The sequence below is a fragment of the Persicobacter psychrovividus genome (assembly GCF_036492425.1).
Lineage (GTDB): Bacteria > Bacteroidota > Bacteroidia > Cytophagales > Cyclobacteriaceae > Persicobacter > Persicobacter psychrovividus.
The window spans coordinates 115,343-230,685 of the sequence record NZ_AP025295.1 but is presented as its reverse complement, the minus strand read 5'-3'; the positions used below and the strand labels follow the sequence as shown (position 1 = coordinate 230,685).

At 41.2% G+C, this 115,343-nt stretch carries 101 protein-coding genes and 1 riboswitch (1 of these 102 cut by a window edge); of the genes, 63 read left to right on the top strand and 38 right to left on the bottom strand.

Annotation, left to right across the window (positions count from 1 at the left end):
- Positions 1–279: 279 nt before the first annotated feature.
- Positions 280–1,731: a replication initiation protein gene (locus AABK40_RS19840; RefSeq protein ID WP_338398880.1), complete on the top strand. Its 1,452-nt coding sequence runs from the start codon at positions 280–282 to the stop codon at positions 1,729–1,731.
- Between the two features lie 419 nt (positions 1,732–2,150).
- Here AABK40_RS19840 and nagB read toward each other — a convergent pair whose 3' ends face one another.
- Entirely contained in the window at positions 2,151–4,067 is a 1,917-nt protein-coding gene (gene nagB, locus AABK40_RS19835) for a glucosamine-6-phosphate deaminase (protein WP_338398879.1), read from the bottom strand.
- A gap of 389 nt (positions 4,068–4,456) precedes the next feature.
- Between nagB and AABK40_RS19830 the strand changes: the two genes are divergently transcribed.
- Positions 4,457–5,599, top strand: coding sequence for an ROK family transcriptional regulator (locus AABK40_RS19830; protein ID WP_332921800.1), 1,143 nt, complete (start codon positions 4,457–4,459; stop codon positions 5,597–5,599).
- 53 nt (positions 5,600–5,652) lie between these two features.
- Here AABK40_RS19830 and AABK40_RS19825 read toward each other — a convergent pair whose 3' ends face one another.
- Positions 5,653–6,513, bottom strand: a complete 861-nt coding sequence (locus AABK40_RS19825; protein WP_338398878.1) for a ParB N-terminal domain-containing protein — start codon at positions 6,511–6,513, stop codon at positions 5,653–5,655.
- A gap of 28 nt (positions 6,514–6,541) precedes the next feature.
- On the bottom strand, positions 6,542–7,318 hold the full coding sequence (locus AABK40_RS19820) for a ParA family protein (RefSeq protein ID WP_338398877.1): 777 nt from the start codon (positions 7,316–7,318) through the stop codon (positions 6,542–6,544).
- Between the two features lie 1,446 nt (positions 7,319–8,764).
- On the opposite strand from AABK40_RS19820, the gene AABK40_RS19815 reads away from it, so the two are divergent.
- Positions 8,765–9,679 (top strand): bifunctional enoyl-CoA hydratase/phosphate acetyltransferase, encoded by a 915-nt coding sequence (locus AABK40_RS19815; RefSeq protein ID WP_338398876.1) that lies wholly within the window; start codon positions 8,765–8,767, stop codon positions 9,677–9,679.
- Positions 9,680–9,689: 10 nt separating this feature from the next.
- Positions 9,690–10,796, top strand: coding sequence for a butyrate kinase (gene buk / locus AABK40_RS19810; protein WP_338398875.1), 1,107 nt, complete (start codon positions 9,690–9,692; stop codon positions 10,794–10,796).
- 141 nt (positions 10,797–10,937) lie between these two features.
- Here buk and AABK40_RS19805 read toward each other — a convergent pair whose 3' ends face one another.
- The 4 genes from AABK40_RS19805 to AABK40_RS19790 form a co-directional block, all read right to left on the bottom strand.
- Positions 10,938–11,417: a hypothetical protein gene (locus AABK40_RS19805; protein WP_332921805.1), complete on the bottom strand. Its 480-nt coding sequence runs from the start codon at positions 11,415–11,417 to the stop codon at positions 10,938–10,940.
- Between the two features lie 53 nt (positions 11,418–11,470).
- A complete protein-coding gene (locus AABK40_RS19800) occupies positions 11,471–12,826 on the bottom strand; it encodes a pyridoxal-phosphate dependent enzyme (RefSeq protein WP_338399077.1) in 1,356 nt (451 codons plus the stop codon).
- 111 nt (positions 12,827–12,937) lie between these two features.
- Positions 12,938–13,444: an HNH endonuclease gene (locus AABK40_RS19795; protein ID WP_332921807.1), complete on the bottom strand. Its 507-nt coding sequence runs from the start codon at positions 13,442–13,444 to the stop codon at positions 12,938–12,940.
- A 274-nt stretch (positions 13,445–13,718) separates the two neighbouring features.
- Positions 13,719–14,624: an aldo/keto reductase gene (locus tag AABK40_RS19790; protein WP_338398874.1), complete on the bottom strand. Its 906-nt coding sequence runs from the start codon at positions 14,622–14,624 to the stop codon at positions 13,719–13,721.
- Positions 14,625–14,777: 153 nt separating this feature from the next.
- Between AABK40_RS19790 and AABK40_RS19785 the strand changes: the two genes are divergently transcribed.
- Positions 14,778–18,122, top strand: coding sequence for a methylmalonyl-CoA mutase family protein (locus AABK40_RS19785; RefSeq protein WP_338398873.1), 3,345 nt, complete (start codon positions 14,778–14,780; stop codon positions 18,120–18,122).
- A 274-nt stretch (positions 18,123–18,396) separates the two neighbouring features.
- Positions 18,397–19,362, top strand: a complete 966-nt coding sequence (locus tag AABK40_RS19780; RefSeq protein WP_338398872.1) for an ROK family protein — start codon at positions 18,397–18,399, stop codon at positions 19,360–19,362.
- A 118-nt stretch (positions 19,363–19,480) separates the two neighbouring features.
- Here the strand turns inward: AABK40_RS19780 and AABK40_RS19775 are convergent, their stop codons facing one another.
- Complete coding sequence (locus AABK40_RS19775) at positions 19,481–21,025, bottom strand: hypothetical protein (RefSeq protein WP_338398871.1); 1,545 nt, start codon at positions 21,023–21,025, stop codon at positions 19,481–19,483.
- A gap of 184 nt (positions 21,026–21,209) precedes the next feature.
- On the opposite strand from AABK40_RS19775, the gene AABK40_RS19770 reads away from it, so the two are divergent.
- On the top strand, positions 21,210–22,535 hold the full coding sequence (locus AABK40_RS19770; protein WP_338398870.1) for a DUF2254 domain-containing protein: 1,326 nt from the start codon (positions 21,210–21,212) through the stop codon (positions 22,533–22,535).
- 38 nt (positions 22,536–22,573) lie between these two features.
- On the opposite strand, the gene AABK40_RS19765 is transcribed toward AABK40_RS19770, so the two are convergent.
- Complete coding sequence (locus AABK40_RS19765) at positions 22,574–23,302, bottom strand: CatA-like O-acetyltransferase (RefSeq protein ID WP_332921813.1); 729 nt, start codon at positions 23,300–23,302, stop codon at positions 22,574–22,576.
- A 128-nt stretch (positions 23,303–23,430) separates the two neighbouring features.
- On the bottom strand, positions 23,431–23,613 hold the full coding sequence (locus AABK40_RS19760) for a hypothetical protein (protein ID WP_332921814.1): 183 nt from the start codon (positions 23,611–23,613) through the stop codon (positions 23,431–23,433).
- Between the two features lie 130 nt (positions 23,614–23,743).
- On the opposite strand from AABK40_RS19760, the gene AABK40_RS19755 reads away from it, so the two are divergent.
- Together AABK40_RS19755 and AABK40_RS19750 are read left to right on the top strand one after the other, a co-directional pair.
- Positions 23,744–24,643, top strand: a complete 900-nt coding sequence (locus AABK40_RS19755) for an alpha/beta hydrolase (RefSeq protein WP_338398869.1) — start codon at positions 23,744–23,746, stop codon at positions 24,641–24,643.
- 28 nt (positions 24,644–24,671) lie between these two features.
- Entirely contained in the window at positions 24,672–25,145 is a 474-nt protein-coding gene (locus tag AABK40_RS19750; protein ID WP_332921816.1) for a TspO/MBR family protein, read from the top strand.
- A 55-nt stretch (positions 25,146–25,200) separates the two neighbouring features.
- On the opposite strand, the gene AABK40_RS19745 is transcribed toward AABK40_RS19750, so the two are convergent.
- Together AABK40_RS19745 and AABK40_RS19740 are read right to left on the bottom strand one after the other, a co-directional pair.
- Entirely contained in the window at positions 25,201–25,947 is a 747-nt protein-coding gene (locus AABK40_RS19745; protein ID WP_332921817.1) for a hypothetical protein, read from the bottom strand.
- A gap of 181 nt (positions 25,948–26,128) precedes the next feature.
- Complete coding sequence (locus tag AABK40_RS19740; protein WP_338398868.1) at positions 26,129–27,430, bottom strand: L-cysteine desulfidase family protein; 1,302 nt, start codon at positions 27,428–27,430, stop codon at positions 26,129–26,131.
- A 130-nt stretch (positions 27,431–27,560) separates the two neighbouring features.
- Here AABK40_RS19740 and AABK40_RS19735 point away from each other — a divergent pair, with 130 nt between their 5' ends.
- Positions 27,561–28,151: a hypothetical protein gene (locus AABK40_RS19735; protein ID WP_332921819.1), complete on the top strand. Its 591-nt coding sequence runs from the start codon at positions 27,561–27,563 to the stop codon at positions 28,149–28,151.
- Positions 28,152–28,283: 132 nt separating this feature from the next.
- On the opposite strand, the gene AABK40_RS19730 is transcribed toward AABK40_RS19735, so the two are convergent.
- Positions 28,284–29,426, bottom strand: a complete 1,143-nt coding sequence (locus AABK40_RS19730) for an META domain-containing protein (RefSeq protein ID WP_338398867.1) — start codon at positions 29,424–29,426, stop codon at positions 28,284–28,286.
- 368 nt (positions 29,427–29,794) lie between these two features.
- Here AABK40_RS19730 and AABK40_RS19725 point away from each other — a divergent pair, with 368 nt between their 5' ends.
- The 11 genes from AABK40_RS19725 (at position 29,795) to AABK40_RS19675 (ending at position 42,091) form a co-directional block, all read left to right on the top strand.
- Positions 29,795–30,580, top strand: coding sequence for a hypothetical protein (locus AABK40_RS19725; protein WP_338398866.1), 786 nt, complete (start codon positions 29,795–29,797; stop codon positions 30,578–30,580).
- Positions 30,581–31,130: 550 nt separating this feature from the next.
- Positions 31,131–32,651, top strand: coding sequence for a hypothetical protein (locus tag AABK40_RS19720; protein WP_338398865.1), 1,521 nt, complete (start codon positions 31,131–31,133; stop codon positions 32,649–32,651).
- 169 nt (positions 32,652–32,820) lie between these two features.
- On the top strand, positions 32,821–34,209 hold the full coding sequence (locus tag AABK40_RS19715) for an exopolysaccharide biosynthesis polyprenyl glycosylphosphotransferase (RefSeq protein ID WP_338398864.1): 1,389 nt from the start codon (positions 32,821–32,823) through the stop codon (positions 34,207–34,209).
- 103 nt (positions 34,210–34,312) lie between these two features.
- Positions 34,313–35,443 carry a CDP-glucose 4,6-dehydratase gene (gene rfbG / locus AABK40_RS19710; RefSeq protein ID WP_338398863.1) on the top strand — a complete coding sequence of 377 codons (1,131 nt, stop codon included), beginning with the start codon at positions 34,313–34,315 and terminating at the stop codon, positions 35,441–35,443.
- On the top strand, positions 35,415–35,975 hold the full coding sequence (locus AABK40_RS19705; protein ID WP_332921825.1) for a dTDP-4-dehydrorhamnose 3,5-epimerase family protein: 561 nt from the start codon (positions 35,415–35,417) through the stop codon (positions 35,973–35,975). The genes rfbG and AABK40_RS19705 overlap by 29 nt, the downstream gene beginning before the upstream one ends.
- Entirely contained in the window at positions 35,962–36,489 is a 528-nt protein-coding gene (locus AABK40_RS19700; RefSeq protein ID WP_338398862.1) for a dTDP-4-dehydrorhamnose 3,5-epimerase family protein, read from the top strand. The genes AABK40_RS19705 and AABK40_RS19700 overlap by 14 nt, the downstream gene beginning before the upstream one ends.
- An 11-nt stretch (positions 36,490–36,500) precedes the next feature.
- Positions 36,501–37,763: an NAD(P)H-dependent oxidoreductase gene (locus AABK40_RS19695; protein ID WP_338398861.1), complete on the top strand. Its 1,263-nt coding sequence runs from the start codon at positions 36,501–36,503 to the stop codon at positions 37,761–37,763.
- Between the two features lie 2 nt (positions 37,764–37,765).
- Positions 37,766–38,755: a beta-1,6-N-acetylglucosaminyltransferase gene (locus tag AABK40_RS19690; protein WP_338398860.1), complete on the top strand. Its 990-nt coding sequence runs from the start codon at positions 37,766–37,768 to the stop codon at positions 38,753–38,755.
- Positions 38,755–39,729, top strand: a complete 975-nt coding sequence (locus AABK40_RS19685; protein ID WP_338398859.1) for a beta-1,6-N-acetylglucosaminyltransferase — start codon at positions 38,755–38,757, stop codon at positions 39,727–39,729. The genes AABK40_RS19690 and AABK40_RS19685 overlap by 1 nt, the downstream gene beginning before the upstream one ends.
- 2 nt (positions 39,730–39,731) lie before the next feature.
- The gene (locus tag AABK40_RS19680) at positions 39,732–40,964 is read left to right on the top strand and encodes a glycosyltransferase family 61 protein (RefSeq protein WP_338399076.1); all 1,233 of its coding nucleotides are present in this window, start codon (positions 39,732–39,734) and stop codon (positions 40,962–40,964) included.
- Entirely contained in the window at positions 40,943–42,091 is a 1,149-nt protein-coding gene (locus tag AABK40_RS19675; protein WP_338399075.1) for a glycosyltransferase family 4 protein, read from the top strand. Before AABK40_RS19680 ends, AABK40_RS19675 begins: the two co-directional genes overlap by 22 nt.
- Here AABK40_RS19675 and AABK40_RS19670 read toward each other — a convergent pair.
- The gene (locus AABK40_RS19670; protein WP_338399074.1) at positions 42,084–43,238 is read right to left on the bottom strand and encodes a glycosyltransferase family 4 protein; all 1,155 of its coding nucleotides are present in this window, start codon (positions 43,236–43,238) and stop codon (positions 42,084–42,086) included. The two genes, AABK40_RS19675 and AABK40_RS19670, sit on opposite strands and share 8 nt — an antisense overlap.
- Positions 43,239–43,319: 81 nt before the next feature.
- Here AABK40_RS19670 and AABK40_RS19665 point away from each other — a divergent pair, with 81 nt between their 5' ends.
- Positions 43,320–44,159, top strand: coding sequence for a glycosyltransferase family 2 protein (locus AABK40_RS19665; protein WP_338399073.1), 840 nt, complete (start codon positions 43,320–43,322; stop codon positions 44,157–44,159).
- Between the two features lie 143 nt (positions 44,160–44,302).
- Here the strand turns inward: AABK40_RS19665 and AABK40_RS19660 are convergent, their stop codons facing one another.
- Positions 44,303–45,460: a porin gene (locus AABK40_RS19660; RefSeq protein ID WP_338399072.1), complete on the bottom strand. Its 1,158-nt coding sequence runs from the start codon at positions 45,458–45,460 to the stop codon at positions 44,303–44,305.
- Positions 45,461–45,612: 152 nt separating this feature from the next.
- Positions 45,613–46,971, bottom strand: a complete 1,359-nt coding sequence (locus AABK40_RS19655) for an ammonium transporter (protein ID WP_332921835.1) — start codon at positions 46,969–46,971, stop codon at positions 45,613–45,615.
- 562 nt (positions 46,972–47,533) lie between these two features.
- On the opposite strand from AABK40_RS19655, the gene AABK40_RS19650 reads away from it, so the two are divergent.
- From AABK40_RS19650 to AABK40_RS19605, 10 genes are all read left to right on the top strand, one after another.
- Positions 47,534–48,850, top strand: coding sequence for an MATE family efflux transporter (locus tag AABK40_RS19650; protein ID WP_338399071.1), 1,317 nt, complete (start codon positions 47,534–47,536; stop codon positions 48,848–48,850).
- A gap of 167 nt (positions 48,851–49,017) precedes the next feature.
- Positions 49,018–50,592 carry a GAF domain-containing protein gene (locus AABK40_RS19645; RefSeq protein WP_338399070.1) on the top strand — a complete coding sequence of 525 codons (1,575 nt, stop codon included), beginning with the start codon at positions 49,018–49,020 and terminating at the stop codon, positions 50,590–50,592.
- Between the two features lie 92 nt (positions 50,593–50,684).
- On the top strand, positions 50,685–51,392 hold the full coding sequence (locus tag AABK40_RS19640; protein ID WP_338399069.1) for a DUF4197 domain-containing protein: 708 nt from the start codon (positions 50,685–50,687) through the stop codon (positions 51,390–51,392).
- 217 nt (positions 51,393–51,609) lie between these two features.
- Positions 51,610–52,767, top strand: a complete 1,158-nt coding sequence (egtB, locus tag AABK40_RS19635) for an ergothioneine biosynthesis protein EgtB (protein WP_332921839.1) — start codon at positions 51,610–51,612, stop codon at positions 52,765–52,767.
- A gap of 20 nt (positions 52,768–52,787) precedes the next feature.
- Complete coding sequence (egtD, locus tag AABK40_RS19630; RefSeq protein WP_338399068.1) at positions 52,788–53,729, top strand: L-histidine N(alpha)-methyltransferase; 942 nt, start codon at positions 52,788–52,790, stop codon at positions 53,727–53,729.
- 331 nt (positions 53,730–54,060) lie between these two features.
- On the top strand, positions 54,061–54,339 hold the full coding sequence (locus AABK40_RS19625; RefSeq protein ID WP_338399067.1) for a hypothetical protein: 279 nt from the start codon (positions 54,061–54,063) through the stop codon (positions 54,337–54,339).
- A 326-nt stretch (positions 54,340–54,665) separates the two neighbouring features.
- On the top strand, positions 54,666–54,944 hold the full coding sequence (locus tag AABK40_RS19620) for a hypothetical protein (protein WP_332921843.1): 279 nt from the start codon (positions 54,666–54,668) through the stop codon (positions 54,942–54,944).
- A 327-nt stretch (positions 54,945–55,271) separates the two neighbouring features.
- Positions 55,272–55,550, top strand: coding sequence for a hypothetical protein (locus AABK40_RS19615; RefSeq protein ID WP_338399066.1), 279 nt, complete (start codon positions 55,272–55,274; stop codon positions 55,548–55,550).
- A 325-nt stretch (positions 55,551–55,875) separates the two neighbouring features.
- Positions 55,876–56,154, top strand: a complete 279-nt coding sequence (locus AABK40_RS19610; RefSeq protein WP_338399065.1) for a hypothetical protein — start codon at positions 55,876–55,878, stop codon at positions 56,152–56,154.
- Positions 56,155–56,480: 326 nt separating this feature from the next.
- Complete coding sequence (locus tag AABK40_RS19605) at positions 56,481–56,759, top strand: hypothetical protein (RefSeq protein ID WP_338399064.1); 279 nt, start codon at positions 56,481–56,483, stop codon at positions 56,757–56,759.
- A 184-nt stretch (positions 56,760–56,943) separates the two neighbouring features.
- Here the strand turns inward: AABK40_RS19605 and AABK40_RS19600 are convergent, their stop codons facing one another.
- Positions 56,944–57,165 (bottom strand): hypothetical protein, encoded by a 222-nt coding sequence (locus tag AABK40_RS19600; RefSeq protein WP_332920345.1) that lies wholly within the window; start codon positions 57,163–57,165, stop codon positions 56,944–56,946.
- A 209-nt stretch (positions 57,166–57,374) separates the two neighbouring features.
- Here AABK40_RS19600 and AABK40_RS19595 point away from each other — a divergent pair, with 209 nt between their 5' ends.
- The 4 genes from AABK40_RS19595 (at position 57,375) to AABK40_RS19580 (ending at position 61,258) form a co-directional block, all read left to right on the top strand.
- Complete coding sequence (locus AABK40_RS19595; protein ID WP_338399063.1) at positions 57,375–57,941, top strand: YeeE/YedE family protein; 567 nt, start codon at positions 57,375–57,377, stop codon at positions 57,939–57,941.
- A gap of 1 nt (position 57,942) precedes the next feature.
- Complete coding sequence (locus AABK40_RS19590) at positions 57,943–58,362, top strand: DUF6691 family protein (protein ID WP_338399062.1); 420 nt, start codon at positions 57,943–57,945, stop codon at positions 58,360–58,362.
- Positions 58,363–58,416: 54 nt separating this feature from the next.
- A complete protein-coding gene (locus tag AABK40_RS19585) occupies positions 58,417–59,496 on the top strand; it encodes an alkane 1-monooxygenase (protein ID WP_338399061.1) in 1,080 nt (359 codons plus the stop codon).
- A gap of 160 nt (positions 59,497–59,656) precedes the next feature.
- The gene (locus AABK40_RS19580; RefSeq protein ID WP_332920341.1) at positions 59,657–61,258 is read left to right on the top strand and encodes a helix-turn-helix transcriptional regulator; all 1,602 of its coding nucleotides are present in this window, start codon (positions 59,657–59,659) and stop codon (positions 61,256–61,258) included.
- A gap of 83 nt (positions 61,259–61,341) precedes the next feature.
- Here the strand turns inward: AABK40_RS19580 and AABK40_RS19575 are convergent, their stop codons facing one another.
- From AABK40_RS19575 to AABK40_RS19565, 3 genes are read right to left on the bottom strand one after another with little or no spacing between them, the layout of a single operon-like run.
- On the bottom strand, positions 61,342–62,445 hold the full coding sequence (locus tag AABK40_RS19575) for a YncE family protein (RefSeq protein ID WP_338399060.1): 1,104 nt from the start codon (positions 62,443–62,445) through the stop codon (positions 61,342–61,344).
- Entirely contained in the window at positions 62,446–64,377 is a 1,932-nt protein-coding gene (locus AABK40_RS19570) for a TonB-dependent receptor (protein ID WP_338399059.1), read from the bottom strand.
- 12 nt (positions 64,378–64,389) lie between these two features.
- On the bottom strand, positions 64,390–65,211 hold the full coding sequence (locus AABK40_RS19565) for a hypothetical protein (protein WP_338399058.1): 822 nt from the start codon (positions 65,209–65,211) through the stop codon (positions 64,390–64,392).
- Positions 65,212–65,368: 157 nt separating this feature from the next.
- Positions 65,369–65,553, bottom strand: a riboswitch (cobalamin riboswitch).
- A 272-nt stretch (positions 65,554–65,825) separates the two neighbouring features.
- On the opposite strand from AABK40_RS19565, the gene AABK40_RS19560 reads away from it, so the two are divergent.
- Positions 65,826–66,992 carry a sensor histidine kinase gene (locus AABK40_RS19560; RefSeq protein WP_338399057.1) on the top strand — a complete coding sequence of 389 codons (1,167 nt, stop codon included), beginning with the start codon at positions 65,826–65,828 and terminating at the stop codon, positions 66,990–66,992.
- Positions 66,993–67,113: 121 nt separating this feature from the next.
- On the top strand, positions 67,114–68,121 hold the full coding sequence (locus AABK40_RS19555) for a LacI family DNA-binding transcriptional regulator (RefSeq protein ID WP_338399056.1): 1,008 nt from the start codon (positions 67,114–67,116) through the stop codon (positions 68,119–68,121).
- Positions 68,122–68,158: 37 nt separating this feature from the next.
- On the opposite strand, the gene AABK40_RS19550 is transcribed toward AABK40_RS19555, so the two are convergent.
- Positions 68,159–69,370: an NAD(P)-dependent oxidoreductase gene (locus AABK40_RS19550; RefSeq protein WP_338399055.1), complete on the bottom strand. Its 1,212-nt coding sequence runs from the start codon at positions 69,368–69,370 to the stop codon at positions 68,159–68,161.
- A gap of 96 nt (positions 69,371–69,466) precedes the next feature.
- Here AABK40_RS19550 and AABK40_RS19545 point away from each other — a divergent pair, with 96 nt between their 5' ends.
- On the top strand, positions 69,467–70,144 hold the full coding sequence (locus tag AABK40_RS19545) for a hypothetical protein (protein ID WP_332920334.1): 678 nt from the start codon (positions 69,467–69,469) through the stop codon (positions 70,142–70,144).
- A gap of 166 nt (positions 70,145–70,310) precedes the next feature.
- Positions 70,311–70,619: a hypothetical protein gene (locus AABK40_RS19540; protein WP_338399054.1), complete on the top strand. Its 309-nt coding sequence runs from the start codon at positions 70,311–70,313 to the stop codon at positions 70,617–70,619.
- Here the strand turns inward: AABK40_RS19540 and AABK40_RS19535 are convergent.
- Positions 70,609–71,235, bottom strand: coding sequence for a hypothetical protein (locus AABK40_RS19535; RefSeq protein WP_338399053.1), 627 nt, complete (start codon positions 71,233–71,235; stop codon positions 70,609–70,611). The genes AABK40_RS19540 and AABK40_RS19535 overlap by 11 nt on opposite strands.
- Before the next feature lie 33 nt (positions 71,236–71,268).
- Here AABK40_RS19535 and AABK40_RS19530 point away from each other — a divergent pair, with 33 nt between their 5' ends.
- Positions 71,269–72,063 (top strand): helix-turn-helix domain-containing protein, encoded by a 795-nt coding sequence (locus AABK40_RS19530; protein WP_338399052.1) that lies wholly within the window; start codon positions 71,269–71,271, stop codon positions 72,061–72,063.
- A 70-nt stretch (positions 72,064–72,133) separates the two neighbouring features.
- Positions 72,134–73,297 (top strand): iron-containing alcohol dehydrogenase, encoded by a 1,164-nt coding sequence (locus AABK40_RS19525; protein ID WP_338399051.1) that lies wholly within the window; start codon positions 72,134–72,136, stop codon positions 73,295–73,297.
- 63 nt (positions 73,298–73,360) lie between these two features.
- Here AABK40_RS19525 and AABK40_RS19520 read toward each other — a convergent pair whose 3' ends face one another.
- Both AABK40_RS19520 and AABK40_RS19515 read right to left on the bottom strand, forming a co-directional pair.
- On the bottom strand, positions 73,361–74,128 hold the full coding sequence (locus AABK40_RS19520; RefSeq protein ID WP_338399050.1) for an enhanced serine sensitivity protein SseB C-terminal domain-containing protein: 768 nt from the start codon (positions 74,126–74,128) through the stop codon (positions 73,361–73,363).
- 244 nt (positions 74,129–74,372) lie between these two features.
- The gene (locus AABK40_RS19515) at positions 74,373–75,902 is read right to left on the bottom strand and encodes a C1 family peptidase (protein ID WP_338399049.1); all 1,530 of its coding nucleotides are present in this window, start codon (positions 75,900–75,902) and stop codon (positions 74,373–74,375) included.
- Between the two features lie 395 nt (positions 75,903–76,297).
- Between AABK40_RS19515 and AABK40_RS19510 the strand changes: the two genes are divergently transcribed.
- The 4 genes from AABK40_RS19510 to AABK40_RS19495 all read left to right on the top strand — a co-directional run bounded on the left by AABK40_RS19510 (position 76,298) and on the right by AABK40_RS19495 (position 80,168).
- Entirely contained in the window at positions 76,298–76,696 is a 399-nt protein-coding gene (locus tag AABK40_RS19510; protein WP_332920327.1) for a hypothetical protein, read from the top strand.
- 62 nt (positions 76,697–76,758) lie between these two features.
- Positions 76,759–78,057 carry a hypothetical protein gene (locus AABK40_RS19505; RefSeq protein WP_338399048.1) on the top strand — a complete coding sequence of 433 codons (1,299 nt, stop codon included), beginning with the start codon at positions 76,759–76,761 and terminating at the stop codon, positions 78,055–78,057.
- The gene (locus AABK40_RS19500) at positions 78,050–79,831 is read left to right on the top strand and encodes a DEAD/DEAH box helicase (RefSeq protein ID WP_338399047.1); all 1,782 of its coding nucleotides are present in this window, start codon (positions 78,050–78,052) and stop codon (positions 79,829–79,831) included. Before AABK40_RS19505 ends, AABK40_RS19500 begins: the two co-directional genes overlap by 8 nt.
- A 22-nt stretch (positions 79,832–79,853) precedes the next feature.
- On the top strand, positions 79,854–80,168 hold the full coding sequence (locus AABK40_RS19495; RefSeq protein ID WP_332920324.1) for a thiamine-binding protein: 315 nt from the start codon (positions 79,854–79,856) through the stop codon (positions 80,166–80,168).
- Between the two features lie 54 nt (positions 80,169–80,222).
- Here AABK40_RS19495 and AABK40_RS19490 read toward each other — a convergent pair whose 3' ends face one another.
- From AABK40_RS19490 to meaB, 3 genes are all read right to left on the bottom strand, one after another.
- Positions 80,223–80,636, bottom strand: coding sequence for a VOC family protein (locus tag AABK40_RS19490; RefSeq protein ID WP_338399046.1), 414 nt, complete (start codon positions 80,634–80,636; stop codon positions 80,223–80,225).
- Between the two features lie 2 nt (positions 80,637–80,638).
- Positions 80,639–81,097, bottom strand: coding sequence for a DinB family protein (locus tag AABK40_RS19485; protein ID WP_338399045.1), 459 nt, complete (start codon positions 81,095–81,097; stop codon positions 80,639–80,641).
- 355 nt (positions 81,098–81,452) lie between these two features.
- The gene (gene meaB, locus AABK40_RS19480; RefSeq protein WP_338399044.1) at positions 81,453–82,475 is read right to left on the bottom strand and encodes a methylmalonyl Co-A mutase-associated GTPase MeaB; all 1,023 of its coding nucleotides are present in this window, start codon (positions 82,473–82,475) and stop codon (positions 81,453–81,455) included.
- Positions 82,476–82,659: 184 nt separating this feature from the next.
- Here meaB and mce point away from each other — a divergent pair, with 184 nt between their 5' ends.
- The 8 genes from mce (at position 82,660) to scpA (ending at position 92,781) form a co-directional block, all read left to right on the top strand.
- A complete protein-coding gene (gene mce, locus AABK40_RS19475) occupies positions 82,660–83,073 on the top strand; it encodes a methylmalonyl-CoA epimerase (RefSeq protein WP_332920320.1) in 414 nt (137 codons plus the stop codon).
- 90 nt (positions 83,074–83,163) lie between these two features.
- Positions 83,164–84,726, top strand: coding sequence for an acyl-CoA carboxylase subunit beta (locus tag AABK40_RS19470; protein ID WP_338399043.1), 1,563 nt, complete (start codon positions 83,164–83,166; stop codon positions 84,724–84,726).
- 9 nt (positions 84,727–84,735) lie between these two features.
- Complete coding sequence (locus AABK40_RS19465) at positions 84,736–85,131, top strand: OadG family transporter subunit (RefSeq protein WP_332920318.1); 396 nt, start codon at positions 84,736–84,738, stop codon at positions 85,129–85,131.
- Positions 85,132–85,155: 24 nt separating this feature from the next.
- Positions 85,156–85,584, top strand: coding sequence for a biotin/lipoyl-containing protein (locus AABK40_RS19460; RefSeq protein WP_332920317.1), 429 nt, complete (start codon positions 85,156–85,158; stop codon positions 85,582–85,584).
- A gap of 163 nt (positions 85,585–85,747) precedes the next feature.
- Positions 85,748–86,857 (top strand): sodium ion-translocating decarboxylase subunit beta, encoded by a 1,110-nt coding sequence (locus tag AABK40_RS19455; protein ID WP_421953324.1) that lies wholly within the window; start codon positions 85,748–85,750, stop codon positions 86,855–86,857.
- A 200-nt stretch (positions 86,858–87,057) separates the two neighbouring features.
- Complete coding sequence (locus tag AABK40_RS19450; protein ID WP_338399042.1) at positions 87,058–88,383, top strand: acetyl-CoA hydrolase/transferase family protein; 1,326 nt, start codon at positions 87,058–87,060, stop codon at positions 88,381–88,383.
- Positions 88,384–88,779: 396 nt separating this feature from the next.
- Positions 88,780–90,627: a methylmalonyl-CoA mutase family protein gene (locus tag AABK40_RS19445; RefSeq protein ID WP_338399041.1), complete on the top strand. Its 1,848-nt coding sequence runs from the start codon at positions 88,780–88,782 to the stop codon at positions 90,625–90,627.
- A gap of 6 nt (positions 90,628–90,633) precedes the next feature.
- Complete coding sequence (scpA, locus tag AABK40_RS19440; protein ID WP_338399040.1) at positions 90,634–92,781, top strand: methylmalonyl-CoA mutase; 2,148 nt, start codon at positions 90,634–90,636, stop codon at positions 92,779–92,781.
- Positions 92,782–93,295: 514 nt separating this feature from the next.
- Here scpA and AABK40_RS19435 read toward each other — a convergent pair.
- A complete protein-coding gene (locus tag AABK40_RS19435; RefSeq protein WP_338399039.1) occupies positions 93,296–95,260 on the bottom strand; it encodes a hypothetical protein in 1,965 nt (654 codons plus the stop codon).
- Positions 95,261–95,845: 585 nt separating this feature from the next.
- On the bottom strand, positions 95,846–96,478 hold the full coding sequence (locus AABK40_RS19430) for a hypothetical protein (RefSeq protein ID WP_338399038.1): 633 nt from the start codon (positions 96,476–96,478) through the stop codon (positions 95,846–95,848).
- A 448-nt stretch (positions 96,479–96,926) separates the two neighbouring features.
- On the opposite strand from AABK40_RS19430, the gene AABK40_RS19425 reads away from it, so the two are divergent.
- The gene (locus AABK40_RS19425) at positions 96,927–97,802 is read left to right on the top strand and encodes an NmrA family NAD(P)-binding protein (RefSeq protein ID WP_338399037.1); all 876 of its coding nucleotides are present in this window, start codon (positions 96,927–96,929) and stop codon (positions 97,800–97,802) included.
- Positions 97,803–97,840: 38 nt separating this feature from the next.
- Here the strand turns inward: AABK40_RS19425 and AABK40_RS19420 are convergent, their stop codons facing one another.
- The gene (locus AABK40_RS19420; RefSeq protein WP_332920310.1) at positions 97,841–98,185 is read right to left on the bottom strand and encodes a DUF3024 domain-containing protein; all 345 of its coding nucleotides are present in this window, start codon (positions 98,183–98,185) and stop codon (positions 97,841–97,843) included.
- A gap of 553 nt (positions 98,186–98,738) precedes the next feature.
- Between AABK40_RS19420 and AABK40_RS19415 the strand changes: the two genes are divergently transcribed.
- Complete coding sequence (locus tag AABK40_RS19415; RefSeq protein ID WP_338399036.1) at positions 98,739–99,062, top strand: hypothetical protein; 324 nt, start codon at positions 98,739–98,741, stop codon at positions 99,060–99,062.
- A 159-nt stretch (positions 99,063–99,221) separates the two neighbouring features.
- Here AABK40_RS19415 and AABK40_RS19410 read toward each other — a convergent pair whose 3' ends face one another.
- Positions 99,222–99,800, bottom strand: coding sequence for a PhnA domain-containing protein (locus AABK40_RS19410; protein WP_338399035.1), 579 nt, complete (start codon positions 99,798–99,800; stop codon positions 99,222–99,224).
- 270 nt (positions 99,801–100,070) lie between these two features.
- On the opposite strand from AABK40_RS19410, the gene AABK40_RS19405 reads away from it, so the two are divergent.
- Complete coding sequence (locus tag AABK40_RS19405; RefSeq protein ID WP_338399034.1) at positions 100,071–100,796, top strand: hypothetical protein; 726 nt, start codon at positions 100,071–100,073, stop codon at positions 100,794–100,796.
- A gap of 53 nt (positions 100,797–100,849) precedes the next feature.
- Here the strand turns inward: AABK40_RS19405 and AABK40_RS19400 are convergent, their stop codons facing one another.
- Positions 100,850–101,281: a hypothetical protein gene (locus tag AABK40_RS19400; RefSeq protein WP_338399033.1), complete on the bottom strand. Its 432-nt coding sequence runs from the start codon at positions 101,279–101,281 to the stop codon at positions 100,850–100,852.
- A complete protein-coding gene (locus AABK40_RS19395) occupies positions 101,281–101,766 on the bottom strand; it encodes a DUF4920 domain-containing protein (protein WP_338399032.1) in 486 nt (161 codons plus the stop codon). The genes AABK40_RS19400 and AABK40_RS19395 overlap by 1 nt, the downstream gene beginning before the upstream one ends.
- Before the next feature lie 1,043 nt (positions 101,767–102,809).
- Here AABK40_RS19395 and AABK40_RS19390 point away from each other — a divergent pair.
- From AABK40_RS19390 to AABK40_RS19380, 3 genes are all read left to right on the top strand, one after another.
- Positions 102,810–103,283 carry a MarR family winged helix-turn-helix transcriptional regulator gene (locus AABK40_RS19390; RefSeq protein ID WP_332920304.1) on the top strand — a complete coding sequence of 158 codons (474 nt, stop codon included), beginning with the start codon at positions 102,810–102,812 and terminating at the stop codon, positions 103,281–103,283.
- Positions 103,284–103,370: 87 nt separating this feature from the next.
- The gene (locus AABK40_RS19385) at positions 103,371–105,005 is read left to right on the top strand and encodes a mechanosensitive ion channel family protein (RefSeq protein ID WP_338399031.1); all 1,635 of its coding nucleotides are present in this window, start codon (positions 103,371–103,373) and stop codon (positions 105,003–105,005) included.
- Positions 105,006–105,094: 89 nt separating this feature from the next.
- The gene (locus AABK40_RS19380) at positions 105,095–105,475 is read left to right on the top strand and encodes an arsenate reductase family protein (RefSeq protein WP_338399030.1); all 381 of its coding nucleotides are present in this window, start codon (positions 105,095–105,097) and stop codon (positions 105,473–105,475) included.
- Positions 105,476–105,591: 116 nt separating this feature from the next.
- Here AABK40_RS19380 and AABK40_RS19375 read toward each other — a convergent pair whose 3' ends face one another.
- Complete coding sequence (locus tag AABK40_RS19375) at positions 105,592–107,001, bottom strand: M16 family metallopeptidase (protein WP_332920301.1); 1,410 nt, start codon at positions 106,999–107,001, stop codon at positions 105,592–105,594.
- Positions 107,002–107,034: 33 nt separating this feature from the next.
- Positions 107,035–108,351, bottom strand: coding sequence for a M16 family metallopeptidase (locus tag AABK40_RS19370; protein ID WP_332920300.1), 1,317 nt, complete (start codon positions 108,349–108,351; stop codon positions 107,035–107,037).
- Between the two features lie 449 nt (positions 108,352–108,800).
- On the opposite strand from AABK40_RS19370, the gene AABK40_RS19365 reads away from it, so the two are divergent.
- Complete coding sequence (locus tag AABK40_RS19365; RefSeq protein ID WP_338399029.1) at positions 108,801–109,427, top strand: hypothetical protein; 627 nt, start codon at positions 108,801–108,803, stop codon at positions 109,425–109,427.
- Positions 109,428–110,024: 597 nt separating this feature from the next.
- On the opposite strand, the gene AABK40_RS19360 is transcribed toward AABK40_RS19365, so the two are convergent.
- A complete protein-coding gene (locus tag AABK40_RS19360; RefSeq protein ID WP_338399028.1) occupies positions 110,025–110,525 on the bottom strand; it encodes an effector binding domain-containing protein in 501 nt (166 codons plus the stop codon).
- A 217-nt stretch (positions 110,526–110,742) separates the two neighbouring features.
- Between AABK40_RS19360 and AABK40_RS19355 the strand changes: the two genes are divergently transcribed.
- Positions 110,743–111,369, top strand: coding sequence for a carbonic anhydrase (locus AABK40_RS19355; protein ID WP_332920297.1), 627 nt, complete (start codon positions 110,743–110,745; stop codon positions 111,367–111,369).
- Between the two features lie 103 nt (positions 111,370–111,472).
- Complete coding sequence (locus AABK40_RS19350; RefSeq protein WP_338399027.1) at positions 111,473–111,853, top strand: hypothetical protein; 381 nt, start codon at positions 111,473–111,475, stop codon at positions 111,851–111,853.
- A 35-nt stretch (positions 111,854–111,888) separates the two neighbouring features.
- Here the strand turns inward: AABK40_RS19350 and AABK40_RS19345 are convergent, their stop codons facing one another.
- Both AABK40_RS19345 and AABK40_RS19340 read right to left on the bottom strand, forming a co-directional pair.
- Positions 111,889–113,154, bottom strand: a complete 1,266-nt coding sequence (locus AABK40_RS19345; protein WP_338399026.1) for a PepSY-associated TM helix domain-containing protein — start codon at positions 113,152–113,154, stop codon at positions 111,889–111,891.
- 8 nt (positions 113,155–113,162) lie between these two features.
- Positions 113,163–115,343: the 3' portion of a TonB-dependent siderophore receptor gene (locus tag AABK40_RS19340; protein ID WP_338399025.1), read on the bottom strand. It continues 135 nt past the right edge of the window; 2,181 of the gene's 2,316 nt are visible here — the last part of the coding sequence; its start codon lies off the right edge, out of view — the gene reads right to left on this strand; it ends in the stop codon at positions 113,163–113,165.

Genomic DNA, 115,343 nt, shown 5'->3' with positions numbered 1-115,343 from the left:
TAGGTATTTAGATAGACATGATAGGGATTGTTGTGAATTTTATGTGTAGATAAGTTTTGACAAATTGTGTTTTATTGATACTGTATATAAAATTATTTAATTGTTTGTTCCTTTTCTGTCGTAATAACTTTCCAACCTACCTTTTCTGTCGCATAATATTGATTTGAGTTTTACAGCAATTTGTGTTGATAGACACTTCTGTGTTCATGTTCTGTCGGATTTATTTTGGAATATCCCTACAATGTCGTAGTTTCGATTTTGAAACGAATGCGACAGATTATGAATATCACTGATCGTTCCGTAGCAGGAATAAAAAACTACAAAATTGTTAAGTCGAATAAGCTTATCAATTCAAAACATACATTGAGTCCTTTGCAGTGGCGTTTGATATTATTAACTGCTGCTCAGATTCGCAAAGATGACACCGAATTTAATGAGTGTTGCATTGGTTTACGTGAACTTTTTGATCTTAAAAAGGGAGATAAAATATCGGATAAGTACAATCAGGCTCGTGAGGCAGCTGTAGGGCTGACCAACTCTTCTGTATATATTCAGAAAGGCAAGCACTGGGTGGCTTTTCCGTTTGTAACTAAGGCGGAGGGGAATGAAGGAGAAGACTTTATCAAGATCCGATTTGCGCAGGAAATGAAGCCATTTTTCCTGCAGTTGAATGCCGGAGAATACACCGCATATAAGCCAATAAATTGTTGGGGATTCGTTAGTGGTCACAGTTTCAGGCTTTACGAGTTACTGATTCAGTATTTTCCAAATATTAATAAAAGGAATTTCACCCTTGACAGCTTCAAAAATTTATTAAATGTTGAGGATAAGTATAAGCGATTTTCTGACCTTAAACGGCGGGTGATTGAGCCTGCTGTTCATGATATCAATTCTTACGAACCCTCTGGGATGTTTGTGGAATATGAGATCAAAAGACGTGGACGATCAGTAACGGACATTATCTTCTATATGTCCAAAAAAGGGAATGCTTTAGTTTCTGATGCTGCTGCCGCTGAAATGGGCAAGGTGAATATTGAAGAGCCTGCTGCTAATCAGGCTGCGTTGAATTTTGATAAGGTGTCCGCCGAAGAGGTTGTGCCAATCCCTAATCTGTCGGAGGATGAGGAAATTCTTGCTGCCATAGGGTTTAAGGCCAAAAATAAGGCTGAACAACAAAAGGCGCTTGAGGCTATTTCTCATCTAATTCGCCAGTATGGCCTCATTCAGGTACATAAAAAGGTCTTTGTGGTGCAGCAAGCCGCTAATGTCAGTAGCCCTATTGGGTATTTAACGATGGCCTTAAAGGATGATTACCAATTGAAAGAGCCCGCAAAAGCGACTGCGAAAGCTTCGGATGCCCAGTCTGCTTATGTGCAAAATAAGCAGAAAGAACAACAGGCGCGGACCGCAAAAGTGCTGCATAAGAAAAAACAAGATGCGATTTCGAAAGAATTTGATAAATTTTGGAAGGATCTCTGTTTTCAATATTTGAATGAAAATATTTTCGGGCAGTACCCCAATTATGTGGCTTATCTAAATTCAGATGCCTCTGCTTATGAGCGTAAATTTTTGGAGGAATGGAACAAAAATAAGCCCTCAGCAGAAGCGAAGAAGTATTTTGGCAGATGGATTATCGGGCAAATTGGAACCAAGGAGCATCAGGCATATTTGAAAGAAGGTGTTAAATATTATGCGCAGAAGCATCATGATTTTGACTGGGATGCCTTATAGTGTATTATAAAATAATGGTTAGAAATCTTGAAAGTTGAGCGGAGTCAGTATGATGACCGTATCCCAAGATGGATATAAGAAATTGCGGCTTTGTCGGCCTCAGTAATTAAGGAGCATTTTCATGCTCCTTTTTTTGTCGCTCGAATTTTTCAAATCAGCACTTTTATAAAGTGCTTTAGATCAGGCTATTGTGATTTTATTTTACCAAATTATATTTGGTGTAAAAATTAAACAGCTGTAAATGAGCGCTTTGCATTAAGGTGTACGGATTAGGGATATGCGTAAAAATTAGTCCCTTAATTGGCGCAGCGAGTAAGGGATTATCAGTATCTAAAATTGTTAGCAAAAAAAAGCCACTCATTTGTGCGATGAGTGGCTCGAGAAAATGTGTGTTCTTTCGAACAATTGTGCAATGTGAATTAATCTATAAAATGGTAACGAACAAACGCTTCCATTGCTTCATATTCCGCTAACCCTAACTGATTGTACAGGTGAGCAGTTTCTTTATTTCGCTCTTCGGCACGTTGCCAAAATTCTCTTGAGTCAGAACCTTGAAAAACAACGCCGTCTTTTTGAGATTCATGGTAGAAAATTGATTTACGCTTACGCAAAACTTGATAAGGGCTCATTGGGACTGCCATTTCAATTTCGTTGATTGGCCATTCGTGCCATGCACCACGGTACAACCAAACCCAACAATTTTGCATAGACTCCTCATTTTTCAGCCCGTTTAATGCTGCAAAAATACCATCAAGGCATACACGGTGTGTGCCATGTGGATCGGCCAAATCACCTGCTGCATAAATTTGATGCGGTTGAATCTCCTGAATGATATCTGTGATGATCTGAATATCATTGTCGCCAAGAGGCAATTTTTTCACCCGACCAGTTTCATAAAATGGAAGGTTGAGAAAATGAACACGTGATTCTTCAATTCCTATATAACGACAGGCTGCGATAGATTCTTCCTGACGGATAGAGGTTTTGATCGATCGAACACTTGGCGTATCAATATCACCCGTTTCTTTCATGTCAAGGAAACCGATAATTTCTTTATGCAAAGAGCAGGATTCCTGTGTTGAAATTTTGAAGCGATCATTGAAAGCTTTGGTGAATTTTGCAAAACGGCGGGCATCATCATCCATCACGGCAATATTACCCGATGTTTGGTAGGCGATATGTACTTCATGGCCCTGATCTACCAATCGCTGAATGGTACCTCCCATTGAAATCACATCATCGTCGGGATGTGGCGAAAATACCAAAACCCTTTTTGATTCTGGCTGAGCTCTTTCGGGACGTTGTGAGTCATCAGCATTCGGTTTTCCTCCAGGCCAACCTGTGATGGTATGCTGAAGCATGTTGAAAACCTTGATATTTATATCGTGCACTGGGCCGTAAATGGTTACGAGCTGATCCAAGCCATGCTCGTTATAATCTTCAGTTGTAAGTTTTAAAACTGGTTTTCCCAAAGAAATGGATAAATGGCAAACCGCTTTCTTAATCATGGCATCAGTCCAGACAATATCACGAACAAGCCAAGGGAAATCAATTCGGGTCAATTTCTCCGCCGCCGCTTCGTCCAGAATAACATCTACATTAGGGTGTTCCTGAAGAAAAGTTGTCGGAACACTTTCTGTAATCGGACCTTCAACTGCCTCACGGATAATTGGTGCTTTTCCGTTACCCCAGGCCATTAGTAAAATTTTTCGGGCTTCCATAATCGAGCCCACACCCATCGTAATTGCGCGGCGGGGTACATTATTTATCCCACCAAAACTTGGCGCGGCATCTCTTCTGGTTAACTGATCGAGTGTAACCATTCTTGTTCTTGAACGAATACCAGAACCTGGTTCATTGAAACCAATGTGTCCTGTTCGACCAATACCCAAAAGTTGGATGTCTATTCCTCCCGCCTGGCGAATTTGTAATTCATAATTTCGGCAGAATTCAGGCACCTCTTCCATACTTAATGTTCCATCAGGAAGGTGTGTATTTTCTTCCTTGATGTCGATATGATCGAAAAGGTTTTCTTTCATGAATCGAACATATGAATGTACCGATTCAGGTAACATCGGATAATATTCATCAAGGTTGAATGTGATGACATTTTCAAAGCTTAACCCATCCTCTTTATGTGCGCGGATTAATTCTTCATAAACTTTCAATGGAGACGAACCCGTGGCTAAACCCAAGACAACCGTTTTGTTTTCCTGCTGGCGTTTTTTGATCAAAGAAATAATTTCCTGAGCAATCCATTTAGAACCTGTTTTGGCATCTTCATAAATGGTAGTGTTTAAATGTTCAAATTCCCGATCTGTTAGGAAGTTTTCCATGTTTAAACCCAACTCGTTTTCATTTAAAGTATTGAATTGCGTCTCCATTATGTTATATGATTATATTAAATAAGCTTCTTTATTAATTAAAGGGTTAATATTCCCCCTTCATTACGAAGGTATCTAAAAAAATAGGCAAAACCAACAGTTTTAAATTAAAAATGGATAGAATTAGGCCGTATTAAATAAAAAAAGCAATTTTATTCATTGGATTTGGGAATATTTAAGGCTATTTTGAGAATTATTAATTTATTTTGATTGAAATGATCGCTAATTACAGGGATCATCGACTATATAACATCTAAATGGACCCATCTGTTAGTAAAATATCTATAAAAAAGCAGATACGGAAAAACCAGATTTTAAGGTTTTTTCGCGCTCATCCCCTATTGTCTCCATCTGACATTGCCAATGAGACGCAGTTGACGCTTCCGATGGCCTCTTCGCTGACCAAAGAGTTGGCTGATGAAGGCTATATTGTGGTTGCTGAAGTGCAGAACTCCAAGGTTGGCCGTCCGGCGACCCTCTATCAGTTGAATCCTACGGGAGGATATACTTTGGGTATTACTCTTGGTGCGCGTAAATCGCGTATGATTCTGCTGAACCTTAAAGAAGAGGAGCTGGATTTTATTGAGTATGCGAGTGTTGATTTGAATGATGAGGAAAATACGATCAATACGCTTTCAAACCGGATTGATGAATTGATTTCCAAAAATGAGATCCCAAGGGATAAAATTCTCGGGGTTGGTTTTGCAATCTCGGGCTTGGTCAATGCGAAAAGTGGTAAGTCACTGACTTATTTTAAAGATTCCACCTCTTCGCTTCAGGAGTTGTTACAGGAAAAACTTGGTTTCGAGGTGGCACTGGAAAACAATGTGAACGCGGTTACCCTGGGCGAGAAGTACTTTGGAAAAGCCAAGGAAACGGAAGATGCTGGCTGTATTCACCTTGACTGGGGAATAGGTATGGGGCTGATTCTCGGAGGTGAACTCTATGGTGGGCACTCTGGTCTTGCAGGGGAAATTGGTCATATTCGCGTTGTTGAAGGTGGCGATATTTGTTCTTGTGGAAAGATTGGTTGCCTGGAAACCGTGGCTTCAGGGCGAGGGCTGATCAATAAAGCTGTCCGGTTACTGAAAGAAGGTCGGCCAAGTATCATTGCCAAAAAGTATCATGGAGATTTTGACCAGATCGTACTGGAAGATTTATTGGATGCAGTTCAGCGCGGAGATCAGTTTAGTCTGGAGCTTGTAGAAGAAGCGGGTAAATATATTGGAAAGAGCATTGGTACTTTGATTAACCTTTTGAATCTTGAAAAGGTCATTTTAAGTGGTAAACTTTCTCAAATGGGAGACGCCCTACTCTACCCTATTCGGTCGGCAATTATGCACAGTTCACTTACGGAGATGAAGGATGATGTGGACATCGTAATTTCTGATATTGATGTTAGGGCGGGCTGTCTTGGAGCGACAACCTTGATTACCAAGAAAATTTTTGAGAGTGTAAATATCGACGCCGATCTTTATGTTTAAGATCAGCTGATAAAATAAAAAGGGATTTCAATACTAAATTGAAATCCCTTTTTTTATGTTGGTGAGTTTGTAATTTCTTGTAATTGATCAATTAAGTTACGAAGCTGGTGAAAGTCTTCTGGCGTTGAGTTTGAATCAATGCGGCGTAATACTTTGTTGATTTCTTTTTTCTTAATATCAGTAGGCGTAAGTGTCTTTTTAACCGATGGTTTTTTCAGAGGTTTATGCTTGCTGATCAGTTGTTGAATAGTTTCAGCCTGCTCTTTAACTTCAGTTTCGGTAAGTTTTGCAAGGCCTTGAACATCTGATTTTCGAATTTTCGTATCCCCCGAAAGGATAGACTCCTTCAGGGCTGGGTCGGTCTTTCCAATCAGATCAACGCCTGTGGCATAGTCTGCATTATTCCTGACAGATTTCGGTGAAGTCTTGTATTCCTCGGCAAGACGCACCTCCGTTTTTACTGAAGTAGCAACCTGGTGTTGGTCCCCCGTTCTCTTTTGTCCACCTTGTGTCCCCTTTTCTCGCTGATAGCGCAAGCCTATAAAATAGGCACGTTGCTCGTCAGTGAGGTTTCTTCGGCCAAGCTGATTATTGATCATCCAGTCTTTAGCCGCCTCCATATTTTTAAACTCAAGAAGCTTGAAGTCAAAATGAAGTTGGTGTTTTTGGGTGATGCTGTAACGGTTATGACCATCCACGAGCACATATTGGCCGTCTGTTTTCCAAATTAATATCGGTTCCCTAAGTCCTTCCTCAAGGATATTCGCCTCCAACTGCTCATACTCTTCTTTTTGTAGCGCAGGAATCATTTGCTTGAGCTCGTCATTGATGATGATATTACTCTTTATCACCTCCTTCGAGTCTCCCAAGAAATTAGAAGTTGCTTTTTTTGCAACATTCTTTTCTTTAGCCATTTGGAATTTTTTTGCCATAAAATCAGAATCAATTAAAAGTTTCGACCAATTCTTTTGTTAAGTTGAGGTAATCTTTTGCCCCGTTGGAAGTCGGTGCATAATCAAGAATATGTTGCCCTATTTCTACAGATTCAGCCAGGGAGATATTCTGACGGATATTGGTTTTCATCAATATATCATCTCCAATCAGTTCGCTTACCTGATTCACGGCTTCCTGTGAAAGGACTGCACGGCTATTATACTGAGTGAAAAAAGCACCCGCCAAAGCCAATTCATTATTCGCACCAGCATCTTTTATTTCCTCAATAATGGAAATGACTTTACGTAATCCATCGAGGCTGTATTTTTGTGCATGCAAAGGCACAATCACGCGGCTTGCTGCGACCAATGCGTTAACGGTTATGATTCCAAGCGATGGAGGGCAATCCAATAAAATGAAATCATATTTGTCATGAATTTCGGCAATGGTTTTTTTGAGCTTAAATTCTCGGCCCAGGCTTGCGTTCAACTCTGTTTCATAATCAGCAAGAGAATCGTTACTACAAGTCATGTGCAGGTTTTCCTCCAATGAAATAATGATGTCTTCGAGCTTGTAATTTTTTCGGAATACTGACGTGATGTTTCGGTCATCAGACATTTCAAAGCCCAAACCATTGGAAAGGTTGCCCTGCGAGTCCAAGTCCATGATCAAGGTACGGTATCCTAATTTGGCTAAGCATGCGCCCATACTGGCGACACTTGTTGTTTTTGCCACTCCCCCTTTGCGGTTGGCAAATGCTAAAATAATGGGTTGTTTCTTTGTCATTATAATTAAAATGAATCGGCTTACTCATCGACTTGCCTTGATCGCTACTGCTGCAATTGCTTCCTCAAAAGATGATTTATAAAAATCGCTGAAAAATGCTTTTGGGATGAAGTGGTAAAATTTACCACTTTACGATGCGAATTGTAGTTCTATTTTTGTTCTGAGAACTTTTTTGGCTGTCCTGCTTTGGAGATTATAAAGGTATAAATTTTGTTTTTATTCTCACTCCTTGTCAAGAAAAGTTTTCTTTTGATTCGTAAAAATTCATCGTTTTTCCATTAAATCGCATACGATTTCCAAATAATTATTGAAGTGGTAAATTTTACCACTTCAATAATGGGTGTTTGATTTGGTCGTGAAGGCACTTGATAACGATTAAATTATTGGAGTGGTATCGTTCTGTTGTTCTGAATCGACACTTGTTTTTTATCGAGGTGCCGAGGCGTTCTTTGGTGAAGTGGTAAAATTTACCACTTGAAATTCGATCTACCATATTACAATTTACACGTTTTTGGGGGTGATAAATGAATTAGACTTCTGTAGAAAGGCAAGTGCTTTGCCACTGTTGCGATGTTCTCAGATGGTAGGCTACAACTACATTTTCTCTCCCGCGATAGATTATCCTCGCCTCGTTAAGCACTCTAATTTTTTTGACTTTCTATGTAGAAATGAATGTAATGCTCCTACGCTATCTTGACTTTGGCACCTTATGGCTAAAGAACCGATAGTGCTATCGTTTCAAACAACCACTTCTAATTATGAAGTGGTAAATTTTACCACTTTGACTTCTGCTAAATAATGCTGTGTCTATTCCGAGATACTGCGGTTTTGTATATAGGTCTTTTGCGTGGGAATAGCGATCTTTGAAGAAGAATAGTGGTTTGATCCCTAAATTATTCATGATTTTCCATTGTCCGTAAATGTCGCAGAATCATATAGATTTTTCATTCGCTACAGAATACTCCTTTTCAAACTGCGTACTGCAAGACTTCCTAAATCTGCCATCGTATTTAAATTTCCTCTGGGAATGAATTGCTGATCAATATTTGTGAGGCTTTGCTTTTACCCTTGTCTAATTATTCTAAATTGACAGGGCTTAAAGAGAAAAGGGGGCTGTTCATGAAGTGGTAAAATTTACCACTTTAATTGTTGCAGGCTTTAACTATTGGCTTGATTTGATTGCTTGGCGATAAATTCTGAAGTTATCAAGTGTCGCGTTCTGAAGAAAAAGACAGAATTTTTTGATATATCAATTGAGCGAAATAAAATTTGGCAAAAAGTAATGATCAGTATTTTGTTGATGGAAAGGTGTCCGTTTGCTACGCTTTAAGCATATGGAATTAGGCGTCTTAGCGAAATATTAGTTGGTTTTGCGGCCCAATTTATATGCACTTTATTTTGTATTTTAAAGTTTTTAATTACGATTCAAACTAAAACCTAACGATAATGAGTTTAACGAAATTATCAGATTTGAGCCAACTGTTAATCGATGCATCCATTAAACCTCGTTTAGTGGTCGCAGTAGCTGCAGATGATTATGTTTTGGCGGCGGTGAGTGAGGCGGCGAGTGCTGGCTATGTTTTTCCTATCCTTGTTGGTGATGCGGATAAGATTAAGATGGTTATTGAGCAAAATAATTTCGTTTTCAATCAGGTTGAAATTGTTGATGAGTCCGATGATGATAAAGCCGTTTATCAGGCCGTTGCATATATAGCAGAAGGTAAGGCTGACATTCTAATGAAGGGCCTTATATCAACGGGTACATTGTTAAAGCGTGTTCTTGATAAGACGTTTAATCTGAAAGCTTCTAAAGTGATGTCTCATTTGGCATTTTTTGAGATGCCGAGTCAAAATAGGGTAGTGGCAGTTACAGATGCTGCAATGAATATCGATCCTGATCTCAACCAAAAGGTAGCGATTGTAGAAAACTCAGTGAGCTTCATGCGAAAAATAGGCTATGAATTGCCTAAAGTAGCAGCCATAGCTGCTGTTGAAGTTGTTAATCCTGCAATGCAAGCCACCTTGGATGCCTCGGCACTGACGGTAATGAATCTTCGTGGTCAGATTAAAAATTGTGTGATAGATGGTCCTTTGGCTTTGGACAATGCCGTGAGTATGGAAAGTGCTCAGCATAAAAAAATCACTTCTGATGTGGCGGGACAGGCAGACCTGCTTTTGGCACCAAATTTGGATTCAGGTAATATACTATATAAAGCCTTTGCGTTTATTGGGCATAGCCCCAGTGCGGCGGTAATTTTAGGCGCCAAATGCCCTATAGTATTGACCTCGCGTGCGGACAGCCCACAATCGAAACTGAACTCTATTATGTTGGCTGCTGCAGCACTTGTTTTAAAAGATTAAACATTGACCCATGAAAAGTTTAAAAATATTAACCCTAAACCCAGGATCTACCTCAACCAAAATTGCTGTTTATAGTGGAGAGTTGGTTTTGATCTCTGAAACGATAAAACACCAAAGCGAGGAGCTGGATCAGTTCGACACCATTTTTGATCAAATGGAACTGCGCAAGCATACCATTTTGGAGTGTCTTTCTGCGGCAAACATTGAGATTGATTCTTTAGATATGGTCATTGGTCGTGGTGGACTGTTGAAACCAATTTCGTCGGGGATTTATGAGGTCAATGAGGATATGCTTTATGATTTGGTTCATGGTGATTTGCAGCATGCCTCCAATCTTGGCGCTTCAATTGCTCATGAAATTGCCAAAACCAGCACTAAAGGAATCAAGGCTTATATTGCAGACCCCGTGGTGGTCGATGAAATGTCTGAAATTGCCAAGCTGACAGGGCATCCAAATTTTAAGCGTCGTTCTATCTTTCATGCGCTCAATCATAAAGCCGTGGCGCGTCATTATGCAGGCATAACTAAAAAGCCTTATGACCAAATGAACTTGATCATCGCTCATATGGGCGGAGGCGTTTCAGTTGGCGCACACCAAAATGGAAAGGTCGTGGATGTTAATCAGGCACTCGATGGGGAAGGGCCAGTTTCACCTGAGCGTTCGGGGAGCTTACCCGCAGGCGATTTGATTCGTGCCGCCTTCAGTGGAAAATATTCAGAGGCTGAAATGCTGAAGATGGTTGTTGGACACGGTGGGATGGTCGCTTATTTGGGGACTAATGATGCCTATAAAATTGAACAACTTGCAGAAAAAGGAGATGAATCAGCTATTCAGTTTTATGAATTGATGGCCTATCAGGTGAGTAAAGAGATCGGCTCCCTTGCCACTATTTTTGCGGGTAGTGTGGATGCGATAATACTAACTGGTGGATTAGCAAAAAGTGATTACCTTGTTGATAAAATTAAAGCCCGCGTTTCTTTCTTATCCAAAGTAGAAGTATTTCCTGGGGAAGATGAAATGTATGCTTTGGCCATGAATGGCATTTGGTTGAATCAGGGAATCCTGCAATTACAGACTTATAAAGGACGCGGAGAAAAAGAAAGTGTAAACGGCTGATTAGTAGGTCGTTGATTAGTTGCTTAGTATCAAGACTACATGCGATAAGTTTAATTACAGCAGTTGTTTATTTTACATAATATTTACGAAACTGAAAAAAATAAAGGCTACCGAAAGGGTAGCCTTTATTTTTTAGGACTCTTATTCTTTTACCAAAGGAGTATTTACGCCTTGAGCAATGCGTAGTTGTGTATCTACAACATTTTCAATTTGGAAGAATCTGACAGCGACATAAACATTGATTTCTTTTTGAATGCGCTTGAAATAACGTTCTTGAATTTTCAGAATATTTTTTTCTTTTTTGAAGTAGTTTTTAGCAACTTCATCAAGTTGGTCTGCTGAGAGTTTTGCTTTTTCCAACTCAGCAAAGGCGATTAAGTTTTTGATAACATCTAAAGAATAATTGGACATTTCTTTTTCGTAATCAGCATAAATAGCCCAAAAAGCCTCGCTGTGCTCAGGCTTCAATTGCATATTTTCGACAAAAACAGCCTTTTTTTCCAACTGAATTTCTGAGTGAATCATTTGGATTTCTTCATTAGAAATATTGGTCTTTTGTGCATTAACATTGGCGAAAGTAAGACAAATAAACGCAGGAATGAGAATGAATAATTTTTTCATGGTTGATCGTATTAGGTTATTGATTGATGTTCAAATTTTGTAAGCAATATAGGTTATTTTAATGTTTTTCTCATGTAATTTAGCAAATCAATCGGGGTAATTAATCCAAGAAATTTACCCTGATCGATCAGTATTGCCGTTAATCCCTGTTTTAGCAATGATTGTAACTCACTTAGGCTTGCTTCTTTGTTAATGAGTTTCAGATCGGAAGTCATACAGTTACTCACAGGATGATTAAAGTTCAGTTGTTGATCGTTTAATGCCACCAAAAGATCGGACTCATCCACTATACCGATAATCTTATCCTGATCCATGATTGGAAGTTGAGATATTTCATACAGCTTCATGTTATTCAAGGCCATATCCACGGTATCTTCCTTTTTTAAGGTAACCACTTCCCCCAGGTCATACCTTCGAGAAAGGAGGTCTCTTAAATCGCCGAATTGTTCCTGTCGGATAAAACCACGGTCTTTCATCCAAAAATCATTGTACATCTTAGACAGATATTTGTTGCCTGTGTCGCAGACAAACGTAACGACATTTTTGGGTGAAGTTTGCGCTTTACAGTAAGCGATGGCAGCTGCAAGGAGTGTTCCTGATGAAGAACCACCCAATAAACCTTCCTTGCGAAGAAGTTCCCGTGCAGTGTTCAGGCTTGTTTCATCATCGACAGTAATCGCTTCACTTACGGCCGAAAAATCACCGATGTCAGGAACAAAATCCTCCCCGATTCCTTCGACCACCCAAGAGCCTGCCTGATCAAACTTTCCTTTATTGATAAAGTCCGCCATGATGCTGCCTTTTGGGTCTGCAAGGATAATTTCAGTCGCTGGATAGTGTGCTTTAAAATATTTGCTCAAGCCCGTAACCGTTCCCGAAGAGCCTACACCTACGACAATCGCATCTACCTTGCCTTGCAGTTGCTCGGCAATTTCAGGACCTGTAGTGGTGTAGTGTGCTTTAGGGTTGGCGCTATTTTCAAACTGATTGATATAATAGGCGTTGGGGGTTTCTTGGGCAATTTTTTTAGCTAAATCTTGGTAATATGCTGGATGACCTTTGTTTACATCAGATCTTGTGATAATAATTTTAGTGCCCATTGCACGCAGGTGCTGCACTTTCTCCTGACTCATTTTATCAGGAATCACCAAAATTAATTCGTATCCTTTTACAGCGGCGACCAATGCCAAGCCAATGCCCGTATTTCCAGCAGTGGCTTCTACAATGGTTCCTCCAGGTTTTAAATAGCCCTTTTCTTCGGCATCAATGATCATCGACAAACCAATTCGATCTTTTATAGACCCACCGGGGTTGAGCGATTCCATTTTCAGGTATAAATCACAAACGCCTGTGTCTATACGATTTACCTTCACCATTGGCGTTTTACCAATCAGGTCAAGGCTATCCATTAGAAGTTTAGGGCAATCATTTACCATGCTGTTGGGCTTTATTTTTTTGGGTTTGATCATTTAATTGAACGATAAAACCATAAAAATAGCCGAAAACCTTACAGATTTATTTTAGGAGGACTGAAGATACTGGCGCCAGCTTTTATTGGTCTTGATGGTATTTTTAAGCATCAATAGAAAAGAGGGCCTAAAGGGTTGATGGCGCAAAGTCATATTGGCTTGTTCAATGCTCCTATCTCCTTTTTTTGCATTGCATCTTTTACAGGCTGTTACGAGGTTTTTCCAGGTGGAAGGTCCGCCTTTCGAACGAGGAATGAGGTGGTCAAGGGTGAGGTCCTTGGTTTCGTCACAGTAAACACACTGATGATTGTCCCTTTTGAATATATTGGGCTTAGAAAGAATCACTTTCTGAAATGGGACATTAACATAATTTTTCAGCTTGATGATGGACGGCAGCGGATAGCGATGGTTAATGGTGCGCAGATATTCTCCTTCAGCCTGATTGACTAATTCAGCTTTATTCAAATATACCAATAAAAAGGCCTTGTAACTGTCACATACTGCTAAAGCACTGTAATCAGCATTGAGTAGAAGGGCGTGTTTTTGTAAATTCTTCATAAATCAAAATGGCTCCGTTTGATAAGTATATATAAAATTTAGCCATTTTGTTTTAATTTTTGGTACTTATGTAACTTTTAATGATTTGAGCACCAGTATTTTATAATTCGGTATGCATTGAGGATGCCCGAAATGGTTTATATCCTCCAGCCACTGGGGTGGGTTCATAATGTAAAAATGCAGTAATCAGTAAAGGTAAGCCATTAAAATTAGTTTATCCGCAAATGGAATATTCACTGATCATGGCCTACCTTTTATGATGTCCCTAATGCGATCAAGGAATTTCTTCGCCAAGATATGCCTCATACAATACGAACCATTCCTGGGTCGTCAATTGATGTTGCAATCCTTCAAGGGCGTCTTTCAATCGCTGTATTTTTGTTGTTCCAAGCACGGGTACAGGTAGTGCAGGATGCTGACATAACCAAATCAACAGTAGCTGATCGAGTTGCACACCATATTTTTCCATGATGGGCTGAGCAGCGTCAATGATCCTGTTTTCTCGTTCGCCTTTTTCCGCTTTGAATAATTTCCCTCCGCCTAAAGGAGACCAGATGGTTGGCTGGTAGCCTTTTTGTCGGGCTTGATCAAAGGTCCCGTCTGTAAATGCATCAGGCTTTAGTAAATTGCACTCTACCTGGTTGGTGGACAGCGGTGTAAGACTATTAAGATGCTCAAATTGGCTGGGTGTAAAATTGGAAACTCCAAAGTGGAGCACTTTACCTTCTTGCTTGAGTTCGTCAAAAACTTCTGCAACAACCGAGGTGTCCACTAAGGGGCTTGGTCGGTGAAGAAGTAAAAAATCAAGGTAATCCGTATTAAAATTCGTCAGCGATTGTTCAACGGAGGAACGAATATGTTTTGCGCTGTAATCATAATGTTTTGTAGTAAAAGCTGGACGAGCGTCGCAAGGCATGCAAATACCACATTTTGTAATAATCTTCATGGAAGATCTCAGGCTGCTGTGATCCGCCAAGGCCTTCCCAAATTCCTGTTCAGTGGAGTAATTTCCATAAATATCAGCATGGTCAAAAGTATCAATGCCATTTTCTAAACAGGCCTCTATAAGGGCAAGATATTCCTTGGTATTAAATTGTGCACCCCACTTTCCCCATGTCATGGTTCCTGCAATTACAGGGGAGAAAAGAGCGGGTAGCTTATTGTTACGATCAGTATTCATATTGTAAAGATAGTTGTACTCCCTAATTTGTCGCGCAAGATAACAGAATCAAATCATTTTTGAATTTAATGGGCAGATTAATTATTCTAACGTTTGCGACTTGATCAGAAAATGATCAATTTATATTAGAAGTGAACCCAAAATAGCCCTTATATGAAAGCCGAGAAGCCTTATCAGCCTAAAAATTTTGTACGTATTGTTACTGCTGCCTCCTTGTTTGATGGGCACGATGCTGCGATTAATATTATGCGTCGGCTGATGCAACATGCAGGGGTAGAAGTGATCCATCTTGGTCATAATCGTTCTGTAAATGAGATTGTTGACTGTGCCATTCAGGAGGATGCACAGGCCATTGCCATTACTTCCTATCAGGGGGGGCATTTGGAATTTTTTAAGTATATGTATGACCTGCTTTCGGAAAAGGGAGCGGCGGATATTCTGATTTTTGGTGGTGGCGGAGGGACTATTCTGCCCGATGAAATTACTGAGCTACACCAATACGGCATCAAGAAAATTTATTCTCCAGATGATGGCAGAAAAATGGGCTTGCAGGGCATGATCAATGATCTGGTGCGTAAGGCGGATTTTCCGCGTGGTGAAAATGAAATTTCCGTCCATGATCTGTCGGCAAAGAATCCCTATTTAGTCGCAAAAGCAATTTCTGCCGTGGAAAATGAAATTTCTGTCCATGATTTGTCGCTTAAAGAGCTATATAAACAAGCGGAATCAACGAATATTCCTGTACTTGGGATAACCGGAACAGGTGGGGCGGGAAAATCTACCGTTACAGATGAACTTATACGACGACTGATTAGGGATTATCCTGACAAAATGATTGGGATTATTTCTGTTGATCCCAGTAGAAGGCGAACAGGAGGGGCGCTGCTTGGCGATCGAATAAGAATGAATTGTATTCATAATGAGCAGGTTTACCTTCGATCCATGGCTACTCGCGCTGAAAATGTTGCGTTAAGTGGACATATTAGGGACGCGGTGAACATTCTAAAAGTGGCGGCTTATGATTTCATCATTTTGGAAAGCTCGGGTATTGGTCAATCAAGCTCGGAAATGGTGGATATTGCTGATCATACGGTCTATGTCATGACGCCAGAATATGGAGCAGCGAGTCAGTTAGAGAAAATAGATATGCTTGATTTTGCGGACTTTATCGTACTGAATAAGGCCGACAAAAGAGGTGCTGAAGATGCGCTTCGAGATTTGCGCAAACAATACCGAAGAAACCATCAGGATTGGGAGACGCCCGACGAGCAACTACCCGTTTTTATGACCGTCGCTTCTCATTTCAATGGGCAGGGCGTCGAGCATACTTATCAGCAGATTGTCCATAAATTGTCGCAAAACTATCATCGTACCTATTCTGTCTCGGAAGAGGGGTCCATAAAACGTCGCAATGAAATTATTCCTCCTGCACGCGTCCGTTACTTGTCTGAGATAGCAGAAGTTATCAGAAACTATAATACCAAAGTGGCACGCGACAGTGAAACAGCACAGCAGGTTCAGGCACTGGAAATGACGAAAGAAATGCTCCCTGATTTGTCAACGATTGAAACAAAAATAGCCGAGTTGCGACAAAAAATGGACCATGAGAACTGGGCTGAATTGTCTACCTGGGAGGCGTTAGCAGAGGAGTATAGTCGGGAAGAGGTTGAATATCAGGTTAGAAACAAAAAGATTAAAGTCAGTAATTATACCCTATCATTGTCGGGCACGAAGTTGCCCAAAGTACTGATGCCGACATATCAGGGATTTGGTGATCGATTACGGTGGTTGCGTCAGGAGAATTTGCCTGGTCGATTTCCTTATACAGCGGGGGTGTTTCCTTTTAAGCGAGAAGGGGAGGATCCCACGAGGATGTTTGCTGGTGAGGGGGGACCTGAGCGTACCAATCGGCGTTTTCATTATGTTAGTGCAGGTTTACCCGCCAAACGCTTGTCAACCGCTTTTGACTCCGTTACACTATATGGCTCAGACCCAGCAGAAAGACCTGATATATATGGAAAAGTGGGGAATTCTGGGGTTTCTGTTTGTTGTCTTGACGATGCCAAAAAACTGTATGCTGGTTTTGATTTATCAGACCCTAAGACGTCGGTGTCGATGACTATTAATGGCCCTGCCGCAGTGATAACAGCCTTTTTTATGAATGCTGCAATTGATCAGAATTGTGAGAAATACATTCATCAGCATGGATTGGAGCTTGAAGTGCGACAAAAAATGGACGATATTTTTAAGCGCAGAGGACAGAAAAAGCCGACGTATCAGGGACCGCTTCCGAGTGGAAACGACGGATTGGGGACGTTTTTGTTAGGGGTATCTGGTTCCGATGTTTTACCCGAGGAGATATACCGACAAATCAGGGACGAAACGTTGTCTCAGGTGAGGGGGACAGTTCAGGCGGATATTTTGAAGGAAGATCAGGCGCAAAATACCTGTATATTTTCGACAGATTTCTCATTGCGACTGATGGGGGATATGCAGTTATATTTTACAGCGCACCAAATTAATAATTTCTATTCCGTTTCAATATCTGGTTACCATATTGCCGAAGCAGGGGCCAACCCAATTACGCAGTTGGCCTTTACGCTTGCTAACGGTTTTACCTATGTCGAATATTATTTGGCACGGGGGCTGAAGGTGGATGATTTCGTCCCTAATCTGTCGTTCTTTTTCAGCAATGGTATTGATCCCGAATATGCAGTGATCGGACGTGTGGCGCGTAGAATTTGGGCCAAGGCGATGAAATATAAATACCATGCAAACAGCCGAGCGCAGAAACTGAAATATCATATTCAGACCTCGGGTCGGTCGCTTCATGCGCAGGATATTGCTTTCAATGATATCCGCACAACCTTGCAGGCACTATATGCGATTTATGATAATTGTAATAGCCTACACACCAATGCGTACGATGAGGCGATTACAACTCCAACGGAGGAATCGGTGCGTCGGGCAATGGCGATTCAGCTGGTGATTAATAAAGAGCTTGGCTTAGCAAAAAATGAAAATCCGCTGCAGGGCGCGTTTATCATTGAGGCGCTCACAGATTTGGTCGAAGAGGCCGTTTTAGCTGAATTTGACCGTCTGACAGATCGTGGCGGTGTGCTGGGCGCGATGGAAACCATGTACCAACGTTCTAAGATTCAGGAGGAAAGTATGCATTATGAGCAAAAGAAAGCCGATGGGTCTCTACCGTTAATTGGAGTCAATACTTTTCTTTCTTCAACAGGTTCGCCAATTGAAACTCCTGGAGAAGTCATTCGAGCGACAGCAGATGAAAAACGCTATCAGATAAATATGCTGAATGATTTTCAAAAAGCCATGTCTGGGGAAAGTGAGCAACAGCTCGAGCGTTTAAAAGCGGCTGCCATTGCTGGTGAAAATATGTTCAATCAATTGATGGAAACCGTTAAATTCTGTAGCTTAGGACAAATAACAGCAGCACTTTATGAGGTCGGGGGGCAGTACCGCAGAAATATGTAAATTTCAAAATTTAGCCAAAAAGGCCTTTTTAAATTAATTTTTATCAAAAAATGCTGTTTTTTTCTGCGAATATCACTTACTTGCATGTGGAAGTTTTGGCGTGATTTTTGATGATTTAAATCATCAAAATATTTGACGTACTTGTTGAGTAAATGGGCTGGAAAATGACCAATTTTCACACCTTATTATATTCAGGTAAATTGCCAAAGCTTCATTTGGTTTCGGCCTTATATTTGATCTATTACACATAAAATAAACGATTTTTTATACAAGTATGAAAAAGGTAGCAATCGGTATTGACATTGGGGGAACGAACTCCGCTATTGGAATTGTTGATGAGGTAGGAACTGTGCTAACACGCGGGAATATTCCTACTGATAGACATAGTGATATCAACTTGTACATTGATGATTTGGCCGCTGAAATTGAGCGAATTATCGCTTCTACAGATGTTGAATTGGATATTCAGGGGATTGGTCTCGGAGCGCCTAATGGTAATTACTACAATGGAACAATTGAGTTTGCTCCTAATTTGAGATGGAAAGGTGTTGTTGAATTGACGAAGTTGCTTTCTGAGCGATTCAATTATCCTGTAATTAAATTGACAAACGATGCGAATGCTGCAGCGCTTGGAGAATCGATTTATGGATGTGCCAAAGGATTGAAAAACTATATCATGATTACCTTGGGAACGGGTCTGGGTTCAGGCGTTGTGATCAACGGTGATTTAGTTTACGGACATGATGGTTTTGCTGGAGAGCTTGGACACGTTTGTGTAGAGAACGGTGGCCGTGAGTGTGGTTGTGGTCGTTTGGGCTGTTTGGAAACTTATTGTTCGGCTACTGGTTTGGTGCGTACTGCCTATGAACTTTTAGGGAAGTCGAATAAGCCATCAGTTTTGCGCGAGGTGGTAAACACTGAAAAATTGACTTCAAAGTTGATCTATAAGTATGCCATTGAAGGTGATGCATTAGCAAATGAGTGTTTCCGTTTTACTGCGGAAAAATTAGGCAAGGCATTGGCTGATTTCACGACTTTCTCAAGCCCTGAGGCGTTTATCCTTTTTGGCGGTTTGGCCAATGCAGGAGACTTGTTGATCAAGCCAACGAAAGAATACATGGAGGCAAATATGCTGGAGATCTTTAAAAACAAAGTAGCGATTAAGCCATCAGAACTTCCTGGTGCTGATGCTGCGGTTTTGGGAGCGTCTTCATTGGTATGGAAAGAGCTTTCTAAATAATATTCAAATCCTTGATTTGATGAAAGTGCGCTTCTTGGAGGCGCACTTTTTTTATGTTCTTTTTTCAGCCCACATCAAGGCACTATTCCGCTCAGGTGATGAATCAATCGGCTGGCAGTTATTGTTTACAGTCCATGTTGATGTTCTTTACATCGAGCTCAATATCATTTTCTGTGTTCACCAATTGAATATCTTTTCCCGCCCCGCAAATGGTTACATTTTCAAAAGTTAACTGAACAACATCATCTCCGTCTCCCGGATAAATATTGAATAAAGTACGCATCCTATTGGCGTGAAATGTGACGTTTTTGATTAGAAAATCGTGGCAAATGTTCCCCTCAGTGGTGAGAATCGATACCGGTGATCCTTTAAACTCTCCTCCCTCGAGGTGAAAATGCCTGATAGGGTCTCTGAAAGTAAAATAGGGAGTCGGACTATTGTTACAATTGACCTGCGCATTTTTTATTTGGAGATTGTTACCACCAATGCCGTCGAATTTATCCCAAACGCCTCCTTGTTGTGTATATTCACCAAAGAAAAAGGCAGCATTGAAAGCATCTGGACGTAGATCGATGACGGGATTGATAATTTGATTATGGTCGCTCCGAAGTAAAAAACCGCCGTTACCGTTTTTTACGGTACAGTTCAGCCACTGAATACCAGAGGCAGCACCGTGGGTACTAAATCCCGCTTTCCAGTCATTGGTCGAGCTACAATTTTTAACAATAATATTGCGCGTAACGGGACTGGCGCCATAGCCTGAAATTTCAAAAGAATGTTTGTTGTTTTTTCCGTGGCAGTTGCTAATCTCCCCATTTTCAGCGCCAGAGATGTAAAAACCATAGCCATGTGGGAGTTTCTTTTCATGTCCCTGTAAAATGCCTTCTGCCTCTAAATTCTCATACGTAAAGCCATATACATGAGAGATGCGAAATCCTTGTTTTGCTTTTTCTGTAACATCCTTTAATGCGACATTTTTGTAAAAAGCATTGGTTGCATTTTTTATATATAGACAGACCGATCCATTTTTCATTTCTACGGAAAGGTTTTGGATGCCCACATGATCAGCCAGTTCATAATAAGTTAAAGAGACTTTCTTATTATAGTCATCTTTTAGACCTCCTTTAATTGTACAGCTGTTTCCACTGACAGATGAAATGATAACACTCTCTCCTTTTTTATAATAGCTGCGAAGGCCATTGTAATCATCACTTGAGGTAATTAATACACGATCTCCCGGGTTGATCCATTGGGCTAAATTTTTTGAAGAATTGATCGTTTTTCCTCCTTTGGATAATTTGATTTTTCCAAGGCTCATCAAGCTTCGTTTGCCACCCAATACAACCCCTTGCTCTACATTGGTAAAATGAATTTTTGTCTTCTGCTTGCCTTTTCCTTGCAGGATATTATTCTGGCCAATAATCGTTTCGAGGCAGTAAAAATCCCCCGAAGAAAGTTCCACGACCTTCCCAGATTTCATGGCTTGCATAATTTCCTCCTGGTCATTATTGCCATCGCAAATAAATTGCGCACTCTTCTTTTCCTGCGGGGAAGCATTTTGTGCGGCAACCACTACTTTACCTTGCGAAAATGCCTGAGGTGAATAAGCGATATAAAAAAAGCTAAGCAAAAAAATGCATAGTCCAGAATAGCGTTGCTTCATGTCGTTCGGAATGATTGATTCAGTGATAGAACCAAAGAAGGGGCATTTAGTTTGCGGTTCATTTTAATGGGCCTTAAAGACTGATTTTCGGTTAATTTTTTTGAGCAACTGAACCATCGGTAGCGGGTTTGGTTATTGAATTCAACCAATAGGAGATGCGGGAGAGATGTTTTTAAAAGCAAAGTTGAAATATATTTGGGGCCTGATGCAGGGAAGTTTTTGGCTTGTTCCTATCATCATTATTATTATAGGAATCGGTTTTGCCTGTCTGTTGCTTTTGATCGACTATGCTGTGGAAATTCAGCCAACAGGCCCTTTCGAGTATTTTTTCAGTGGTAATGCAGATGCCTCCAGAACGGTCCTGAGCATTGTTTCCAGCGCCATGATTGGGCTTGCAGGAACTGTTTTCTCGATTACGCTGGTGGCCCTTACTTTGGCATCGAGTCAGTTTGGTTCGCGATTATTGCGGAATTTTATGCACGATCGGCTCAATCAGGTGGTTTTGGGAACTTACATTTCCACTTATTTATATTGCCTGATTATTCTTCGGACTGTTCGGGCTAAAGATCCTTTTACGTTCGTTCCAAATTTCTCTGTTCTGTTCGCTGTTTTTCTGGCCTTCGGAAATATTATTCTATTGGTGATCTTCATTCATCATATCGCTGAGAGCATTCGCGCAGATCGTGTGGTGGCAGATATTTACCTGAATTTGAGTAGAAATATTCAGCTGATGTTTCCTAAAGATGGGAATTCCTTATGGCGAAAGGATGAGCATGCGAAATTTCAAAAAGCCTGTGCGCAAAAATATCATACTTCAATTCATATTACTGCACGGCAGAGTGGTTATTTGCAGGCAGTAGATTATGACCACCTTTGCAATTCGGTGCAACAACTCGATGGCATGATCAGGCTGCATTATAAGGGTGGCGATTTTATTATTGAGGGTACGACAATAGCGGAACTGCAACTTATTGCGCCTGTCGATACGGGCAAATTGGCCGTTTTTGATAAGGCGATGGTATATGGCGAGGAGCGAACCAACACCCAGGATCCTGAATATGCCATTCATCAGCTGGTAGAAATTGCCGCCAGGGCTTTGTCCCCGGGGATTAATGACCCGTTCACTGCCATTTCCTGTATTGATTACCTGACGGCTCATCTGAGAAATTTAGCACAGTTGCCTTTTGATGCCCCCTATATGCTTGACTGTAATCAGGAGCCGAGAGTCTTGGCCAAGGCGCATCGTTTCGACGCTATTTTGCATGCAGCTTTTGATATTATTCGTGAATGTGCGGAGGGCAATCCAGCGATTCTGATCAGAATGGCGGAGCGCCTGACAGGTTTGCGGGAAATGGTCATTGAAAAAGAACAGGCACAGGCCGTGGATGAATACCTCGGGGTGATTCAAAGTGCTGGGGAGCGTTCTCTTGTAGAGCAGAAAGATTTGGAGGATTTCAGGAAAAGAATAGCCCATTATCAACAGGTGAAAGGTCATCATCATTTTTCCTGACTGGGCTATTTTGTGGCTTAGTACCGTCTATGGATCGATTATAAATATTGATCACTCGCTATACGCGCCTCGAATTCGGCTATAAATGGAGAAATCACGAAAGGGTCGAGATTGGAATGATCGAAGGTAAGGAGCATTGGTATCCATTTTTTTCCTTCTGATTCATATCTCTTACCAAAATAAAAATAGGGGCGACCAGATTTTTTGGTTGGGGTGTGCAAGGTAAAACCAGTAAATTGAAGGTTGGGTAAGTTGCCGATAAACAGTGCAACAGACCAAACCAATGGCGCTATGGGGATAAACTGTTTACGGTCAGCGACAGCCTGCAAGGATTGTTTATAATGGACAAAAAATGCCGCCAACGATTGCTCCTGACTGTTTTCCAATAATATTTCTGTAAAACGAGCATTTCCTCCTACGGCAATGGGGCAAAAAATGGGTAGCTTCTTAAATTGGTACCAATCATTACCTATTTTTCGGTATAAAAACGCTGGGTGATTATTGCAGGTCTGACTTAAATTCCACATCAGATAAGCCGTAAAGGTGGCATCAGGAAGCTGTTTGTATAATCTTTGGTAAACATCATATGCCGCAGAAATATCGAGTTGCAGCGTCATTTGAAGATATGGCTCTCGAACGTTTTCCTCTTTATGGAAAAAATCCATCGCCCAATTTTCGTAGGAACTCAGTTCGTCAGGATTAATTTTTTTGCCATCGAATAACTCAATGACCTCCGATAGGGAAATTTCTTGTAAAGTTTGCGACATGAGAGAAGATCGTGTTAAATACTAAGCGCAAAGTTGTCGAAAATTGAAGGCATTTGCCACTTCTGAACAATAATTAAATTGATAGAAAGTGGCGATAAGAGTTGAGTGTAGGTTAAGTTGTTTCTGGGTTATTTCAGCAGGTCAATCAAAGATTTGAAAGGACTAAAGACGGCCATTATTAAAATGGTGAGTCCAATAAAAATCATGACTTGCGAGATTGGTGATTTGTGGGCGTAAGAGAGGTAAGTCCACATGAACGCCAAGGGGCTGCTGATCACAAGTAAAACTATGATTTCACGATAGCTTTTCATCTGGAATTAAATTTTAGTTGTAAATGTTGAATTTTGGACAAATATAGAACAGATCTTGATTAAAATACGGTATTTAAGGAAATAAAATATGCCATGTAAGCACACCGACTTTTCCTTTTTTTATCTAAAGATGTCTTTAAAACCTGTTATTCGTCACTTTTTCACTCCTGCTGATCGATTTTTTTTGCTCATCTTCAGTGTCTCGATGACTTTTTCTGCTTGTAGCGGGCCAACGGTAATCGCAGAAAATGCGGAGGGTTATGAAACTGTATTCGACTGGCGTGAAAGGTTCCTCAAGCCAAATGTATTGAAGGTCAACCCTAAACTAAAACTGCTGATCTATGGCGCCCCAAGTCGGGATTCTGAACGGCTGAAACCTGCGGTTATTATCTTCCCTGGAGGCGGATACAAGCATCTTGCCGTAGAAAAGGAAGGGCGGCAGGCGGCCTTATGGTTTCAACAGCGTGGGTTTATTGCAGTTGTTTGCCTTTATCCTCTGCCTGATGGTGATTATGGACGATCAACAATAGCGGCCTGTAAACGTGCCGTAACCTATCTTTACAAGCATGCGGAGCAATACCATATCAATCGACAGCAGATCGGCACTTGTGGCTTCTCCGCAGGCGGGCATCTTTGCAGCGTTTTGAATAGTCAGTGGTCAGAAACAATACCGATTCAGTTCAACATTTTATTTTATCCTGTGCTTAGTTTTGAGGAAGGGCTTGCACATCAGGGCAGTAAACAAAGCTGGCAGGGGGAATCCGAGGATACTGCCTTTTCTGCGGAAAAATGTATTCATGCAGATTACCCACCGACTTTTTTAGTGCATGCGGCGGCTGATCCTGTGGTTGTGGCAGAGAACAGTAGGAGGTATGCGCAGGGACTATCAGATTACAATGTTTCCAATCAATTGTGTATATTATATGGTATTGATAAAACTATTGCACACGGCTTCGGGTTAGGGCATCGTAATATTAATCTCCAATGGGAAAATCAGTTGACAAACTGGTTGAATACTACCCTGAATTAAGCGTTAAAATCTCAATAATAAAATCCTTATGTGGGTTCGAATAATATTTTTTCTGATCATTAATTTTATGGCCTTGGGCATTGGTGGTCAGTTTACTGCGGCAGGTGTGGCCTCTGATTGGTACGCACGGCTTCCAAAGGCTCCCTGGACTCCTCCTTCCTGGATGTTTGGTGTCGCTTGGTCAACAATTATGGTCCTTTTAGCGATATTCATGAGTCGGGCAATGGCTCATCCAACAATGCGAACGGCCTTTATCATCCTTTTTACGGTTCAATGGATATTGAATGTGGCATGGAACCCACTGTTCTTCGAGTTTCACTGGCTTGGATTTGCTCTACTCGACATTGTACTGCTCTCCGTAACCGTTGGGGTGATGTTATGGCTGGCTGCCAATACCATGGGGGCGGTCGCTTTGCTTATCCTTCCCTACTTTATTTGGTTGCTAATTGCCTGCTCGCTAAACGCCTATTCTTTAATGCAGGTGATGGAAAAGCAGACTTAAAAGGTTATTGGGCAAAAAAAAGCAACCCATAAAAATAGGTTGCTTTCATTACTTGTTACTTTACAAGTTGTTGTTTTTTATATTTTGCTGAAATGCGTTTCCATTTTTCCCATTTTTTTCCTGGAATCAGATCTACATCATTAATTTTATAGAAATAACGGAACAGGAAGAAGCAGGCAAAAGCCCCGAAGGTGTGCCATAAGAAGTGTAAGCCTACAGGCTCAAAATAACGCTCTGGATTGGGGTCCAAAAAGCGCATTCCAATTGCACAACAAAACGATGCCAAGCCGAACAAGACCATTTTCACCTGATAAAAATGCGTTCTTCGTAAAAAAGCGAATAACGGCAGGATCACAAAAATAGCCATTGTTAAATAGGATAAGTTTGTCGATAACGGATCGGCGATATGGTTATTGACAAAGTACTCAATAACAGATACCCCAACACCAATAAGTAAAGGGATTTTCCAGCTGTGGAATAGCTTGTACATGAGGTACATCGCGCCAAAAAATCCGATGATCAAAATTGGCAGGTAATCCATCATCATGTAATACCAAGATGATCTGAAGGCATGGTATAGCGTGCCGCCAACCCCACCAATTAACAGCAATACCGTGATGACCATCATGAAGGCATATCGCTTAAAATTACCACCCACTTTGGTGAGCCAATAGATCGCAATTCCAATAAAAATGATGGCCGTAATCGTGTTTAGCGGCTCTACAATAAAATGGCTTAAATTGGTTTCTGTGTATACAGGGCCTTGGTCTGCAACTACAATTTCTTGATAGGGTGCTATCAAGGCAAATAATAATTTAAAAAGAATCATTTCTTATGAATTATATTCAAAATTTCACAATAAAATAAACTAAAAAGCCAAATTGTGTAAGTTAAATTTTAATCAGGTTTCAAAATTAATCATTTTATAGTGAGGCTCAAATTCTATACCGAATTAAAAGCCCTACACCGTAAAATTCTTTATCTTAATCACATTTATCATTCAATACTTCAAGCATCATAGGATCCACTTTTTCAAGCCCTTTGACACCAAGCTGTGCAAGATTTTTGATCGTGATTTCAACGTCTTCATGTACAATGCCGTCCGCAAAAGGCTGGATAGGATCGTCTACTGAAAAATTGACCGCTTGCATTGCCGCCTGAATACTGGAGCCTATTTTTAATGCGCATGATGGTTTCGCACCATCGCAAATCATGCCCGACAAGTTGGCCACCATGTATTTCACCACATTTTCGATCGCCTCCAATCCACCATTTTTCAGGAAAGCAACGCCTGCTCCTGCGCCAATTGATGCGGGTAAAATACCACATAGGGCTGATAATGGGCCGATGCGTTTTTTAATATGAATAGGAATAGCATGTGCCACAATTAATGCCCGTGCCAGCTGCTCCTCTGTTGCATTTATCGTTTCCGCCATTTCAAGAACGGGGAGTGTTACAGTGATGCCCTGATTTCCTGACCCTGAATTGGTCATGACCGGTAGACCACAACCCGCCATGCGCGCATCGGAACCTGCTGCAGCACGTGCGGCGGCTCTGGTTGCTAAATCGGCGGTGAGTCCTTCCTTGTCAAAAGTGGACAGCAATCTTTTGCCTACCTGAAGGCCATAATTATTTTTCAGTCCTTCTTCAGATACCCGTTTGTTGTACTTGACGGTATCAAGGATAAATTTAATTTCTTCAAACTTGGCCGTTTGTCCTAATTCGTAAATCCTGGCGATTGAAAGCCCTTCAACGCTGCCATCCGATAAAATGTGCGCATGTTTAGCTTCAGGCCTTTCAAACATGATGTCACCATTTTTTGAATAGGCACTGAACTCTGTGTGGCGCGTTTCAATGACTGCGTTTGCGGTTTCTCCCTCTGCAAAAACAACGGCTTCAACGTAAAGCTTGTCTACATTCTCAATCACTTTTACCTCGACCTTGCCCTGCTCCACGTAAGTTTGTGCCTCCTCGATAATTTCGTGATTCACGTCTTTCAGCACCTCTAAAAGATAGCTACTTTTACCTGAAAAAACGCCCAAGGCAGCCGCAATAAGCATTCCCTTGTGTTTCGTATTGGGAATCCCTACACTCATGGCATTTTTGTACATGTTCCCACTCACTTTCAGTTGCACACTTTCAGGAGTTAGCCCCAAGATTTCTTTGGCTTTTACCACTGCCAAAGCCACCGCAATGGGTTCAGTACAGCCAAGGGCCAGTTCAACATCGTGTTGAATAAGGTCAATGATTTGCCCGTTATCTATTTTATGTTCTGTTGTTGTCATTTAGTTGAATGGGGGTTTTGATGTAAGAACATCATCATTTGGTCAAAAAAAAATTACGTTGCCATGTTTAAAAAAACACTGTACTCAAATTTACATTTAATAAGTAGGTAAAAAAACAATGTAATAAAATATGATAATTCAGAATCGAAAATTGTTGCTATTAGGCTTTATTGTGACACTCTTTTGTATAGTGTCCTGCCAGAAAGATGATGATGAAGCAACGGCAATGCCTTCAGATTTTGAATTTTCAGCAGGCTACTACCAATTTTCTTCAGGGGTTTTTAATGAAGATTTTAAAATTGAGGTAGATGGGAATTCTAAACAGTTAACCAAGGGTGAAGATGCTTCCGATTATTTGGAAAATAGCCTCCTGATGTTGTTTTCGCCGTGTAATTCTTCGGAGACCTATCTTCATTTTGATGAAAATAATGAGGTCTACTTGGTTTGTCAAGATGGGGCACGTCAGTTTCTTGGGGTATATTCTCAGGAAGTTGAGGATCGTTTAGTTCGACTTGATTTACAAAGCCCTGTGGAGTATCGAATGATAATGGAGGATATTGTCGATGGGGAAGGTGAGGTAACCACTCGAATTCGTGCTTTTCCTATGCCTTCAAGGGTAGACCGGTCTTGGAATTTAAAAGAAACGATTGAAGCGAATAAGGATCTGATTCAATTTGTGGATATTACTGTAAAAGCTACTTATTCCAACACGTTAAATTAATTGCAGATATATTCGAGAGGTCTGCTTTTTCGCTCTGCGGAAGTATCAAAGAGTAATTTACAAATGATTCATGCTAATATTTGAAAAATAGCAAAACTAAAGGCGATCGGGCTGAGATTGTCTTTTTCTCTATCAATAGAGGTACAAAGCAGACAGTTTCATGAGTTGAGTATGGGCATCGAAAAGGGTGAGTTCATCTCCATCAATTTGGAAATTAGTGGTTTTAAGCAGCGATTGCTCAAATTGTGTATCGAGGTCTGTTTTTACTCCAGCAGAAAAATCCATTTCAGTGATCGAGAATTGGATGTTATGTTTTGTTCTCTGAAATTTACCCATAAACGTGCCATTTGAAAAATCCCCAAAAAAGGTTTTTTGAGCATGGTTAAGGGTAATTTGTAAGTCTTTATGGTTGGAATGATCCTTGGCGCGGATGTCCCAATTTTGCATTTCACTCAGTACCCACCGTGTGTTGGTAAGTCTTGCGTTGGGTTTTTCTGTGAGCTCCAAATCTTTAAAGATCATCACGGGCAGGTTGTTTACCATCGTTTTTTCAAAACGAACAATAACATCCTTTCCCTGCAACTCCGTTTCCATTGGTGCCCATTTTTTAAAATCTTCATCTGATAAGACAAAAGTCGCTAAAAAATTATTGGAAAGGTCAAGTACTAAGCTTGCCGTACTGTCTTCGTTATTGGTGATGCTGAGTAGCTTGCCCTGAAAGGGTTTTCTAAGTTCAGAAGCCAAGATATAGTTTTTCACTTTCAGGCTGTCGGCCATAAAGTAGGCATTTTCTATTTCCTGAGGCTGAAATTCTTTTTGATTTAATTCATACAGGGTTGCAGCCTGCTTAGTGAGGTAAGCAATATTATTTTTGTTTCTGTAATATCGTCGGTTCCGATTCAGCATCAGTTCGTCCGTTTCATCAACTTCTTGCTGATCAACCTTAATCAACATATTATCCTTATAAAAATAGTCTTCTCTAAGGTTGAAATTTGGGCCATAATTATTGACAACCACATGAAATGGCTGATAGCTATTGTTAAAATAGGTAATGGGCTCGATAATCCAGCCTTTATACTCCATTAAATAGCCTCGACGCGTTATCGCACCTTTATTCACCCCTTCTAAGCCGCGTATTGAATCGCAATACTGATCAATTTCCGAAATGGTCGTTTGTTGTTCCTGATTTTCGGACTGATCCCTTTGGGCAGTATGGCAACCAATTAGCTGGATGCTGAAAATCATCAGGAATATATAGTTTATTATTAGACGCATGTATCTTAATTTTATAATGCTGTCAAAACTATGAAAAAATAGTTAAACAACGCTAATATGATATGCCTAAAATTAATGAAAAGGCAATGTGAGGAGGTTTTTTGATGTCAAATAAGTAAAAATCCCAACGGTGATTTTTATCTGACTTTTGATTGCGGTTTTTATGCCGTAAAAGCACTGTTACAATTGAAAGGTTAAATTCATACGAATCTCTTTTCATCATTTCTTGGAGGTTTTCTCCAGAATAAGACCCCAATTTGTTTTCCAAATAGATCGTGAAGGAGCTGCTTTTAAGTGGCTCTTTCCATTTTTGGCGGGCAGGTATTTAATTGTATCTTTGCAGATTAAATTATTGAGCCGATACAGATATGGATATTAAAGTAGAAAAGAAATATTTACTGGAAGCACTTCAGGAGCACTTCAATCTGGAGGGATTCGAAAATGCAGATGAACTTCAGAAGGCGCTGGAGCAGGTACCGAAAGTTTATGACCTTTTCCCTGAGTTGGTAGGGTTTATTGATTTTTGGCGTCAGCAGGAAGACAAGCTAAATTTGATCTATGTCGATTATGCACTGAAAACGGGTAAAAATGCATTGGACCACGAAGGTTTCTATGAGTTTTTACTTTATATGTATGAAAGTGCCCGCATGAAAGTGGAAGGCTTAAGCTTGAAAGAGGCGGCCAGCACACCTCAACTGGATTACTTGATGGGGCAATCGGAAGCCGAAGCCGACGGTTTGGAGTATAACTTTACGCCAAGCCAACTGACTTTGGTGTTCAGCAATCTATTGGAATTGATTTTGACCAAGGAGGAGGATTTGAAAACGGCGTTTAACGATTTCAAAACTCAGCAACAAGTAGATTATAACTTCAATACTTACATGGGTGTGATTTTCACCAAAGGAATTTTGGAGAAAAACTGGCAAACTATGCGTCAGTATAGCGCACCTAATGAAGAGGTGTTCTTAACTCTGGAAAGTTTTGAGGTAAGTAACCATCTTTCTACATTCCTGGATTACTTCAGTAAAATGGAAGATAAAATGCGAAAAGACTTTGCACGTTTGCATGCTAATGATCAAAAACGCTTTGAAGATTTTGCGGCACAAATTTATGTATCCTTCAAGTATCAGGGGGCAGGGCAGAGTGAATCCTAATTCCCAAAGATAGAAATTAACTCCCAATGTGGGGGGCTGTTGAAATATTTAATAGCCCTGTAACTCGCTGAGGTGTATTTAATTACATTGGCATGTTTATTGGTTATACTTTAGCATAGGTTGATGTTGGGTTGAAAGGCGAATGTATGCATAGCATATATATCGCCTTTTTTTTATGTGATTTTTTTCCAGATTACGCCACCTATCTCCTCGCATAGTGGAATGGTTATTACCACTGATGCTGAAAGTTTTAATGATCGTTTTTCTTCGGTCTGAGTTTAAAGGTTTGGTGAACAGTTCCTTAAATGCAATTCAGCATACATAATTACAGTTTCTCAAGAATTTGAGACTGATGTAATATTTTCTGAAAAATTCCGCTTCTTAAATGCTGTCATACCTGTTCAATATAAAAGCCTGACATTTAAAATTTTACTTGTCCTTTATTGCGAATGTGTATAGTGATTTGTTGAATGTGATAGGCAGGCTTTAATAAGGCACTTATTTTGTGCCTTTAATGACTTAACTATTTAGAATTCAATCATTAAAACCTATGAAATTATTATTTTTGAACTTATTGATGATCCTCTCCCTGGTTTCTTATCAGGCAAGTGGTCAGGTGATTAAAGTCGCCGCAAAGGATGCTACTGCTGCGGAAAAGGCGGCAGCGAAGTATCAGTGTAACGGACAGAAGGATCAGGTGGAAATCAATAATGCTTTAAAGGAAGGAAAAACGGTGGAACTTTCTTCTGGCAATTTTTCTTGCGATGGAACCATCAACGGAGGCGCTAACATTTTACAGGGAAAAGGAAAGGGCACCACCAAGATTGTAACCACCGCTGGCACTGGTTTAAAGTTCCAGGGGAGTCGATCTGAGCGAAATAAATTTTCTGCAACGATTCAAAAGGGGGCAAAAAAAATAGATATAAAAAAAGACTTGAGTCCATGGGTAAATCCTGGAGATCGTGTTTTAATTACTTCTGATGATATGTATTGTGGCCTTCGTCAGTATTACCGGAAGGGTGAAAGTGTGATTGTTGAGCGCGTGGAAGGAAGTAGCCTAGTATTGCAGTCTGGGCTGAAAGATACTTATACCACTAACATTAGGGTCTATACTTATAATATGATTAATAATGTTGGGGTGGAAAATCTGACTTTTGAGGTAAGAAATAGCTCCATCAGTCTATTTATTGAAAATGCCACTAATGTTTTTTATAAAAATATTGACTTGAAGGATCCGACGGAAAAGTGCTGGCAAGGATTTAGAATTTCTCACGTTTACGGTTTCGTATATCAGAACCTTCGGGCAGAAGGAATTTTGCACGATCATTCTTCGAATAACCCACACGGTTATGGTTTCTATCTCTCAGGGGCTGAGGATGGAGAATTGCTCAATTGTTATGGCTACAATAACAAGCACTCCTTTGAGGTTTCTGGTTATGGTTATGTGCCCGTTACCCGCAATATTGTGATTAAGGATTGTGTTGCTGATAATGACTGGAAGGCGGGATTTAGTACCCACGGGGCGGCTTCAGGTATTGACTGGATCAATTGTACAGTGAAAGAAGGTAATGGGGGTTTTCTGATTAGAAGTGACAATAACCGAATCATTAATCCGAAGGTGAGCTTTAGAAGCGGTGCCTATAATGCACCATTTTTTATTGGGGAGTACACTCAGCAGGGTGGTACTTGGGATAAGTATGATGGTATTGGAGGTGATCAGCTGGTGATCGAGAATGCGGAGGTAAACTGTAATAATAATTCGGTACCTTATTTTCAGTTTCGCGATCCGATCAGAACGGTTCATATTTCTGGCGGAACATTTCAGGGAGCACGAAATGGAATTCTCTTTGGGGAAGGAAAGGTGTGTGATGATTTCGACCTGAAGGATGTTACTTTCAAGGCTGGAGGTATGAAAACGCTTTTTGATATTCACCCTAAATCTGGGGCCCCTACTTTGCATATTTCTTTTGAGAATGTAAATATTTGTGGTGCAACAGATGGAATTGACCTACTGAAAACAGATCAGGAGGTTAATCTAACCATGAAGGGGGTAGATATGGGCTGTAATTGATCTTTAACAATGATGAAACAGGAGGCTTCGGTCTCCTTTTTTTATGCCCAAAATTTTGGGTTCTTCATAAAATGAGGGTGTTGATATGATATTGATCGGTAGGGAGTAACCCGTCTTTATAAAGTAAGTTATCAAAATATATAACATCACTTAACTCAACAGAGCCTCGATGAAAGTAAGATTTAATAAATTTTGGTTGGTTTTTTTAACGGCCATTGATCTGGTTTTTGTATTTAGCTCGCTGCAAATAGCTTATTTGCTGACTTTTAAAACCAATGAGATTGAAGACTACTATTTGTCTTTTTTTTTATTCTACAGTATTGGATGGGTTGTTTCTTCTTTCTTTTCGCATATAGCACGACTGCAATGGGACACCGACCTCAAGGAAATTCTTTTGATGAATCTGTACGGCTTTATCATGCATATCATAGCCGTAATTGGTATTGTATCGCTTTACGATAACCTGGCCTTTTCTTATAGTTTCATTTTTTTCGCTGCTGTTTTGACCCTCTTGTTCACTTCAAGTGTTCGCATTGTCTTTTTCTTTGTTTTGGAGAATTTCAGTCATAAGGCACAAGAGCATTTCAATGTGGTGGTTTATGGCGTGAATGAGGATATGCGTAACCTTCGACAGTATTTTATTAAAAATCAGGACCTCGGGTATAAATTTTCAGGTATTTACGGACAAGCGGATCGGGCTCCTGATTCCATGGAATTTTTAGGGAATTTTGAAGCTTTGAAGAGCAAGCTGGACTCTGGGGCTATCGATATGATTTATATTACAGCACCGATTGAGACCCACTCGATGAAGGAATGGCATGAATTTTCGGAAAATTGTGATCGTAATTGTATTCATTTGGGGATGTCCACTAAAATGTCTGTGCTCTTGGACCGAAAAGTGAAGGAGGTTGTTAATTTTGGAGGGGTAGATATTGTACTGAAAAGGCCTTTGCCCCTGTCAAATTATTCAAATGTATTGGCAAAACGAATATTTGACATTGTGTTTTCCTCTTTTGTCATATTCTTTATCTTTCCTTTTATTCTGCCCATCATTGCTTTGATTATCAAGCTGGAGTCACCTGGTCCTATTTTCTTTAAGCAGTTGCGACCGGGTAAGAAAAATAAGCTGTTCAAATGTTATAAATTTCGAACCATGCGGGTAAATAATGTAGGGGCGTTGCAAGCCTCCAAAAATGACCCACGGATTACCCGTTTTGGTGCCATTATGCGAAAAACGAGTATTGATGAACTGCCACAATTTTTTAATGTACTTTTCGGTGATATGTCGGTGGTTGGTCCTCGGCCAAATATGGTTATTCAACTTGAAGAGTTTGGGAAGACGATCAGGTCCTATTCCGAACGTCATATGGTAACCCCAGGCATTACAGGTTATGCACAAATTAATGGTTTTAGAGGGGAAACACGAGCTGATGGCGCCATGGAGAAACGTGTTCAGTACGATGTTGAATATATGGAGAATTGGACCTTAGGCCTTGATGTGAAGATCATTTTTCTGACGGTGTACAATATGATACGTGGGGAAAAGAATGCTTATTAAACATGAAAATTTTGAACTTTTACCATATTCAGTACAACCTTTGACCTAATGCAAGGTTATTTCATTAAGTAGTCATCTGTTTGTCAACCTAAAAAATGAAGCGGTGAGTAATATTTTAGAAAAATTTAAGGGACGTCGTGTGTTAGTCACAGGGCATACAGGTTTCAAAGGAAGCTGGTTGAGTATTTGGCTTAAGCACCTTGGTGCTGAGGTATTCGGCTATGCTTTAGCTGCTGAGGAACAGTCGCTGTTCAATGTTACCGACTTATCGACTCAAATTCATCACTTTGAAGGAGATGTGCGCAATTTTGAGCAACTCAATAATTACATTCGATCCGTTGAGCCTGAAATTATTTTTCATCTTGCAGCTCAACCTTTAGTGCGTTACAGTTATGATCAGCCCAAGGAAACCTATGAAGTCAATGTCATGGGGACCCTGAATGTTTTGGAATGTGTCAGGCACCTTGATCGCGAATTGACGGTGATTTGTGTAACAACAGACAAAAGTTATGACAATAAAGAATGGATCTGGGGTTACCGTGAGAACGATGCCATGGGAGGGCATGACCCTTATTCTTCCTCCAAAGGTTGCTGCGAATTGCTGATTGATTCTTATAATAAATCATATTTTTCGGGCGACAATGGTGCGCGGGTCAAGTTAGCCTCTGTGCGTGCAGGGAATGTGATCGGCGGCGGAGATTGGGCCAAAGATCGAATTGTACCCGACTGCATAGCGGCATTGGCTGGTGATCAGGAAATTTTAGTCAGAAACCCTTATGCCACCCGACCCTGGCAACACGTTTTAGAGCCGCTCGGTGGTTACCTTTTATTGGGAATCAAATTACTGACCCAAGAGACGAATGTTGATCGACTAACTGGGGCGTTTAATTTTGGCCCTTCGATAGCCTCCAACAGATCAGTAGGAGAGCTTGTCGATAATATTGTAAGCCAATGGGGAACTGGCGTGTGGATCAATGGTTTTGAAGGAGATGCGCCACATGAAGCAAATTTACTTAATCTAACCATTGATAAAGCGTTTCATTTACTGAATTGGCTCCCGGTCTGGGACTTTGATGAAACGGTCAAACGGACCGTGTCATGGTATAAAAATTATCAGAAATCTGATACACTTATCTTGTGTAAAGAGCAGATTCTTGATTATCAATATTCTTTTTATCAGAACTACAAAAAACAAATAAACCAATATGGAACGCCTGCCCACCCCGCTGAATGATTGTTTTGAAATTAAAATACCTGCTTTTGCGGATGAGCGAGGTAAATTGGTGAAGCTTTTTCATCGCCCAAATTTCGATGCCATTGGTATTAATGCTCACTTTAATGAAATCTATGTTTCAGAATCTCACAAAGGGGTTTTGAGAGGGCTTCATTTTCAGTCCCCCCCCTTTCAGCACAGTAAAATTGTGGGCTGTATTCAAGGGTCATTGTTTGATGTTGTGGTTGATATCCGTGTGGGAAGTGATACTTATGGACACAGTTACAGTACCATTTTAGATGCTCAAGCACCCAAGCTTTTGTATGTCCCTGAAGGCTTTGCACATGGTTTTGTGGCCTTGGAAGACAATACCTTATTCACTTGCATGTCGAGCCACGAATACAGTGCCGAAGGCGACGCTGGATTGCTATGGAGTTCGATTGATGTGGAGTGGCCCAAGCTGGCGCTGTCGGTTTCCGAGAAAGATCAAAATCAGCCTGCGCTTCAAAATTTTGAATCACCTTTTCAATACATATTAAATGATCCTTCCTGAGACTGAAACTTACCGTTTAATTTCTCCACGCGTAAATCAGGGGGATCATCGTGGGCGCTTTGTAAAGTATTTTTCTGCCGACTCAGCTGAGGAGGTGATTCCTATGGTAGAGTCCTTTTATTCGACAAGTGCAAAAGGCGTTATTCGTGGAATGCACTTTCAGTCTGGGGAATATGCCCAAGCTAAATTGGTTACCTGCGTTTATGGGGAAATTCTTGATGTGATTGTTGATTTACGGAAGGATCAACCCACCTATGGGGAGGTATTTTCTACGGTTTTATCCTCGGAAAATGCCAATTGTTTGTATATTCCAGTAGGGTTTGCTCACGGATTCAAGACCTTATCTGAGCATGCGACAGTGCTGTATCACTGTACGGCTGCCTATTCAGCACAGCATGAAGGCGGCGTACATCTGGACTCGTTGGGTTTTGACTGGGGAGGAATTGATGCCGACTTACTTTCCGTACGCGACAAATCCTTTTTACCCCTTGAAACTTTTAAGAGCCCATTTTAACCTGTACCGATATGCTCATTATTGATTCTAAATTAAGACAACGCGAAAAAGATAAAAGCCCAATCAAAGTGGGCTTAGTTGGCTTCGGGGCAATGGGTAAGGGGATATACAATCAGATTTTTCTGCATACACCAGGCATGACGGTAACTGCAATCCTGAATCGGTCGGTAGATCATATTTTTCAATTTCTGCAACCATATAGTAATCGTGAACTGATCGGTGAACATGATTTCTTCAATTTAACACCTGCAGTACATTCTGAACTGGAGATATTCTTAAAAGAGGATTTTGATATTATCGTTGAGGCAACGGGATCAGTTGATTTTGCTTTAAATGTGGGTAAAAAAGTCATTGCTGCGGGTAAACACCTTCTATCATTTAATGCCGAACTTGATGCTACTTTTGGTCCTTTATTGAAGAATTTAGCAGAGCAAGCAGGGGTTATTTATTCGGGCTCCGATGGTGACCAGCCGGGAGTTATTATGAATCTATATCGCTATGTGAAGCAAATGGGGCTTAAGCCTTTGGTGTGTGGCAATATTAAAGGTTTGCAGGACCGATACCGTACGCCAGCAACCCAAAAGAATTATGCAAAGACTTACGGACTCAGCCCACAAATGGCGACCAGTTTTGCTGACGGCACCAAAATTTCTTTTGAACAGTCTGCAGTGGCCAATGCAACGGGCTTTGGGGTGAATCAGCGAGGGATGAATGGCTTTGAATTCAAAGGTCATATTGACGAGGCCAAGAAATTCTATGACTTCGAATCGCTGAAGGCCAACGGTGGGATCGTTGATTATTTGGTAGGAACCTTGCCTGCTCCCGGTGTTTTTGTTTATGCTTATTCCGAAGACCCTATCGCACACCATCATCTTAATTATTATAAGCTCGGGAAGGGACCACTATATTCTTTTTATAACCCCTATCACTTATGCATTTTTGATGTGCCCACTTCCATTTCGAGGGTAGTGGATTTTGCAGATCAAATTATTGTTCCAAAGAACGGAATATATGTTGAAGTGGTGGCGATGAGCAAAACAGACTTGAAAGCGGGTGATCGGATTGATGGAATTGGAGGTTTTAAGACTTATGGCGTTTGTGAGAACACTGCTATTGCCAGACGTGAAAATCTTTTGCCCATGGGTTTAGCTGAAGGAGCGATACTCAAGCGGGCTATTCCCAAAGATCAACCTATCACGGTTGCGGATGTGGAATTGAAGTCAGAAGATTTATGGTGCGATTATGAGTTGCAGTTTTCTTTAAACTTTGTTTAAGCATGAAATTACTTTACGTCATATTGTTTCATAAAGAACCGAAGCAATTGTTTCGGTTGGTGGACAGGCTGTCGGCGGAAGGCAATCATATTGTTTTACACATTTGTAAAAATGTGACCGATCAGATGCATCAAAAAGTTAAAGCATTTTTCTCAACCTATCATCAAGTTCACTTTTGTGAACGAGTAAGGGGAACATGGTGCACTCACAAAACTGTGGAAGCCATGTGTAATGGGATGAAATACGCCATAGATCATCAATTGGAATTTGATTATTGTTCCGTGATTTCTGCGCAAGATTACCCCATTAAAAATAATGCATTTATTCAGGAATTCTTTACTAAAAACAAGGGGAAACAATTCATCAATTATTGGGATATGCAACCGATTATTAATGCTAATGAGCCCTATTATAATACCATTTTGCAACGTGAACGCGTAGATCGGGAAACAAGTAAGTTTGAAAATTATACTTTCTTTTACCGTGATAAAATTAGGATTGAGATTCCTGGTAATCATAACGCTCAGGCAAAACGATTTTTGGAAAAAGCATCTAATTGCGTGAAAAAGCTTGTTGGCTTGATAATTCACAAGCGGAAATTCCTGAAGGGGATGCACCCTTATGGCGGCTCAGACTGGTACAGTTTGAGTTACGATGCTATAAAATTTATTGTGCAGGTTTATGAACAAAAGCATCATCCCATCAATAAATTCATGAGGACAGTGGCCTGTAGTTCTGAGATTTACTTTCAGACCTTATTGTTAAATTCCGACTTTCGGGATCAGGTGGTAAATGATAACCTGAGGCTCATTATCTGGCCAAAAAAAAATTGGCATCCTGATATTATTCAGTCCAAAGATATACAGACTGTCCTGGAATCAAATGCGCTGTATGCCCGAAAATTTGATCAGCAGGTGGATCAAGAAATTTTTGATCTTATTGATCAGCAATTACTCTTTACAAATGTTAAAACTTTGAATTCATCTACTTAATGAAATTGACTTTTGTGATCTTATATCATAAAAATCCAATCCAACTATTTCGATTGGTGAATCACTTAACCGGCCCATCCTGTTCAGTGGTAATTCATGTATGTAAGAATGAATCCGAGGAAAATTTCAATAAAATCAAAACCTATTTCTCAAACTATGACAATGTCAGGTTTTCAAAAAGGAGCCGAGGGAGGTGGGGTGGTTTTTCTCTGGTGAAGGCCAGTTTGGATGCCATGCAGTTGGCTGTTGATGAATTTCAGTTTGACTATTTATACCTCATCAGTGGGCAAGATTATCCTGTGATCAGTTCCTCAGAAATGATGTCGTTTCTGAAAGATCACCGAGGAAAAGAGTTTATTAATTATTGGCCCATGAATCCGGCCTATCTTTCGGAGGATTACTTTAATGTTGTTAAACAGCGCCATATTAAAGACCACAGTAGGCAGCAGGACCGATACAATCTTTATTATTTCTGGTGGAAAGGTCAAAAAAAGGCGTTCCCTGGGCATTTTAATCAGCATATATCATCAAAAAAAGAATGGTTGATTGAGTTTGTAAAACGTGGGGTACATGCTGTTGTTCCTCAGAGATCATTTATGTCAGGCCTTGCGCCATATGCAGGTTCCCAATGGTTTACCCTTAGTTTTGATTGTGTGAATTATTGCCTTCAGGTGGCGAACCGTCGTTTGGACTATGTGAAGTACATGCAAAAGGTGAGTGTGCCTGATGAGATGTTTTTTCAGTCCATTATTCTAAATGGCGATTTTCAATCCAAAGTGATTAATCATAATTTAAGAGCTATTTTTTTTAGTGATCAGGAGGGACCGCAGCCACATCCGGAGATATTGGATGAAAGTTACCTGCCAAAAATATTGAACTCAAAGGCGCATTTTTCCCGTAAATTTGATATGGATTTTGATGAGAAGATATTGAATTTACTGGATGAGCATAATTCGAAAACCCAACAGCTATAACTATGTCGATATTGAATAAATTGAAAAGAAAATTGGGCGAAATGGCATTGAATAATTTGCCAAGAAATACCTCGCTTAAGCCGACGGGCTATTTTGATGCCTTTTCCGGATATTTCGCTAAATTCCCTGAAAGCAAAGTGAAGGTTTTTGCGATTTACCCTTCTCTCACCACTAAATTAGTCGTCGACAAGGCATTCTACGATGCTTTTTCTTCCTTTACTAAATATGACCCTGCAGTTGAAAGTGGCGATAATGTAACGTTGTCTTGTACAACGGATTATAAATTGGCTGTTATTCCTTATGGTCGCATTATTGCCAATAATGTGTCAATGGTCGCCGTAATTACGGAGGAGAATCAGTTGCTCTCGGAAGTTTCTCTTCAGTATGATGTAGACAGAGAAGCTAAAGGCAAAGACAGCCTGGTGTTTCGCAGAAAATATTTCTCTACACCATTATTTATTAATGGTACTGTTTTTAACATGCTCGGTGGCGGTGGAACGATTAATAATATTGGGCATTGGATGTTGGATGCGTTGGCGAGGTTGAACTTTCTGAAAGAGGCAGGTTTGTTTGATGAGGTAGATTATTTTCTCGTACCGAACTTTGCTCATGAATTTCAAAAGGAAAGTTTGCAGCTATTTGGAATCGCACCAGAGCGAATTGTGGTTGCCGATGGCGAAACGCACTTTCAGGCAGAACGTTTGATTTCCACAAGCCACCCACGCGGTGCACGTAGCTATTTGGTTCCGCATTGGTTGATCTCATTTTATCAAAATACGATTGGCGAAAAAGCGAAGGCACTCAACACAAATTATCCCTCGAAAATTTATGTAAGTAGAAGAGACTCCAAATTGAGAGGAATAGAAAATGAAGACCAACTAATTTCCTTTCTCGAAAGTGAAGGTTATACCACTTTAGAAATGAGTAAATATTCTTTACTGGAAAAAGTGGCGATTTTCCAACAGGCTGAAAGTATTATCGGCATGTCGGGGGCTGGTCTGATCGGACTACTGTTTGCAAATCGGGGGATGCAATTTCTTGAGCTGTTTCCTCGGGGATTTGTCCACTCTCTTTATTATAATATTGCAAATTTCCTGGATATGGATTATCAATATTTGATATGTGATTCAGCCTCAAAATCCGAAGATATTAAAAAGGCCCAACTTGAGGATATTCGGGTTGATATTTCAGACATAAAAAAAATTACTGACGGATGGAAGGTGCCAAAGTACTGATAATTCAAAAATCCCTGCCACATTATCGTCTTACTTTTTTTGAGGGCTTACGGCGATTTTTATTGACCAAAGGCGTTGAGCTTTCCTTGGCTTATGGAAATGGAAACAAGGAGGATCAAAAAAAACAGGATTTAGTAAAGCTGGATTGGGCCATTCCATATGAGAATGAGGTGTTTTCTGTGGCGGGTAAAGAACTTTATTGGCAACCACTGCTGCATCTTGTGGCAGATTTCGATTTGGTAGTGGTTGAGCAGGCGAATAAACTTTTGCTCAATTATATGCTGATGGTCAGGAAAAAAAAGAATGGCTTTAAGCTGGCTTTCTGGGGGCATGGCATTGCGGAGAATATAGGGGTTTCCAAAACTTCAAAGTTATGGAAGCAGCGTCTATTTCATCAGGCAGATTGGTGGTTTGCTTATACCCGAGGTGTGGCAGATTTGCTTAGCCGTTTCGGCATTGATTCTTCCATAATTACGGTGGTGCAGAATGCCATTGATACCAAAAAATTGCAGGCGGATTTTGAGGCGGGTTCTCAGGAAGAGCTTGATTTAATAAAAGAGACTTATAATATCAAGGGCAACTGTTTGGGGATTTATTGTGGGGGGATCTACGAGGAAAAGCGTAGTGCTTTTCTACTGGATGCCGTTATTGCTGTCAGGGAACAAATTGCTGATTTTGAATTTATTGTGGTTGGGGCAGGCTGTGAAGATTTTTATTGGAAAAATGCTGCCTTAGCCTATCCTTTTATTCATTATTTGGGTCCTCAATTTGGTGCCCAAAAGGCGGCTTTGTTAAAACTGTCTGATGTGTTTTTGTGTCCCGGGCTCGTTGGGCTTGCAGTGCTCGATGCATTTGTTACGCAGTGTCCATTAATCACGACGGATTATCGTTATCACAGCCCAGAGGTGGATTATTTGGAGCATGGGTATAATGGTTTAATCACCGATAATACACTTGATGATTATGTGCAGGAGGTCGTGGCCTTGCTTGAGGATGAACAGCGATTGAATGAGATGAAAACCGCTTGTGCTATTTCTGCCGCAAAATACAGCATTGAACATATGGTTGATAATTTTGGAAAAGGGATATTGTCGGCCTTGCAGCCAACACTAAATACAGTTAGTTAACAGGTGTTTTGATTAAGGAGTCATATATCGAGGACAGTAATTTTAAATTTTGTTCAGGAGTATAATTTTCCTGGTAAGTTTTTCGAGCTTGCTGAATTAACTGTTCAGTAATGGTATATTCTTTAATTATTTTTGCCAGATCTTTGGGGTTTCCCCATTGGAAGTGAAAACCATTATGGCCATGTTGAACCAAATCTCGAACATTTTCAATGTTGGAACAAATGATCGGTGTACCAGTACTGAAAGCCTCAATGATGGTCATAGGTAAGCCTTCATACCATTCGGAGAGAAACAATAAGGCACTGCAACTTTTTAGTTTCGCAGCAATAAAATCCTTGTCTTGAAAACCGTGATATTTGAGCATGGGGTATTTTAAGCTCGCAGCTATTACCTCCTCACGTAAAGGGCCATCACCGATGATTTCCACTGGCTGATGAATATTTGGCATGGCTTTCAGTAAAGTCGGAATACCTTTCTCTTCCGATAAACGCCCAATAAACAGTAATGCATTATTTCTTTTATTAAGCTCACTCAGGCCAAAATCAGGAATGAAATTGGGCTTGACCACCGCTTGACTTTCTGAAATATCCATATGACTATTCAGAAATGTTGCTTTGGCAAATGGGGTTAAAAAGATGAATTTGCTCACGCCTTTAGTGAAGGTGGAATTTTCGTGATGATATGCCAGCATACTGGCGAGGTGAGCACTTTTCAAAGCGGAGTTTTTAAAGCATTTATGCCGGATGGCGGGGCTGCTAAACGTTTTATTGACACACAAAGTACAAGGCTGCTGATTGCGGGTTAATAAGCCTGATGGACATAGCAACCGATAATTGTGGATGGTCATGACCAGTGGAATGCACAGTTTTGTACATACTTGAAAAATGGCGGGCGAAAGCTTATAGAAAAAGTTGTGTAAGTGGATGACATCAGGCTGGAATTGGTCAATTTTTTCCATCAGCCTTTTTTCACTTTCTCTATTATTGAATACTTCCCACAGGAATGCGGGAAATTGAAGTTCTTTATTTGAAAAGACCAAGGTATCTACTTCAAATTTCTTTTGTAAAAGCGTGGTTTCGTGTTCAAAAACAGTATCCTCACCACCATGTTGGAGATAACGAGTATGAACAATCAGTATTTTATGCATATTGGATTTATAAAAGGCTAACGTAGGAACCAAGTGCAACATATTTGGGTTTATATATTTGATTAATACAAATGTCAGCCCATGTTATATATTGTTATCCCTGTATTTAATAGAAAGGAATTCACTAAAGAATGTTTACTTTCTTTGCAACAACAGTCAAGAAAAGATTTTAAGACCATCATAGTCGATGACGGTTCTACGGATGGAACGGCGGAAATGCTCGCCGATGAATTTCCTGAGGTATTGGTGATGAAAGGCCATGGAGATTTATGGTGGACGGCCTCGATTAATATGGGGATCCGTGAAGCACTGCGTTTGGGTGCTGATCGTGTAATGACCCTAAATAATGATACCCTTGCACCAACCCAATGGATCGAAAAGATGATGAAAGCTTCTGAGGAGCTGCCTTCTGCGCTTATTGGAGCACTTAATGTTGAAAATGGCAGTGGGAAAATTCACTACGGAGGAGAAAAAATCAATTGGAATGTATATACAAACACCAAGTTGATTGATGAATTGCCTACGGATCAATTGCAAGGATTGCACCTGGTGACCCACTTTCCTGGACGAGGCCTTATTATTCCCAAAGAAGTGTTTGATAAAGTTGGCTTGTTTGATCAGGAGGGTTTGCCCCATTATTATGCCGATTATGAATTTACCTATCGGGCAAATGCGGCAGGATTTAAGATCTATTGTAATTACGATGCACCTTTACTCACTTATCCTGAGGCTTCTGGAGACCAGGCGCTCCGTAAAAGAAAAACGTTTTCAGCCTATTGGGATCACCTTTTCGGCATAAGGGGAGGAGGGAATCTGCGGAATTTTACCCGTTTTACCTTGAGGCATTGTCCTAAAAAATATTTGCCCAGATATATTGTTGAGGGGTATTCAAGGCGATTATTAGGCTATTGGATCAGTTGATCAATCAGGTTTTTTTTAATTGAAATTCCCTTTTTCTGCTTCCCAGTATTGGGAGGCGAACGGTTTGACCCCATGATTTTAACACAAAAAAACACCCTCTCGGAGAGAGGGTGCCACAACCCTGAAATGAATCAGAGTCTTATTTAGAAACTAAATACAGCCGCTAGCATCGCTTGGAAACCGCTATTCTGCATAGTTCCATCCAAGTTTGTAAATTGTACGTCCATGTCATCTATGTTATCAGACAATACATCGTATCTGATTTCTGGAATCAAACGAAGTGGTCCGATATTATAATTTCCTGAAAGGGTCAATGCTGTGGCATTGATTTTAGTGCTACCGTCAAAATTTTCTTGTTTTACGGAAGTTGCGAAGTATTCTCCTCTGAAGCCTAAACCAAATTTCTCAGAAAGGCTATAGTTTAAATACATGGCTGCACCACTGAACTGGTCAGTAATATCTCCGGCTTCGTCCTTAATAGTTGTAGGGGCAATCGCACCGTTAAAACCAATTAGGAAATCATCATTTACTGTATATGTAGTTGTGATATCAAATTCCTGAGTGAATACTAAATCACCATCTGCTGATCCACCGATATAGTTCAAATATACATCCCACCCTTCAACAGGAGCGAAGAAGATCTGACCACCAAAATATTTTGGATTGATAGAAGCAAATTTGGTGTCAGTTTCATTGAAGATTCCTGCCATTACCGCAAATTTGTCAGAGAATGCATAATCCGCTTTCACACCTGTATGGTAAAATGGACCATTAGAGAAAAGGTATGAAGTAGAGTAGTTGTAGTTACCATTAGCATCGATAAGCTCATAACCCACATGCGTAGAAAAATTACCCATTGTGAAGGTCAGTTTTTCAGTAGCAGCCCAAGTAACATATAATTGTTTGATGATAGAAAGGTTATTATCGACAATAGTACCGTCATCTGTCTCAATCGCCTGGCCGTTGGCTTGAATCGCACGAGGTCCTACGGCTAAATCGGCTACGAAACCTACATTCCCTACTTGCTTAGAGAATACGATGTTAGCCATTCCCAAAGAGAAGGAGTTGTTACCATCTGCAAATGAAGTCAGGGATTCCTTAACATTTGAGTAGCGGTAATAAGTATCTATAAAACCAGAAATTTCTAATGGACTTTTTTCTTCTGGCACTGCTGATTCCTCTTTTGCTTCTTCATTTTCAGCTGTTGGCTCATCATTATTTTCTGCTCCAAAGCTTAATGTTGTCCCAAATAGACATAGTGATAGGACAAAAAGGGATATTTTTGTAAATTGAAGTTTCATACTTCTATTGGTTTAGAATTTTCGATTGTGAAAGGTTGGAAATACTCGTTTGGCGATGAGATTCCATAGGAAGTTTATCATTCATTGTGAAGATTGAATGATGTTATTTTAAGCAGGGAGTATTGGCGTACTCCCTGCCTTTTTTTTAGTTTTTATTCATCGTAAACGATAGTATATCCTCTGATACCATGCTCGTGGCTATCCATACCTGCTTTTTCGTGTTCCGCAGATACTCTAATTCCCCAAATAAGATCCAATACCTTGAAAATGGTGAATGATGAACCGAAGGCTACGGCACCTGCCACAGCTACACCTACTAATTGGTGCTGGAACTGCTCTAAACCTGCTTTTGCTCCAAACATTCCTACAGCTAACGTGCCGAATATACCACAAGCCAAGTGAACAGCTACTGCTCCCACACAGTCATCTAATTTTAGTCTGTCTAAGGCTACAGCGGCCATTACTACCAATGCTCCTGAAATCAATCCAATGATAATAGCTTCTAATGGGCTCATTAAATCCGCGCCAGCTGTAATTCCTACCAAACCTGCAAGAATACCGTTCAATCCCATTCCAAGGTCAAGGCGTTTGAATACAAAGTTGGCAGTCAAAATTCCAGATACCGCACCTGCACAAGCTGCAAGAGAAGTGGTTACCAATACAAGGGAAGTCGTTGCTGGGTCTGCTGAAAGTACAGAACCACCGTTAAAGCCGAACCATCCCAACCATAATAAGAATACACCAATTACAGCTAATGGCACTGAAGAACCTGGGAAATCGTTGATCTCACCATTTTTACCATATTTTCCGATACGTGGTCCTAAAATGATGATTCCTGCCAATGCAGCCCATCCACCAACAGAGTGTACCAATGTAGATCCAGCGAAATCATAGAATCCTAATTCAGCCAAGAATCCACCACCCCAATGCCATGATCCGATCAATGGATAGATGAAAGAAACGTAAATGGCAGTGAAAATCAGGTAACTCGAAATCTTAATTCTTTCAGCTACTGCACCTGAAACGATGGTCGCTGTTGTAGCGGCAAACATGCCCTGGAATAAAAAGTCTGTCCAGTAAGTATAACCTGTGTTGTAACCAAGGTTAAGCGCGCCTTCTGCATCTACTGGAGGTGTAAGCCCAAAGCCGATACCGAAAATACCATCAAAAATCCACTCCGATGGATACATGATCATAAAACCGACAATGGCATAACTAAGCAAACCAATTGCTGGGGTAAGGGTATTCTTGAAAAGAATGTTTACCGTGTTTTTCGCTTGGGTGAAACCTGCCTCAACACCTGCAAAACCCAGGTGCATAATAAATACAAGGGCGGTTGCCAGCATCATCCATACATTATTTGCGGTTAGCGCGTTGGAATCAACTTGTGTTTTTAAAGCGGTTAGTGCTTCTGCTGCAGAGGCACTCTCTGCTACTGTGCTCGGGGCCAATGTCTCAATGGCTGATGGAGCTAATGCCAACAGGCTGTCAGCTGCTGTAATAGTAATCATAAATAGATTGGTTAAAGAGTATAAGTTTCTAAATGTTTGGTTAAACAAAGAATAATCATCGGTTGCGCTGTAAATTGACGATATATTCTTTTGACTATCACAATGTAGTAGAAATTATAGTTTTTAAAAAATTGCACTTCATTTATGTAATTATTGTGAAAGTGATCAGGGATACTCTGTTCTGATTAATAATATGGCAATATTTGCGTTGGTTTTTTTTCAATTAGTCATTTTTCGATGCCTCATATTGATATTATTGCAAATTTTAGACATAATAAAAACAATAATTAGTATAATAATTTTTATTTAAGTTGATGTTGTGATGAAATAAATGATAAAATATCATGTACTTTTTCATTGTAAGGGTAAAATTTTAACCTGAATTCGTAAAAATTCATAAAAAAATTAAAAATGAGGGTCAAAAATTACCCTTGGGTGAGGCGGTGCTATTGTGGCGGTTTAGGCGACTGATAAGAGAGCGGTATTATTCTGTATTTTTTTAAGATCATCTGAAGGGTACGCTCTTCTTCAGGAGTAATTGCTAACTTGCAGGATGGTTAATGTGAATAACAAAATTTTAAGGTTGGCCGTGCCCAATATCATCAGTAATATTAGTGTTCCAATTCTTGGGATGGTAGACATGGCACTATTGGGACATTTAAAAAGTCCATTATTTCTGGGTGCGATGGCACTGGCAAGTGTGATATTTAATTTTTTGTACTGGTCTTTTGGCTTCCTGCGTATGGGTACCACAGGCATGGTGGCTCAGGCTTTTGGTGAGCAAGATGAAAACCTGCTGACGAATCTCTTTTTTCGAGCGACAATTATCGGATTGTCCATAGGCCTGGTCTGTATTGTATTTCAATCGGGAATTAGTCATCTGGGCTTTTGGCTTGTAGAAGGGTCAGAAAGTTTGAAAGCAGAGGCGGTCCGATATTTTTCGGTCAGGATTTGGGCTGCCCCTGCAACGATAGGGCTGTATGCATTAATGGGTTGGTCCATCGGGATTCAGAATGCGCGCCTGCCAATGTTTATCACTCTGTTAATCAATTGCTTGAATGTTGCGCTGTCCTATTTGTTGATCTACAAATATCAGCTGAATGTAGTTGGTGCCGCAGCGGGCACCCTCGTAGCGCAATATGTAGGTTTTCTTTCCATGCTCTTCTATATATTATATAAATATAAATGGCTTAGGATTCACTTCAATTTGCGGGCGATTTTCAATAGCGCTGATTTGCTGCGCTTCTTTACGGTGAACCGTGACATCTTTATCCGCACCATATGCCTATTGCTGGTTTTTAACTATTTCACATCTGCATCTGCTGGTCTTGGTGCCGATATTTTGGCAATGAATACCCTGTTAATGCAGTTTCTGATGTTCTTTTCTTACCTGATAGACGGATTTGCCTATGCCGCAGAAGCCTTGGTCGGGGAATTGATAGGAGCGAAAGCCTATACGGAACTTCGACGATTGATTCAACGGCTGTTCCTCTGGGGAGGCAGTATCTCTATTGCCTTTTGTGTTGTTTATGGCTTTTTCGGCCAGAATATTTTACACTTATTAACTGATCAGCAAACAATTCTTGACGAGGCAAGTGCATTTTTACCCTGGCTTGCCATTTTGCCCGTGGTGGCCTTTGCCTCTTATTTATGGGACGGCATATATATCGGTGCCACCGCTTCAAAATGGATGCGAAACACGAGCTTTCTTGCGGCATTCGTGGTCTTCTTTCCTATTTATTTCTCTGTCCGACCTTGGTTTCCTGTTCATGGCTTATGGTTTGCAATGATATTTTATATGGGAGCACGTGGGTTATTGCAATGGCTGTTGTTGGGGAGAGCAATTCCGATCTTGAAAAGGAATATTGAAGATATTTGAGGCGGATTGAATTAAAATAGTTCCATTACGCTTCATTAATTATCAATATTTTTTTAGTTTAAATAACATGAATATTGATAAGATGATTGAAGATTGTAATCACTCTTATTAAATTGCGATGAATTATCAGGTCTTAATTTTTTTAACTTGATCTTATTTTACCCAACATGAAAAAATTTTTCTCTCATCCCTTGGCAGTTTCTGTCATTTCTATTGTGGTCACTTTTCCACTGCTGTTGCTTGTTACTTTACAGTTAACACTCACAGAAAATACCCCGCAGGTTCTTCTATTTAAAAATATATTCTACGGGATTCTTGGTGTTTATTACATCGTTGCCGCTTGGATTATCTTCTATTTTACCAAAATGGTCGGTAAGCAGATCGGCGCAATTCTCGTTGGCCTGGAAATGCTTTTTGATGGGCATTGGGGGAAGGTCAAGAAATCCAACAAGAAAAACTGGAGCACACCTTATCGCTCAAAACTGCATGTTTTCAGTAACTATTTATTTAAAGCCACTGCTTTTGTGGAGCAGCTCGGGGATAAGCAAGTGAAAAATAACGATCTCGACTTTGAATTGTTGAATGAAAATGATCAGTTGGGTAAGAGTTTGCTGGCACTTCGCGACAGGTTACAAACGGTAGCTGAAGATGAAGAAAAGCGCAACTGGACCAACGAGGGGCTGGCTCAATTTACTGGCCTGCTTAGGGAAATTAATCAGGGGGAAAACGCGAGTGCCTTTGATCAGTTTTTATCCAATTTGGTAAAATATATCGGTGCAACTCAGGGGGCAGTTTACATCACTGATCAGCAGCCTGAAGGGAACATGATGCTTAAAATGGTGGGCTGTTATGCTTATGACCGTAAAAAATATATTGATAAATCCATTGAGATTGGCGAGGGGCTTGTAGGACAGGCTTATTTAGAAAAGGCTCCTATATTCTTGACCGATGTTCCTGACCATTATTTGAATATTCGTTCTGGATTGGGCGATAGTGCCCCGCGTTGTGTGGTCATCATTCCACTGATCTACGGAGAAGAGGTACAGGGGATTTTAGAATTGGCCTCTTTTGAAGTGCTTCAGCCTTTTCACCTTGGGTTCCTTGATAGAATAGGAAACAACGTTGCGGCAGCTATTTCCTCTTGGCGCACGAGTGTCGAAACCAAAGACATGCTCGAGAGATTGCAGGAAAGTGAACATGAAACCCGTCAGCAGGAAGAAGAACTGAGACAGAACCTTGAAGAACTTTCAGCAACGCAAGAAAACATGGAACGTTTGCGTAAGGAGAAAGAAGAGGTTTTGAATATTGAACGTGAAAAATTTGAGAAGACGACCAAACTTTACAGACGTATCCTTGATAGCCTTCCTAATAAAGTTTTCTTAAAAGACGCTGATTGTCGTATGGTATTGGTCAATGATCGTACGCTTGAAGTAATGGGTGGTGACGAATCAAAAATTCTGGGTAAAAGCGATATCGACTTTTTCGGGGTAGCTGACGGCACACCTATGGTCAATGAGGAAAAAGAGATCATTAAAACTGGTAAGCGTGATTACCTCCAAAAAGAAATGGATAAAATTTCAGGCGGACAAGACAAGTACCTTCATACGACAAAAATGCCATTGTATGTGGATACTTTAGATCAGGTAGGGCTTTTGGGAATTCAGTTTGATGTAACTGAGCAGGAGCGACTAAAGCGTGAGAATGATCAGCTAAAAGAGGCCTTGACTGAAATCAAAGAGTAATTGAATCAAGTGGGCAATTTGCCGATAAGATTTAAACCTTTCTCGTCATATCACGATCGATTTAGAGTAGCGAGATCATTTAAAAGAATAATATGAAAAACAGAATTGCGTTTTTATCATTGGCACTGGCCTTTATAATTTCATCATGTAGTGTGGTGCAGTCGCTGAGTTCGGGGGAAGTAGATAAGGCCCTTTCTCAAATGTTGGATTTGGGGACGGAACATGCTGTTGCCGCTTTAGGTGTAAAGAATGGCTATTTGCTCGATGAGGATGCGAAAATCCCGCTCCCTGCCGAAGCACGGGCTGTACTGGAAAATGATGCGGTTAAAGCGGTGATTGGTAAATATGTAGACGATATAGAAACGGGTATTAATCGCAGTGCAGAAGCCGCAACCGACAAGGCGGAAGCCTTATTTAAGAAGGCCATTCGGGAGATGAGTTATCAGGATGCATATGCAATTTTGCTTGGTTCAAATGGTAATGAGGCCACAGAATACCTCAAAAGACAAGCTTATGATGAGTTGAAAAGTGAATACCATGCACCGATCAATGAGCAGCTTGATAAAGCAATATTAGCGGGTAAATCGACCAATGAGTTGTACACATTATTTGCATCGACTTATAATGCGATTCCGTTCATCGGAGGAAAGCTTGAAGCTGATAACCTGCCTGATTATGTTACAGAGAAAGCCCTCGATGGCTTGTTCGTAAAAATCGAGCAGCGGGAAAAAAAAATCCGGGCAAACCCTACCAAATACGGAAGTGATTTACTTACCCAACTTTTGAGCACATCAAAATAAATATTGGTCTTTGATCCTCTTTGGGATGGTTGAATGACCAAATAAATCGAGAAGATATTGTTGGGTTTGGGCATTGAAAAGCGCTGTAATTTTTTAATTATGGCGCTTTTTTTTCGTTATGGTTGCCTCATGGCGGATAATATTCAAATAGATTTGATTAAGTATAAAATATATTCTAATTTATCTGAGAAAATACTCATTACTCAACCCGAAACTTGTGAATTTACTCAGTTATTATCGAGATGTCCGTGCTCGTTCATTGATGATATGCTCTCCTTTAGCCATTGAAGATTATATCCCTCAACCCTCTGTTGATGTCAGCCCACCCAAATGGCACCTGGGGCATACCACTTGGTTTTTCGAAGAAATGGTGCTTGCGGTACACTCTAAAGAGTTCAGCAGGTATAATCCGAAATACGCCTATGTATTTAACTCCTATTATGAAACCATCGGCGATCGGGTAGAAAGGCCTCAGCGTGGCTGGATGTCTCGCCCAACCGTTTCGGACGTCCTGGCTTATCGTCGTTATGTCGATGAGCGAATGGAATGGCTGATTGAAGGGATTTCTTTTTTTCCGAAAGAGGTGAAGGATCTTGTGATTTTAGGCCTACAACACGAGCAGCAACATCAAGAATTACTCTATACAGATATAAAATATACCTTAAATCTTAACCCGATGGTCCCTGTTTATGAAGAGGACGCCGAATTGGTGAATGATTACAACAGTGATCAGGGATTTTTGGAAATTCGGGAAGGGCTGTATGATATAGGTTTTGAAGGAGAGGGATTTTGTTTCGATAATGAAAAAGGACGACACAAAGTTTTTCTACCTGCCTTCAGTATTGCAAAAGGCCTGGTGACCAATCAGGAATACCTCGAATTTATTGAAGATGGTGGGTATGAAAAACACGATCTGTGGCACGCTCAGGGTTGGGACTGGCTGAAGAGCAATCAACTGGAACACCCGATGTATTGGCGTAAAGAAGAGGGGCATTGGAAGCAGTTTACTTTGGGCGGACTGATGGATCTGGACCCTCATGCACAGTTGGCGCATATCAATTATTATGAAGCTTATGCATTTGCACAATGGAAAGGTATGCGATTGCCTACTGAATTTGAATGGGAAGTCGCTTCAGGGCAATTGTCTTGGGGAAGCCGTTGGGAATGGACACAGTCTGCTTATTTACCCTATCCTAAGTATCAAAAAGCTGAAGGAGCCGTAGGAGAATATAACGGTAAATTTATGGTTAGTCAGATGGTTCTTCGGGGGGCTTCAGTCGCTACTTCGCCAGATCATAGCAGGCCAACTTATCGTAATTTCTTTCATCCTGAACTCTCATGGCAGTTTACAGGTATCCGTTTGGTTCAGAATTAATCTTTTAACTCCCCCCTTTTATGCGCTCAGGTTTTCAAAAAGATGTGGACAAAGGTCTTTCATCGCCCAAAAAGTTTATCCCTTCCAAATATTTTTATGATCAGGTAGGTGACCGTATTTTTCAAAAAATTATGAGCCTGCCAGAGTATTACCTCAGCAGGTCGGAGTATAAAATTTTTGAGGAGCAGGGCGTTGAGATTGCTCAGGCTTTACCCTTTAAATCTGCTTTTGATATTGTGGAGCTGGGGGCAGGGGATGGGTCAAAAACCAAATTGCTTCTAAAAACACTGAACGCTTTAGGGCTTGAGTTTACCTACCGTCCTGTTGACATTTCTAAAGCGGTACTTGAGCAATTGAAAAGTAATATTGTCGCATTTTGTCCCGAAATATCAGTGGATCCTCTTGCTGGCGATTATTTCGATATTTTGCCTCATTTAAGTACCACAGATAAGCCCAAGCTATTCTTATTTTTGGGCTCCAATGTAGGAAATTTTCAGCCTGCAGAGGCCGAGGCATTTATACAGATGATCTCTAATGTCATGCATTCAGGCGATTTACTGATGATCGGCATGGACCTTCAGAAACGGCCCCAGTTGATAGAGAAAGCTTACAATGATAGTCAGGGGCTCACGGCCTCCTTCAATATGAACTTACTGCAAAGGATGAACAAGGAACTCGGCGCCAATTTTGATTTGGATCAGTTTGAGTTTTACGTTCACTATGATCCTGTGAGAGGGTTTGTCAATAGTTTTCTGGTGAGTCTTGAAGATCAGGAAGTGGAAATATTGCGGTTGAACAAAAGCTATAAGTTCCGTGAAAATGAATTAATACATACAGAGTTATCTCGGAAATTTAATGAGGAGCAGATCGAGCGGTTAGCCTTCCGAACGGGATTTTTTGTCCGAAAGGAATTCATGGACCCTGATCACTATTTTGTTGATAGCCTGTGGGAAAAAGTATAATCGACCTTTTTAGGTCATAAGTGAAGAGAAATTGGCAGACATTCGTTCTGCCTTTTTTTATACCCCAACTTTTGCGAAAAATTTTGAAAAAAGTTTAAAAAAAATGGAGGCTAAAAATGACCCCTCGAATATCATTTTAGGCAGGTGAATGATCTATCAGACTTCAGATTTAAATCAGCTTTCGGAACGGATTTAACATTTGTGCTGAAATGGGATAAAAAGTAAACGGACTGATAATTAGCGGCTTTTGTTTGATAAATATCCAAATGCGGTATTCAATAGTTATATGCACTATTCTAATTGAAAGGTTTATACTAAAACAATTTGGAAAATGAAAAAGGTCTTAATTTTAGTCGGTGCATTATTGGTGTTTGGGGTAAACGCTGAAGCGCAAGTTAAAAGTAACAAAAATGCGGTAGCGAAAGCCCGTCTGGAGAAGCTGAATGGTAATGCCACGGTTCAGGACTTTGAGGCTTACAGCCAGTCAGATAAAGCAGGGCGAGCGCGGCAGGTAGAATTAGTCCGTGTTCAGGAGATTGATGAGCAAACAGAAACGCATACGGTACAACAAGTCCGCAGTGACAAGAGCAGCCGTAAGTTGGTGAAATAAAACTAAATAGATAGGATTAGGGATTACAGGCAGACATTCGTTCTGCCTTTTTTTATGCCCCAACTTTAGCGAAAAATTTTGAAAAAAGTTCAAAAAAAATGAAGGCTAAAAATGACACTTCAAATATTATTTTAAGCAGGTGAATGGTCTGTCAGACTTCAGATTTAAATCAGCTTTCGGAACGGATTTAACATTTATGCTGAAATGGGATAAAAAGTAAACGGACTGATTTTATGTTCTCTTGATTGTCCAAATATCCGAATGCGGCTTTTCAAAGTTGTTTGCACTATTCTAATTGAAAGGTTTAACTTAAAACAATTTGGAAAATGAAAAAGGTTTTAATTTTAGTCGGTGCATTATTGGTGTTTGGGGTAAACGCTGAAGCGCAAGTAAAGAGTAATAAAAATGCGGTAGCGAAAGCCCGTATGGAGAAGCTGAATGGTAATGCCACGGTGCAGGACTTTGAGGCGTACAGCCAGTCAGATAAAGCAGGCCGGGCGCGGCAGGTAGAATTAGTCCGTGTTCAGGAGATTGATGAGCAAACAGAAACGCATACGGTACAACAAGTCCGTAGTGACAAGAGCAGCCGTAAGTTGGTGAAATAAAACTAAATAGATAGGATTAGGGATTACAGGCAGACATTCGTTCTGCCTTTTTTTATGCCCCAACTTTAGCGAAAAATTTTGAAAAAAGTTCAAAAAAAAATGAAGGCTAAAAATGACACTTCAAATATTATTTTAAGCAGGTGAATGGTCTATCAGACCTCAGTTTTGAATCAGCTTTCGGAACGGAATTAACATTTATGCTGAAATGGGATAAAAAGTAAACGGACTGATTTTATGTTCTCTTGATTGTCCAAATATCCGAATGCGGCTTTCCGAAGTTGTTTGCACTATTCTAATTGAAAGGTTTAATTTAAAACAATTTGGAAAATGAAAAAGGTTTTAATTTTAGTCGGTGCATTATTGGTGTTTGGGGTAAACGCTGAAGCGCAAGTTAAAAGTAACAAAAATGCGGTAGCGAAAGCCCGTATGGAGAAGCTGAATGGTAATGCCACGGTGCAGGACTTTGAGGCGAGCAGCCAGTCAGATAAAGCAGGGCGAGCACGTCAGGTGGAATTAGTCCGTGTTCAGGAGATTGATGAGCAAACAGAAACGCATACGGTACAACAAGTCCGGAGTGACAAGAGTAGCCGTAAGTTGGTGAAATAAAACTAAATAGATAGGATTAGGGATTACAGGCAGACATTCGTTCTGCCTTTTTTTATGCCCCAACTTTTGCGAAAAATTTTGAAAAAGTTCAAAAAAAATGAAGGCTAAAAATGACCCCTCGAATATCATTTTAGGCAGGTGAATGATCTATCAGACTTCAGATTTAAATCAGCTTTCGGAACGGATTTAACATTTGTGCTGAAATAGGATAAAAAGTAAACGGACTGATTTTATGTTCTCTTGATTGTCCAAATATCCGAATGCGGCTTTCCGAAGTTGTTTGCACTATTCTAATTGAAAGGTTTAATTTAAAACAATTTGGAAAATGAAAAAGGTTTTAATTTTAGTCGGTGCATTATTGGTGTTTGGGGTAAACGCTGAAGCGCAAGTAAAGAGTAACAAAAATGCGGTAGCGAAAGCCCGTATAGAGAAGCTGAATGGTAATGCCACGGTGCAGGACTTTGAGGCGTACAGCCAGTCAGATAAAGCCGGGCGAGCACGTCAGGTGGAAATAGTCCGTGTTCAGGAGATTGATGAGCAAACAGAAACGTATACGGTACAACAAGTCCGTAGTGACAAGAGCATCCGTAAGTTGGTGAAATAAAACTAAATAGATAGGATTAGGGATTACAGGCAGACATTCGTTCTGCCTTTTTTTATGCCCCAACTTTTGCGAAAAATTTTGAAAAAAGTTCAAAAAAAATGGAGGCTAAAAATGACACTTCAAATATCATTTTAAACAGGTGAATGGTCTATCAGACTTCAGATTTAAATCAGCTTTCGGAACGGATTTAACATTTGTGCTGAAATGGGATAAAAAGTAAACGGACTGATTTTATGTTCTCTTGATTGTCCAAATATCCGAATGCGGCTTTCCGAAGTTGTTTGCACTATTCTAATTGAAAGGTTTAATTTAAAACAACTTGGAAAATGAAAAAGGTTTTAATTTTAGTCGGTGCATTATTGGTGTTTGGGGTAAACGCTGAAGCGCAAGTTAAAAGTAACAAAAATGCGGTAGCGAAAGCCCGTATGGAGAAGCTGAATGGTAATGCCAAAGTGCAGGATTTTCAGGCGCAGAGTAAATCAGATAAAGTTGGACGTGCAAGAGCAGCAGAACAGGAAATGGTAAAGCAGCAAGATCTTGAGAATGATACCCTCACTGTTCAGAAGGTGAAAAGTGATAAATCAGGCAGAAAAATTGTAAAATAATTGATAAGCAGTAGCGTTGAAAGGCAGGAGTAATCTTGCCTTTTTTTGTGCGCTAATTTTTCAGGCCATCATCCATGAAAATTAATTTTCAACGGGCTGAATAAGCAATGCCATAAGTAGGTTAATCGATGACCGCCTTTTATAAAAATAGGGGAATCGTGTTTCGTGGGTGCTCTCTAAAGGCCTATTTCACCAAACTGATTCTGCCTTCCGTCAGCCATTGGTTTACCCGATATACACTGATAATATTTCGTGACCGATAGACTGGCTTATCGGTAATATATACCATGTACTTTTTGGGATCGTTAGGGTATGTTTTTTCCTCAATACTAACAATCTTCATTTGGCTATTGCCCATCTGAAGGGTCGTGCCTACCGTCAAGGCATCATTATTTTCATTATTCATGTGGTAAAGATAATTATTATTTCAGGCTAATGATCTGTCAATTATCATGTTTTGAAAAATAGGCGTTTATCGTGCCTATTGAACCTTTTCCTTCAGTAACAATAGTCACTAAAGTTGTTGATGGGCTGCATTACTTTTGTTATCAGTTAAGAAAAACTGCTCAAGTCATTCGATTTCAGCAGTTCATGTTTATCAGTAATTTGTAAAAAATGACGGATTGGATTTATCAGCCTTGGCCTTGGTGGGTCGCTGGCCCTATTATAGGGATGGTGTACCTTTTCTTGCTTTATTTTGGGAAAAGTTTCGGGATTTCGGCCGTGCTTCGTACGGCTTGCACTATGGCTGGTGCAGGGAAAAAGTGTGAATTCTTTAATTTCGACTGGCGTACACAGCGCTGGAATTTGCTGTTCATTTTTGGGGGAGTCCTCGGAGCATTTGTAGCCCACCGTTATTTGAATGGCGTCGCGGGGGGCATTGCAGTGAATGCGCGCACGGCAGTGGCTTTGGCAAAATTACATATTGTCAGTTATCAGGATCATTTTTACCCTACTGAGTTGATGAGCTGGAAGGCGCTGTCTGCGGTTCAAGGTTGGGTGGTTCTTGCTTTAGGTGGCTTTTTAGTAGGCTTTGGGGCGCGTTATGCTGGAGGTTGTACTTCAGGACATGCCATCAGTGGTTTGTCTAACTTGCAGTCGCGTTCGCTGTTTGCCGTGATCGGCTTCTTTGTAGGCGGCCTCTTGATGGTACATGTTTTATTACCCTTATTTTTAGCTTAGTATGTTGTTGAAAGGTTTAAAATACATCGGACTCGGATTTGTTTTGGGAATTATTTTCACCAAGTCCGAAATTATTTCGTGGTTCAGAATTTATGAAATGTTTCAGTTTGATTCATTTCACATGTATGGTATCATTGGTTCGGCAATTGCGGTGGGTGCCTTAGGGACTTATTTGATCAAGAAGAATGATGTTCATGATCAAAACGGTCAGGCGATCACGATTGCTGATAAGTCAGGGAGCCCAAAGCGTTATATCTATGGAGGGCTGATTTTTGGTTTCGGTTGGGCACTTTCAGGTTCTTGCCCAGGCCCAATGTTTTTTATCTTGGGGACTGGCGCGAGTTTCATGCTCATCACCATTGTATTTGCGATATTGGGAACTTTGACCTATGGTTTGCTGCGGGACAAGTTGCCTCACTAAAAATTTTGAAGATCGTTCAACTGCATAATTGGATATAATTGTTTATATTCAGTAATGCAGTTTTCTATTTTCATCCATAGTTTGCGGTATCTACCTGCCTTCGTGATTCCTTGTTTGCTGGTGTTAAATTATCGGCTGGAGGGTGCGTTTACTTTTTTGCCGCTGTTTTATGCTTTTGTTGTAATTCCAGTCGGAGAATTACTTTTCAGTGCCTCCGAAGCGAATATCAGCAAAAATGAGGAGCGCCAATATGCCAATGCCAAGCTCTTCGATTTAATTTTAGTGTTGGCCTGTTGTGCACATTTCGCCTGTTTGGCATTTTTCCTTGTCAGTATCGATCAAATACCACAGTTTTCTGTTTCCTGGTTTGGGCATGTTACCGCTATGGGGCTGATGTGTGGAGTGTTTGGAATCAATGTCGCGCATGAACTTGGGCATCGTAAAGAGCGCTACTTTCAACTGTTTGCGCTGGCAATGCTCTCGACCTCTCTATACATGCATTTTTTTATTGAACATAATCGAGGGCATCATAAAAATGTTGCAACAGATCAAGACCCAGCCTCAGCAAAGGCGGGAGAACCCCTGTTTTTCTTTTGGTTTCGTTCGATTTTTGGTGCCTACAAAGGGGCCTGGAAGTTGGAGAATGATCGATTGCAGCGGAAAGGATTCGCTCGTTTTTCACTGAAAAATCAAATGATTCAGATGCATATTTTTCAGGGGCTTCTGATTGTTTTTATAGGTGTTGTTTTCGGAGCCTCCGTACTATTGGCATTTTTAGGTGCAGGTACTTTCGGGATCTTTTTGCTGGAGACGGTGAATTATATTGAGCATTACGGTTTGCGACGGAGAGTCCTGGAACATGGCAAGTATGAGCGCGCAGAAGTTTGGCATTCCTGGAATTCCAATCACCTATTTGGTCGAGCAACTTTGTTTGAGTTGTCGCGGCATTCCGACCATCATTTTATTGCAAGTAGGAAATATCAAATTTTACGCCACCATCAGAAGGCGCCGCAATTACCCACAGGTTACCCCGGCATGATGCTGCTTGCGCTTGTCCCTCCCTTGTTTTTTAGGGTGATGCACCCCAAAATCAATCAAAATCAACCGCATGAAGAAGGCGCTATTTTTAAGTGATTTTTAATGATTACCTGCAAACTTTGTTTGTATGTCAATTTTTAATTTTCCTTTTTTGTGTTTGGTTATGGAGCATTTTATTAAATTGTTCCTCTTAATCACTGCTACAAAAAATTATGCTTATTTGTGGTCTGAATCATTTTTTCAAAAATAATAACTTATGGCTGTAAATCGGAGCGCTTTAATTAGATATAAAGCGATAGATAAGTGTTTGCGAGACCGAGCGCAAAAGTATTCATTAGAAGATTTAATTGAGGTGACCACTCAGGCATTGATTAAAGCCGGTGAATTGCCTGAAGGAAAGCGGGTTGGGAAGCGAACTTTGCAATTGGATTTACAAATGTTACGCTCTGATGAATTAGGCTATAATGCTAAAATTCAGGTGCAGGATCGTAAATTCTACACTTACGAGGATCCTGATTTTTCGATCACCAAGCTGCCGCTTACCCAAAATGATTTTACTCGACTCAGTGCGGTAGTCGATGATCTTTCTGAATTTCAGAGCTTTTCCTATTATCAGGATATTGCTGGACTGATTCAGCGTTTGGGCTACAAGGTGGAAGCACATCGTTTTCCTGAACAGAATATTTTTCAATTTGAAGAAAGTGATTCAGAGAGCAGTTTGGCTTTTTTGGCACAGATCAGTCATGCTATTCAGCACCGTCAGGCTATTGAGCTGAGTTATCGGGATTCGAAAATTGCCGATGCGCAGCAGATCATCTTCCACCCATACCTTTTGAAGGAATTTCGTGGCCGTTGGTTCGTGATTGGTGTTCGGGGAGTGGCTGTGCCGGTACAGGCATTGGCTTTGGATGGTATTGTTGAGGTGCGCACTTCCGCTATTCAGTATGTGGCCAATGTAAATCATGACCTTGATCGTTATTTTCAAAACATCATTGGGGTTAGTCAGCCTGTGGATGATCAGAAAGAAGAAGTGTTGCTTACCGTGGATTTGAAGCAAGCGCCATTTGTACTTTCTTCGCCTATCCATAAATCTCAGGAAGTACTTTCCTATGACGAGTCAGGTTTGAATTTGAGATTGAACCTGATTTTGAACTCAGATCTTGAAGAAGAATTAATCCGTTTCGGAGAAGGCATAAAAGTGCTGGCACCTGTAAAATTGCAAAACAGGTTGCGTCGTCGTTTACAAAAAATGATGGAAAACCTTGGGGGTGGAGTGGTTCCGGCGCCCAAGTCATCGGCACAATATAAACAATTCAACGGTTACGGAATTGTATCCCAATTATGGACTTCTGAAGAGATTCGTGGTATTGCCAATAATCTTTTCAGTTGGTTGCAAGATAAAACCAATACCCGGGAATCGTTTTGTATGCCCGATATTTTGGGGAAAATGGGGCAATTGTCCAACATGATTTTGAACAGTGGATTCGAGCAATTTTGTGAGCAATATAATGGCGGAATAAAGCTCGGAGGAAGTACATTGTGGTACGGTAAAACCCATGAGTTACCTTTAACGCCACAACGGATAAACCATTGTTTGCAGCAGCAGGTAATTGCCGGGGAGGACATTTATGATATTAACACAGACGATTTTGTTTGGGGCGTGATGCCATTAGACAGTCTTGGTGAGCAGACGGGTTCTTTGGAACTGGTGACGCTGAGTGGCAGGGTGAATAATCTTTCCGTAGAAAAAGGCAGTTTGTTGATGCTTGACCCCAAGACCTTCTGGAAGTTGGAACCAACGGATATTTCTCGCCGTCGCCGGATGTTGATTTTCTGGTGGGAACGCGCAAAAAAATAATGACACAAAAAAATAGCTGATGATTCGGAGGCCCTAAGGGATTCCCCAATGATCAGCTATTTTGTATTTGCTTTAAAGGCCTGTTATTTATCCTCTTCAGGTCGCCAAAACACAAATTGGTTAGGCATTACATCGGCATTGAATTTCGAGATCAGTTCACCGAGGTGATTATAGTGAAATATCAGCCCCTTTTGCAGATAGTCAATGGCATCCGAGAGATAAATATCATCATTTGCCGGGTCTAAGTCCAGGCCATAATAAATTTGGTTTTCTGCCACGGGAATGAAAGGTTGGCTATTAAGCGTTGTAGCGTCAATAGGCTGCTGATACACCCCACCGTTAATATAGTACAGGGTATTTTTCTCCCGATTAATTCTTAGATGGCCAGGCCAGGTCGCCGTGAGGTTGTCAAATGAAAATTGTCGGGTAATTTTCATCTGTTCAGGGTCAATGCGAACGAGTTGTGGGGAGTCCCCAACAATTTGCCCTTCACAAAGCACCCATAATTGAGCATTTTTATCAACGACCACATTTTTTGGTCCCTTAGGCAGGGGCATCCTATCGACAATCTCATCAGTATTTTTATCAATTTTCAGCAGTTCCTGATCGGCCTGATTGGAATCATACATTGTGCGAGCCTTGGTGATAAAGGCATAATTACCAATGGTAGCGATGCCTTCCGTCCAACCGCCGTCTGTTGTTACCTTTTTGGTCACTGTATTTGTTTTTAAATCAAGCACCCAGAAACAGCCTGCATAGAGTTCAGTCAGATAGGCTTTATCGTCTGTAACCTGCTCCAGATACCTTGGACTCCCTTTTGGGATATCAATCTGATCCAAATATTTACAGGTGTAAGGATCAATAATAACTATTTTTTCGGAGTTGTTGAGGATCAGATAGCCTTTGCCTCCTATAATTTTCATGGACTGAAAAATATTGCCAAGCTCAAACTCATTGGCTTCCTTAAAAATGAGGTTGTCAATCTGTTGAGCTTCATTTCCTGTGGCATCATGCAAAAAGGATAAAGTGCCGACACCCCAGTCGAAATTCCCTTCATTTACAATAAAAACCCCATTTTGATAGCTCCCCTTGGTCGGTGGATTCACATCCACAGGACGGGCATCCTCAGGGTTATTACAGGCAGAAATGAGCCATAACATTGCAAAATATAACAGCAACTTTTTCATTTATTTCACAAAATAGGAAAGCGTTAAAAGGAAATTTCTTGGGGGCATTGGTCGGAAAGCAACAGACTGATAATGGTAATTCATCAGGTTATTGATCCTGAGTTGTACATTAAATTGTTGCTTGTGCCACCGAAGGTCTTTGGCCACAACCATATTGGTCAACAGGTAAGCGGGAAGGTATTGTGTTTCATCGGTTTTGGTGTACCGCTTCCCGTAAGCAGATTCTTCTACGGTGATTTTCCAGCCTTTATAAATGACTCTGTAATACGCCTGCAAACTGAAAACTGGCGTATAGATCAGCTGTTTGCCCACAGAGACATCGCGGTCATTTTTCGGTTTTTGATTCTCCGCTTTTGTCCATGAGAGGTTCGTGAAAAGCTCATGCTGCAATTGGCCTGTTTTGAAATGGTAGCGGAAATTTTGTTCAATGCCACGGCTGAAGACAAGGGTCATATTCTCAGGTCGCCAGAGATTGAAAACACCCGGCTGCCAAATAATCCAATTATTGATATAGGAGAAAAACAGGGTAGTTTCGCTGTTGAAATAGGACGAACTGCTTTTTCTTTCTATCTGAAAGGCTGTTTCTCCTTCCCAGCCTTCTTCAGGCAATAAATCCGGATTGCCCACGGGCCACCAATAGCGATCGTTAAGGCTTGGCGCATGGAAATTCCTTGAAATGTTTCCTCTTACGGACCACGCCCAAAGCTGCTGGTTATTTTCGTGTTGATATTTGTAACCCAGCGAGGGGAGGAACGGTTTTCGGTCGCCATCAATCCATTGCTGCCGAAGCAGCATCGAGAGTGTCCAGGCAGAATTGGGGCTATATTCAAGCTCGGAATATACGTCCTGTTTGGACTGCGTCCTTCTTGTTGTTACCAGTTCCTGAGGTTCCGCATAGTTATCCGAATGGGCAATATCAAGGGTATAATTTGCTCCGAGTCTAAGGAAAATATTCTCTTTCAATTTTTGGTTCAACCGAATATTCGACTGCACAATATCTACAAGGCTGCGGGAATCATTGCCTGATTTTTTGTCCTTATACCGCACAAATTCCTTCATATATGCGACGTTGGCAGTGAGTAAATGATTGGCTCTTTTGCGCTCGTAATCCAGTAGTGAGCGCAAACTTGCATCCTGTTGCCACCCATAGCTATCGGGCGTAATGGTGGTTGGCGGTAGTGATCGATCGTTGTATTGACCCCACAGGCGCAGACCGATTCGGTCCCCATTATTCAGTTTTCGGTGAACTTCCTGCATCAGCCCATATTGCTGTTGTTCACCGTTGATATTGGTGGAATGAACAGGCTCGGATCCAATATTTACATTCCAATATTGAAAGTCATTTTTGACCGTTTTTACATAGGCTTTGGTCGTTGACTGCCAAAGGTGATTTCCCTTGGTCAGGCTCATTGAACTGACAAAATTAGAAAAGCTTCCAGTGGATTGCGACAATCTAAAATCGGTAACTTGCTGAAAATCTACCCTATTATTCATATGGATGGCACCACCAAGTCCACCTGTTCCATATAATAAGGAAGAGGCACCATAATCCACTTTCACCTCATCGGAAAAAGATACTGGAAACAACGATAAATCCACCTGTCCAAGCATAGGCGAGTTCAAATTGATACCATTCCAGTATAGCTGGGTATGCGAAGCGCCCGTCCCACGCAGGGAGATGGTTTGCGCTCCACCAGCACCATAACTTTTGATAAATATTGGGGTGCGCAAGGTCAGTAAGTCCCCTAATGAAGCCGATAAATTTTCCTGTAAAGTTAAGGAGTCTATTTTTGACTGTTTGAAACTCTGGCGATCCTCGATTTTTAGATCATAAACCTGAATCCCTTTCAGAACAACCGCTTTTGAAGTGTCGGCAGGATTTAGGGCACCAAAATAAGCAATACACATCAGTATTGATAAAAAATGAGTCATCTGACGTATGGCTTATTTGGCAGAATAATGCAGGTTTTCAATCCCTTTGATCTCTGTGGAAACTTCTCCCAAGATGGAAGCATTCACCTGAAGCCCGGTATAAACTTTTATATACCTAATCTGCTGAAGTTTTTTCGCGTGGCCATTTTCATCTACCGCCCAATCGATATCGAAAGCATCGCCACCAATACTCATGTCAGCATAGCCAAACCCACCCTCGGGCTTCTGATTGACAATCTTGCCATTTTCTATGGTGGTAAAACTTTTCAGGCGGGTGCCACTTACCGTAAAATCTTTTGACTCGTTTGCTGGCCAGTGCGATTGCTTATTTTGGGTAAGCTGTCCCATATATTTGACAGTATCACTTTTGCCCTCATTATCGGTCCAAATAATATCGTCAAGTTCATTTTGAGGTTTATGATAAGTTACCTCGTAAGCCTTATTCGTTTCTGGGGCCTCGTATTCGGACCCCTTTAATTCGTACCACGGACCATCCTCTTGCTCTGCCACTGCAACAATACCCATTTCTGACGAGCCCGTGAAGGCATTGCCATAGATGACGAAATCATTACCGTCAAGATTTTGGATTGCCGGAGAAAATCCAACCACTACACTGCCCCCGAATGCACCGAGGCTGAGCAGGTGGTCTTTATTGCCGATCAGGGCTTTTGCACCTTCGAGCGTACCAATTTTCTGATTGATAAACTGACCTGGGGCAGGATGGTAAGCAACAATCTCATGAATGTATTTCGCCGAATCACTTTGTGGTAATTCCGGATGATCCGGATTGTCGGGAGAGGTGGGATCGTTTTGATTTGAGCTGCAGGATGCCATAAAAAAAACACTGAGGCATATGCATAGAGATGGTAGTAAATTTTTCATTATTTTCAGACCTGATTTCGGGAAAAACCAGGTAAGTTTTTGAAACAAAAGTGTTTCGATTCAACATCTTCAACCACTCGCATGTTCTGGTACCAATTCCCGGGTACTTGAAAAAGCAGAGGATTTGGCAGGTCTCCTGGCTTGTACTGTTTTATCTCCCTTCCCATTTTCACCTTTAAAAACAGTGGATTGAGATCAATTCATGTACTTACAGTTGCGGGTACAGCCCTCGAATTTAACGAGATTCCCATTTTCATTGCTTTAGATTAGCAAACCAAAATCTCCCGAAATTAGGAAAGTTCCCGAAGTTTTGAAAGAACAAAACCACAAGAATTTAGTTACCGGGGGTTACAATTTCATTAGAAAGGCGATACTATGATAAATGTAGATGTATATATGTCTCAAGTAAGTAAATGTGTAAAAAAATATACGAATACTTCAATATTTACGGCATTTCACTTTGATTTCAACATTTTTATGAGTTCCTTTAAAAAGGATAATTATTTACGGATTAAGTATGTTTTTTTTCTGACTCTTTAAGCCCATTTTAGCTAAAGATATATTATATGTTTTCACCTTCTTTTGCTCAACATAGAATCAGTACCGAATTCAATCAGGAATTATTGGATTTGGTCATGCCTGCAACCATCATTGTCAATGAAGATGGCGTGGTGATTGGTAGCGCCGGTCGTTTCGCTGAGCTATTGGATTGGTTTGATTTCTTTGACGAGAGTCAGCAAACAGATATGATGCTAAGGCTTTGTGTTTGGGTCAATGAAAATTTTGTTCAGCAGAAAGCCAAGCAAACTTTTGTTTTTCAGGACAGCAATACCGAAAACCCAACTTTCTGGGAATTCAGGGTAGAATTGACGACCAACAACCGTGGGTCGTTTTTTATCAGCCTGATGCCTTTTGTTACCAGCCAGGCAACTGTTGATCCATCCTCACCGACACTGGAAGATAAAGAGGTCGATGGATTGAGGGAGCAGGTGAAATATTATAGCACCTTCGCCTATTCTTCAGCGCATGATTTAAAGGCGCCTTTACATCAATTGGAGGGGCTGTTGACGATTCTTGAGCATGATTATCCGTTTCTTTCGGAAAGCAGCCCATTTACCCGCATCGTTGATTCTGTTAAAAACCTTGAATTTAAGATCAAGGGGATGCTGGAGATGTTCAAGCTTGAGCAGAAATTCACCGAAGCACCAGTGAAGAAGTTGAGCTTGATGAAATGTACCTCCTTTGTGGAAAGCAACCTGAGTAGTTTAATCGAGCAGTGTAAACCACAGATTGTCTATACTTTGCGGAAGGATGAAATTGTATTCAATGAATTGTGCCTTGAGATTGTGATTCAGAATGTACTTTCAAATGCCATTAAGTATTCTGAGGGGATCAACGCAAAAATTTCGGTCAAATCAAGAATGGTGGGAGAATACCTATTGCTCAAGATTTCTGATAACGGAATGGGCTTTGATGTAGAAAAAAATCAGGACAAAATAGCCAAACCTTTCAGCCGATTTACGGATAAAAAAGAAGGCTCAGGGGTCGGTTTGTACATGGTGAAATCGATCATGGAGCGAGGTGGTGGCCGTATGGATATTACCAGTAAAGTAGGGCGTGGAACCGAGGTGAGTTTGTATTTCAAACAAGCCCTTGACCGTAAGAGTGCGCCCGAAGTGCTCGACAAAGTGGCTTTGCGGATGAGTAATATCAATAAGGAAGTTCATATTTAGAAAGTCCTTTTTTGGCCTCTGACAGGCTGATTACTTCCTTTTTCTCCAAAATTTATTACATTTGATAATATCACTTTTTTATGCCTGAAAAACCTTCTTCAGGCGGCAGGATATTATTTTTATGAGAAAGCCAATCACCATTTCAGATATTGCCATTAAGCTAAATATTTCCAAATCTACTGTTTCACGAGCCTTAAAGGATCATCCAGATGTAAATCCCGCGACCAAAAAAAAGGTCAAAGCATTGGCTGAGGCACTTGATTATGAGCCCAATTTATTGGCTGCAAGTTTGGCAAAAAAGCAGTCAAGCCTGATAGGCGTAATTTTACCAGAATTTAACCGTGCATTTTTTTCGAATGCCCTTGAAGGGATTCAGGAAGTTGCCCGCAGAAATGGTTATAGCGTGATTATTTGTCAGTCCAATGAAGATTTTGAATTGGAGGTATTGAATACACGAATGCTTGCTTCCAATAAGGTTGCAGGAATATTGATGTCATTGACTTTACAAACTGCTGACTTCCGACATCTCGAACGGCTACAGGAGAAGGAAATTCCTTTTGTGCTCTTTGACCGAGTGGCAGAACAGATCGATTGCCCCAAAGTTACAGTGGATGATTTTCAGGGTGCCTATCAAATTACACAACACTTAATTTCAAAGGGTTACCAAAATATAGCGCACCTTTCTGGGCCGTTGAATTTATCCATCTGTAAAAATAGGTACAACGGATTTATGGCTGCGCTTTCCGATGCAGGTCGGGATATTGCCAAAGCACAGGTTTACGAATGTGAGCATTTGAAGGAAGACGCCTACGCTTCGGCAAAAAAATTACTGCAATTGGGCGTGCCTCGCCCAGATGCCATATTTTGCGTTTCCGATTATGTGGCCTTTGAAGCCATGCGCTGTATTCAGGATTTGGGCTTGAGGATTCCAGAGGATGTTGCTCTGGTGGGTTTTACCAATGATCCCGCCACGGAATATGTGACACCCCGCCTGACGACCATGGAACAGCCTGCCCGAAAAATTGGAGAAACCGCTTGTGAAATGTTGGTCAAATCACTGAAGGAGGAAAGCGACGAGCATCCGCATGTAATTCTTCCGACGACCTTCATTGAACGGTCATCGAGTTAAAAAAAAGGCGATTTGTTGAAATCGCCTTTTTTTGTATTTACTTGTTCAGCCAACCTTGCAGGTATTGAAATGGCGCGTTAAGCTTGCCGTCTTTACAAATTGAGGCTTTGTCAATAAGCCTGGCTTCATCCGATTTGAGCAGTAAAGGGATGATGTCGGTGGCAATACTTTTGCCAAAATCTTCTGAAGCATCCTTGGGCAGGGCCCCAGGCAAATTATCTACTGCCATCACGGTTAAGCTTCCTGCTGAAAAAGCAGGCTTTTCCTCCAGACTTTCTGGGTCAACATCATAAAATGGATCAGCAAGTGTGCTTGGTCTAAGTGTAAAAGGTATCGGGTCAGCAATATCACAACTGATGTCGGCAAGTACTTTCAGCCTTTGGTAGGCAGTTCGTTGTGCTTGCTCAATTAATTTTGGCCATTTACTATCATAAAAATGTCCCGTAATGATGATGTCTGCATGTTGTGCCACCTCAGTGAAGGTGCTGCGGAACTGTTCGGGATTTTTAGTCAAGGCTGAAGTAGTGAAGGGCTGTGCTTCTTGGTGCTGATAATATGCATTGGTATCCAAATTGGTAAATACAGTTTCCTCAAAAGTTTTTTCAGCAAAGGACTTTGCATCAACCTCAGCAATGTTGAGCAAAGAAAGAATTTCCCGAATACCTTTCGCCACGCGGCCCCGTCCAGTGATATATATTTTTATAGGTTGTCCGAAATTGACATTGTCTTTCAGCTGATGAAACATGTTTTCCAAACCGGAACACTCCTGGGGTAATGGAAGCTGGAATGTCTGATGTTTTGCGCCCCAGGCTTTCATGGCCAAATAGGCGCCGATTAAACCTGCAAACCTTCCAAAGCCCAATATCCGTCGGCCATCCTCAAAGGTGAGGCATTCGTAGTCAGTAAGTTGAATTTGTTTTTTAACAGCTGCCTGAAGCAACGGACGGTTATATTCCTGAAATTTGTGGGTGTGTGAAAAGAAGAAAAAATGTTTGTTATATAACAACTTCTCAATCGGGACTTCCTTAACGCCAAAAATAATTTCAGCCGCTGATAAATCTTCCTGGATCAGAATTCCTTCTGATTCAAATTCATTATTTTTATAACATCTTATTTCTGAGGGTTGTACAATGAATTTTAAGCCTGGGTACTGTCGCTGGAGTTGTGCACATTGTTGCGGACTAAAGGGGCTTCGACGATCTGGTGGCGTTTTACCTTCACGGATTATTCCTATTTTGATAGATGTCATGAGTAGTTTGTTTATCGTTGGGTTTGTTATGAAAAATAAATATTTTTTTTAAATTGCAAAAGATTTTAACACCAAGTTTTCAGCCTAACAATCATTATGCAAACCGTACAAGAGGTCGTTAGTCACCTCATTCAACAAGCCCCTTTTTTAGAAGAATCTTTAGCCGAAGGCATCATTAACTTCACTGCTCTTGCCCGAAATATGCGGGAGGACGTTGAACGTTACATGGGTAAATCAGTCCAAATTGGTGCCATCGTAATGGCCATCAAAAGACACGTGCCTAAACCAGCACAAAGTACGCTGTTGTCAGAAATGCGAACCTATGTTTCCAAATTAGGAGAAATTATTATCCGATCTGACTTGGTTGATTATACGTTTAAGAATTCCGATTCTCTATTAAAGTCACAGGAAATTTTTATTCAACGTCTTCAAAGAGAGTCGCATGAGTTGTTCATGGCCTCTTCCAAAGGTGTATATGAAACCAATGTGGTGGTATCCGCTACACTGATTCCTGTTATTGAAGAAATTTTCGAAGATCAAAGTATCCTGAACAAGCGGGGGCAGTTGTCTTCTTTGACCATCCGCTTGCCGCAAGATAATACCGTGGTACCTGGCGTTTATTATGTGTTGCTTAAAACACTGGCTTGGGAAGGCATTAACCTTGTGGAAATGGTTTCAACAACACACGAAATTACCCTGATTCTGGATGAAGTGGACCTCAATAGAGCCTTTGGTCTGTTACAAAGCCTGACAAGAACACATCGATTAGTTTAACTTATAGATGGATTAGTTTGTATATTTTGACTGATAATTAAAAATTTGACCTTTAAAGTGATAGCTTTAATTGGTCAGTCATGAAAAAGGGGCATTGCTCCGATATTAAAGCGCCTTGAGCGCTTTTTTTTGTGTATTCCTGTTTTATTACAAAAATAGGACTGCTATGAAAAGATGGATAGGGTGTCTGATATTGCTATTTGGCTTTGGCGTATTTACGGAAGCAGAAGCATCAGCAGATAATGAAAGCCGAAAAGAATTTGTTAAACATTACACTAAACAACAGCGTGGATTTGCGTTATTTTCAGCCACGCACCGAAGAGTGGTGGAAAACCAGAAAAAGAATTATAAACGGATGTTTCAACGCGCCAATGGTAGTAAGAAGCGACGCTCGCCGAAGCAACAGGCCCGTGACCGTAAAAAGATGCACAAAGAAATGAAGCGCTATTATCGGGGAAATGTATTTACTCCCTGAGGTCTGTTACTTCATATTCCAGTTTTATCTCCATGGAATGAGGCGCTTTTTCATCGCCACCAAAGTAAGGGAACAACAGCCACCGCCAACCTGAAACAGCTGCTGGTGCTGGGGTTTCCCATTTAAAATTTTTGCCTTCAAACTGGTATTTTCCTTTACGGTGCGTGATGCGGCCTTCAAAGCGTTCGCCAATGCTGAGACTGTCCAATACCTGAATTTTCCTTGATTTATTAAAATAGGTGTAGCCAATGATTTCTACCTGCGCTATCGTGGGATTCCATCGCCAGCCAAAGCGTGCAGAGTTCTTATGATGGTTCTGCCAAAGGCTGTTACTGAATCCAAATAATTTATTGGTATCCCACTGATTTTCATTGTGGAGAAGATACCGTGCGCCTTCCGAAAATTGGCATTTTATGCTGATGCTATTTCCATGAACAAGGGCAGGAAGCCACTCACTTTTGTGTGCCCCTTTCGGTATGTGGTAGTTTTTAATTTTTTGATTGCATGCCTGTAAAATTACTAATGACGATATAAACGCCAAAATTATCATTTTTTTGACGTAAAAAACGCCTTTTTTCTTTTTATTGTATCTCATTTCTCTTACTTTGTTCGCCATATAGAATCATTGAATCATGTATTAATATTGCATATGATGGCTGAAGGTGAAATTCAGGTATTTTTAGGCTCCAACCTTAAGTTTCTTAGACTTAGAAAGTCATGGACACAGGAAATGTTGTCCCGTTTTCTGGGAATTAAGCGATCGAGCTATAAAGATTACGAATTAAATAGTGTGAAGCCAAGCTTGGGGTGCCTGATTAAAATCTCAGAAATTTTTTCGGTCTCTATTGATGATTTGATTCGGGTGGATCTAAGGTTGATTTTCGATCAGCGGGAAGCAGAACAGCATAAAGGAAGTATTATTGAAACGCAGGCCCGAACCTTGGTGGTTTCTGTAGATACCGATGGTGAGCAAAATGTTGATTGGCTGACGCCTGAGGTGTACGATCGGTATTTGCAGGAATTTAATCGGCCAGCATTTATTCAGGAGTTGCCGAAAATTCAGTTGCCGATGCTGGAGGAGGGAACCTTCAGGGCTTTTACCCTTTTAGATCATGAAATGTCGCCAGACTTACCAAAAGGGGCGATTTTTTTGGGTAAATATGTCAAGAAAATAAGTGATATCGAGAATTTTCAGCCTTACCTGATCCTGCATCAAACTTATGGCCTGATTTGCAGAAATATCCTGATGATTCCTGAAACAGAAAGCATGATGTTATTTTCGAATTTCAGGCCGTCTTCATTCAATACCGTACCTTATCACGAAGTGAAAGAAATATGGGCTTATCAGGCGGTTTTACGTTTTGATGCCAGTCGGAAGGCTGCTCAGTTTGGGGAATTGCTTCAGCTGATTTTACAGGCAAAGCAAGATTTTCCTTCTTTATAGGCAGCTGTCCGTTGGAAATTTATGAGAACCAGGATTCTCTCGTTATATTGAAACAATAAACAATAGCAATATGAACAATTTTGAATTTCGCAATCCTACCAAACTGGTTTTTGGTAAAGATCAAATCGCACAACTGTCAACTTTAATTCCAGCGGGCGCCAAAGTCCTGATGACCTACGGTGGTGGTAGTATCAAAAAAAATGGTATTTATGATGAGGTCATGGCTGCCCTTAAAGATTTTGAGGTGACAGAATTTTCAGGCATCGAGGCCAACCCACAGTTCAGTACCTTAATGAAAGCCGTTGAACTTATCCGTGAGCAATCATTGGATTTTATTCTTGCCGTTGGTGGTGGTTCTGTGATTGACGGGACGAAATTCATTTCCGCAGCAGTACATTATCAGGGGGATACCTGGGATATTTTGTCCAAAAATCTGGGCAAACAGTTGGAGGAGGCAGTGCCTTTCGGAACAGTATTGACGCTTCCTGCCACGGGTTCAGAAATGAATTCAGGAGCGGTTATTTCTCGTGCCGAAACGCAGGAGAAACGTGCTTTTGGTGGTCCGTTGTTTTTCCCTCAGTTTTCTGTTCTTGAACCTAAGGTAATTCAATCGCTACCTAAAAGACAATTGGCCAATGGTATTGCGGATGCTTTTACCCACGTGATGGAACAGTACCTGACTTATCCTGCGGGCGCCTTATTGCAAGACCGTTTCGCCGAAGGGATTATTCAGACTTTGGTAGAGGTGGCACCGAAAGTTATGGAAGACCCTAAAGATGAAGAGGCGGCATCAAATTATATGTGGTCGGCAACCATGGCACTGAATGGTTTAATTCAACAAGGTGTACCAACGGATTGGGCAACACATATGATTGGACATGAACTGACAGCTTTACATGGCATAGACCACGCTCGAACTTTGGCGATCATTGGCCCAAACCTGTATCAGGAATTATTTGAGCTCAAGAAAGATAAGCTCGTACAATATGGTGAGCGTGTTTGGGGGATTACAGAAGGAACGGCTGAGGAAAGAGCGCAGCAGGCAATCGATCAAACGACGGCTTTCTATCAGTCATTGGGTATTGACACCAAATTGTCTGATTATACGCAGGAGTATGCTTCGACCAAAGCAACAATCTTGGAACGTTTTCAAGAACGTGGCTGGTCGAAACTGGGCGACCGTGGATCGGTAACCCCAGCGGTAGTTGCCAATATTATTGACCGCAGTATATAGGCGCGTGCTAAAACACCTTTAAAGCAAAAAAAGCGTTTCGATGAATTTCGAAACGCTTTTTTTTTATTTATTGAAAAATGGTGTCGCCTTCTCCTGAAAGAACTGAGCCATATGTTGGTTTTCTTCATTCAGTTCCAAAAATTCAATTCCTGAACCTTCCGGAAGGTGCCGTTGCATAATCGGCCCTGCGAGGTTGGCTATTTCTTCCAAATTTCCCTGATGCTGTAAGGCCAACAACCAATGTGGCAGACTTTCCTCTTCGCTGGTATAGTAGATGGCAAAATAAGCCAGCTCCACTGCATGTTTCCCCAAAAGGTCGATCAGCTCCAGCTTCATGGCTGAAGGAATTTCTTCGGGAATACCAATGCGCATTTGTCCATCATTCTGCTCATCCACATCGATAGCCTGATGTTCTCCAAAAATCTTCCCATCGAATAAATCCTGTAATTCTACTGGGAGCATTTCTTTGCCAATCTCTGAAAATGGATTGAGGATAAGTGTTTTATCTGGCAACATTTCATGAATATCCTGAATGTTCATCGGCAAAAAATTCACTCGCTCCTGAAAATGATTTCCATCGAAAATTCTGCTGGGAGCGGTAAATACTGGAATCCTGCCATCATTAAAAGTCAGTAAACTCACCTGTTCGCCTTCTTGAATATCTTTGGGGTCAGTTTGCTTGGCTTTATTGACACCAGTGATGACAAACAGTTCATTGGCCAGCAGATCGGTATAAAATTGATTTATATATGATTGGTCTTTTGCCGCTAAAAGTAAGCTGTCGTCCGTTGGGAAGCTTTGGTCAGCAAAGGGGGTATTTTCTTTATTCATGAATCAAAAATTTGAATGCTTTAAGACAAAATTAAACATTTAATTTGAAGTAGCATAATGCAGGCGTCGATCCGCCACTTCATGCCAGTTGCGTTTGGCAGGTGCTGCCTTCCCCAAAGGGTATTCCCTGCGGTGCAAGGACAGTTGTTAATAGCATATACGGGTTTAATACCACTCTGTTAGTGCTTGAAAAGCAGGGGTTTGCGATATCGCTTTTTATATTGACCACCGCTTTTTTCTGGATTTACTGTTTCTGAATTTCCATAATGAGCAGCATGGTATTTTTTGAAGCCTTGGTGGCTTCTGCTTCCACATGTAGGCCATCGACATATTTAACTTGCTGTATCAGTTCAGTTTGCAATACCTTTTTAAATTTTTCAGCATAAGAATCCGCCGTATTATTATTGATTGCTTCATTGAGTTTTTTATAATCCAAAGCTTGCTTGCTGACCACAACAGCCATTTTGTCGCGGTGCCCGAGGCTATCGAGTTCCATGGAATAATCACGGGGAAACAAGCGGGTGCCCACAATGCCACAATAGGCCGAATGCTTTTCAGTGTAAGGAAAAAGGACATAGGAGCTGCCGTCGGTTTCTTCGCCGAAAATGTAGGTATAGCAATTCAGGTTGTTGGTGACTTCCACCTTGAACAGGCTGCCAGGCGACAGGCGATCGCGGGATTCGAAAATGCCGTTGCCAATCTGTTTCATGGGCAGGTATTTGTTGTTTTGCTGATCAAATAAACCGATTTGAAAACTGAATTTTTCAGGATTGTCAATAGATCTTCCCATGGGGAATACAGCATAGGCTTCTCGGGTAAAATGCATGAAATCCTGATACCCAACCCACGCCAGACCATCCTGTCCCCAATCTTCGCCCCAGCTATTCATAATCTGAAAGGCACCACCATTCATTTGGTCATCATAGCCAATCACCGTCATGGCATGCCCCCCGAAGCCGCGCATCTGATAGTCAGCTTGTGTGGGTTGCCAAAACTTTTGCCCTTTCATGGATTGCATAAAACTTCCGCCGACCATCATGCCAATCACCACTGGCGCCCCTTGCGCCAAATTCTGACGGATGGCATTGAGGTCAATTTTCTGCACATTATCTCCGACTGTCAAGCGGTTGAAGCCTTTCATTTTATAGGCACTCGCCGCTTCTACTAAACCTGCCGAGGGCATATTGCTGCAATCTTCCTCATTATAGCCAAATTCACTGAAGGGAACGGCGCCTTGCTGCGTCATTTTTTCCATGGCACGGATAATATAAGAGCCCTGGCAGCCCTCAAGCTTAATTTGGTTGTACAGGAAAGACGGGCTGAAACGAACATCATCGGGCGCTTGGCCAGTGGCTGAACTTTCCAGAATCGTGCGTGCTCCGTAGGCGCTTGCCCAGGCAACACAACTGCCCTGTTGCCCCTGATTCAGCCTCGTAGGGCTGAATTGCTCAAGCGATACCCTTACCGGCAAGGGGTTTTGTGGATCATTGATGATGGGCTCGTAAATTTTCGCGCGGTCAAATTGTTTAGGATCAAGGGTTGCTCCTTTGCTAAACACCGCTGAGGCCACATTAATGGCAGTTTCACGGCCACCGAAAAAATATATGGCTCCAAAGATGATCGCTGCGACAATCAATAGTTTTGGGTTCCGAAGCAGTAAGGGCAGCAGCATGGAAATAATTCCCCCCCAACCGCCGCCTCTTCCACCACGATAATTTCCCCCGCCATTTCCCCGATTAGGCTGGTCTGGGTCTTTCCGCATTCTTATAGGCATAGCGTTCTGTTTTTTTATAGGCAACTATACTCAAAGGTGGGTGTTTCATATTCCCCTGATTATTGCTGATTCTCGGAAAGCCTTGTGTAGCTAAAAAATAACACAGTTTTAAATAACAATTTTTTATCAATATTTTACTAAATAAACACATGGTGTTTTACAGGAATTAGGCAGAAGTTTTGTGGAAGAATGCACTATGGAGGACATTATGGGTGCTGAGACCACTTTGTTTGTTAGGAATTCAGGAAGGATTTATCTGCTTAGTTAATTTTGAAACAATTTTTTTGGAGATATAAAATATTTCTAACGCTGCGGACAGGTGACCGGACAGCGGACACTTTTGCTTTGTAGTCAAACAATATGCACCTTGATACTCCTAACAAATAACCTATATTATGCTTTCTTTCCTGATGTTCTTTGTGCTTTCATTCACACCGCCACAAGCTGAACAAAACCTATTCCACACCATCAATTATCGGCTGATTTCCAATGATATCGACCACCATGTTTATGCCATCTGTGACCATAAATCGATGGAGGTAGTGGTGCATAATACCTCTCCCAATAACCTGTATTTTACTTATTTTCTTCAGTTGGTTGATCCCTATTTTAAGCGGGTTCGCCGATTGCGCAAGGTGCAAGGTTTTGTGAGAAGTGGGGAAACGTTCCGCAAAAAGGTGAAGCAGCCTTTGGTCTTTAAGCGGGATTATATTTATGTTCAAATTTATCAGCAGGAAGAACAATGGATTTACTCCAACCATTATGCAGAATTTAAGCAGGATATTGGACTTTAAAAGTATGGTGTAGGTCTGTTTTATTCTTCAGCTTTTTTAACTTTGTTGTTTTAGCAAAGCTTATGAAGGAATATATCAAATCAAGGCCTAAACCCACCAATGGTCATCAATTGGGCACTTTTCTGCAATGCAAACGCAAAGCGTGGCTTAATTATTTTGGTCATGAGGCACTCAAAGCCGATACCCCACCACATCAGCAACACCTGATGGATGAAGGTCTGCGCTTTGAGGATGATATATTTGAGATGTACTACCCTGAGGCTTATGAGGTGAAGGGGGACAATTTTGCAATTCGCAAAGCCCTGACCCTGGATGCCATGCGCCGTGGCGAGCCCGTGATCCTTCAGGCACAGCTCGGTGATGGGACGACTACCGTCGGGGTGGCTGATATTTTAATTCTTGAGGATACTGATGAACAGCTGCCTTTGGGCCATGCTTACAGCCTTGGGGAGGTGAAGCATTCTGCGCAGGTGGCCGTGAGTCACCTTACCCAGTTGCTCTGGTATGCATCGATGCTTGCTGTTGATCAGCAGAAAACCTACGACCATTCCTTTGTTATTATCAAGAACAAAGAGCAAATTAAAGTTCAGCTAACGGAAGTTCGAGGGATTTATGAAGAGTGCCTTGAAGGGCTGTTACCCTTGCGCGATTTGTCGTGGGAGGAGCTTGGCGAGCAACACCCGATTGTTTATAAAAAGTCGTGCAATAAGTGCCAGTGGCGATACGCCTGTATTCCCGAACTTATGCAGCAGGAAAACCACCTCAGTGTAATTCCTTTGCTGAATGCCCATCATATTATGGCGCTAAAAGCGGAAAATGTTAACGGGCCCACAGCGTTATTGCAGGCACCTGCACAATTATTTGCCAATATTGGCTTTTCATTTCTGGAATATCGACGGCTTATTTTTCAGGTACAGACATACCATCGACTGGGCTTTGGCTTCAAAGAAAAAATTCAGTCGTTGTATTTTGGTAGCCTGACGCCTTTTGTTTTGGATTATGACGATCAGGAACCTGAGCGGCCAATAGCGCTGCGTACTGCAGAAAAAACCATCCCCCTTGAAATGACCGCTTATCCAGAATTTGTGGGCAGGTGGATCGGCTACGGTCTTGATGCCTTGCGGTTGCAACAATGGACTAAAGGCTGGTCTGATGATCAGATTGAAGTGGTGAACCTTGCGGAGGTTATTGAAAAGCAACTTTTTGGTTTATTTCCCGGCTATGCGCTCAACGAACTCTATTATTTTTTTCAGCAACAAATATCGATTGAGCAGCTGGTGCTTGATCCCGATAAGGATTTGGACCGACTGGAAAAATTAAACTTTTTAATTCAGACCATAGAAGAGGCCTTACATGATTGATCAATTTTTAGCATACTTGAAGAAAGAACAGGCATTGAACATTCAGAAAGTTCGTGAATTGAGCAGCCTCTCTGTTGAAGGGGTTGAGGAACGGGGACTGATGATTGATAATGCCACTTTCGTGATTACAAAATTCCTGAAATCTGACGGCTATGGCTGCCTGCACCTTCCCTATAATGAAACAAAGCTGAAAAGGGGCGAGAATTTTATGCTGAAGGCAAAGGACAATAGCCGATGGGAAGTAAAGGCTGAAGTGCTGGGCATGGGCGAGGACAAGCTGTGGTTTCAGCTCGGTTATAATCCTGGTGGGCAGTATGCCCTAAATGATTTGGACGACGGTACAAGCATGCGCCTGACCTTGATTCCTTTTGATGCCGTGGATAAAGTTCGCGAAGCTTTCATCAATATGGAAGGGAACACGGCCGCAGAACATTGGCTGAAACAACTCATGACCCCAAATGGGATTCAGTTACCTGAACTGGAAATTACAGCACTGCAGCGCAAACAAGTGGCCGACCTCGAAGATCAACTCGGTCGATCCTTGAACAGTTCTCAGCGGCAGGTACTTTTAAAATGCCTCAGTTTACCCAAAATCATGGGTATTCAGGGCCCTCCAGGCACTGGGAAGACGGATGTCCTTGGTCAGTTAATTTATTTGTTGTTACAGGCGGGCAAGTCGGTGAATATTATTGGCTTTACCCATCAGTCGGTCAACAATGCCCTTTCGGAAGTCTTCGATAAATTTCCTGCGCTGAATGTGGTGAAACTCGGCTCGGCAGATAAAAATGAAGGTCTTTCGGCAGGTGTGAAAATTCAGTCGGCAAGATATGCACATCGGGGAGCGCAAAGTCTTTTCGGGCTGACATATTATGGCGCTTTGTATCACCATCAAAAGGTGAAGGCTGATGTACTGATTGTCGATGAGGCAGGGCAGCTTCCCCTGACACTGGCCGCAACAATGGCGAGCTGGGGTGCTGAAAGTTTATTGTTTTTTGGCGATCAGCGACAAATGGAACCCATATTCGATGAGGGGATGGCTGATGACCCATTTTCATGCAGTATTCTTACTCACCTTGAAAAATATCACCCCAATACCTTATTGGCTTTCGATACCACCTATCGTATGAATTCCACCCTCGCCCGATGGGTTGGAGAGCTTTTTTATCCGAGTGGAAAAACAAATAAAGAAGTGCCGACCTTCCTGAAAGCTTCGGCCTTTAACCATGATCGGGAGTTTCAGCTGTCTACCACTTTTGCCGAGCCGTGGGCCTCCATTTTCAGTAAAGCGCCCCTGGTGTGGGTAGATAGCTGTGACCAGTTTGCGAGGCAGATTAATCAGGATGAGGCGGCATTTTTGGTGCAGCTGATCATCAAGGCGCTGGAAGGGGGGATGTCAATCAAAGACATTGCGGTGGTTATCCCTTTTCGCAAGCAAATTCTTGAAGTGCAAAATCAGCTGAGTAAATACCTCAAAGTGAAGCATCAGCCATTGATTGATACAGTGGAAAAAATTCAGGGGCAAAGCGTGGAGATGGTGATTGTGGGTTATACCGCAGCCGATCCTGAATATGTTGCTGATATCGGGCAGTTCATCTTTTCTGCCAACCGATTGAATGTAGCGATTTCAAGGGCAAAAACGAAGGTGATTTTCCTTTGCTCGCCCAATCTGCTGAAAGGTGTTCCCGCCACCTGGGACGATCTGATGATGCAGAAAAATTTACGAAAATTACGGGAAGGGGCAGATGTAAGAACCTGCACCGACCAATTTAAATAATCAACAATCTAAAACAACCAAGATGGCAGCAGTATTAAATTTTGCGATTTTCCCCATGGACAAAGGGGCGCATATCAGCGAGTATGTCAGTAAAGTAATTGAGCATATCAAGAACAGTGGCTTTGAATATCAACTCACTCCAATGGGTACTATTCTGGAAGCACCAACGGTAAAGGAAGCCCTGCAGGTGGTAGAACAAAGCTATGAGATTTTGGAGCCTGTGGCTGATCGTGTGTATTGTGTGATGAATATGGACGTGAAGAAAAACAAAGGGGCAGGGATGATGAAAGCCAAGATTGAATCGATTGAATCGAAGATCGGAAACGTTAACAAATAATATAAAAGGCCACAATGGAGATGCATTGTGGCCTTTTTTCATTTTTTGCCTGCCTTAGCTGTTGGGCAGTGTCATGTGTAGCATCCATTTAATGCCAAACTGATCCACCAGACTTCCGAACCGTGCCCCCCAGAAAGTCTCCTGAAGTTCCATGGTTACGGAGCCATTTTCGCTCAGTGCTGCAAAAATACGGTCTTGCTCCTGCTGATCTTCCAGGTCAATATTAAGCGTTACCTTTCCTGGCCCATCGGTGGGCATGCCCATCAGGTTATCGCTGGCCATCAGGCAGAAATCCCCCGCTTTAATCTCAGCATGCATGATTTGATCCTTCAAATGTTCAGGGGCCTCCATAGGGCTTTCCTCAAAGGTTTTTTTGCTGATCAGTTCAGCCTTAAAAACCTGCTGATAAAAATCGATGGCTGCACTGCACTGCCCTTCAAAGGTTAAATATACTCCGATGGATTTCATGATTATAATTGGATAAGTCTGCGATGATAATTGATTTGCCCCATGTGGTAGCTTAAATGCGCCAAAAGGTGCTGCATGAAATAAGCCGTAGTTATGGGTTTTTTAAACACCTCAAGCGGGTAGGTTTGCGCCCATTCTTCTTCGGTCATTTTTGAAAAAGTATCCTGAATCAGTGCGTCAACAGCTTCAATCTGCTCTTTAAAAGTGGCAATGCTGATGTCGTGGGTAGAAAATTCCGCTTTACGATCTCTTACATAATCTGTTTTTGCCAAAACGTGACCAATAAAATGGTTCAGGTTACCCAAAATATGTTGGGTCAGGTGCCCTGCAGAATTAGAAATCATGCCGCGAACAGCCCAAAACTCAAGTGGTTTACCTTCATATTGGCTGATTTCTTCACTCAATTGCTGAAGATTTTTACTGAAGAGCTGTGCTAAACTATCTGAAAATGCGGTATTCATATAGATGTAATTAGGTTCGTGTTATGTAATTGATCTAAGTCAGTATTATTCAAAAAATTATATTTTCAATACTATTGCCTCGGTTAAGCTGATAAATAATTTGAATAATGATGCTTTAAAGATAAAAACAAAAGATTTGAAAAAATACTCCTGTCTATTTTTCACAATAAATTTAAGCTTAGTATAATGCTATATATTGAAATAGTTCAATCGGATGAATTTGGCATAATTGCATTATTTTACAAAAGATGATGCCAGTCATCCTGAGAAAAATATTTTCATTTTAAACTAAAGCAAAAATTAATTTATATCACTATTCCGTTATCAGGCTCAGAAAAAACCGACCTGTTTTAGCTTACGTTTTTGGGTCGTCTGCAAGTTGTATTTCCTGATGATATTGCTCAAGAAGTTCCATCGCTGCCATAATCGGCAGGCGCTTGTCCGTCATCACTTCTTCTTCGAGCGTTTCCATTTGCTGAGCCACAATCGGGTGGGTATAGAACTGTGATTTCAACTCCTGAATAATCCATTCGTGCATCCAGTGTTTATTTTGCGATTGCCTGTTGTGGTTAAACCACCCACTGGTGCGCATCTCCTCAACGAACTCACAGATCATCTCCCAGGTTTCGGTCATGCCTGTTTTGTTGTAGGAGGAAGCGGTGATCACTTTGGGCAGCCATCCCTTTTCAGAAGCAGGAAACATATGCAGCGCATTTTGATATTGGTTTTTGGCCATCTTGGCACGGTCCTCATTGCCTGAATCTGCCTTTGTAATGACCATGCCGTCACACATTTCCATAATTCCCCGCTTAATTCCTTGCAGCTCATCGCCTGCCCCAGCGAGCATTAATAATAAGAAAAAGTCCACAAGCTGACTCACGGCCACTTCCGATTGCCCCACGCCAACGGTCTCAATCATCACCACATCAAAGCCCGCAGCTTCACATAGAAGCATCGTTTCGCGGGTACGCGCGTGCAAGCCGCCGAGGGCACTGCCTGCTGCCGATGGCCGCACATAGGCCTGGTCGTTATTGGCGAGCGTCTCCATTCTTGTTTTATCGCCAAGGATGGACCCACGCGTTCGCTGCGAACTGGGATCAATGGCAAGAATAGCAATGCGTTTCCCTTTATTGATCAAAGTTTCCCCGAAAGATTCAATGAAGGTACTCTTGCCGACACCAGGTACCCCCGTAATGCCTATCCGCAGGGATTTACCCGTATGCGGCATGATTTTTTCCAATAACTGACGGGCAATCAAATTATCACTTTTCAAAGTTGACTCCACTAAAGTGATGGCCTGGCTCAAGGCTACTCGATCTTTTGCTAATATCCTGTCTGCGAGTTGATTAACGTCTATTTTTCGCTTTCTGATTCTCATTTTTGCAGCCATTCTGATAAGGATTTTGTTAAATACTGACTTTCATCAGTTGAATGAAATGATTTGGCATGTACTTTTAACACGTTCATAAAACACGACCGAAAAGTTAGGTTTAATTTATAATTATTCAAAAGACAAATTTCGGTATACTATTTTTTCTACTAATCAAAATCTCCAATAGAGTATGGATATTAAAAAGATTGAGCACATTGGGATTGCCGTAAAAGACTTGGAAACTTCTAAAAAATATTATGAAGAAGTTTTGGGTTTGAAATGCTACGCTGTTGAAGAGGTGGCGGAGCAAAAGGTAAAAACCGCTTTTTTTATGGTCGGAGAAACCAAAATTGAATTGCTGGAATCCACCGACCCTGCAGGACCAATAGGCAAGTTTGTTGAGAAAAAGGGAGAGGGTGTTCATCACCTCGCTTTTGCGGTAAATGACCTCGAAGGGCAGCTCGCTGAAGCAAAAGAAAAAGGCGTTAGATTGGTGGATGAAACACCACGCAAGGGTGCTGAAGGGCTGGATATCGCTTTTCTTCACCCAAAATCAACCCACGGAGTTCTTACCGAACTTTGTGAAGACAAAAATGCAAAATAGACACTTACCGCTAATGCTTCATTAGCGGTCATTTTTTTAGATATTTTTTGATATCATCCATTTTTAACAAAGGAAAATTAACAGAATACTATGTCCATTAACAGCGAAAAAATCCGAGAATTAGTTGAAAAACGGGCGAAAGCGCGCTTAGGTGGTGGAGAGAAACGGATCGAGAAGCAACATCAGCAGGGGAAATTCACTGCAAGGGAGCGTATCGAGATGTTGTGTGATGAAGGGAGCTTTGAGGAGTATGATATGTTTGTAACCCACCGAACCAAGTCTTTTGGCCTGGATAAGCAGAAGTTTTATTCTGATGGGGTGGTTACAGGTCGCGGTACGATTGACGGCCGTGTGGTTTTTGTTTTTGCACAGGACTTTACCGTTTTTGGGGGCTCTCTTTCAGAGACTTTCGCCAACAAAATCTGTAAAATCATGGATCAGGCCATGAAGGTCGGCGCACCAGTGATTGGCTTGAATGATTCTGGTGGGGCACGTATTCAGGAAGGGGTACGCTCGTTGGCGGGTTATGCGGAGATTTTCCAGCGTAACATCATGGCCTCAGGAGTTATCCCGCAAATTTCAGGGATTTTTGGTCCTTGTGCGGGTGGAGCGGTTTATTCGCCAGCGCTTACGGATTTTATCCTGATGACCGAAGATACTTCTTATATGTTTGTGACGGGCCCTAAAGTGGTGCAGTCGGTAACGGGGGAGGTCATTACGACCGAAGACCTTGGAGGTGCACGCATGCATTCGTCCAAGTCTGGGGTAGCACATTTTGTGGCAGAAAACGACGAAGAGGGGATCATGCTTATTCGCAAGATGCTCAGCTATATGCCTTCAAACAATTTAGAGGAACCACCACATTTGGAGTGTGATGATCCTGTAGATCGTTTGGAAGATGCTTTGAATGAGATTATTCCTGACAATCCAAATCAGCCTTATGATATGCTGGATGTCATTCATTATATTGCCGATTACGGGGAGTTTTTGGAAGTTCAGCGCAATTTTGCCAAAAACATATGTATAGGCTTTGCCCGCTTCAATGGCCGCCCTGTGGGTATTGTGGCGAATCAGCCTAAATTCCTCGCTGGGGTGCTCGATATTCAGTCGTCCATTAAAGCGGCGCGTTTTGTTCGCTTCTGTGATGCCTTCAACATTCCATTGGTTACTTTGGTCGATGTGCCAGGCTTCTTGCCAGGTTCTGGTCAGGAGTATGGTGGTATTATTACACACGGTGCGAAATTGTTGTTTGCATATGGAGAGGCAACGGTACCGAAAATTACCATCACCCTGCGTAAATCCTACGGTGGGGCGCACGATGTGATGTCATGTAAGCAATTGCGTGGTGATTTGAATTACGCTTGGCCAACGGCAGAAATCGCAGTGATGGGCGCCAAAGGTGCCGTTGAGGTATTGGAAGGTCGAAATATCCGCGGGATTGAGAACGATGAAGAACGCGCGAAATTCATTCAGGATAAGGAGGATGAATATTCTACGAAGTTTGCCAACCCATATTTGGCGGCCAAGTATGGCTTTATTGATGATGTGATTGAGCCACGAAACACCCGTTTCCGTATCGTTCGCGCTTTGGAAGGATTAGCGACTAAGAAAGAGGTGAATCCGCCGAAGAAACACAGTAATATTCCACTTTAATTTTTTGCCATGTTATTACAAGAGGTTACGCAGGCAGCAAACGACTTTGCTGCTGCCCATCCTTTGGAAGAGGGGTGGATTATCCTTTCAGTAGGGATGTTAATCATATTTTTGGCCCTGCTGTTATTGTTTGTGGTATTTGGATTTGTACTTCCAGGCATTCTTAACCTGTTGGCCAGAAAGCCAAAAGTTAAGATGAAAGTCAAAGCAGCCGACGGTGTTACAGATAAAGAAGTAGCGATGTCGGGAGAGGTTGCTGCGGCTATTTCCGCTGGGATTTATCAGTTCCTCGAAGAGGCTCACGATGAGGAGAACACGATTCTTACCATCGATAAGGTGAAAAGAAATTATTCGCCATGGAGCTCCAAGATCTACACCACACATTCCAATCAATTGGCCAGATAGGTTATTTTTTAAGGCACAGAAGCGATGAAAGATTATAAATTTAAAATTAACGATAATAATTATGCAGTCAAGATTAAGGCTGCAGAGGGTAATGAAATTACCCTGGAAGTAAACGGGACCTCTTACGTCGTCGAGATGGAGAAAGAGGTCAAAACTTCTAAAACGCCGACCTTGGCTCGTCGTCCGACATCCGTAGGGCAACCAAAAGCGGCTGTAAAAGCACCAAATGCTGGTGGGGCAGTCAAAAAAGTTGAAGCACCTCTTCCAGGGGTGATCATCAATGTGGTGGCCAAAGAAGGCGATACCGTGAAAGTGGGGGATACCCTGATGACCATGGAAGCCATGAAGATGGAAAACACCATCCTTGCGGAGGTTTCAGGAACAATTACGGCGGTAAAAGTTAATCCTCAGCAATCTGTATTACAAGGAGATATTTTGGTAGAGATCGCTTAAATCTAAGACAACTATGAAAAGATTTAAGACCATTATCGGGGCGCTGTTCATCATTATGATTGCAAGCGTACTCGGGGGGCATATAGATGCTTTTGCCCAATCGACCAATGTATTGATGCAGGGAGGAGAAACCACTTTCTGGGGAGAAGCCCTGCATGGTGTCATGACCTTCTTATCGAAAACAGGTTTTGCGTATGTTACCATTGGCAATGTGATCATGATCCTGGTAGGATTGTTCTTCATATTCCTGGCGATTCGCTATGACTACGAACCATTGCTGCTGGTGCCGATTGGTATCGGGGTAGTGATTGGAAATATTCCTGGCGGTGCTGGAGTTTATGCCGATGGTTCGGTAATGAATTTCCTTTATTTCGGGGTAAAATACGGGGTCTATCCGCCGCTGATTTTCCTCGGTATTGGAGCGATGACCGACTTCTCGACCCTGATTGCCAATCCCAAGCTGATGCTTTTGGGGGCCGCCGCTCAAATCGGGGTGTTCGGGACGTTTATCGGGGCGATTGCTTTAGGATTCACCTTACAACAAGCCGGTGCAATTGGTATCATCGGTGGTGCTGATGGTCCAACTTCCATCTTCTTGTCGTCAAAATTGGCGCCGGATATGGTCGGAGCCATTGCCATTGCAGCTTATTCTTATATGGCTTTGGTACCGGTAATTCAGCCGCCGATCATGCGTTTGTTGGTGCCGATGAAAGAGAGAAAAATCCGCATGAAGCCGCCACGTGTGGTTGCTCCACGTGAGAAAATCCTTTTCCCAATCGTGGCCTTGCTACTGACCACCTTCATCTCACCATCATCATTGCCACTTTTGGGCATGTTGTTCTTCGGAAACTTGTTGAAAGAGTCGGGAGTAACGGAGCGTTTGGCAGAAACAGCAAGAACCAAAATGATCGACATCGTAACGATTCTTTTGGGCGTAACTGTTGGGGCATCTACGCAAGCGGATGTGTTCCTGACGACCAGTTCTATTAAGATCTTCGCTTTGGGGGCCTTCTCTTTCTGCGTGGCAACTGCCGGTGGATTGTTGTTCGCTCGTTTCATGAATTTGTTCCTGAAAGAAGGCAACAAACTGAATCCATTGATTGGTGCAGCAGGGGTTTCGGCAGTGCCGGATTCAGCCCGTGTTGTTCAGCACGAAGGTTTGAAATATGACCCTTCAAATCACCTTTTGATGCACGCAATGGCACCAAACGTTGCCGGAGTAATTGGCTCCGCAGTAGCAGCCGGTATCATGCTTTCGTTCTTGGTGAATTGATAATCATATTATCGTAGGGACGTTGCATGCAACGTCCGTACATTTTTGGTTTGGGCGGATCGCTTAAGCAAAAATTTTATCACAATCTCTGATTCAATAAGATCTTTGAATCAGAGTCTATATATTTTTTTAAGCCTCAGTCAGTGATTCAAGCTGACTCATCTTCTAACCATAAGCGTAAGCTTTAAACGATTTTTATTATGGCTAATTATGTTCAAAATGCCGCTGAAGCGGTAAAATTGATAAAATCTAATAACCGTGTTTTGATTCAGGGGGGAGCGGCAACGCCTCAGGCCCTTGCCAAAGCAATGACGGAACGTGCAGAGGAGTTGTCTAATGTAGAAGTGGTGCACATTCACACAGAAGGTTATGCCGATTATGCCTTACCCGAATATTCAAAAAGTTTCAAAACCTCCGCTTTCTTTTTGGGCGGAAACATCCGTAAGTCGGTAGATGCCGGTTATGCGCAGTACAATCCGGTTTTCCTTTCGGATATTCCGGTATTGTTCCGCAACGACACCTTGCCTTTGGATGTGGTCTTGTTAAATGTTTCGCCTCCAGACCGCCATGGCTATTGTTCATTGGGTGTGTCTGTAGATGTGGTTGCCGCAGGTGTTGAAAAAGCCAAAGTACTGATTGCGCAGATCAACCCACAGATGCCACGTTGTATGGGCGACGGTATCATTCATATTGATCGCTTCGATGCTTGTTTTGATATCGACGAACCACTTTATGAATTGAACATCCCAGCAGCAAACGAAACAGAAAAACGCATTGGTAATTTCATCGCCGAGATGATTCCAGACGGAGCGACCCTCCAGATGGGTATTGGTGGTATTCCTAATGCCGTTTTGGATGCTTTGGGCAACCACAAAAACTTGGGAGTTCACACGGAAATGTTTTCTGAAGGTTTGTTGCCACTGATGGAAAAAGGCGTGATCAACAACAGCCAGAAGAAAATCATGGCAGGGAAAATCGTTTCCGGTTTTGCCATGGGTTCCCGCAAGCTGTACAACTTCATGGACGATAATCCTGAAGTATGGATGATGGACATTCAGTTTGTAAATGATACGGCTGTGATTCGCCAAAACCCTGCGGTAATGGCGATCAACTCCGCTTTGGAGGTTGATTTGACCGGACAGATTTGTGCGGACTCTATCGGTACACGCATGTATTCTGGTGTGGGTGGACAAATGGACTTCATGCGTGGTGCGGCGCTTTCTAAAGGCGGTAAAGCCATCTGTGCGTTGCCTGCCATTACTGGCCGTGGGGTTTCAAAAATTGTTCCTACCCTTAAAGAAGGTGCCGGTGTAGTAACGACCCGTGCCCACGCACAATATGTTGCTACTGAGTACGGTGTGGCGGAATTGAAAGGTAGAAACCTTGCCCAGCGTGCCAAGGCATTAATCGACGTGTCGCATCCAGACGCACGTGAAGAACTGGAAAGAGCTGCGCATGAGCGTTTTGGTCCAAGCTTTATTTCATTCAACACGCCGATTAAAGCTGAAGAGACTACTTTGGTTTAACAGTTGAAAACTATAACTATCGCGAGAGTCTCTCTCGTGATAGTTCACATTTAGCTATCAAGGGCTGTTTTATAACATAATCTGATGTTTGATTACGAAATTTATTTTGTCGCTGTATGGGCTGACCTATGTGTCTGCCCGAATTAACATAAGTTTTGTTTAGTTTGGATACACACATAGGTGCATCCGTACAGCTCATGAAATAAAATTTTACGCCAAATTCATAGAACTTAGTTGTGCAACAGGCCCCGATAGCTATAATCCTATTAATCCCATAAATCTGTGGACAAAAAAACCACCTACGATTTAAGGCTTGTTTTAATAGTTTAAAAGATTCAGATCATTGGCTGACGCAGGTATTATCGCTACCTGCGTTGGCTATAAATATTCACTAAAATGGCAGAGGAAAAACTATTCCAGGAATTTTCTTCGGTAACGAAAGAGGAGTGGGTGGCTAAGGCGACCGCTGACCTCAAAGGGGCATCTTTTGATAAAGTGCTTCGGAAGAAAACAATCAACAATCAGGTACAGGATCCATATTATGCATTGGAAGATGTGGACACGACCATCGATTGGAGTGAACTAAAAAATATTATCCCAACCAATCCCGATGCTGAGCAGGGACCACGCGAGTGGGTGAACTACCAGCGGATTGTGGTTGAAAACGAGGCCGAAGCCAATAAAATGGCTTTGCAGTTGCTTGAGTTCAGCGTTACGGGATTGATCTTTGATTTGGGGCCTTGTTCATCCAAATGCAAAGGCATTGATTACAACACTTTATTAAAAGATATCAGAACGGATGCTTTGGCGATTTCTTTCACCAATGTATGCTGTTCAACCGAATTGGAAGGCTACTTCGACGCCGTAAAAGCGCAGGGTGTTGATCCTGCGAACCTGTTCGGATTTGTAGCTTATGAGCCCATCGCTCGATATACCACCGCTGGTAAATTGCCTGAAAACTGGGAACAAGAATTGGTGAAGGTCTATCGATTGACTGAGCAATCACCAAACCTGAAAGCGGTTACGATCAGCGGGCAGGAGTTCGTGAATGCAGGTGGTTCACATGTTCAGGACATCGCTTTTACCCTGAACAAATGGGTAACGGTATTGGATGTTTTGACCGAAGCAGGCATCGACATCAAAGAAGCCATCGGACAGACCAACTTTTTGATGGGCGTTGCGACAGATTACTTCCATGAGTTGGCCAAATTCAGATCTCTGCGCTTGTTGGCTTTCGAATTGGCGAAGCAATATGGCGTAACAGTTGACAAATCTGTTTTTGAGATTACTGCTGTTTCTTCTTTGTGGTCTAAATCTTATTTGGATAGCAATGTGAACATGCTTAGAAATACCACCGAGGCCATGTCGGCGATCTTGGGTGGGGTAGATGCGATCTGTATCATGCCACATAACGAAACTTTCGAGAAACCAACAGCCATGACCCACCGCGTGGCACTCAACCTTTCGCATATGCTGAAAGAAGAGTCGTATTTTGATCGGGTGGTGGATCCTGCCGCAGGTTCTTATTATATCGATAATTTAAGTACTTCTTTGGCAAAAAATGCTTTGGAGCTGTTCCAAAAAGTAGAGACTGAAGGTGGTTTCCTTACTGCCTTCGAAGCCAAAGAAATTCAAACCAAAATCGCTGAAGTAAGGGATTTTCAGGAGAAATTGATCCGTCAGCGCCGTCAGGTGTATGTGGGTGCCAACCGCTACCCAAACATGATGGAGACTTTGGACCCTCAAAAATATCAAACCACTGAGGCCAACGATCTGCTTTTACAGGCCCAATTTGCCGGTAAAACTTTTGAGGAATTACGCTTGGCAACGGAGCAGTTTGTTGCTGAAGGCAATGAGCGCCCAACCGTTTTCTATGCGCTCTATGGAAATCTGGCCATGCGCCGTGCCCGTGCCAACTTCGCTGGGGAATTCCTGAGTACAGCAGGTTTTAATTCTGAAGAGGCTTACTTCGATGATGCTGTTTCAGCGGCCAATGCTTCAGCACACAAAGATGCGGATATCGTCGTGATTTGTTCTTCGGATGATGATTACAACGAATCGGGCGAAGCCTTTGTGAAAGAGTTCCGTGCCAATGATCTGCATACGACTTTGCTTTTGGCGGGTAATCCAACGGACATTGAGGACAAGCTGAAAGCGGCCGGTCTGAACGGTACCGTGCATGTTCGCACCGACATTGTGAAAACACTGACAGATCTTCAACGAATTTTGGGCATTGTAAAATAGCAGCAGATGAAACCTGATTTTTCAAAAATTTCGATCGAGGAAGTACAAGCCAATGCGCAAGCTGCTTCTATCAACAATAAAAACTGGGACACTGCCGAGCAAATCTCAGTAAAACCTTCTTTCTCCAAAGAAGACATCAAAAATATTGAACATGATAAATTTGCCGCAGGATTGCCACCATTCTTGCGCGGACCATACTCGACCATGTACGCTTCGCGACCATGGACGATCCGTCAGTACGCAGGTTTTTCTACCGCCGAAGAGTCCAATGCTTTCTATCGCAGAAACTTGGCTGCGGGGCAGAAAGGGCTTTCGGTAGCTTTTGACTTGGCGACCCACCGTGGTTATGATTCTGATCACGAGCGCGTGGTTGGTGATGTAGGTAAAGCGGGTGTGGCGATTGATTCGGTAGAGGATATGAAAATCCTTTTTGATCAAATTCCATTGGATAAAATGTCGGTATCGATGACCATGAATGGCGCAGTTTTGCCGGTCTTGGCTTTCTATATCGTAGCGGCAGAAGAGCAAGGCGTTACCAAGGACAAATTGGCGGGAACGATTCAGAATGATATTTTGAAAGAGTTCATGGTGCGGAATACTTATATCTACCCACCTGCTCCGTCGATGAAAATCATTGGTGATATCTTCGCTTATACTTCGAAGAATATGCCGAAGTTCAACTCGATTTCTATTTCGGGTTATCACATGCAGGAAGCTGGTGCGACCGATGATATTGAGTTGGCATACACCTTGGCCGATGGTTTGGAATATATCCGTACAGGATTGAAGTCCGGATTGACCATCGATCAATTTGCACCTCGACTTTCTTTCTTCTGGGCGATTGGAATGAATCACTTCATGGAGATTGCCAAAATGCGTGCAGGCCGTATGCTTTGGGCGAAAATGGTCAAGCAGTTTGATCCAAAGAACCCAAAATCAATGGCTTTGCGTACCCACTCGCAGACTTCGGGTTGGTCATTGACCGAGCAGGATCCGTTTAATAATGTAGGACGTACCGCCATCGAGGCGATGGGTGCAGCCCTTGGGCATACGCAGTCATTGCACACCAATGCACTGGATGAGGCAATTGCCTTGCCAACGGATTTCTCCGCACGTATTGCGCGTAACACGCAGCTCTACATTCAGGACGAAACCAATGTTTGTCGCGTGGTGGATCCATGGGCAGGTTCTTATTATGTAGAATACCTGACCCACCAAATTGCACACCGTGCATGGGACCTGATTCAGGAGGTGGAAAAACTCGGTGGTATGGCCAAAGCGATTGAAACCGGTATTCCAAAACTTAGAATTGAAGAAGCGGCAGCACGTAAGCAGGCACGTATCGATGCTGGAAAGGATACCATTACCGGAGTGAACAAATACCGAGTGGAAGAAGATACCGACATTGAGGTATTGGATGTGGATAACACGGCGGTACGAATTTCTCAGGTCAATCGATTGAAAGAAATTAAAGCTTCACGTGATACCGAAGCGGTAGAAAAAGCACTGAAAGCCCTGTCGGTTTGCGCCGCAACGGGCGAAGGAAATTTATTGGAGTTGGCCGTGGACGCCGCACGTGTTCGCGCCACTTTGGGAGAAATTTCCGATGCTTTGGAAACGCATTTCGGTCGTCATAAAGCGATCATCAAAACAGTTTCAGGCGTGTATTCTAAAGAAGCAGCAGACAACGATAAATTTCAGGAAGCAAGAGAACTGGCGGATAAGTGGGCTGAAATGGACGGCCGCCGTCCGAGAATTATGGTGGCCAAAATGGGGCAGGACGGACACGACCGTGGCGCCAAAGTGGTTGCGACATCCTATGCCGATTTGGGATTTGATGTGGACATGGGTGCCTTGTTCCAAACTCCAGAAGAAGTAGCTCGTCAGTGTGTAGAGAATGACGTGCATGCCGTAGGCGCATCTTCATTGGCAGCAGGACACAAAACCTTGGTGCCTCAGCTGATCGAAGAACTGAAAAAGTTAGGTCGCGAGGACATCTTGGTGTTTGCCGGAGGTGTGATTCCTCATCAGGATTACCAAATGCTTTACGACAGTGGCGTATGCGCTATCTTCGGCCCTGGAACCGTGATTTCCGAATCCGCGATTACTTTACTTGAACTGATGTTCGAACGTTTCACCGTAGAAGAAGATTAATAAAAATAAAAGTGTTGAGCTGGACACTCAGCAAGCTGTTTAGTGGATTAAGCCCGGCCATTTGGTCGGGTTTTTTTGTGCCCCGTAGAGACGTTATTATTAACGTCTAACAGGAATATGAGCCCTCGTTTTTCAGACTGGTCTTAGTCGCCGAACTAAGACCATCTATTATTTACCCACCATAATTTAACCAAGGATAAAGCCTTGGCCTATCAAAGAAAAACCCATTAAAATAGGTTGGGCTGGTGCTTCGATGGAATTACAGCCTTCAATTAACCAAAATTATTTCATTGAAAGTAAATGCCAACCTGCTTCAGCAGATTTTATTGTGTAAGGCCATTGCTTTAGCTGTGGTTAACTCGATGCTGATTCAATTTTCTGAATGAAAACAAGACCGAAAACCTGCAATAGAGGAGGGAATAAAATAGCCCAAAAAAAACTGGTCTTAGGGTTTTTTCTAAGACCAGTTTTTGGGGTTTGGGAGATATGAACGATTAGAGAATAACTCTCTTGATTATAGCCTATCTACATTAATGTTTTTAGATTTTATATAAACCTTAGGAATCGATGCTAACTTGGTTTCATCAAGATTTATGGTGCCAGTCGTACTTAAATACAGAAATTCTAAATCAGGGAAATTATTTAAATCAATATTTAACTCTATTTCTATGTTAGGATCTTCTTCCCTTACAGAATGCGTGAAACGTAGGTGGGTGGTTCCTATTTCTTCGTCTGTAGGAGAATGACCGTATAAAAAATTGACCGTTAATTTATCAATAAGGGACTGGGAAATAATCCTTCCTGCTCTTATAGAAAGCGATTTCCCTTGAAAACCGACATTTAGTGTATTAGAACTTATTTCTGTAAATGAGGAATAAAGGTGAAAAATTGGTGTGCTAATTGACGATAATGCATTCTCTTCAATGATTACGTTCCTACCTACTATACCTTTAAAGTAATTGATGCTATTCAACCTATCATCAACAACACCTGGCATTAACCCAAATTGGCAGGACGTATTCAAGTCAGAAAATTCATTAGGGAAATATAGATTACTTTGCAAAAAGAGGCTAAAGCTTTCTTTAGAACCTATTGGGTACTTATTAACAAACTCCCAAACATTGAGATCATTTGCCCCCTCAAAAGAGGTAACATATGTCTCACTATTTATATTTTTTAAATATTTTAAACTGAAGAAGCCTTCATGATAAGCTGTTTGGTTGAAATTGTCTTTTATATTTAATAGGGGAAGTGTAATGGAAGTAAATACTGAACCGTAGGTTGTTTGTGTGAATTCCCAACTTCCACCATCAACTGCCCACCACAAATTATCAAAAATATCGAACAAAAAATTTTGCTTTTCAATGTAGCTTTTAGCTTCGTTCTCAAATTTCTGATTTCCTTTTACAACCACCTTACTCACTAAATTGGAAAAAATATCACGTTTCGGGCTTTCATTTTGGTCAATGCCGACTCCCATATCTACAACATTTCTTAGTTGAATCGCCAAAGCCCCGACCCTCTTCGGATCCATATAAGAATCCAAATCAAAAGTAGAGTTACTCAAATCAATAGATTCTACCTCAGCAATTAGCAGTTGGAAGTCATCTGAAGGAACAGACAAGTCCGCAATATTGTAAGCAGATAAATCCACTGTATTGATATAACCAATAGAAGAACCGTTCGCCAAGTCTTCGTCAGCATAATGATTATTGGTCGTATATACCGTTATCACATCTTTAGCCTGCGCCTTCACACCACTATGATCTAAATAGGCCTGCATACGCTCCATTTCCTGCTCCGATACCTCAAAATAACGGTTGCCTTCCATGTTTATTGCTAAACCATCAATGCCATCAACCAATGCTTTCCAATGGTGGAATTGCAGATCATTATTCGCTAAGTTGAGTTTTTCTAACTGTTGAAAATGAAAAATCGCAGTATCCAAATCTACCTTATCCATCCCCGACAAATCAAGCTCACTCACAAAGCCCTCAGTATTTTTCACTACCCTTTCCGAATCTGCACTGACGCCCAATTTCTCCAAGGTCTCCAATTCAATATCTTGCTCGTAAGGTGGGTTCCCAGAAACCAACACCTCTACCTTTGGGAATTTGGTCTTCACGGTATTGATCACCTCCATGTCGAGTTGGTTATCCCGCAGGTCAATGGTTTTTTGGATGCGGATGGTATACAAACGCTCATCTATGGCCGTCAAATCCAAAGCCGAGAAATCCACGGATTGGATATTGGTTTCTTTGGTGGTCATGCGGGCATCTACCTTCTCTGCCGAAACGCCATAACTTTTGAAAATAGCCTGCAGGGTTTCCATCTCGGTATTGAACTGCTGTTGGGCTGGGGAGATTTCATCGCCTTTTTTACAGGCAGAAAGAAGCATAACAAGAACAGCAACAAGCATCGTTGCTTTGGTGAAATAGGTAGATGTTGGGCGCATAGTGGCGGTTAATATATTAATCAATAGGTTAAAATTATTAAGAATGTCTGCCCCTCGTGTCTTCTCTATGTATTCTTAAAAAATTATTATTTGATCCAAAAATAGTGGTTTTTATTGAATGGATGGTGATTTTTGAATTTTTTTATTGGGGTGGGGGTGGATTTTGTTGGGATGCGAAGTGGATTGCTGGACAATCATAATCTGATATTATTCCACGAAATTATATTTGGTCGCTGTATGGGCTGACCTATGTGTCTGCCCGAATCATTGTAAATTATTGTATGGTTTGGATACACCCATAGGTGCATCCGCAATGTCATTAAGTTAAGATTGTTTTCCTGTAAAGACGTTATTCTTAATGTCTAACAGGAATATGAGCCCTCGTTTTTCAGACTGGTCTTAGTCTCCGAACTAAGACCATCTATTATTTACCCACCATAATTTAACCAAGGATAAAGCCTTGGCCTATCAAAGAAAAACCCATTAAAATGGGTTGGGCTGGTGCTTCGATGGAATTATAGCCTAAGCTGGTCTTAGTCACCGAACTAAGACCGACAATGTGTGTAATTTGGCCTTAGATTGGCATCAAAGATCAAAGGTGAGTAATATTTAGCTATGTGCAGTTGTATTTATATCATAGGGCTTTACACCGTATGGTATTAAAATACGGATTGTATCTTCTATATTTTTAATCAATACCTCTGTTCTATTCGTGAGAATTTGATCTTTTTTATACGTTAACGATACACCTCCGTAAACTAAAGCTCCTTTCATAAAATCGAGTTTATTTTCGATCTCATGAATTTTATTTTCCCCAATACTTCTACTTGGTTCTGCTTCCAAAAAAATAGACAAATTTCTGAAACCTGAAGAATCTAAAATAACTGTAAACCCTTTTACTTTTCCCTTTAATATTTCCTCTGTAAAGTGAAATCTTGTTGATTCATTTATCTTATCAAATCTAAATCCATTTGATGTTAGTGTGTTGATCGATAATCTATTGTAGACTTTTGATCTTGGGTAATTTTTCATAAACCATCCTGCGTAAGCAATCGGTAGTATAATTAATGTAAGCATTACACCAAATAAAAGGCAGGCTACGATATTAAAGAAAATATTGATTCCAATTTGATCATTATAGATGATTGACCAATAAAAAGCCTCACTCAATATAAATCCAATAGATAAACAAAATACAATTAAAAATTTTACTTTATGACTGTTTAGGTGTAAAAATCTCATTCGAAGTCTTGTGTTATTATTTAAAAAATGATATATACTATAATTTTAATAAATTTAGTTATAAGGATTTATTGTTCAAAGTTACTAATGAAGTCTAAAGCTATGATTCCCTTTTAAGTACCTATGGATGAGTGAGTAAATAGTTTTGTTAATTCAATTTCGGATATCATTACAGGCTGTATTTTGGCGTAGATTGGAATCTTAAACCCACACTGCTTCTGCTTGGTATAAAATAATGTACCGATTACTTGAGACATAATAAATTATGCCTTTACAGGATGGGTAGGCTGTGGTGTAAAAACACACAAGCCCGTACCGTTTGATGTTAAGATTAACATCTCTACAAATGACTTTAACCTCCAATTTTCCCCTTTCATCGCTTTTTATACTGAAAAAGTCCGTTGGCTTCTTTATTTTTGAGCAGAAGAACACCAATATTTTTTAGCGCATGGAGGCAAAGAAAATTTTCATTACAGGAGCAACGGGTAACATCGGTAAAAGCTTAATCAAATACCTTTTAGAACAAGAGGGTACGGATCAAATTATTGCAGGGGTACGGAATGTCGAGCGGGCGAGGGGACAATTTCCAACCCACGAACGCCTGACTTTCCGGGCATTTGATTTTGAGGATCAGACAACTTTTAATGCTTTGAAAGAGGTTGATCGTGTGTTTTTGTTGCGTCCACCACATTTGGCGGATGTAGATCGTTATTTTAAGCCATTGATCGATGCATTTCAGCAAAATCAGATCAATCAGGTTGCTTTCTTATCGGTGCAGGGCGTGGAAAAAAGCAAGGTGATTCCACACCATAAAATTGAAAAGCTGATCGTTGAAAGTGGCTTGGAATATATTTTCGTGCGCCCAAGTTACTTTATGCAGAACCTGACGACCACGCTTTATGAGGAATTGAAAACGCACGGCACGATTACACTGCCTGCAGGCAATGCGGTATTCAATTGGGTAGATATTGAAAACATCGGGGAGGCGTCGGCGATTCTATTGTCGAATTTCGAGCAATATAAAAATCGGCCTTTTGAAATTACGGGCGGGGAAAATTTATCTTTTTCGGAAGTGGTATCGATGATCAATCAGGAGATTGATACCCAGCTTAAGTATCGGTCGGTTAATCCGTTCAAGTTTTTTTTGTTGAAAAAACAACAGGGCACCGCCGTACCATTTATTATGGTGATGATTATGCTTCATTTTTTACCGCGCTTTCAGTCGGCACCGAAATGCTCGGACGCCTATACTTTGCTCAGTAAAAAACTACCGACCACTATTCGCGAATTCGCAAAGCGGGAGCAACAGCTGCTCCGCCCATAAAAAAAGAGCGGCTACCCATCCGTAGCCGCTCTTTTTTCTTATCCCCAAAAACAGGCGTGTTCATCTTCATCGAGCACCTTAAAAAACTCTATTAAGTTCGTTACCTGCTTCTTCGGTTCATAAGGTTGCCAAACTTGTTCGGCGCCCATCCAGTATAATCGCCAGGCACCTGTGGTTTTTACCAATCGGGCTTTAGCGACAGGGTATCTGTTATATACGTCAGGCTTCCTGTAATCAGGTCTGATTTCTTGGATGATCAATACATTATCTTTAAAGGTATATCCAATATCCAGTTGATTGCGCATTTCTTCTTCAGGGCGCATTAATTCCACATTTTCCTGAATCGCTTTTTCGAAAATACTGATGACCTTACCTTCTTCCATCCTATTATTCTCCTTAGTTGTTTAACCTTAAATATAAGCCTTTCTGCGGGCAATACTGAAAATAGTCTTTGAATTTTTATCAGAAATTCTCCGGTGCTACTGTAACAGACAAGCAGGAAATCCCTTTTTTCGGTTCATGCCTGAGCAAGAATTCTGACCGTACGACCACCTTCAATGGGAAGACTGATATTTTACTGCAAATTGCGTTTCTTGTGGTTTTTTTTATTTGTTAAAGACGAATTCTAACCAATGGAGTACTCGGTCAAAAACATCGGGTTAAAGGTGGCAGGAAAGATTTTGTGCTCCAATCACTGATCATCAGGCACCTTTTTCAGTTTTCCGCGCACTTTGTGCTAAAAGCAGTAATTTCATCCCCCATTTTAAAAGTTGATGCGCAACTGCCATGAACGATGCTCGGTTAAAAATACGTCAAATAATGAATGATATTTTCGGGCCGTGCCATCAGAATAATGAAAGCCATTGTCAGTCCAAAGACCTTCTGAAAATCAACAAGGGAACATTTCAGCCGTTAAATAAAGAAAAGCAATGAACGATGAATAAAGGAAAATACTTACCCGTCCCATGCGATTTTTATGACTTGTTGACTGACACCGCAAGTTTGCGGCAACCTGTAAAAGTCAATTATTTTGTGGATGATGAGGCCTTGATGGATGCCCAGGGGCTGATTGGCGATATTGAAAACAAAGAAGGGGCAGAATATTTAGTGATCGGGGAGGTGAGTATCCGACTCGACCATATTGTAACCATTAATGGAAAAGTGGGGCCTGCTTATGGAGATTATGAGGCTTTTTCAGATGCCTGCATGAGTTGTAATTTGGGGTATGACCATCAGGGGAATCCTAAAGACTGGAAGTAGTAGGATTTCACTGTAGACATGATCTCGAAAAAGCAAGACTGATAAACCCTATACTATCGCGGAGGTTGGTGGTTAACAGCCAATTGGTCAGGGCGTCAATAGGATGAAACAAAAAAAGGCAAGCCAAAGAGGTTTGCCTTCTTTCGTTGAGGGGAAATCTTAGGAAGTTTTCTTCACATATTTGGTCAAGATCACAATCTGCTGACTGTTCACACGCCCTTCGATGTGTTCGGCATTATCCCACACCAAAGAAATATTTCTTACTGCAGTCCCTCGCTTGGCCACCATGCTCGACCCTTTTACATTCAAGTCCTTGATCAGCACAACGGAATCACCATTCGCCAATACAACACCGTTGGCATCCAAATGCTTAATGGCATTTTCGTCCACCTGCTCAATTCCTTCTTCAGCCCAGGCTTTCACATCATCTTCCAGGTACATCATATCCAGAAGATCCTGCGGCCAACCTTCAGCTTTCAGTTGGTTCAACATGCGATACGCCACCACCTGAACTGCAGGAACAGTGCTCCACATGCTGTCATTCAGGCATCTCCAATGGTTGGCATCCACGGCAGCATCGTCGGCCAATTGCGTCCGGCAGGTTTCGCAAGCGTAAATACTTTTGGCTTCAGAACCATCCGCCTCTGGGCCCACACCGTAGGCATCCAGGTTGGTTTTGGAGCCACATAACTCACATTTGGATTCACTTCTTGCGATCAGTTGTTGTTCAACACTCATTATATATAGTTTATCGTTTTCAAAGAGAAAACAAGCCCCATGAAGGCCTTGTTTAAAAGAAGAACAAAATTAATAAAATATAAATGAAATTGCCTTCAGGGGCATATAAATGCATCTGATCTATATTATTTATATAAAATTCAAAGAAAGGAATGCCCGATAATGCTTCTTTAGGTCGTGCAGGTTTACCATTGATACAAATTTACAGCTGTTGGTAAATTTTCAGCAAACGAATTCCGAAACGGCTTGTTAAAGGATAAACTAACTGCTATGAAAAAGATACTTATTACTGTTTTTTGCCTGTTACCTGCCATCCTGATGGCACAGGTAACCAAATCTCCGACACCGAAAAATGACCAAATGCAGGTCGATGACGAAATGGTGTCCTGCTTGGCGATGGAATTACCCATCAGTAGCAAAGAGGCGCAAAAGTCCTTTTGCAAATACCTGAAAAAGGAGCATAAGGTCAAGACGAAAATGAAAGACAACAAATTGGTGGGCAAGAACCTTGAACTGCCCACGATTTCTGAGCACCCTGCACATATGGAGGCCCATTTTACACCGACAAAAGAAGGCGGTTCTGAAATGAAAGTCATGCTTAAGAGTAAAGATGGTGTACACACTGATCAAGAGGTAGATGCGGCTTCACACCAGGAGTTGAGTGCGATTATGGTGAATTATGGTAAGCAGGCGCAATATTTACATCATGATAATGAGATTGATGATTTGGAAGATGCCTATGATAACCTGAAGGATAAATATAAGGCGAATCAATCCACGATTAAGGCCATCGAAAAACAAGAAAAGCAACGTAAGAATTTAACGGATGGCCAATTGGAAAAAACAGATTACAACCATGACGCCAGTGGTGAGGCTGCCAAAAGTCACATCTCACAAATTGAGGATGAAAACAAACAGCTGAAAAGAGAGATGAAAAAGTTGGAAGATAAAATTGAGGAGAAGGAAGATCATCAGAAGAAATTAAAGAGATTGTAGTCTCCTGAATATTCATGAAAAAGGCTGAACTTTTACCGAGTTCAGCCTTTTTTTTATGGTCGATTAATTGTCAGCTTTTTAATACGCTCCGTGGGGCCGGGGCACATTTGCTGATGGCAATTCATACAACGGATCACCGTTCCATTGAAATGCTCGATTTGCAATGTCGCCTCTTTGGGCTCTTTCAGAATATATTCCTGAAAATCTTTGGCCATACTTATATATTGCGGACTTTGATTTTTACCCTGCTCGGTTGGTTGGGCAGTGAGTAAATGTCCGACATTCAGAATGACGGTCTGCGGATTTTTGTTATCCAGCAGCAACTGCCTGCGTTGTTCCATCTGCTCGGTGAGGTCTCGCATCAGCCAGGCAAGTTCAGATCCACCGTTGGGGTAGCGTTCTTCTTTGGTGTGGCCTTTTTCTGTACAGGAATAGCAGACGATCAGGCCATACAGTACAATGAAGGTTAAGGAAAGAAATCTCATTATTTTAAAGTCACGCCGTCAGCCTGAAAAGTGTATTTGATTTCATCCTCAGTAATCTTAGCGATTTCTTCTGCTGATTTTCCAGCATCTTCCGCATAATGTTTCAGGGTCGCTACAGAGATCACCTGTTTCCTTGCCACACCATGCATGATCGCTTTTTTGCCTGCTGCATCCTTAGGAACAAAAAATGCATAATCTTTGAACCGAACCAGTAGATTGTCATTTTCATTCAAGGGCAAAGTCATCCAGCATCCTTTTTTCTGGCACACTTCCGCAATCGTTCCTTCAGTGGTAATCAGAAGGGAATCTTTGCTTTCAAGTTGTTTTTCAATGTTACTCAGGGCGGTAATGTCATTGAGATCAAATGCAGTACCGTAAAAAGTAGCTTCCTTTTCTTCTGCCCCTTGTTGAGCTTCTTTTTTCTCTGAAAGGTTACAAGAGGATAAATGAATAAGTAATGAGAAAGCGATTAAAAATCTTAACATATCTAAAGTTTGTCTATTGTTGTTTTCCCATAAATATACAAAATAATCTTGTTCATTTGATTCACACAGCTTTGAAAATGCCATTTTTATCAAAATGATTACATGAACAATGCATTACCCTTATGTTATGTCAGGGTGTTTATGAATGGGTAGCGGTTACTTTTAGTAAAGCAAGAGCTTGCGTGAGGAGAATATGCATAGCAAGATCAGGAATGGTTTGTGCGCTGTACAACCGAGTCTGTTGAGGATAATCAAATATGATATATAATGATGAAGGTGATAAATAGTTGTTGATCAGTGTACTATTATTTTTTTGTTGAATATCCAACCGATGCGTCCTTTAGTGCACCAGCCTGTGCTAATTTATGTCAATAATTTGTTAAAGCTTCTATCAAATTCCGGAATTGATATCCTAAAACGATCGGATGAGTCGCGCTTACACCTCCTTCATTTACCACCCGGCATAGTAGAGATCTCACCCGTTGTAAACACTCTTTTTAGGCTAAAAAAGGACTATTTTGTCGCTTTTTACTTAAGATGCTTCTTACGGCATTTTTCACTTAATATTCTTTCTTACTTATCTTTATATTAAAATTAGATTAATAACAGTGCTTTTCCGTGTGGATTTTGACGATTATCATGCGAGAAGAATCATGATTTAATTTAAAAAATATGGTTTAAAGCTGTATATTAATACTTGTATATAACAAAAATTGCTTATTTTTGAACAGTGGGCTGAAAGGGTACAATAATTTATTTGCAGCTTTTTTTCGTCAATTTCTCCAAAGCACAGGTCGGTATTAATCGATTTATGTTTTTTTATATTAAAGACTATATTTTTAATAGTGTTTATGAGGAATTGATTAAACGTATACAAAAATAAACTATTATATTGCCGTTAGAAATACAGCAAAAATATTTTCAGTCGAGTGTGTCAAAAATTGGAAGTACTAACTTTTAGTTGCAGCCGCATTCATTTTTACTAAAAAACTTTTGGTTGTGCAAAAGCCTCTTCGCAGGATTTTTTTAACGAAATAAAAGGTATGATGACAGATACAGAAATTATGGACCACGCTGTGGTTGATTTGAGAAATGAGTTAGGGTCTCATTTAGGGCAGGTGGCGAGGTTGTCCAATTATCTTTTGGATAGTCAGTTTAGCAGAGCGGGCTTCAACATCACCAGAGAACAATGGAGTCTTTTGCGATTGTTATGGGCCGAGGACGGGCAATCTCAGCAGAAACTGGCAGATCGTTTGATGAAAAATCGGGCGAGTATCACCAGCTTGATTGATAACCTTGAAAAGCAAAATTTGGTGGTGCGTGTGCCCAACCAAAAAGATAAGCGTTCGAAGCTCATCTACCTGACACAGCAGGGAAGGGAATTGAAGGAGCCGTTGGCAGATGTTTTCGAAGCCACTTCTCAGTATTGTTTTAGAAGCATTTCGGAAGAGAATCTTGAAACTTGTATGGAGGTATTATTACAGGTAGTCAGGAATATCAAATCGAATAATTCATAATTTCCCCTTGGTAAACATCAGGGAAAAAAAGTTCATCCTTTAAGGGTGAACTTTTTTTGTATGGGCGGATTTTCACATCTTTGCTGCATGAAACAAACTACCTTTATGATGATGAGGCATATTGTCTTTGTATTATTATTTTTTTGCTGGGGGGCGGCACAAGCACAACAAACGATTGAAACCCTTCCCGACACCAGCCTGATTTCACCTCGGAGCTGTATCAATAATCACTATTATTTTTTGCAGGAACAGCATTTTGATAAGTCAAAATCTGTGCGGTCGCTGTTTCCTGTTCAGGGGATGTCGGAGAAGAAGCTTGAACGCCGAGCTTTGCAGCTGAAGCAGATTTATGATGGGGTGGGTTTTTATAACTCTGTGAAAGATATTCCAGGGCAAGCGGATTATATCGACAGCCTTTCCAATGAACATATTTATCGCATCTCCAAGAATTTCCCCAAGCTGTACCTCGAGAAAATTGAAGGGAAGTGGTACTATTCAAAAGAGTCGGTTTTGGTCATCCCTGTGATTCACCAGCGAGTTTATCCTTACGGAATGGACAAGCTTTTGAACATGCTGCAAGGTTTGGGCGATAATCAGTTTTTGGGCATTTACTACTGGCAGGTGCTGGGCTTGTTAATCATTCTGGGTATTTGTGTGATTGTGTATCAGGTCCTGACGCACATTGCCAGTAATTTACTGGAACGGGTGCTTTTGCGCCTCAAGCTCAATAAAACACATGGTCTAATTATTAAGCCATTATCCAAGCCATTTTCACTTTTTGTGGTCATTTCTCTGGCCATATTGATGTTGCCCATTTTGCAGTTTACGGCAAAATTTCAGGCGGCATTTTTACTGATTTTACGACTGCTGCAGCCGTTCTTTTTATTGGTGCTGATTTACCGATTGGTAGATATCATTTGCGATTATTTTGCCAAGGTTGCGCGTACTACTGAAAGTACACTGGACGATCAGCTTGTACCACTTTTGCGCCGCTTCCTTAAAGTGGTGGTGGTCATTATTGGGATGTTACTTGTTTTACAGAATCTCGATTATGACATTACGACGCTGTTGGCAGGTATTTCGATTGGTGGTCTTGCGTTTGCATTGGCCGCTCAGGATACCATTAAAAACCTTTTCGGCTCGCTGATGATTTTCGTCGATCGCCCATTTCAAATCGGGGATTGGGTTACGGGCAGTGGCTTCGATGGAACGGTAGAGGAAGTAGGATTTCGTTCCACTCGAATTCGCACTTTTCACAATTCTGTAACGAGTATTCCGAATGGTAAAATTGCTGATATGACCGTAGATAATATGGGTTTACGTTCGTACCGAAGATATAAAACGATGATTCAGGTTACCTATGACACCCCAGCCTCGGCGGTAGAATTATTTGTGGAAGGCCTCAGGGAGATTGTTAGGCAACACCCTGAAACCCGTAAGGATTATTTTCATGTCTATTTCAACAGCTATGGCGCACACTCGCTGGATATCCTATTTTATATTTTCTTTTCAGTACCCGAGTGGGGCGATGAGCTTCGGGCCCGTCATGAGGTGAACCTTGAGATCATGAAATTAGCAGAACACCTCGGGGTGCGTTTCGCATTCCCTACCCAAACATTACATATGGAGGAGTTCCCTGGTCAGCCTTCAATGACCCCTGGCGCAATGGACCGACAGGAAATGGAAATGAGAATGGCAAGCTATTTTGAAACAAAAAAATAGATTAACTATTTGATAATTAGCTTGTTATTGTGTAATTGCCTATCATCCATGATGGGCAATTTTTTTATGCCTTAAAACTGAAAAAAACCATGAATAAGAGCCACCAAACCCCTGCCGTGTATTTCAATGGAGAAAATCCTGCGGACTTAAAGATGATTCAACAGCTGGAATCGGCCAAAGTTGTTTTTCGGCATATCGATCTCAGTAGATGTAAATGTTGTAAAGAGGTATTTACTGATTTGGTGACTGCCATAGGGCAGGATGCTCAAAATGTGGTGAGTAAGGCTTCGACTTTCTATCCAAATTTCTTACATCGGTTTGAGCAGGTAGATGCTCCCACAGATGCCTGGTACGCCGAAATGTTTACCTATTATCCTTCGTTACTGAAATCTCCTTTGGTGCTTGTTGAAGGGCAGGTGCACTTGGTGGCCGACTCCGAGGATCTGAATCGATTATTACCACTGAACTAAGCGTCTTTTGAGGAACGAGTGCGTGCATTTCTTCCATTAACGCCAAAGAAATAGAGGTCACAAAAAAAGCCGACCACTTCCGTGATCGGCTTACTGACTAATCAAAAGTTATATATTTACAACTTTTTTCCAAATGGTCCGAAGTCAACAACTTCGCCAAATTGTTTCAAGGATTCTTTCACCTCGCTGCCTTTTCCAACAACAATAATATTGCTGTTTTCTGGCTGAATATATTTCTCAGCAGCTTTCTGGATATCCTCCAAAGTTACGGCCTGAATTTTTTGAATGTAAGTAGCGTAGAAAGTTTTAGGCAACTTGTACAATTCCTGACTGATCGCAAAGCTTGCAATGTTCTTTGGATCTTCAAGGCTACGGGCATAAGAACCGATCATGGTTGCTTTCGCCTGGTCAAGTTCCAATTGTGTAACTGGTGCTTTACGAATCGCTTTCAACTCGTGCATAAATTCAACAATTGCCGAATCAGTGACTGCGTTACGCACTTTTCCTGAAGCTACAAATTCTCCTGTGAATCTGTTAGGTGATACATAAGAGTAGGCGCCATAAGTATAGCCGTGTGTTTCTCTCAGGTTTTTGTACAGACGTGCACTTGATCCACCCCCTAAAATATTGGCCATCAATTTAGCAGCAATATAATCACTGTTTTTTGGGTTGTACTTGATAGGGTTTGTAATGGTAATGCTCGACTGTTGAGCAGATTCTAAATCAGAGAAATAGATGGTCGTTTTTGAAGGTGCTTCTGGTGCGGTAGGTGCCACAGTTTTGTTGGCAGATTTCTTCCATGTAGAGAAATACTTTGTTGCCAACGCTTTCGCTTCTTTATAAGAAATGTCACCGATCATTGAAAGGTAAGCATTGTTTGGCGTGTAGGCATTTTCGTAAAACGACTGGCAGTCCGCCAAAGTAACGTTTTTCAATGTTTCCAGAGTTTCAATTTCTCCATAAGGGTGTTCGTGTCCGAAATTGGCAACATTCACCAAGTTCTTTGAAATCGCATCCATGCTATTAGGAACCATAGCCAAGCCATTGCTTTCCTGGTTCATCGCTTTTTCAAACTCCTCCTTGCTAAATTTTGAATGCAAGGCCACATCAGCCATGATCTCAAAAGATTTCTTTTTGTATCGGCTCAGGGTTTCTACATACATTCCGCTGGTACCTGAAGAAAAGGCCGTTCCCATGAAGTCCATTTCTTCATTGATTTCATCTTTGGTACGCGTGGCTGTTCCACTGCCCATCAATGAACTTGTAATGGATGACATCCCCGCTTTTGAACCTTCCAAAACAGGGTTGTTGTAAAGGCGCAAAGAAAAAGTAACACTTGGAATTTCGTGATTACTCACTACCAATACTTTCAGGCCATTTGGCAAAGTGAAAGTTTTAGGCGTTTTCAGTTTGATTTTTGCAGGCTTTTCAGCTTTTGGTGCGTGGGTTCTGTCCACCTGAGCAAAAGCTTGTTGGCTTACAAAGAAGAAGGCCAACAGGATATATATGAAATTCAGTTTTTTCATTTCTATAAGTTTATTTTCGCTAAGAATAGAGGATTATTTTTGCGTCTTAGGCAAGTATTGCAATACAACACGGTTATCCTTGACGAAATATTTTTTCGCTACGCGTGAAATATCATCAAGGCTTACTGAACGGATGTCATTCAGGGTCGTATTGATTGCTCCAGTGTTCCCTTTAAAAATGTAGTTTTTCGCTAACATCTGGCTGATATCGTCCATTTTGCTCAACGATTTCAAATATTCTGCTTCCGCAATATTTTTTGCTTTGTCCAGTTCTTTTTGCGTAATGCCATTCTCAACTGCATTATCAACCACTTTGTCGATGCTCTTTTCAAGATCGTTAGGATTTACACCCTGACTTGCGATAGAGTAAACAATCGAATTTGATTCGTATTCAAGATCGAGGTTGAATAATTCACTCGCCATGGCAATTTGCTCTTTATCGACAATTTGCTTATACATACGTGAGGATGCTCCGTTGGCCAATACTGAAATGAACAACTGAACGGCCTGATAATCTTTGCTCGCTACGCCTGGTGTGCGGTAGCCCATGAATACCCCTGGAAGGGTGATGTTATCATAAACAACATCTCTGATTTCTGTGGTTTGCGCTGGCTCCTGAACCGTAGGACGAACAATTTCTTTCTCTCCTTTAGGGATATCTTTGAAATAAGTATTGATCTCCGCTTTTACTGATTTGATATTGAAATCACCCGCAATCACCAATACCGCGTTGTTTGGTACATAATAGTGATTGTAAAAGTTCATGAACTCTTCCAATTTTGCCTGGTTCAAATCTTCCATAGAACCAATTGGTGTGTGGGCATAAGGGTGTACCTTATAAGTATGCTTCATCAATTGGTCAAGGAATGTACCATAAGGACGAGCGTAACGCATGCGTTTTTCTTCCTTCACCACTTTACGTTGTGTATCAACACCAATTTGTAGAATATTTGCATGCAACATGCGCTCTGACTCCAACCACAATCCCAATTTCCATTGGTGAGCAGGGAATTTGTCATAATAGAAAGTCATATCCTGCGTAGTGTAGGCGTTGTTATACCCCCCCGCATTCGAGCAGTATTTGTCAAATTCTCCTCGTTTAATATTTTTTGAGCCTTCGAAAAGCAGGTGCTCAAAGAAATGGGCGAAACCTGTACGGTGTTCTACTTCATTTTTACTACCAACATGGTATCCTACCGATACCTGCACATTTGGTGTGGATTGATCCTGGTGCAGAATAACATGAAGACCATTCGGCAAGTCATATTCTTCAAATTTGATTTGAGTGTCCTGTGCCATGATCTGGAAATAGCATAGACAACAAAACACTAAACTTAGTACCCTTTTCATCAATTATTGGATAAGATTAAAGTAAATAGATTTCCACTTGATTGGATATTCAAGCTTGATACAATTGTAAGTGTTTACAAAGGCATATTCAATAAACTATTTTTAGACTGCTTGTTTTTATCGGCGAGTGGTAATATTTAATTATAAATGGAAAAAGGGAATTGCGCTGTTTTGGAGTATTCGAGGTCGTTGTTTTGAGGTAGTGTAGGTAAGTGACTGATATGTAGTGTGTTAATTACTTATTTGGAATAGTATAAAAATAGTTTAAATTTTCATTACCAACCGATGGGTATTGCAGTATTCCCATATTAGTATTATTTATTTAAGACAATATTCAACAAGAATACTGCAAATTGTTTTTTGTTATTTCGCTTAAGAATACTGAATCCTCAAATATTATCTTATATTTAATTGTTTCAGTTGTGCATTGATATAATACATTTTTTAATATGAGCGTTTTTGACCCAAAGTTATCATTCACTAATAGCCGAAAAATTTGCTGGCTGATGGCGGAAATTGAGGAGTCTGTTTCAAAAATGTTGGGGATTTCAAAACTGTTGAACCAGCAAAAAAACCTGATGGGGATCGGATTGAGCAACCGAATAGAAGTAGGCTTCAGTTTTAAAAATCCCGCTTTTGAACAAAAAAAGATTTTGCTCTTTGAGCGCGCTTGCAAAAAAATGATCAAGGAATATAGTCGCTGTTTCAATCACCTGCTTGAATTGGTAAGTCACATTTTCCAAAGCTTGGTAGATCAGATTCCTTTTGCGGAAATACAAAGTGGGCACGTGCAGTTTGATAGTCGACTGGTTATTAGAAATGTTCAATTAATGACCCAAGAAGAGTTTCGGGAGTCGCTGTACGAAAATTATGAAAAATTGAATATTGTCGAGCGTTGTCAGATTATATTTTCATTATTGAAGCTCCCATTTCCCACGCATTTTTCAATTTTGTTGGAAAAAATAGCACTTGTCAACCATCAATGTTATCAGCGCCCCTACGCAATTTATATCGATGCAGAACAGATCAAATTGTTCTCTTTTATTTTGGCTGACTTCAGAAATACTTTAAGATGATAATTATCAGCAAGTAGTCAATAAATGGCATAATTAAAATATGCTTTATTAATAATTGATACTATTTATGAATATCATGATGGGTATTTATAAAAAGTGAAATAATTATAATTATAAATGATAGTTGATTTTGTTATTTTGAAATCATAATCAAGCAATACCTATTTGTTGCAATCCATATTAGCTACTTAAGAAATGCGGCGTAGGCAGGTTAAGAATATGCTTTAGATGACTTTGGAAATTATTTATTTTCAAACTTTTTTTTAATATTTTTCATCTTAAAAAGTTTATATAAATGGAGTTAAGAGGTTGATTTATAGGTTATTGCTATTTGATGAGTGCATAATTCGCCTTAGTTTTGGATAGGGGCTTAATCTTTTGGGGTGTTGAAAAGTCAAATATTTATACGATATTTGTAAGGAAATGTAAGAGGTATTCTTGAAATGATCGATGGGATGCCAATAATTTGAGGACGTCTGGAGACATTTAAGCGTTGACTTCAGAAATACTCTAAACTTGTAGTGTTACGTCAAAAAAAATTGACAGTTTGAAAGACCCGGATTTATCCGGGTCTTATTGTTTTAATGCAATTTGTCACTATTTTTTAATAATGGGAATCCAAATCTCCTCGGTGGATTGTTCATTCAATGGATCATAGTTTGAATCGAAAGTTTCAAATTGTGCTCGGCTCCAATCCCATTCATAGCCTGACGAAGCTAAATATTGCTCACGAAAGTTTTCCAGGCTTTTATTGAAGTCGGCTGCCCGCCCCTGGTAGGTGTAGGTGGCATATAAACCTCCCTCAATTTGTGAATAGGCTAAACCATCAGGCAATGATTGTTCTTCGTGCTGCCCCTTAACTGCTGCCCAGCGTTCAATGGGGATGTCCATGAAACCGGGACCAGCCAATGGGGCACTGGCTCTAAAAGTGGAGTAGAACCGATTTTGCTCATACGCCTCGATATGCTTCACCAATGGTTTAAAGAACCGCCAAATTTTAGCAGGATCTTGCAAGTTTCTCAGGGTGGTTGGCTCTTTTGCTCCAATCAGTAATATGGGTGCAATGGTTTTCAACGCGATGTTTTTTTGTTCTTTCATATCTGTAAAGGTACTCGGATAGCTGAAATGTAATACTCAATGAGTTATATCAGTGTGTTTGCGATTTTTTCATCTGATATTTAAAGCATAATCTATATGTAGGTAGTATAGGAATGAATGCTTCTCAAAATTTGGCGAGTATTTTCAAAATATGCTATTTTTACATGCAAAATATGTTTTGGATTATTTATCCAAATGATAATCTTAACGATCCGATATGAATCTGGAATTAATCTTTGAAAATAACAAAAAGTGGGTAGCTGATAAATTAAAAGTGGATGACAACTACTTTGAGAATTTATCAAAAGGACAAAGCCCCGAGATTTTGTATATCGGTTGTTCCGACAGCCGTGTTACTGCAGAAGAAATTACGGGAGCACATCCAGGGGATATATTTGTCTATAGAAACATAGCGAATATGGTGTCCAATATTGATTTGGGTTCACAGTCGGTGTTGGAATATGCTGTAGTGCATTTGAAAGTCAAACAAATTATTGTTGTGGGGCACTATTTCTGTGGCGGTGTAATGGCGGCGATGCAATCTGCTGATCTGGGCATTCTAAATCCATACCTTCGAAATATTCGGGATGTTTACCGACTTCATAAAGAAGAACTCAATGCTATTACAGACGAAACGGCAAGATATAAGCGATTGGTAGAGCTTAATGTGCAAGAGCAATGTATTAATGTACTGAAGACCGCCTGTGTTCAGCGGGCCTTCAATAGCGGTCAGCTGGATATTCATGGTTGGGTATTCGATATTCAATCAGGGAAACTAATTGACCTTGATATGAACATGAATGAGAAGATGAAAGACATCATGGAAATCTATCATTTAGATTAAAATCGGACTTTTTATAAAAAATCAATGCTTCAAAGGTCAAATTTTGAAGCATTTTTACTTTTTTTCGTACATGTAGTTAAGTTATAAATTAAAGCTTAATTCAATGATACATATACGTCCTGAGATTAAAGGAATTTTACCATCAGATAAAGTTAAACTATCATTTCAGAATGAAACCCTTCGGCCTATCCTTAAAGCGCTAAATGATCATTTGCTGATATTGGTCCGTGAGTATTTCGGATCGGTTCATTTCGATTTGGAACGTGTTGAGGATTCCAAACTCAAACAACAAATTGACACGCTATTGCTAAAAGAATCTTCGATCAAATTTTCAGTGTTGGGGATGGTCATGGGGCAGATGAGCCATGAAGAATACGCCACCTATTTCGAGAATTCTAAATCATACAACAAGCGCATTTGGAGTATGGCAGCCAAACGGATTTTTGATGGCTTGAAGGCCACTTCAAAAGAAGAAACCAACTAATTTACAGGTGTTATCATGGGCTGAAAAACAGGTTTTTATTTTCGGCTGTTCTGGCGATACACCAACAAAATCATGATTATTAAAGCGGCCCAACCCATTGGGCTGCTCCATAGTAACAGGCGGCTTACGGCTATTTTTTGACTGATGAAAAACAGCAGTGTCAGGATCATTAGTAAGCCAATAAATGTTCCCCAAACGATTTTTTTACCTTTCTTCAGCCGCTTCTTTTTGGCTCTTTTAAGATAGATAATATAGCCTGAAATTGACAGGAAGCCCGTAATTAAGCCAAATATGCTGTAAATTACTTTCAGTAATACTCCCCCAAACTGACCAAAATGTAAACCTTCGGGAAGGTAATACCATTTTGCTGCCGCAGTTGCTGTTTTAACATCAAATTTATCGAGAACCTTTAAATCGGCTTTGTCCAACAGAAGCCAATTACAGAAAGGATCATAACAGGCCCCCTCCATATTTACCGCGACCTCAATGTTTCCATTTCCTGCCTTTGCGTATTGAATCCGTAGCTGATCAGCAGAAGTAAAAATCCCAAAAGCTTTTGCGCTAACATCTGCATAATTAATCGGTATTTTCCGTTCGTCCTGCAGGCTGACTTTAGCGTTTGCTATGATGCTTTTTTGTGGTGAAGGCGGACGATAAATGTGCTGTTTTATCCACGGCTGAAAGCCAAGATAGGCACCTGTAACAGCCATCATGAAGTTGAAGAATAAGGCGATAATTCCCAGGTACTTATGCCAGTCATTGTACCTTTTCTTCTTGCGTTTAAACTGCCCAAATTTCTGTTTTTTCATGAAGGGGCTATAGATAATGACCCCTAAAATGGTCGAAATTAAAAGGCATATTCCTGCAAGACCGACCAGCTGTCTGCCATACCACTGATTAAACAGTCGAATGTGTAATGTTCGTAAAGTATAAGAAAACGTCTTGTATCGGTCTCTTTGCCCTAAAACCTTACCTGAATACGGATCGATAAATATTTCCGTGCAGTCTTTTTGTCCGGTGTGTTCATTTTTCTGATATAAACTCAAAAGCCATGACCTTTTCGGGTCACGGCTAATGTTTACAGCGTAATTCGTAACGTTTTCAAAACGCTGAACTATTGCTTGAATTTGAGCTTGCGGCAATTGATCTACCGCTGTGGATTTTACCTGATAGAGTGCAGGGTTCAACGTTTGATCAATTTCATTTTTGAAAATGGCCAAACTTCCCGTAATACTTAGGATAATGATCACCAGCCCACTATACAGTCCCAGCCAACTGTGCCATGCCCAAATTTTCTTCATGCTCCAGTTTAGATTTTGAATGATAGATTGACCATGAAGTTTCGTGGTCTTCCAGGGAACAATCTGTCATAACCATAGCCACCGATGTAATATTCTTGATCGAAGATATTTTTCAGGTTAGCAGAAACGCGCATCTTATCAAGCTGATAATATATGCCAGCATCAAACAGGGTATAGTTTTCGAAGGTCAGTCCTTCCACATTGGTAAGTCGGTCGCCAACGTAGTGGCCGCCAAAGCCAAAACCGAGTCCTTTGGCTTTTCCTGAAACCACCTGATATTTCAGCCAGAAACCACCCTGATTGTAAGGGGCATTTTCTTTTTGTCGACCGATTTCCGAAGGATCGTCAGAGGCAGTAATGCTTGCATGATTGTAAGCATAGTTTGCCGTCAGGTTAAAATTTTTCGTCAGTTGGCCAGACAGGTCGAATTCAACACCTTTGGATGTTTCGCCACCACGCTGTTCCAATTTATCAGGATCGTAAGGATCTTTCACTAATACATTATCCACATTAATCTGATAAGCCGCAATGGTGGCGGAGAGTTTTCCGTCATAGAATTCGCCTTTGGTGCCCACCTCAAACATGGCGGACTTCAAAGGATCAAATGGCCCACCGTTTTGCTCAGTGTTTAATTTGTAATCCTGAGGTTCGAAGCCTTCAGTATAGGTTCCATAAAAGTTTATTTGAGGGGTAAGGGCGAATACAAGCCCGATTCGGGGAAGTAAAGCGGTTTGATTTTTATCCTGTTCCTGACCGTTTTCAAGTCGGGTATCTGTATAAAACTCCTTGCGCAGGCCTAAAAGCAGCTGCAATTTGTTATACTGAATCTGATCCTGAATATAATAGCCAATGGTGTGATTCTGAGTGTAGGCACTTCCATTTCGGGCAATTTCCACGCTTCTGTTGTAGGTGTCAATATCAGCAAAGCCATTGTCGGGGGCAAAGAATTTGTAATTATCTACGCCGTCTTTTTCACCAATAGCCACCCATTCACTTTTATCATAAGTTTTTAGGCTGTAATCCAGACCTGCCAAAATAGTATGTTTGATCGCCCCTGTGTTTGCTTCTGCCACAAAATAGGAAGAAATATTGTCGGCGTTTTCAAGTTCATCGCGGTGAACGTATCGCATTTCCAATTCCTGATCGCTGATGAATTTTCGGTTGGTTCGGTGCTCGCCAAGTCCGCCATTCATATTAAATTTGATGTAGGAAGTATTGAAGGAGAGCCAAGAACTGATTTTTTGATTATAGGACATGGTCATATAAAAATTGGCCAGGTTCATAAAGTCATTGGTTTTCGCTGTGGAATTTGTCCTTGAGGTAACAGACAGGTCTGTGGACTGATCAGGAACCGCTTGACCACGATCTAATCTTTGATCATCATTTTGATAAACGATATCGACGTTGAAACGGGAGTTTTCGGTAGGAATGAAAGAAAACGAAGGAGCGAGGTAAAACGATTTCGACTCCTGCATGTCTCGGAATCCGTCGGAACTTTGATAACCAGCATTGAGTCGGTAGAAAAACTTGTCGCTTTTATCTATTGGTCCCGTGAAATCGATATTGGTATTGACGGTGTTAAAACTTCCAACGCCAAAGCTTGCCTGTTTACGCTCGACTTGCAGCGGTTTTTTTGTGGTGAAGTTTACCGTTCCACCTGGTCGGGTGTTGGCAAACATGGCAGAGGCAGGACCTTTAATGACCTCAACTTTCTCATAAATATTTACATTCGGTTGCGCCCAAAAGCTGAAAGCCGTCCGAAGGCCATTTACAAGGTGGGATTGTTTAGAACGAAAACCACGAATGGTTAAATCATTATACGCCGTAAACTGGGATACACCACTCACATTCTGTACCACTTCGCCAAGTTTTGTGGCCTGTTGGTCAAGCATTAATTCTTTGGTTACGGTAGCTACCGATTGCGGTACATCTTTCAAAGGCATACCAGTTTTGGTGGCGGTAAAAGTATAGTCGCCTTTATAGCTTTCGGATTTTCTACCAATAATTTCGACCTGCTGTAATTTCGTGGCACGCTCAATGAGTGTAATATGCAATTGTTCTTTCTGCGGCAGTTGCTGTAAGGAAATGGCCTGAGATTCATAGCCCATGCAACTGATAAGTAAAATTCCTGAAGTGGAGTTTGTCGGCGGTAATTTAAAAAAACCTGTCTCGTCGGTTATGGTACCCAC

Coding starts and splice junctions, on each gene's coding strand:
- AABK40_RS19840 (WP_338398880.1), top strand. CDS start 280: ATGAATATCACTGATCGTTCCGTAGCAGGAATAAAAAACTACAAAATT.
- nagB (WP_338398879.1), bottom strand. CDS start 4,067: ATGGAAAACTTCCTAACAGATCGGGAATTTGAACATTTAAACACTACC.
- AABK40_RS19825 (WP_338398878.1), bottom strand. CDS start 6,513: ATGGCTAAAGAAAAGAATGTTGCAAAAAAAGCAACTTCTAATTTCTTG.
- AABK40_RS19820 (WP_338398877.1), bottom strand. CDS start 7,318: ATGACAAAGAAACAACCCATTATTTTAGCATTTGCCAACCGCAAAGGG.
- AABK40_RS19815 (WP_338398876.1), top strand. CDS start 8,765: ATGAGTTTAACGAAATTATCAGATTTGAGCCAACTGTTAATCGATGCA.
- buk (WP_338398875.1), top strand. CDS start 9,690: ATGAAAAGTTTAAAAATATTAACCCTAAACCCAGGATCTACCTCAACC.
- AABK40_RS19805 (WP_332921805.1), bottom strand. CDS start 11,417: ATGAAAAAATTATTCATTCTCATTCCTGCGTTTATTTGTCTTACTTTC.
- AABK40_RS19800 (WP_338399077.1), bottom strand. CDS start 12,826: ATGGATAGCCTTGACCTGATTGGTAAAACGCCAATGGTGAAGGTAAAT.
- AABK40_RS19795 (WP_332921807.1), bottom strand. CDS start 13,444: ATGAAGAATTTACAAAAACACGCCCTTCTACTCAATGCTGATTACAGT.
- AABK40_RS19790 (WP_338398874.1), bottom strand. CDS start 14,624: ATGAATACTGATCGTAACAATAAGCTACCCGCTCTTTTCTCCCCTGTA.
- AABK40_RS19785 (WP_338398873.1), top strand. CDS start 14,778: ATGAAAGCCGAGAAGCCTTATCAGCCTAAAAATTTTGTACGTATTGTT.
- AABK40_RS19780 (WP_338398872.1), top strand. CDS start 18,397: ATGAAAAAGGTAGCAATCGGTATTGACATTGGGGGAACGAACTCCGCT.
- AABK40_RS19775 (WP_338398871.1), bottom strand. CDS start 21,025: ATGAAGCAACGCTATTCTGGACTATGCATTTTTTTGCTTAGCTTTTTT.
- AABK40_RS19765 (WP_332921813.1), bottom strand. CDS start 23,302: ATGTCGCAAACTTTACAAGAAATTTCCCTATCGGAGGTCATTGAGTTA.
- AABK40_RS19760 (WP_332921814.1), bottom strand. CDS start 23,613: ATGAAAAGCTATCGTGAAATCATAGTTTTACTTGTGATCAGCAGCCCC.
- AABK40_RS19755 (WP_338398869.1), top strand. CDS start 23,744: ATGTCTTTAAAACCTGTTATTCGTCACTTTTTCACTCCTGCTGATCGA.
- AABK40_RS19750 (WP_332921816.1), top strand. CDS start 24,672: ATGTGGGTTCGAATAATATTTTTTCTGATCATTAATTTTATGGCCTTG.
- AABK40_RS19740 (WP_338398868.1), bottom strand. CDS start 27,430: ATGACAACAACAGAACATAAAATAGATAACGGGCAAATCATTGACCTT.
- AABK40_RS19735 (WP_332921819.1), top strand. CDS start 27,561: ATGATAATTCAGAATCGAAAATTGTTGCTATTAGGCTTTATTGTGACA.
- AABK40_RS19730 (WP_338398867.1), bottom strand. CDS start 29,426: ATGCGTCTAATAATAAACTATATATTCCTGATGATTTTCAGCATCCAG.
- AABK40_RS19725 (WP_338398866.1), top strand. CDS start 29,795: ATGGATATTAAAGTAGAAAAGAAATATTTACTGGAAGCACTTCAGGAG.
- AABK40_RS19720 (WP_338398865.1), top strand. CDS start 31,131: ATGAAATTATTATTTTTGAACTTATTGATGATCCTCTCCCTGGTTTCT.
- AABK40_RS19715 (WP_338398864.1), top strand. CDS start 32,821: ATGAAAGTAAGATTTAATAAATTTTGGTTGGTTTTTTTAACGGCCATT.
- AABK40_RS19705 (WP_332921825.1), top strand. CDS start 35,415: ATGGAACGCCTGCCCACCCCGCTGAATGATTGTTTTGAAATTAAAATA.
- AABK40_RS19700 (WP_338398862.1), top strand. CDS start 35,962: ATGATCCTTCCTGAGACTGAAACTTACCGTTTAATTTCTCCACGCGTA.
- AABK40_RS19695 (WP_338398861.1), top strand. CDS start 36,501: ATGCTCATTATTGATTCTAAATTAAGACAACGCGAAAAAGATAAAAGC.
- AABK40_RS19690 (WP_338398860.1), top strand. CDS start 37,766: ATGAAATTACTTTACGTCATATTGTTTCATAAAGAACCGAAGCAATTG.
- AABK40_RS19685 (WP_338398859.1), top strand. CDS start 38,755: ATGAAATTGACTTTTGTGATCTTATATCATAAAAATCCAATCCAACTA.
- AABK40_RS19680 (WP_338399076.1), top strand. CDS start 39,732: ATGTCGATATTGAATAAATTGAAAAGAAAATTGGGCGAAATGGCATTG.
- AABK40_RS19675 (WP_338399075.1), top strand. CDS start 40,943: ATGGAAGGTGCCAAAGTACTGATAATTCAAAAATCCCTGCCACATTAT.
- AABK40_RS19670 (WP_338399074.1), bottom strand. CDS start 43,238: ATGCATAAAATACTGATTGTTCATACTCGTTATCTCCAACATGGTGGT.
- AABK40_RS19665 (WP_338399073.1), top strand. CDS start 43,320: ATGTTATATATTGTTATCCCTGTATTTAATAGAAAGGAATTCACTAAA.
- AABK40_RS19660 (WP_338399072.1), bottom strand. CDS start 45,460: ATGAAACTTCAATTTACAAAAATATCCCTTTTTGTCCTATCACTATGT.
- AABK40_RS19655 (WP_332921835.1), bottom strand. CDS start 46,971: ATGATTACTATTACAGCAGCTGACAGCCTGTTGGCATTAGCTCCATCA.
- AABK40_RS19645 (WP_338399070.1), top strand. CDS start 49,018: ATGAAAAAATTTTTCTCTCATCCCTTGGCAGTTTCTGTCATTTCTATT.
- AABK40_RS19640 (WP_338399069.1), top strand. CDS start 50,685: ATGAAAAACAGAATTGCGTTTTTATCATTGGCACTGGCCTTTATAATT.
- egtD (WP_338399068.1), top strand. CDS start 52,788: ATGCGCTCAGGTTTTCAAAAAGATGTGGACAAAGGTCTTTCATCGCCC.
- AABK40_RS19625 (WP_338399067.1), top strand. CDS start 54,061: ATGAAAAAGGTCTTAATTTTAGTCGGTGCATTATTGGTGTTTGGGGTA.
- AABK40_RS19620 (WP_332921843.1), top strand. CDS start 54,666: ATGAAAAAGGTTTTAATTTTAGTCGGTGCATTATTGGTGTTTGGGGTA.
- AABK40_RS19615 (WP_338399066.1), top strand. CDS start 55,272: ATGAAAAAGGTTTTAATTTTAGTCGGTGCATTATTGGTGTTTGGGGTA.
- AABK40_RS19610 (WP_338399065.1), top strand. CDS start 55,876: ATGAAAAAGGTTTTAATTTTAGTCGGTGCATTATTGGTGTTTGGGGTA.
- AABK40_RS19605 (WP_338399064.1), top strand. CDS start 56,481: ATGAAAAAGGTTTTAATTTTAGTCGGTGCATTATTGGTGTTTGGGGTA.
- AABK40_RS19600 (WP_332920345.1), bottom strand. CDS start 57,165: ATGAATAATGAAAATAATGATGCCTTGACGGTAGGCACGACCCTTCAG.
- AABK40_RS19595 (WP_338399063.1), top strand. CDS start 57,375: ATGACGGATTGGATTTATCAGCCTTGGCCTTGGTGGGTCGCTGGCCCT.
- AABK40_RS19590 (WP_338399062.1), top strand. CDS start 57,943: ATGTTGTTGAAAGGTTTAAAATACATCGGACTCGGATTTGTTTTGGGA.
- AABK40_RS19585 (WP_338399061.1), top strand. CDS start 58,417: ATGCAGTTTTCTATTTTCATCCATAGTTTGCGGTATCTACCTGCCTTC.
- AABK40_RS19580 (WP_332920341.1), top strand. CDS start 59,657: ATGGCTGTAAATCGGAGCGCTTTAATTAGATATAAAGCGATAGATAAG.
- AABK40_RS19575 (WP_338399060.1), bottom strand. CDS start 62,445: ATGAAAAAGTTGCTGTTATATTTTGCAATGTTATGGCTCATTTCTGCC.
- AABK40_RS19570 (WP_338399059.1), bottom strand. CDS start 64,377: ATGACTCATTTTTTATCAATACTGATGTGTATTGCTTATTTTGGTGCC.
- AABK40_RS19565 (WP_338399058.1), bottom strand. CDS start 65,211: ATGGCATCCTGCAGCTCAAATCAAAACGATCCCACCTCTCCCGACAAT.
- AABK40_RS19560 (WP_338399057.1), top strand. CDS start 65,826: ATGTTTTCACCTTCTTTTGCTCAACATAGAATCAGTACCGAATTCAAT.
- AABK40_RS19555 (WP_338399056.1), top strand. CDS start 67,114: ATGAGAAAGCCAATCACCATTTCAGATATTGCCATTAAGCTAAATATT.
- AABK40_RS19550 (WP_338399055.1), bottom strand. CDS start 69,370: ATGACATCTATCAAAATAGGAATAATCCGTGAAGGTAAAACGCCACCA.
- AABK40_RS19545 (WP_332920334.1), top strand. CDS start 69,467: ATGCAAACCGTACAAGAGGTCGTTAGTCACCTCATTCAACAAGCCCCT.
- AABK40_RS19540 (WP_338399054.1), top strand. CDS start 70,311: ATGAAAAGATGGATAGGGTGTCTGATATTGCTATTTGGCTTTGGCGTA.
- AABK40_RS19535 (WP_338399053.1), bottom strand. CDS start 71,235: ATGGCGAACAAAGTAAGAGAAATGAGATACAATAAAAAGAAAAAAGGC.
- AABK40_RS19530 (WP_338399052.1), top strand. CDS start 71,269: ATGATGGCTGAAGGTGAAATTCAGGTATTTTTAGGCTCCAACCTTAAG.
- AABK40_RS19525 (WP_338399051.1), top strand. CDS start 72,134: ATGAACAATTTTGAATTTCGCAATCCTACCAAACTGGTTTTTGGTAAA.
- AABK40_RS19520 (WP_338399050.1), bottom strand. CDS start 74,128: ATGAATAAAGAAAATACCCCCTTTGCTGACCAAAGCTTCCCAACGGAC.
- AABK40_RS19515 (WP_338399049.1), bottom strand. CDS start 75,902: ATGCCTATAAGAATGCGGAAAGACCCAGACCAGCCTAATCGGGGAAAT.
- AABK40_RS19510 (WP_332920327.1), top strand. CDS start 76,298: ATGCTTTCTTTCCTGATGTTCTTTGTGCTTTCATTCACACCGCCACAA.
- AABK40_RS19505 (WP_338399048.1), top strand. CDS start 76,759: ATGAAGGAATATATCAAATCAAGGCCTAAACCCACCAATGGTCATCAA.
- AABK40_RS19500 (WP_338399047.1), top strand. CDS start 78,050: ATGATTGATCAATTTTTAGCATACTTGAAGAAAGAACAGGCATTGAAC.
- AABK40_RS19495 (WP_332920324.1), top strand. CDS start 79,854: ATGGCAGCAGTATTAAATTTTGCGATTTTCCCCATGGACAAAGGGGCG.
- AABK40_RS19490 (WP_338399046.1), bottom strand. CDS start 80,636: ATGAAATCCATCGGAGTATATTTAACCTTTGAAGGGCAGTGCAGTGCA.
- AABK40_RS19485 (WP_338399045.1), bottom strand. CDS start 81,097: ATGAATACCGCATTTTCAGATAGTTTAGCACAGCTCTTCAGTAAAAAT.
- meaB (WP_338399044.1), bottom strand. CDS start 82,475: ATGAGAATCAGAAAGCGAAAAATAGACGTTAATCAACTCGCAGACAGG.
- mce (WP_332920320.1), top strand. CDS start 82,660: ATGGATATTAAAAAGATTGAGCACATTGGGATTGCCGTAAAAGACTTG.
- AABK40_RS19470 (WP_338399043.1), top strand. CDS start 83,164: ATGTCCATTAACAGCGAAAAAATCCGAGAATTAGTTGAAAAACGGGCG.
- AABK40_RS19465 (WP_332920318.1), top strand. CDS start 84,736: ATGTTATTACAAGAGGTTACGCAGGCAGCAAACGACTTTGCTGCTGCC.
- AABK40_RS19460 (WP_332920317.1), top strand. CDS start 85,156: ATGAAAGATTATAAATTTAAAATTAACGATAATAATTATGCAGTCAAG.
- AABK40_RS19455 (WP_421953324.1), top strand. CDS start 85,748: ATGACCTTCTTATCGAAAACAGGTTTTGCGTATGTTACCATTGGCAAT.
- AABK40_RS19450 (WP_338399042.1), top strand. CDS start 87,058: ATGGCTAATTATGTTCAAAATGCCGCTGAAGCGGTAAAATTGATAAAA.
- AABK40_RS19445 (WP_338399041.1), top strand. CDS start 88,780: ATGGCAGAGGAAAAACTATTCCAGGAATTTTCTTCGGTAACGAAAGAG.
- scpA (WP_338399040.1), top strand. CDS start 90,634: ATGAAACCTGATTTTTCAAAAATTTCGATCGAGGAAGTACAAGCCAAT.
- AABK40_RS19430 (WP_338399038.1), bottom strand. CDS start 96,478: ATGAGATTTTTACACCTAAACAGTCATAAAGTAAAATTTTTAATTGTA.
- AABK40_RS19425 (WP_338399037.1), top strand. CDS start 96,927: ATGGAGGCAAAGAAAATTTTCATTACAGGAGCAACGGGTAACATCGGT.
- AABK40_RS19420 (WP_332920310.1), bottom strand. CDS start 98,185: ATGGAAGAAGGTAAGGTCATCAGTATTTTCGAAAAAGCGATTCAGGAA.
- AABK40_RS19415 (WP_338399036.1), top strand. CDS start 98,739: ATGAATAAAGGAAAATACTTACCCGTCCCATGCGATTTTTATGACTTG.
- AABK40_RS19410 (WP_338399035.1), bottom strand. CDS start 99,800: ATGAGTGTTGAACAACAACTGATCGCAAGAAGTGAATCCAAATGTGAG.
- AABK40_RS19405 (WP_338399034.1), top strand. CDS start 100,071: ATGAAAAAGATACTTATTACTGTTTTTTGCCTGTTACCTGCCATCCTG.
- AABK40_RS19400 (WP_338399033.1), bottom strand. CDS start 101,281: ATGAGATTTCTTTCCTTAACCTTCATTGTACTGTATGGCCTGATCGTC.
- AABK40_RS19395 (WP_338399032.1), bottom strand. CDS start 101,766: ATGTTAAGATTTTTAATCGCTTTCTCATTACTTATTCATTTATCCTCT.
- AABK40_RS19390 (WP_332920304.1), top strand. CDS start 102,810: ATGATGACAGATACAGAAATTATGGACCACGCTGTGGTTGATTTGAGA.
- AABK40_RS19385 (WP_338399031.1), top strand. CDS start 103,371: ATGAAACAAACTACCTTTATGATGATGAGGCATATTGTCTTTGTATTA.
- AABK40_RS19380 (WP_338399030.1), top strand. CDS start 105,095: ATGAATAAGAGCCACCAAACCCCTGCCGTGTATTTCAATGGAGAAAAT.
- AABK40_RS19375 (WP_332920301.1), bottom strand. CDS start 107,001: ATGAAAAAACTGAATTTCATATATATCCTGTTGGCCTTCTTCTTTGTA.
- AABK40_RS19370 (WP_332920300.1), bottom strand. CDS start 108,351: ATGAAAAGGGTACTAAGTTTAGTGTTTTGTTGTCTATGCTATTTCCAG.
- AABK40_RS19365 (WP_338399029.1), top strand. CDS start 108,801: ATGAGCGTTTTTGACCCAAAGTTATCATTCACTAATAGCCGAAAAATT.
- AABK40_RS19360 (WP_338399028.1), bottom strand. CDS start 110,525: ATGAAAGAACAAAAAAACATCGCGTTGAAAACCATTGCACCCATATTA.
- AABK40_RS19355 (WP_332920297.1), top strand. CDS start 110,743: ATGAATCTGGAATTAATCTTTGAAAATAACAAAAAGTGGGTAGCTGAT.
- AABK40_RS19350 (WP_338399027.1), top strand. CDS start 111,473: ATGATACATATACGTCCTGAGATTAAAGGAATTTTACCATCAGATAAA.
- AABK40_RS19345 (WP_338399026.1), bottom strand. CDS start 113,154: ATGAAGAAAATTTGGGCATGGCACAGTTGGCTGGGACTGTATAGTGGG.